This is a genomic window from Streptomyces panacea (genome assembly GCF_040560175.1).
Taxonomy (GTDB): Bacteria; Actinomycetota; Actinomycetes; order Streptomycetales; family Streptomycetaceae; genus Streptomyces; species Streptomyces panacea.
Genome location: NZ_JARJHW010000005.1, coordinates 1 through 94,989 on the forward strand (window position 1 = coordinate 1; position 94,989 = coordinate 94,989).

General features: G+C 70.1%; 76 protein-coding genes and 4 tRNA genes. 19 read left to right on the forward strand and 61 right to left on the reverse strand.

What is annotated here, in order from left to right:
• The 3 genes from P3L51_RS02470 to leuS form a co-directional block, all read right to left on the reverse strand.
• The coding region (locus P3L51_RS02470; protein ID WP_354603336.1) for a DegV family protein at positions 1-821 on the reverse strand (821 nt) is incomplete at its 3' end.
• A 222-nt stretch (positions 822-1,043) separates the two neighbouring features.
• Positions 1,044-1,889: a hypothetical protein gene (locus tag P3L51_RS02475; RefSeq protein ID WP_354603337.1), complete on the reverse strand. Its 846-nt coding sequence runs from the start codon at positions 1,887-1,889 to the stop codon at positions 1,044-1,046.
• Between the two features lie 138 nt (positions 1,890-2,027).
• Complete coding sequence (gene leuS / locus P3L51_RS02480) at positions 2,028-4,928, reverse strand: leucine--tRNA ligase (RefSeq protein WP_354603338.1); 2,901 nt, start codon at positions 4,926-4,928, stop codon at positions 2,028-2,030.
• Positions 4,929-5,448: 520 nt separating this feature from the next.
• On the opposite strand from leuS, the gene P3L51_RS02485 reads away from it, so the two are divergent.
• Together P3L51_RS02485 and P3L51_RS02490 are read left to right on the forward strand one after the other, a co-directional pair.
• On the forward strand, positions 5,449-7,140 hold the full coding sequence (locus P3L51_RS02485) for a ferric reductase-like transmembrane domain-containing protein (RefSeq protein WP_354603339.1): 1,692 nt from the start codon (positions 5,449-5,451) through the stop codon (positions 7,138-7,140).
• Complete coding sequence (locus tag P3L51_RS02490) at positions 7,137-8,732, forward strand: ferredoxin (RefSeq protein ID WP_354603340.1); 1,596 nt, start codon at positions 7,137-7,139, stop codon at positions 8,730-8,732. The genes P3L51_RS02485 and P3L51_RS02490 overlap by 4 nt, the downstream gene beginning before the upstream one ends.
• 61 nt (positions 8,733-8,793) lie before the next feature.
• Here P3L51_RS02490 and P3L51_RS02495 read toward each other — a convergent pair whose 3' ends face one another.
• Positions 8,794-9,693 carry a putative RNA methyltransferase gene (locus P3L51_RS02495; RefSeq protein WP_354603341.1) on the reverse strand — a complete coding sequence of 300 codons (900 nt, stop codon included), beginning with the start codon at positions 9,691-9,693 and terminating at the stop codon, positions 8,794-8,796.
• A gap of 75 nt (positions 9,694-9,768) precedes the next feature.
• Positions 9,769-9,841: transfer RNA gene (locus P3L51_RS02500), tRNA-Ala, on the reverse strand.
• 119 nt (positions 9,842-9,960) lie between these two features.
• Here P3L51_RS02500 and P3L51_RS02505 point away from each other — a divergent pair.
• Complete coding sequence (locus P3L51_RS02505) at positions 9,961-11,238, forward strand: glycosyltransferase 87 family protein (RefSeq protein ID WP_354603342.1); 1,278 nt, start codon at positions 9,961-9,963, stop codon at positions 11,236-11,238.
• Here P3L51_RS02505 and P3L51_RS02510 read toward each other — a convergent pair.
• The 8 genes from P3L51_RS02510 to P3L51_RS02545 all read right to left on the reverse strand — a co-directional run bounded on the left by P3L51_RS02510 (position 11,217) and on the right by P3L51_RS02545 (position 15,931).
• Positions 11,217-11,450, reverse strand: coding sequence for a hypothetical protein (locus P3L51_RS02510; RefSeq protein ID WP_354603343.1), 234 nt, complete (start codon positions 11,448-11,450; stop codon positions 11,217-11,219). The genes P3L51_RS02505 and P3L51_RS02510 overlap by 22 nt on opposite strands.
• 3 nt (positions 11,451-11,453) lie before the next feature.
• The gene (locus P3L51_RS02515; RefSeq protein WP_354603344.1) at positions 11,454-11,618 is read right to left on the reverse strand and encodes a hypothetical protein; all 165 of its coding nucleotides are present in this window, start codon (positions 11,616-11,618) and stop codon (positions 11,454-11,456) included.
• A gap of 378 nt (positions 11,619-11,996) precedes the next feature.
• Positions 11,997-12,069 (reverse strand) — tRNA-Ala (locus tag P3L51_RS02520).
• A 131-nt stretch (positions 12,070-12,200) separates the two neighbouring features.
• The gene (locus tag P3L51_RS02525; RefSeq protein WP_354603406.1) at positions 12,201-12,854 is read right to left on the reverse strand and encodes a histidine phosphatase family protein; all 654 of its coding nucleotides are present in this window, start codon (positions 12,852-12,854) and stop codon (positions 12,201-12,203) included.
• The gene (gene rsfS, locus P3L51_RS02530; RefSeq protein ID WP_354603345.1) at positions 12,851-13,282 is read right to left on the reverse strand and encodes a ribosome silencing factor; all 432 of its coding nucleotides are present in this window, start codon (positions 13,280-13,282) and stop codon (positions 12,851-12,853) included. Before rsfS ends, P3L51_RS02525 begins: the two co-directional genes overlap by 4 nt.
• Before the next feature lie 75 nt (positions 13,283-13,357).
• Positions 13,358-15,082, reverse strand: a complete 1,725-nt coding sequence (locus P3L51_RS02535; RefSeq protein ID WP_354603346.1) for an LCP family protein — start codon at positions 15,080-15,082, stop codon at positions 13,358-13,360.
• 19 nt (positions 15,083-15,101) lie between these two features.
• Positions 15,102-15,728, reverse strand: coding sequence for a nicotinate-nucleotide adenylyltransferase (nadD, locus tag P3L51_RS02540; RefSeq protein WP_354603347.1), 627 nt, complete (start codon positions 15,726-15,728; stop codon positions 15,102-15,104).
• Between the two features lie 38 nt (positions 15,729-15,766).
• Complete coding sequence (locus tag P3L51_RS02545) at positions 15,767-15,931, reverse strand: hypothetical protein (RefSeq protein WP_354603348.1); 165 nt, start codon at positions 15,929-15,931, stop codon at positions 15,767-15,769.
• Positions 15,932-16,126: 195 nt separating this feature from the next.
• Here P3L51_RS02545 and P3L51_RS02550 point away from each other — a divergent pair, with 195 nt between their 5' ends.
• Entirely contained in the window at positions 16,127-17,239 is a 1,113-nt protein-coding gene (locus P3L51_RS02550) for a M48 family metallopeptidase (protein WP_354603349.1), read from the forward strand.
• Between the two features lie 23 nt (positions 17,240-17,262).
• Here the strand turns inward: P3L51_RS02550 and P3L51_RS02555 are convergent, their stop codons facing one another.
• The 12 genes from P3L51_RS02555 to P3L51_RS02610 form a co-directional block, all read right to left on the reverse strand.
• Positions 17,263-18,357 (reverse strand): SCO2583 family membrane protein, encoded by a 1,095-nt coding sequence (locus P3L51_RS02555; protein WP_354603350.1) that lies wholly within the window; start codon positions 18,355-18,357, stop codon positions 17,263-17,265.
• 118 nt (positions 18,358-18,475) lie between these two features.
• Positions 18,476-19,072 carry an SCO2584 family spore wall biosynthesis protein gene (locus P3L51_RS02560; protein ID WP_354603351.1) on the reverse strand — a complete coding sequence of 199 codons (597 nt, stop codon included), beginning with the start codon at positions 19,070-19,072 and terminating at the stop codon, positions 18,476-18,478.
• 92 nt (positions 19,073-19,164) lie between these two features.
• Positions 19,165-20,457: a glutamate-5-semialdehyde dehydrogenase gene (locus P3L51_RS02565; RefSeq protein WP_354603352.1), complete on the reverse strand. Its 1,293-nt coding sequence runs from the start codon at positions 20,455-20,457 to the stop codon at positions 19,165-19,167.
• 106 nt (positions 20,458-20,563) lie between these two features.
• Positions 20,564-21,091: a DUF8830 family protein gene (locus P3L51_RS02570; protein ID WP_354603353.1), complete on the reverse strand. Its 528-nt coding sequence runs from the start codon at positions 21,089-21,091 to the stop codon at positions 20,564-20,566.
• Positions 21,092-21,236: 145 nt separating this feature from the next.
• Complete coding sequence (gene proB / locus P3L51_RS02575; RefSeq protein WP_354603354.1) at positions 21,237-22,364, reverse strand: glutamate 5-kinase; 1,128 nt, start codon at positions 22,362-22,364, stop codon at positions 21,237-21,239.
• Positions 22,365-22,563: 199 nt separating this feature from the next.
• Positions 22,564-24,735, reverse strand: coding sequence for a CDP-glycerol glycerophosphotransferase family protein (locus tag P3L51_RS02580; RefSeq protein ID WP_354603355.1), 2,172 nt, complete (start codon positions 24,733-24,735; stop codon positions 22,564-22,566).
• Between the two features lie 141 nt (positions 24,736-24,876).
• Positions 24,877-26,379 carry an SDR family NAD(P)-dependent oxidoreductase gene (locus P3L51_RS02585; protein WP_354603356.1) on the reverse strand — a complete coding sequence of 501 codons (1,503 nt, stop codon included), beginning with the start codon at positions 26,377-26,379 and terminating at the stop codon, positions 24,877-24,879.
• 294 nt (positions 26,380-26,673) lie between these two features.
• Positions 26,674-28,710: a glycosyltransferase family 4 protein gene (locus P3L51_RS02590; protein WP_354603357.1), complete on the reverse strand. Its 2,037-nt coding sequence runs from the start codon at positions 28,708-28,710 to the stop codon at positions 26,674-26,676.
• Positions 28,711-29,127: 417 nt separating this feature from the next.
• On the reverse strand, positions 29,128-30,564 hold the full coding sequence (gene obgE, locus P3L51_RS02595; protein ID WP_354603358.1) for a GTPase ObgE: 1,437 nt from the start codon (positions 30,562-30,564) through the stop codon (positions 29,128-29,130).
• 133 nt (positions 30,565-30,697) lie between these two features.
• Entirely contained in the window at positions 30,698-30,955 is a 258-nt protein-coding gene (gene rpmA / locus P3L51_RS02600) for a 50S ribosomal protein L27 (RefSeq protein WP_354603359.1), read from the reverse strand.
• Between the two features lie 14 nt (positions 30,956-30,969).
• Entirely contained in the window at positions 30,970-31,293 is a 324-nt protein-coding gene (gene rplU / locus P3L51_RS02605) for a 50S ribosomal protein L21 (RefSeq protein ID WP_354603360.1), read from the reverse strand.
• 274 nt (positions 31,294-31,567) lie between these two features.
• The gene (locus P3L51_RS02610; RefSeq protein ID WP_354603361.1) at positions 31,568-33,811 is read right to left on the reverse strand and encodes an FG-GAP repeat domain-containing protein; all 2,244 of its coding nucleotides are present in this window, start codon (positions 33,809-33,811) and stop codon (positions 31,568-31,570) included.
• 235 nt (positions 33,812-34,046) lie between these two features.
• Between P3L51_RS02610 and P3L51_RS02615 the strand changes: the two genes are divergently transcribed.
• Both P3L51_RS02615 and P3L51_RS02620 read left to right on the forward strand, forming a co-directional pair.
• Positions 34,047-35,243 (forward strand): acyltransferase family protein, encoded by a 1,197-nt coding sequence (locus tag P3L51_RS02615; protein ID WP_354603362.1) that lies wholly within the window; start codon positions 34,047-34,049, stop codon positions 35,241-35,243.
• Positions 35,188-35,787, forward strand: a complete 600-nt coding sequence (locus tag P3L51_RS02620; RefSeq protein ID WP_354603363.1) for an acyltransferase — start codon at positions 35,188-35,190, stop codon at positions 35,785-35,787. The genes P3L51_RS02615 and P3L51_RS02620 overlap by 56 nt, the downstream gene beginning before the upstream one ends.
• Positions 35,788-35,857: 70 nt before the next feature.
• On the opposite strand, the gene P3L51_RS02625 is transcribed toward P3L51_RS02620, so the two are convergent.
• From P3L51_RS02625 to P3L51_RS02720, 20 genes are all read right to left on the reverse strand, one after another.
• Positions 35,858-37,141 carry a nucleotide sugar dehydrogenase gene (locus tag P3L51_RS02625; RefSeq protein ID WP_354603364.1) on the reverse strand — a complete coding sequence of 428 codons (1,284 nt, stop codon included), beginning with the start codon at positions 37,139-37,141 and terminating at the stop codon, positions 35,858-35,860.
• On the reverse strand, positions 37,138-38,772 hold the full coding sequence (locus P3L51_RS02630; protein ID WP_354603365.1) for a glycosyltransferase family 2 protein: 1,635 nt from the start codon (positions 38,770-38,772) through the stop codon (positions 37,138-37,140). Before P3L51_RS02630 ends, P3L51_RS02625 begins: the two co-directional genes overlap by 4 nt.
• Positions 38,769-40,349 (reverse strand): glycosyltransferase family 4 protein, encoded by a 1,581-nt coding sequence (locus P3L51_RS02635; protein ID WP_354603366.1) that lies wholly within the window; start codon positions 40,347-40,349, stop codon positions 38,769-38,771. Before P3L51_RS02635 ends, P3L51_RS02630 begins: the two co-directional genes overlap by 4 nt.
• The gene (locus tag P3L51_RS02640) at positions 40,339-41,361 is read right to left on the reverse strand and encodes a Gfo/Idh/MocA family protein (RefSeq protein ID WP_354603367.1); all 1,023 of its coding nucleotides are present in this window, start codon (positions 41,359-41,361) and stop codon (positions 40,339-40,341) included. The genes P3L51_RS02635 and P3L51_RS02640 overlap by 11 nt, the downstream gene beginning before the upstream one ends.
• On the reverse strand, positions 41,358-42,476 hold the full coding sequence (locus P3L51_RS02645) for a DegT/DnrJ/EryC1/StrS family aminotransferase (protein WP_354603368.1): 1,119 nt from the start codon (positions 42,474-42,476) through the stop codon (positions 41,358-41,360). The genes P3L51_RS02640 and P3L51_RS02645 overlap by 4 nt, the downstream gene beginning before the upstream one ends.
• A 350-nt stretch (positions 42,477-42,826) precedes the next feature.
• Positions 42,827-46,942 carry a ribonuclease E/G gene (locus tag P3L51_RS02650; protein WP_354603369.1) on the reverse strand — a complete coding sequence of 1,372 codons (4,116 nt, stop codon included), beginning with the start codon at positions 46,940-46,942 and terminating at the stop codon, positions 42,827-42,829.
• A gap of 243 nt (positions 46,943-47,185) precedes the next feature.
• Positions 47,186-47,968, reverse strand: coding sequence for a TIGR03936 family radical SAM-associated protein (locus P3L51_RS02655; protein ID WP_354603370.1), 783 nt, complete (start codon positions 47,966-47,968; stop codon positions 47,186-47,188).
• 130 nt (positions 47,969-48,098) lie between these two features.
• Positions 48,099-49,190, reverse strand: coding sequence for a hypothetical protein (locus P3L51_RS02660; protein WP_354603371.1), 1,092 nt, complete (start codon positions 49,188-49,190; stop codon positions 48,099-48,101).
• Positions 49,191-49,339: 149 nt separating this feature from the next.
• Positions 49,340-50,053: an AAA family ATPase gene (locus P3L51_RS02665; RefSeq protein WP_354603372.1), complete on the reverse strand. Its 714-nt coding sequence runs from the start codon at positions 50,051-50,053 to the stop codon at positions 49,340-49,342.
• 276 nt (positions 50,054-50,329) lie between these two features.
• Positions 50,330-52,276, reverse strand: a complete 1,947-nt coding sequence (locus P3L51_RS02670) for a TIGR03960 family B12-binding radical SAM protein (protein ID WP_354603373.1) — start codon at positions 52,274-52,276, stop codon at positions 50,330-50,332.
• Positions 52,277-52,358: 82 nt separating this feature from the next.
• Positions 52,359-53,996 carry a CYTH and CHAD domain-containing protein gene (locus tag P3L51_RS02675; protein ID WP_354603374.1) on the reverse strand — a complete coding sequence of 546 codons (1,638 nt, stop codon included), beginning with the start codon at positions 53,994-53,996 and terminating at the stop codon, positions 52,359-52,361.
• A gap of 61 nt (positions 53,997-54,057) precedes the next feature.
• Positions 54,058-55,257: a rod shape-determining protein RodA gene (gene rodA / locus P3L51_RS02680; RefSeq protein ID WP_354603375.1), complete on the reverse strand. Its 1,200-nt coding sequence runs from the start codon at positions 55,255-55,257 to the stop codon at positions 54,058-54,060.
• Between the two features lie 3 nt (positions 55,258-55,260).
• Positions 55,261-57,540: a penicillin-binding protein 2 gene (gene mrdA / locus P3L51_RS02685; RefSeq protein WP_354603376.1), complete on the reverse strand. Its 2,280-nt coding sequence runs from the start codon at positions 57,538-57,540 to the stop codon at positions 55,261-55,263.
• Positions 57,537-58,202 carry a rod shape-determining protein MreD gene (mreD, locus tag P3L51_RS02690; RefSeq protein WP_354603377.1) on the reverse strand — a complete coding sequence of 222 codons (666 nt, stop codon included), beginning with the start codon at positions 58,200-58,202 and terminating at the stop codon, positions 57,537-57,539. Before mreD ends, mrdA begins: the two co-directional genes overlap by 4 nt.
• A gap of 11 nt (positions 58,203-58,213) precedes the next feature.
• Positions 58,214-59,173, reverse strand: coding sequence for a rod shape-determining protein MreC (gene mreC / locus P3L51_RS02695; protein WP_354603378.1), 960 nt, complete (start codon positions 59,171-59,173; stop codon positions 58,214-58,216).
• A 240-nt stretch (positions 59,174-59,413) separates the two neighbouring features.
• Complete coding sequence (locus tag P3L51_RS02700) at positions 59,414-60,433, reverse strand: rod shape-determining protein (RefSeq protein WP_354603407.1); 1,020 nt, start codon at positions 60,431-60,433, stop codon at positions 59,414-59,416.
• 285 nt (positions 60,434-60,718) lie between these two features.
• Positions 60,719-61,129, reverse strand: a complete 411-nt coding sequence (gene ndk / locus P3L51_RS02705; RefSeq protein ID WP_023541729.1) for a nucleoside-diphosphate kinase — start codon at positions 61,127-61,129, stop codon at positions 60,719-60,721.
• A 96-nt stretch (positions 61,130-61,225) separates the two neighbouring features.
• Positions 61,226-61,588, reverse strand: coding sequence for a DUF4233 domain-containing protein (locus tag P3L51_RS02710; protein WP_354603379.1), 363 nt, complete (start codon positions 61,586-61,588; stop codon positions 61,226-61,228).
• A 4-nt stretch (positions 61,589-61,592) separates the two neighbouring features.
• Positions 61,593-63,116: a bifunctional tetrahydrofolate synthase/dihydrofolate synthase gene (folC, locus tag P3L51_RS02715; RefSeq protein ID WP_354603380.1), complete on the reverse strand. Its 1,524-nt coding sequence runs from the start codon at positions 63,114-63,116 to the stop codon at positions 61,593-61,595.
• Positions 63,117-63,207: 91 nt separating this feature from the next.
• Positions 63,208-65,829: a valine--tRNA ligase gene (locus tag P3L51_RS02720; protein ID WP_354603381.1), complete on the reverse strand. Its 2,622-nt coding sequence runs from the start codon at positions 65,827-65,829 to the stop codon at positions 63,208-63,210.
• A gap of 137 nt (positions 65,830-65,966) precedes the next feature.
• Here P3L51_RS02720 and P3L51_RS02725 point away from each other — a divergent pair, with 137 nt between their 5' ends.
• On the forward strand, positions 65,967-66,929 hold the full coding sequence (locus P3L51_RS02725) for a flagellar basal body-associated FliL family protein (protein WP_354603382.1): 963 nt from the start codon (positions 65,967-65,969) through the stop codon (positions 66,927-66,929).
• An 81-nt stretch (positions 66,930-67,010) separates the two neighbouring features.
• Here P3L51_RS02725 and clpX read toward each other — a convergent pair whose 3' ends face one another.
• The 5 genes from clpX to P3L51_RS02750 form a co-directional block, all read right to left on the reverse strand.
• Positions 67,011-68,303, reverse strand: a complete 1,293-nt coding sequence (gene clpX, locus P3L51_RS02730; protein WP_078077342.1) for an ATP-dependent Clp protease ATP-binding subunit ClpX — start codon at positions 68,301-68,303, stop codon at positions 67,011-67,013.
• A 153-nt stretch (positions 68,304-68,456) separates the two neighbouring features.
• On the reverse strand, positions 68,457-69,140 hold the full coding sequence (locus tag P3L51_RS02735; protein WP_354603383.1) for an ATP-dependent Clp protease proteolytic subunit: 684 nt from the start codon (positions 69,138-69,140) through the stop codon (positions 68,457-68,459).
• A gap of 53 nt (positions 69,141-69,193) precedes the next feature.
• Entirely contained in the window at positions 69,194-69,799 is a 606-nt protein-coding gene (locus P3L51_RS02740) for an ATP-dependent Clp protease proteolytic subunit (RefSeq protein ID WP_354603408.1), read from the reverse strand.
• 254 nt (positions 69,800-70,053) lie between these two features.
• Entirely contained in the window at positions 70,054-71,523 is a 1,470-nt protein-coding gene (tig, locus tag P3L51_RS02745) for a trigger factor (RefSeq protein WP_354603384.1), read from the reverse strand.
• 176 nt (positions 71,524-71,699) lie between these two features.
• Positions 71,700-71,776, reverse strand: a tRNA-Pro gene (locus tag P3L51_RS02750).
• 146 nt (positions 71,777-71,922) lie between these two features.
• Here P3L51_RS02750 and P3L51_RS02755 point away from each other — a divergent pair.
• A tRNA-Gly gene (locus tag P3L51_RS02755) sits at positions 71,923-71,996 on the forward strand.
• Positions 71,997-72,090: 94 nt separating this feature from the next.
• Here P3L51_RS02755 and P3L51_RS02760 read toward each other — a convergent pair.
• The gene (locus P3L51_RS02760) at positions 72,091-72,285 is read right to left on the reverse strand and encodes a hypothetical protein (protein WP_354603385.1); all 195 of its coding nucleotides are present in this window, start codon (positions 72,283-72,285) and stop codon (positions 72,091-72,093) included.
• 447 nt (positions 72,286-72,732) lie between these two features.
• On the opposite strand from P3L51_RS02760, the gene P3L51_RS02765 reads away from it, so the two are divergent.
• The gene (locus P3L51_RS02765) at positions 72,733-73,944 is read left to right on the forward strand and encodes an acyltransferase family protein (protein ID WP_354603386.1); all 1,212 of its coding nucleotides are present in this window, start codon (positions 72,733-72,735) and stop codon (positions 73,942-73,944) included.
• Here the strand turns inward: P3L51_RS02765 and P3L51_RS02770 are convergent.
• Positions 73,921-74,370, reverse strand: a complete 450-nt coding sequence (locus tag P3L51_RS02770; RefSeq protein WP_354603387.1) for an HD domain-containing protein — start codon at positions 74,368-74,370, stop codon at positions 73,921-73,923. The two genes, P3L51_RS02765 and P3L51_RS02770, sit on opposite strands and share 24 nt — an antisense overlap.
• A 132-nt stretch (positions 74,371-74,502) precedes the next feature.
• Between P3L51_RS02770 and P3L51_RS02775 the strand changes: the two genes are divergently transcribed.
• Positions 74,503-75,744 (forward strand): cation:proton antiporter, encoded by a 1,242-nt coding sequence (locus tag P3L51_RS02775; RefSeq protein ID WP_354603388.1) that lies wholly within the window; start codon positions 74,503-74,505, stop codon positions 75,742-75,744.
• A 59-nt stretch (positions 75,745-75,803) separates the two neighbouring features.
• Here P3L51_RS02775 and P3L51_RS02780 read toward each other — a convergent pair whose 3' ends face one another.
• Complete coding sequence (locus P3L51_RS02780) at positions 75,804-77,024, reverse strand: MFS transporter (protein WP_354603409.1); 1,221 nt, start codon at positions 77,022-77,024, stop codon at positions 75,804-75,806.
• A gap of 119 nt (positions 77,025-77,143) precedes the next feature.
• On the reverse strand, positions 77,144-78,289 hold the full coding sequence (locus tag P3L51_RS02785) for a PP2C family protein-serine/threonine phosphatase (protein ID WP_354603389.1): 1,146 nt from the start codon (positions 78,287-78,289) through the stop codon (positions 77,144-77,146).
• Positions 78,290-78,397: 108 nt separating this feature from the next.
• On the opposite strand from P3L51_RS02785, the gene P3L51_RS02790 reads away from it, so the two are divergent.
• The gene (locus tag P3L51_RS02790) at positions 78,398-79,654 is read left to right on the forward strand and encodes a GNAT family N-acetyltransferase (RefSeq protein ID WP_354603390.1); all 1,257 of its coding nucleotides are present in this window, start codon (positions 78,398-78,400) and stop codon (positions 79,652-79,654) included.
• Between the two features lie 13 nt (positions 79,655-79,667).
• Here P3L51_RS02790 and P3L51_RS02795 read toward each other — a convergent pair whose 3' ends face one another.
• Both P3L51_RS02795 and P3L51_RS02800 read right to left on the reverse strand, forming a co-directional pair.
• Entirely contained in the window at positions 79,668-80,489 is an 822-nt protein-coding gene (locus P3L51_RS02795; protein ID WP_354603391.1) for an Fpg/Nei family DNA glycosylase, read from the reverse strand.
• 98 nt (positions 80,490-80,587) lie between these two features.
• Positions 80,588-81,076: a ribose-5-phosphate isomerase gene (locus tag P3L51_RS02800; RefSeq protein ID WP_354603392.1), complete on the reverse strand. Its 489-nt coding sequence runs from the start codon at positions 81,074-81,076 to the stop codon at positions 80,588-80,590.
• Between the two features lie 236 nt (positions 81,077-81,312).
• On the opposite strand from P3L51_RS02800, the gene P3L51_RS02805 reads away from it, so the two are divergent.
• Positions 81,313-82,668 (forward strand): FAD-binding oxidoreductase, encoded by a 1,356-nt coding sequence (locus tag P3L51_RS02805; RefSeq protein WP_354603393.1) that lies wholly within the window; start codon positions 81,313-81,315, stop codon positions 82,666-82,668.
• 8 nt (positions 82,669-82,676) lie between these two features.
• Here the strand turns inward: P3L51_RS02805 and P3L51_RS02810 are convergent, their stop codons facing one another.
• Complete coding sequence (locus P3L51_RS02810; RefSeq protein ID WP_354603394.1) at positions 82,677-83,270, reverse strand: biotin transporter BioY; 594 nt, start codon at positions 83,268-83,270, stop codon at positions 82,677-82,679.
• A gap of 398 nt (positions 83,271-83,668) precedes the next feature.
• Between P3L51_RS02810 and P3L51_RS02815 the strand changes: the two genes are divergently transcribed.
• Positions 83,669-85,114, forward strand: a complete 1,446-nt coding sequence (locus P3L51_RS02815) for an amino acid permease (protein WP_354603395.1) — start codon at positions 83,669-83,671, stop codon at positions 85,112-85,114.
• Positions 85,115-85,264: 150 nt separating this feature from the next.
• Here the strand turns inward: P3L51_RS02815 and P3L51_RS02820 are convergent, their stop codons facing one another.
• The 4 genes from P3L51_RS02820 to P3L51_RS02835 all read right to left on the reverse strand — a co-directional run bounded on the left by P3L51_RS02820 (position 85,265) and on the right by P3L51_RS02835 (position 88,487).
• The gene (locus P3L51_RS02820; protein ID WP_354603396.1) at positions 85,265-85,618 is read right to left on the reverse strand and encodes a VOC family protein; all 354 of its coding nucleotides are present in this window, start codon (positions 85,616-85,618) and stop codon (positions 85,265-85,267) included.
• Between the two features lie 282 nt (positions 85,619-85,900).
• A complete protein-coding gene (locus P3L51_RS02825; RefSeq protein ID WP_354603397.1) occupies positions 85,901-86,335 on the reverse strand; it encodes a hypothetical protein in 435 nt (144 codons plus the stop codon).
• 80 nt (positions 86,336-86,415) lie between these two features.
• A complete protein-coding gene (locus tag P3L51_RS02830) occupies positions 86,416-87,039 on the reverse strand; it encodes a histidine phosphatase family protein (RefSeq protein ID WP_354603398.1) in 624 nt (207 codons plus the stop codon).
• Positions 87,036-88,487 carry an FGGY-family carbohydrate kinase gene (locus P3L51_RS02835; protein ID WP_354603399.1) on the reverse strand — a complete coding sequence of 484 codons (1,452 nt, stop codon included), beginning with the start codon at positions 88,485-88,487 and terminating at the stop codon, positions 87,036-87,038. The genes P3L51_RS02830 and P3L51_RS02835 overlap by 4 nt, the downstream gene beginning before the upstream one ends.
• Positions 88,488-88,625: 138 nt before the next feature.
• Between P3L51_RS02835 and P3L51_RS02840 the strand changes: the two genes are divergently transcribed.
• The 6 genes from P3L51_RS02840 to P3L51_RS02865 all read left to right on the forward strand — a co-directional run.
• Positions 88,626-90,056, forward strand: a complete 1,431-nt coding sequence (locus P3L51_RS02840; RefSeq protein ID WP_354603400.1) for an ABC transporter substrate-binding protein — start codon at positions 88,626-88,628, stop codon at positions 90,054-90,056.
• 6 nt (positions 90,057-90,062) lie between these two features.
• On the forward strand, positions 90,063-91,121 hold the full coding sequence (locus P3L51_RS02845; protein ID WP_354603401.1) for a carbohydrate ABC transporter permease: 1,059 nt from the start codon (positions 90,063-90,065) through the stop codon (positions 91,119-91,121).
• Positions 91,118-91,987 carry a carbohydrate ABC transporter permease gene (locus P3L51_RS02850; RefSeq protein ID WP_354603402.1) on the forward strand — a complete coding sequence of 290 codons (870 nt, stop codon included), beginning with the start codon at positions 91,118-91,120 and terminating at the stop codon, positions 91,985-91,987. Before P3L51_RS02845 ends, P3L51_RS02850 begins: the two co-directional genes overlap by 4 nt.
• Positions 91,984-93,135, forward strand: coding sequence for an ABC transporter ATP-binding protein (locus tag P3L51_RS02855; RefSeq protein ID WP_354603403.1), 1,152 nt, complete (start codon positions 91,984-91,986; stop codon positions 93,133-93,135). Before P3L51_RS02850 ends, P3L51_RS02855 begins: the two co-directional genes overlap by 4 nt.
• The gene (locus P3L51_RS02860) at positions 93,132-93,923 is read left to right on the forward strand and encodes a DeoR/GlpR family DNA-binding transcription regulator (protein ID WP_354603404.1); all 792 of its coding nucleotides are present in this window, start codon (positions 93,132-93,134) and stop codon (positions 93,921-93,923) included. The genes P3L51_RS02855 and P3L51_RS02860 overlap by 4 nt, the downstream gene beginning before the upstream one ends.
• A partial coding sequence (locus P3L51_RS02865) for an ABC transporter ATP-binding protein (protein ID WP_354603405.1) occupies positions 93,916-94,989 on the forward strand: 1,074 nt, incomplete at its 3' end. The genes P3L51_RS02860 and P3L51_RS02865, both read left to right, overlap by 8 nt.

Below are 94,989 nucleotides of genomic sequence, written 5' to 3' on the forward strand. Positions count from 1 at the left end.
AGCAGCCCCGGCCCGGTGTGCGCCCCGATCACCGCGCCCACCTCGCTCACATGCATCTCGGCAAGGCCCGGCACCCGCTCCCGCAGCCGGTCGGCAAGCGCGGCGGCCCGTTCCGGCGCCGCGAGATGGTGCACGGCGATATCGACCTGACCGGTACCCGCCCGCTCGGCGACGATCTCCTCCAGGCGCGCGATGGCCTTCGAAGCCGTACGCACCTTCTCCAGCAACTCGATCCGCCCGCCGTCCAGTTGGAGCAACGGCTTCACGGCGAGCGCCGAGCCGAGAAGTGCCTGCGCGGTGCCGATACGGCCGCCGCGCCGCAGGTAGTCAAGCGTGTCGACGTAGAAGTACGCGTATGTCCCGGCGGCCCGCTTCTCGGCGGCGGCCACCGCCTCGTCCAGCGACCCGTCCGCCTCCGCGGTCTCGGCCGCCGCCAGCGCGCAGAAGCCGAGGGCCATCGCGACCATCCCGGTGTCCACCACCCGTACCGGCACGGGTGCGTCGCGCGCGGCGAGGACCGCGGCGTCGTACGTCCCGGAGAACTCCGCCGACAGATGCAGGGAGACGATGCCCGTCGCCCCGGCCCCGGCCGCTGCCCGGTAGGCGGCGGCGAAGACTTCGGGGCTCGGCCGCGAGGTGGTCACGGAGCGCCGCTTCTGCAGCGCGAGCGCGAGCGACCTGGCCGAGATCTCGGTGCCCTCTTCGAGGGCCCGGTCGCCGAGAACCACGGTCAGCGGGACCGCGGTGATGCCATGGCGTTCCATCGCCTGGGGCGGCAGGTAGGCCGTTGAATCGGTGACGATCGCGACATGGCGGGACATGAGCGGGAGGTTACCCGCCGCGACCGCCGGTCGGGAGCCCGGCCCCGCCACGCCCGTCGAATTCGAAGAGGTCCCCATCGGCTTCCGCCCTCTTCCTTGCTTCGCCGTACCCGCTCTCGACGGGTGCGCATCCCTGACGACCCGCCACCGCGCCATGCGTGTGCCCGGTCCGACCGCCCGTAACCCGATCAGTCGCGAGCCTGCGGCGGGCGGACCGGGACGTCAGTTCGTCGTCTCCGGCCGCGCCGACTTCTCCCGCCAGGGATAGGTCGTCCGCCGGGGGTCGGGCGGCTCGATCGCCTGCGGTCCTTCGCCCGCCGGCGGCGGATCGGGCCATGTCTGGTCGGCGAGCGTGGGCTCCACGCCCTCCGGACGCGCCGCGCGCCCGCCACGTCGCCCCGTCGCCTCCGGCTCGCTCGCGGGCTCCGGCTCCGGCCACTCCATGGGCTCGGACCTGGGCCGGTCCTGCGGCTGCGAGGCCCCCTGCCGGTGCGGGTCCGCGTGCGCATCCGCGTGCGGGTCCACCGCCGACCAGTGCCGCAGCGCCCCCGACTCGACGTCGATCTGCTCGCCCAGGAGCGTCAGCTCGTCCTCGGAGAACTTCCGCGCCCGGTCCCTGGCCGCCCACCGCAGCGAGTCGGCCGACTTCGTGATCCGTTCCGTACGCTCGCGCAGCTCGCCGAGCCGCTGCGCGATCGTCGCCCGGTCCGGGTCCCGCTCCAGCCGCCTCAACTCGTCGTCCAGCTCACGCCCGTGCACACTCAGCCGTTGGAAGAGGTTCAGCGCCTCCGCCAGCGAGGCGTCCTCCGCCTCGTTCGCCCGGAGCGCCTCCTGGGTGGCCCGCATCGACGTACGCAGTGTCAGCCGGAGCTGCGCCAGCTCGGCCGGCACCCCGGTCTGCCCGAGGCTCTTGGCCCTCAGGGTCGTGTCCTCGACCGTCCGGCGGGCCTGCGTGATCGTACGGTCCACGCCCCGCTTGGCAGCACGGACCGCCTTGACGCTCACGAATACGCCCAAGGCCACGAATGCGACAAAGAGCAGCGCCACGATCAAAAGCACGGCCTCCATGTGGATGCCTCTCCGGTTTCGACGTCGGTCCTTCCACGGTAAACGGAACGGGCAGCCTGAGGGTTCCGTCCGGCCCCCCAAACTGCCCGTAAGGGAAAGCCCTGTACTCGCGGGCCCCCCACGCATACCCCGCTGGGGCTACGCCGTCACGATATTGACCAGCTTCGGCGCCCGCACGATCACCTTGCGGATGTCCGCGCCGCCCAGCGCCGCGACCACCGCGGCGTCGCCCAGCGCCAGCGCTTCCAGCTCCTCGTCCGAGATCGACGGGGAGACGTCCAGCCGCGCCTTGACCTTGCCCTTGACCTGTACGACGCAGGTGACCGTCTCGTCGATCACATACGCCGGGTCGGCGGCCGGGAAGTCCTCGTGCGCCACCGAGCCGGTGTGCCCCAGCTTGCGCCACAGCTCCTCGGCGACGTGCGGCGCCAGCGGCGCCACCAGCAGCACCAGCCGCTCCGCGACCGAGCGGGCGACGGGCCCGCCCACCTTCGTCAGATGGTTGTTCAGCTCGGTGATCTTGGCGATGGCGGTGTTGAAGCGCAGCGAGGCCATGTCCTGGCCGACCCCGTCGATCGCCTTGTGCAGCGCGCGCAGCGTCGTCACGTCGATGTCGGCGTCCGGGAGGTCGACGACCGTGATCTCACCGGTCGCCTCGTCCACGACGTTGCGCCACAGCCGCTGCAGCAGCCGGTACTGGCCCACCACCGCGCGGGTGTCCCACGGCCGCGAGACGTCCAGCGGGCCCATCGCCATCTCGTACAGCCGCAGGGTGTCGGCGCCGTACTCCGCGAAGATCTCGTCCGGAGTGACCGCGTTCTTCAGGGACTTGCCCATCTTGCCCAGCAGCTTGCTGACCTTCTCGCCCCGGAACCAGTGGGCGCCGTCCCGCTCCTCGACCTCGCCCGCCTCGACCGCGATGCCGCGGCTGTCCCGGTAGACGAACGCCTGGATCATGCCCTGGTTGTACAGCTTGTGGAACGGCTCCACCGACGAGACATGACCCAGGTCGAACAGCACCTTGGACCAGAAGCGCGCGTACAGCAGGTGCAGTACGGCGTGCTCGGCGCCGCCCACGTACAGGTCGACACCGCCGTGCGGCATGCCCTCGCGCGGGCCCATCCAGTACTGCTCGACGGCCGGGTCGACCAGCTTCTCGGCGTTGCGCGGGTCCAGGTAGCGCAGCTCGTACCAGCACGAACCGGCCCAGTTCGGCATGGTGTTGGTCTCGCGGCGGTAGCTCCGTACGCCCTTGCCGTCGCCCAGGTCCAGCTCGACGGCGACCCAGTCCTCGTTCCGCGACAGCGGCGTCTCGGGCCGGGTGTCCGCGTCGTCCGGGTCGAAGGTGCGCGGCGAGTAGTCGTCCACCTCGGGCAGTTCCAGCGGCAGCATCGACTCGGGCAGCGCGTGCGCGATGCCGTCCTCGTCGTAGACGACGGGGAAGGGCTCGCCCCAGTAGCGCTGCCGGCTGAACAGCCAGTCACGCAGCCGGAAGTTGACGGTTCCCTCGCCGATGCCCTCGGCGGCCAGCCACTCGGTGATCTTCGCCTTGGCATCGACCACGCCCAGTCCGTCCAGTGTGACGGCGGGGGCCGAGGAGTTGACGATCTTCGAGTCGTACGCGACGAACGCGTCGTCCCACTCCGAGGGCTCGGTGCCCCGGCCGTCCTTCGGCTCCACGACACAGCGCATCGACAGTTCGAAAGCGCGTGCAAACGCAAAGTCACGGCTGTCGTGGGCCGGAACGGCCATGATCGCGCCGGTGCCGTACCCCATCAGGACGTAGTCCGCGATGAAGACCGGGATCCGCTCGCCGTTGGCCGGATTCGTCGCATACGCCCCGGTGAAGACGCCCGTCTTGTCCTTGGCCTCGGCCTGCCTCTCGACGTCGGACTTCGAGGCGGCCTGCTTGCGGTACGCGTCGACGGCCTCGGCGGGCGTCGCGTGGCCGCCCGTCCACACGTCGTGCGTGCCCTCGGGCCACGCGGCCGGGACGATCTTCTCGACCAGCTCGTGCTCCGGCGCCAGGACCATGTACGTGGCGCCGAACAGGGTGTCCTGACGGGTCGTGAAGACGGTGATGGCACCGGCGTCGCCGACAGGGAAGTCGACGCGCGCGCCCTCGCTGCGCCCGATCCAGTTGCGCTGCTGCTGCTTGATGGCGTCGGGCCAGTCCAGCGCGTCCAAGTCGTCCAGCAGCCGGTCGGCGTAGGCGGTGATGCGCATGTTCCACTGGCGCAGCTTGGACTTGAAGACCGGGAAGTTGCCGCGCTCGGAGCGTCCGTCGGCGGTGACTTCTTCGTTGGCCAGGACGGTGCCCAGGCCGGGACACCAGTTGACGGGGGCGTCGGAGGCGTACGCCAGCCGGTACCCGCCCAGAATGTCCGCCCGCTCGTTCTCGGTCAGTTCACCCCAGCTCCGGCCGTCCGGCGTCGCGCGCTCGCCGCTCTCGAACCGCGCCACCAGCTCGGTGATCGGGCGGGCCCGGTCGGCGTCCGGGTCGTACCAGGAGTTGAAGATCTGTACGAAGATCCACTGGGTCCAGCGGTAGAACTCGGGGTCGATCGTGGCGATCGAGCGCCGCTTGTCGTGCCCCAGGCCCAGTCGGCGCAGCTGCCGCGTCATGTTCTCCATGGCGGCCTCGGTCGACACCCGGGGGTGGGTGCCGCTGCTGATCGCGTACTGCTCGGCGGGCAGGCCGAAGGCGTCGAAGCCCAGCGTGTGCAGCACGTTGTACCCGCTCATGCGCTGATGGCGGGCGTAGACGTCCGTGGCGATGTAGCCGAGTGGGTGTCCGACGTGCAGTCCGGTACCGGAGGGGTACGGGAACATGTCCATGACGTACTTCTTGGGGCGCGCGACGACGGCCGGGTCCCCGGCCAGGTCGCCCGCCGGGTTCGGCGCCTCGTAGGTGCCCTCGGCGTCCCAGAAGTCCTGCCAGCGTGCCTCGATGTCGGCGGCCATGGCAGCCGTGTAGCGGTGCGGCGCGGTCGTCGCGGTCGTCTCCGCGCCGGCGGCGGCCGGATTCGTCTCGCTCATGTCCTCTGAAGCTCCATCGATCGTCTCTGCCGCGGGAATGAAAAAACCCCTCACACAGGAGGGGGCAGCCACGCTGATTCCGGCCGGATCTGTCATCCGTCGGTACTGATCAGCGCGGCTCGCTAAGCAGAAGGCGTACGGCACGCATGCGAGCAGGGTACCGCAGCGGGCGGAGGGCTCGCACGGCGGATTCGGGCGCGGGGACGGGCCCGTGGGGGACGCGGTCGGGCGCGGCACGAGCCGAAACGGGGACGGAGCCGGGACGGGGCCGAGCCGAAGCCGGGACGTTCGAGACCCATACAAGATCGTTCGAGTCGGGAACAGGCCATCGGCGATATGTGATTCATCGAACCTTCGGCGCCCGGATTACTCCGCGTATCGACCCTATCCGGGGCAACCCCAGGGTCAGTTGACGCCCAATCCCCTCGGTAAACCTGCAAACGGCGTACTGCCCGGTTTGGAGCGACTTAGCATGCGGCAGCAACGGGACCGCTTTGCCGAGCCATTCGGAGTTGCCCCTATGACGCTTCAAAGCAAGATCCGTTCAGCCCTTCCCTCGACCCGCGGCATGAGCCCCTCGGTCCGGGGCGGGCTGTCGGTCGCCGCGCTCGTTCTCGTCCCTCTCCTCGCCGTGGCGGGGAGTGACGGGTTCCGCGCCATGCTCGACTTCACCACCGGCGTTCTGTCGCTGGTGTCCCTGACGGCGGCCGTCGCCTGGGGCCTGATGGCCACGGACCGGCTGCTGCTCTCCCCGCGCCACCGGCTGCTCGCCCAGGGCATCCACCGGTTCACGGCGATGGCCTCCCTCGGCTTCCTGCTGCTGCACGCCACGGTGAAGGTCTCGCTCGGACATGTGGCGCTGATCGGCGCGGTGCTCCCCTTCGGCCTCGGGATCACCGGCACCAACGGCCTCATCGGCCTCGGCTCGCTCGCCGGCTTCCTGATGGTGATCGCCGCCGCGACGGGCGCGCTGCGCAGCGCCTTCGCCCTCCCCGGCAAGATCGCCGGCCGCTGGCGCGCGCTGCACATGCTGGCCTATCCGGCCTGGTGCTTCGCCCTGATGCACGGGCTGTACGCGGGGCGTGCCGCCGCGACCTGGGTGATGACCATGTACTGCCTGGCGCTCGTCGCCGTCATCGGCGCCGTCTCCGTACGAATGCTGCCGCAGCCGGTCCGGCGCCGTGTCGCCGACAAGATCCTCAAGCTGACCGGTGGCGTACGCGAGACTCCCGAGCCGGAGCAGTCCGGTCTCCGCGATTCGGGCCGCCGCGAGTCCGGCCGCCGCGATCTGACGCGCGATCCGCTGCCCGGCGCGGTGAATGTGCCGGAGGTGGAGTTCGAGCAGCGGTTCCCGCGCCAGCGGTCCGCGTCCGCGCCGGCTTCCGCCGGGGCGTCGGCGGCGCCGCTGGGCGCGAGCCGTGTCCCGCCGCGGATCGCCCCGCCGTCGCCGCCTCTTTACGAGGCGGGGCGCCCGACGGGTGCGGACCCGTTCGCGGACACCTTCGTCCCCGGCTCCTACGCGCCGCCGTCGGCCGCGCCGTACGCCGCCGCCCCGCCCACACCGCCCGCGGTTCCCTACCCGGACCCGCTCGCGGACACGTACGTCGATCCGGGTACGCGGACCGGCGCGGGAGCCGGAGGCGGTACGGGGCGTGGCGGCCCCGGCCCGAGTACGGGTACGGGCCTGTCGGCCGGCTACCGCGCCGTCTCTTTCGGTACCGATCCCTCCGCCCCGGCACCGGCGCCCTCGCCCTTCGGCGGCCCGTCCGACCCGCTGACGTCGGCCGAGATCCCCTACGCCGAACGCATCCCCATGACCGAGGAGATACCGGTCATCAGCGAGCCGTCGGCGGCCGGGGCCGGTATGTGGCCGACGCCGTCGCCCCCGCCCCCCGCGCAGGCCCGGCTCAACGAGCCCGCCGCCGCGCCGCCGGTGGCCGACCCGTACCAGCAGCCGTCTCCGTACCAGCAGACGTTCCAGACGTACGAGCAGCAGGAGACGTACCAGCAGGCTGAGACAAACCGGCCGTCCGACACGTACCTACAGTCGGCCCCCTACCCGCGGCCCGATGCCACCCCGGGGCCCGACCTCTACCAACAAGCCGACCTGTACCGGCAGTCGGACGACACGTTCCAGCAGCCTCCCGCCAACGGCGGCGGAACCCCGAGTGCCGGTGAACCCTGGTACCCACCCGCAGGAGACCGACAGTGAACGCCCCTCTCCCCGATGTCCCCGAAGTCCGTGTCGTCGGCCTTCCCCAGCTGACACAGGGATTCGACCTCGTCGAGCGACTCGACCTCTCCATGCACCTCAAGGTGCACGGGCCGCTGGAGCCGCTGACCGGGGAACTGCTCGCGCAGCTCGCCGAGAACATCACCCTGCGCGGACGCGGTGGCGCCGGATTCCCCTTCGGCAAGAAGCTGCGCGCCGTCGCCAAGGCATCGATCCGGCGCGGGGTGCGCCCCGTCGTCGTCATCAACGGCAGCGAGGGCGAGCCGGCCTGCCGCAAGGACACGGTGCTGCTCAACCGGGCGCCCCATCTCATCCTGGACGGCGCCCTGTTGGCGGCCGAGGCACTCGGCGCCCGCACCCTGGTCGTCGCCGTCACCCGCAACTCCACCGAGATATCCATGCGGGCCGCACTCGCCGAGCGCGGCCTGTCCGACCGGCGCGGGCAGCAACTGAGGGCGCGGGTCGTCCGTACACCCGAGCGCATGGTCTCCGGCGAGGCCTCGTCCGTCATCCGGGCGGCGAACGGCGGGCCCGCCCTGCCGCCCGGCCGCCGCGAGCGGGCCGCCGAGTCGGGCGTCGGGGGCGCCCCGACGCTGCTGTCCAACGCCGAGACGTACGCGCAACTGGCCATCGGCGCCCGGATCGGCGCACGCCGCTACGGGCACACCGGGCTCGACGCGGAGCCGGGAACCGTCATGCTCACCGTCTCCGGCGGTGTCGCGCGCCCGATGGTCGTGGAGGTGCCGACGGGAGTCCCGCTGCGGTACGTGCTCCAGCTCGCCGGGGCGCCGCCGCTCCCCCAGGGCGTGCTGACCGGCGGCTACCACGGCAACTGGATCGACTCCGTGGCCGCGCACGACGCCGTCGTCTCCCGTGAGTCCCTGGCGGCGGTGGGCGGGTCGCTGGGCGCGGGCGCGATCCTGCCGATCGGCCCGGAGACCTGCCCGCTGGGTGAGGCGCTTCGGGTGGCCAACTGGCTGGCCGCCGAGACGGCCGGTCAGTGCGGGCCCTGCAAGCTCGGCCTGCCGGCCGCCGCGGGTGGCCTGAGCGACGTGCTGAACGGGGGCGGCCCCGCGGCCCTGGAGGCGCTGCGCGAGGTCACCCAGGCGGTACGGGGGCGGGGCGCGTGCAAGCATCCCGACGGGTCCGCGCGGTTCTTCATGTCCACCCTCTCCGCCTTCACCGACGACCTCGCCGCGCATGTGCTGGACGGCGGCTGCGGGCGTGACACCACCGGCGTGCTGCCGCTGCCCGGGCCCGGCTACCAGACCGCGGAGGAGTCCATCCCGAGCGGCGAGAAGCTGGCCGTGGACTGGACGCTCTGCCAGGGGCACGGGCTCTGCGCGGACATCGTGCCCGAGCTGATCCGGCTCGGCCCCGACGGCTACCCCGCGCTCGCCGACGCCTCCGTACCGATGCATCTGCGGGGCCGTGCCCAGCGTGCCGTACGGCGCTGCCCGGCGCTCGCGCTCCGTATCGAGCTGCCCGCGCCGCAGCGGCCCGCGCGGCAGGGAGGTCCGGCGGCCCTGCCGCCGGGCGGTGGCAGGAAGGCTCTGGGCAGCGGGCGCTGACGCGTCCTACTGAGGAGGCCGGCCCGCTCCGAGAGACCGGCCTCCTTCACGAGGCCGACCGTCAGTGCGGCCGGTAGGCGGAGACGAGGAAGGAGACGGTCACCGGGAGCGGCGTGTCCAGCGACGCGACGCTCCGGTGCACCTCTTCGGGACTGAGGTGGTGGGCGCTCGGCCCCATCAGGATCAGATCGCGCACCTGCTGCCCGGTCATGGCGACCTCCCGCTCCACGACCTCCGTACGCTCCTGCCGGAAGTGACCGGACAGTGTGCGGTGCAGCCGGTCCTCCTTGGCCGCGTCGACCGACAACATGCCGAGGCTCGCGGGGAGTTCCGCGAGGTGGCGCGCCGTGGGGACGACCACGACGAGGGCCCCGTCCGGCCGCAGGACGCGGCGGAACTCCGGGCCGTTGCGGGGCGCGAAGACATTGATCACCACGTCGGCGGCGGCGCTCACGACGGGCAGCGGCTTCCAGACGTCCCAGGTCGCGGCGCCCGCCCGCGGATGGGCCCCGGCCGCCCGGCGCAGCGCGAACTTCGAGACGTCGAGGCCGAGTCCCACGGCGTCGGGCAGGGCGTCGAGCACGGCGGCGAGGTAGTACCCGGTGCCCGCCCCGGCGTCCACGACGGTGCCGCCCGGCGGGCACAGCTCCGCGACGGTCCCGGCCAGCGCGCGGGCGAGCGGCTCGTAGTGGCCGGCCGCCAGGAACAGCGTCCGGGCCGTCACCATGTCCGCGCTGTCGGCGTTCGCCGCGTTCGTACTGCCGGTCAGCAGGCTGAGGTAGCCCTGGCGGGCGACGTCGAACGAGTGACCCTCGGCGCAGCCCAGGGAGTTGACGCCCCGGAGGGTCGTGAAGGGTGCCGGAGGGCTGTGCGGGGGCGCGAGCGGTCCGCCGCACAGGGGGCACCTCAGCACGTCGAGCAGCCGGTGCCAAAGGCCGGGCGCGGTGGGCGAGTTGGACACGGCGTTCCTCCGCGACGGGCTGTCAACAAGAAGAACCCGCCCGGACAGGGTGTCCGGACGGGAACTTCTGAGATGTGGAGCTAAGGAGAATTGAACTCCTGACCTCCTGCATGCCATGCAGGCGCTCTACCAACTGAGCTATAGCCCCTTGTGATGTACCGCACTTCGGGTATCCCCTCTGCGGCGGTGCCAACATTACACGGTCCCTCGGGCCCTCCGCCAAATCGTTTCCGATTTGCACCGATAGGACTGCTACTGTCACCCTTCGTGACCGTACTCACTCCCGTACTCGCGCGGGTCACCGCCGGTCGGCGTTCCGTCCTCGTCGGCGCCGCTCTCTGCCTGTTGTCCTTCGCGGCGTTCTGGATCGCGCAGCGCGCCGCCGCGGTCTCGATGATCGACGTGATGGTCTACCGGGCCGAGGGCCGTACGGTACTCGACGGGCACGACCTCTACGCGATGCGCGCGACCCGGGCGGGTCTCCCGACGACCTACCCGCCGTTCGCGGCGCTGCTGTTCACCCCCCTGACCCTGCTGGGTGTCCCGGAGATGCGCACCCTCGCCACGGTCGGCAATCTCCTGCTCCTCCTCGCGTTCGTCCACCTCTCACTGAGGTTGACGTTCCGGAAGGCGGTGCCGCCCGGCGCCGCACTGTGGGTGGCGGCGGCGGCCGTCTGGTGCGAGCCGGTGTGGACGACCTTCCGCTACGGACAGATCAATCTGCTGATCGGCGTCGCTGTCCTGTGGGACCTCACGCGGCGTGAGGGCCACCGCTGGGCGGGCGTCGGGATCGGTCTCGCCGCGGCGGTCAAGCTGACCCCCGCGCTCTTCGCCGTCATGCTGCTGATCACCGGACTGCTGCGGTTCCGCGAGGCCGGCTGGAACCCGTGGCTGCGCAGGACCGCGACGGCGGCGGGCGCGTTCCTCGCCGTCACCGTCGCGTCCGCCGTCGTCCTGCCGTACGACTCCCACCGCTTCTGGACCGACATCGTCTTGCGGGCGGACCGGGTGGGGCGCGTCGAGGGCGCCGCGAACCAGTCGCTGCGCGGAGTGCTCGCGCGGGTGCTGCACACCACCGAACCGTCGCTCTGGTGGCTCCCGGTGGCCACCGTGGTCGCGGCGGCCGGGCTTGCCGTGGCGGTGACCGCGGCCCTGCGCGGGCGGACGGCCGAGGCAACCGTCGCCTGCGCGGCCACCGCACTGCTGATCAGTCCGATCTCCTGGTCCCACCACTGGGTGTGGGGCGTGCCGATGGTGCTGCTCCTGGTGGCGCACGGGAGGACGGAATGGGCGGCGGTGGTGGGGATGGGCTTCTTGTCGTACGCGCTGTGGCGGGTGCCGCACGGCGCTGCCGAACGACTTGAACTCGCCCAGAACCCACCGCAGATGGCGCTCACGGCGATCTATCCGACGATGGCGCTGGGGCTGCTGGCGTATCTGTCCGTCACCGGCCGGGAGGAGCGGACGCCCGCGGGGGCACCCGGTGGTGAAGGAGCAGGCGGTGACCGAGGAGCCGAGGGGGACTACGCGGTGGCGAAGGAGTAGAAGCGCTTGAGCGTGCAGTGCTCGTCGAGAAGCCGGCCGTAGATCGGCTCGCCCTCCAACTCCCGGTACGTCTCGATGGGGTCGCCTTTTATGATGAGCGCGCGGGCGCACTCCTCGCACCAGTACTGGAACGCGGCGTTGAGCGGGTCCATGTCCCGGACGATGGGCGTACCACTGCCGCACCAGTCGCATTTTCTCCTGTGCGCACCCATCACTCAGCTCCAGCTGTGGCCGCAGGCCGTGCACACGTAGGAAACTCCGCCGTTGTCGCCGAGTACTTGGGCCACATGGAACGAACCGCACGAGGGGCAGCTCGGGCCACTGGCCGAATCCGCCGTCGCGAGCAGGGCACCGACCTCGTCGATGCTGCTGGCGGGCATCGTGCTCTCTCCTCCCCATCCGTGCCGTCGTCCCCCTCCGGCCGTCCGATTCTGTCACGGCTTCGCAAGGAGGACAGCATGATCAGGCCGGGCCGTAGCCTCCAGCGAGACCCTCACCTCTGTCCCGGACGGGCCACCGCGCCGAGAACCGCGGCACCGGCCGGCGCGAGTCAGCACACCCACAGGGCCTCGCCCGAAGCGGCGCTGTCGATCGACGGGCTGCCGGGCTGCCGGGCTGCCGGGCTGCCGGATCGTGGTCTGCACGCCGGACGACGAGGAGAGCCGGCGAAGGACGGCGGTCCCGCGCGGGATGCGGTGACGCCCGAAACGCCCGAACGCAGAAATCCCGCCCTCGTGACGAGGACGGGATCCAAGGTGTGGAGCTAAGGAGAATTGAACTCCTGACCTCCTGCATGCCATGCAGGCGCTCTACCAACTGAGCTATAGCCCCTCATGTTCTTCGCGCTCCGCGCTGCGAACAAGAAGAACTTTAGCCTGCGATCAGCCGGAAAGTGAAATCACGTCCGGCGAGCTCCGACGGCCCTCATGACGGCTCCGGCCACCCCTGCGGCGGCCGGCCGTTCAGTCGTCGTCGCCGAGCACCGGCTCGGGGAGCGTCCCCGCGTTGTGCTCCTGAAGACGCCAGCCCCGCGCGCCCTCGCCCAGGACGGACCAGCAGCAGTTGGAGAGCCCGCCGAGACTTTCCCAGTGGTGCGCCTCAAGACCGAGCAGCCGGCCGATCGTGGTGCGGATCGTGCCGCCGTGGCTGACCACGACGAGCGTGCCGTTGTCGGGGAGCTTGTCCGCGTGGTGGAGCACGACGGGCGCGGCCCGGTCGGCGACCTCGGTCTCCAGCTCGCCGCCCCCGCGCCGTACGGGCTCGCCGCGCTTCCACGCCTGGTACTGCTCGCCGAACCGCTCCACGATCTCCTCGTGGGTCAGTCCCTGCCAGGCGCCCGCGTACGTCTCACGGAGCGCGGAGTCGTAGTGGACGGGGAGCCCGGTCAGCGAGGCCAGCTCGCCGGCCGTGGCCACGACGCGCTTGAGGTCGGAGGCGACGAGCGCGTCCGGCCGCAGCGACGCGAGCAGCCGGGCGGCGCGACGCGCCTGCGTCACGCCGTCCGGCGTCAGCTCGATGTCCGTCGTGCCCTGGAAGCGGCGCTCCAGATTCCAGGCCGTCTGCCCGTGCCTCCACAGAATGATCCGGCGGCCCCTGCCGCCTTTGCTGCCGTTCAGCGCAGCTCACCTTCCACGGAGCCGTTCACCTCGGCGTGCTCGGCGCCCTTGCCACGGGTCTTGACGGCGTCGTCCGGCAGCGGCAGCTCCGGGCAGTCCTTCCACAGGCGTTCGAGCGCGTAGAAGACCCGCTCCTCGCTGTGCTGGACGTGGACCACGATGTCGACGTAGTCGAGCAGGATCCAGCGGGCGTCGCGGTCGCCCTCACGGCGCACCGGCTTGGCGCCGAGCTCCTTGGAAAGACGCTCCTCGATCTCGTCCACGATCGACTTGACCTGACGGTCGTTGGGCGCGGAGGCGAGCAGGAAGGCGTCGGTGATCGACAGCACATCGCTGACGTCGTACGCGATGATGTCGTGCGCGAGCCGGTCTGCTGCCGCCTGAGCGGCGGCGTAGATGAGCTCGGTGGAGCGGTCCGTGGCGGTCACAGGCGATGCTTTCGTCGGCGGTCGGGAGACCCCCAGGGTCTCACGGACCGCCGACAAGCCGACGCAGCCTTTTGATCAGCCGCTTTCGTAGTCGCCGCCGAGGGTGACCAGGACATCGGCGTTGGGCGGGGCCTTGTCCTTCTTGACCGCGCTCACCGGCAGTCCGAGCGTCTTGGCGACCTCCTCCGCCTGCGCCTTGTTCTTCGCGTCGCCGTAGGTGACCTGCGACGACGCGGCCGGATCGGCCTTGCCGCCGTCGACGAAGGTGTAGCCGCCGTTGATGATCGATACCCGGGCGGCCTCCGTGTCCGCCTTGTCGCCCGTGGCGTTCTTCACACCGACCCGCAGGGCGGCGCCCTCCTCGGGAGCGCTGACGGTGCCGCCGAGGATGTCCTTGACGACGGTGTCGGTCGCCTCCTCACCGAGGCTGCCGTCCTCGGTGACGGGCAGGACGGTCGTCTTGTAGTCGCCGACCTTGGCGTGCGCCGCGAGCTTCGCCAGGGCGGCGCCCAGGTCCTGCTCGGTCATCGGCGGTTCGAGGATCTGCGCCAGGGTCTCGACGGTGATCGTCGCGCCCTTGGGGTCTTCCGAGATCTTCCGCAGCACGCCCTGCATGACCGCGCCGAAGCGCTCCAGCTGCTTCACCTCGGGCTCGTCGGGGCCCAGGTAGGTGGCGTACGCGACGGCCGCCTGCCCGTTCAGGTTCTGCTCCGCGCCCTTGGTGACCAGCGGGTCCTCGCCCTTCTTGGCGGCCGGGACCTCGGCGTCCGTGGTGATGTCGATGTTGCCGACCAGCTCGACGAGGTTCTCCAGATACGGGGTGTCGAGCCGCCAGGTGCCGGAGATCTTGGTGCCGAGCAGGGTGTCGACGGACTCGCGGGTGCCCTGGGAGCCGCTGTCGGCGACGGACTTGGCGAGGGTGCCGGTGGAGCCGGTCTCCCCGTCGGCGACGAGGAGGGCGTTGGGGAGGAGGACGGTGGCGCCCTGCTTGGTCGTGGAGTTGTTGACGAGCAGCGCCGTGGAGGTGCCCTTGTTCTTCGTGTTGTGCAGGCTCACCATGATCACGTCGCGCTTCTGCGGCCCGGTGGCGGTGTTCTGCTTCTCCTCGTCCGACGAGAAGCTGGGCAGCTTGCCCGCGTACCAGAGGTAGCCGACGCCGCCGACGAGGACCAGCGCCATCACGACGACCAGGGCGACGACGCGGCTGCGACCGCGGCGGCGGGCCTCCTCGCGGCGCTCGGAGCGGCTTTCGGTGAACTTGAGCCAGTCGATGACGTCTTCGGAGTCGGCGTCCGGCTCCTCGATGAAGGAGAACTGATCCGGCTTGTCGTCGCCGTCGGGCGCGGACCGCCGCTGCCCCGGTACGGCGGGCTCGGGGGCCGGGGCTGGCGGGGGCACGGGCGCGGCCTCTTCGACCGGTGCCGACTGCTGCTGCTGCGGAATGTTCCACTGCGAGGTGTCGACGGCCGCCTGCTGCTGGCCGGTGTCGTAGCCGTAGCCCTGCTGGTGTTGTTGCTGTTGCGGCTGCTGTTGCTGCTGGGCGTACGGGTCGTAGGGGGCCTGCTGCCCGTACGGGTCGTAGCCGTAACCCTGTTGCTGCTGCGCCTGCTGCTGTTGCTGCGCGTACGGGTCGTACTGCTGCGCCTGAGGCTCTTGTTGCTGCTGGTGGTGCTCCTGCTGGTGGTGCTCCTGCTGTTGCTGCTGCTGATACACCGGCTGCCCGTACTCGTCGTAGCCCACGATCTGCGGCTGCCGCGTGTAATACGGGTCGTACGGGTCGTACGGCTGCTGGTCGTTCACCGGTGCCCCTCTCCGTGGCTCATTCGCCGCGGTACAACTGGCGCTTGTCGATGTAGCGCACCACACCGTCCGGCACCAGATACCAGACCGGATCGCCCTGCGCGACCCTTCCCCGGCAGTCGGTCGACGAGATCGCCAGCGCGGGAACCTCCACCAACGAGACGCCGCCCTTGGGCAGTCCGTCGTCCGTCAGATCGTGTCCGGGCCGGGTGACACCGATGAAGTGGGCCAGCGCGAACAGCTCTTCGGCGTCCCGCCAGCTGAGAATCTGGGACAGCGCGTCCGCCCCGGTGATGAAGAAGAGGTCCGCGTCGCCGTTCAGGGAGTGCAGATCCCGCAGCGTATCGGTGGTGTAGGTCTTGCCGCCACGGTCGATGTCGATACGGCTGACCGAGAATTGCGGGTTGGAGGCCGTCGCGATGACCGTCATCAGATAACGGTCCTCCGCCGGCGAGACCGCCGACTGACTCTTCTGCCACGGCTGTCCCGTCGGTACGAACACGACCTCGTCGAGGTTGAACAGCGCGGCCACCTCGCTGGCCGCCACCAGGTGCCCGTGGTGGATCGGGTCGAACGTCCCGCCCATCACGCCGAGACGGCGTTTGCCGCCACCTCCCGCGCCGACCGGCGCTTCCTGCTTTCCCATGCCTGCGGAGCCTACTGGCACGGCGTTACGGCCCCGTCTCAGCGGTCGCGGTTGAAGCGGGTGGTGATCCACAGCGCCAGGAGCAGCGCGAACAGCGCGCCACCGCCGATGAGGTAGGCGTTGAGGCTTTCGTGGTTGCCGCCGTGCTCGCTGCCCTCGGCGGCGACGGTGACCATGTTGGCTGCGGTGCTGTAGAGGCTCATCTTCGGCAGGACCTATTCGATCGGGAGCGGAGACGTCGCGCACATCGTATGCGGGCACGCCGGGCACGCTCACGCCGACTCAGACGTTGTCCTCGACGACGGCGCACAGCGGCCCACTCACAACCGTAGTCGCAGCACATACGGTGGGGGCTGTCAGGGGGACGAGCCGATGACTCGTACGAACAGGGGATTTCCATGACCGAAGACAGCCACGAGGCAGCCAGTCACGAGAATGTGCCGAGCAGGCAGCGCAAGCGCTTCCCCGGTATCTCCTCACGGGCGTACGAACACCCCGCGGACCGCTCGGCCCTGGTGGCGCTGCGTAAGCTGAGCGGTTTCGACACGGTCTTCAAGGCGATGAGCGCCCTGCTGCCGGAGCGCAGCCTGCGGCTGCTGTTCCTCTCCGACTCGGTGCGGGTCAGCGACGTGCAGTTCGCGCATCTGCACACGATGCTGCTGGACGCCTGTTACATCCTGGACCTGGAGAAGGTCCCCACGATGTACGTCGCGCAGAACCCGATGCCCAACGCCATGTGCATCGGTCTGGACGAGCCGATCATCGTGGTCAACACGGGTCTCGTCGAGCTGCTGGACGAGGAGGAGATGCGCGCGGTCGTCGGCCACGAGGTGGGCCACGCGCTGTCCGGTCACTCCGTCTACCGCACGATCCTGCTCTTCCTCACGAATCTCGCGCTGAAGGTCGCCTGGATCCCGCTCGGCAATGTCGCGATCATGGCGATCGTGTCGGCGCTGCGCGAGTGGTTCCGCAAGTCGGAGCTGTCGGCGGACCGGGCGGGGCTGCTGGTCGGCCAGGACCCCCAGGCGTCGATGCGCGGGCTGATGAAGATCGCGGGCGGCAATCATCTGCACGAGATGAACGTCGACGCGTTCCTGGAGCAGGCGGCGGAGTACGAGGCCGGGGGCGATCTGCGCGACTCCGTGCTCAAGATCCTCAACGTCCTGCCGCGTACGCACCCGTTCACGACGGTGCGCGCCGCCGAGCTGAAGAAGTGGGGCGAGAGCCGCGAGTTCCAGCGGATCATGGACGGGCACTACCCGCGTCGTACGGAGGACAAGGACACCTCGGTGAGCGACTCGATCCGTGACTCCGCCTCGCACTACGCGGACACGGTCCGCACCAGCAAGGACCCGCTGATGAAGCTGGTCGGTGACATCGCGGGCGGCGCGGGCGACCTGGGCGGCAAGCTCCGGGACAGGTTCACGGGCGGTTCGTCCGGCAACGGCGGCAACGGAAACGCGAACGCCGAGGGCGACGGCGACAGGCCCGCGGGCGACGGCGGCAAGTAACGGCCGGCCGGACTGGACACGGCCTAGCCGCGGGGCTGTGCGCGTGTGTCGAGTACGCCGCACAGCCCGGCGGTCGGCGGCCCCGTCGCGTACGGGTCGGTGCCGGCCGGGCCGGTGGGCGTCGCCCTGCCGCCGGCCAGCAGCGGTCGCAGCGTGCCGGGCTCGTCGGCCGAGCAGCTCTGCGGCCCCGCCTGGACCTGGCTGGTCAGCAACTCGGCCCGGTGTCTGGGCAGATCCTCACGGTCGAAGCGGAAGTGCAGCGTCCGCCGGACGGTGAACAGCGACGCGTCCTGCCCCGCCGGCCGCCCGGCGGGGCGCAGCGCGTAGACGAAGGTGTGGTCCGAGAGCACGTCGATCGTGCCGGCCCCCGACTCGGCGAACCGGAGCGTGCCCCGGACGTGTACGGCCGATTCGGCGAGCGCCACCTTCGCCGGGTCGAAGCGCACCAGCCAGCCCGCCGGCGCGTGTCTGCCGTCGTCGGCGGGATCCGCGAAGCTCTGGTCGAACTGCGGGAGCTGTTCCGGGTCCACCATCACGCGCACCGAGCGGCGCTCGGCACCGGTGAGGACGTCCGGGTCGACGGACGAGGCGACGAGGTAGTCCTTGGCGGTAGTCAGCGCGGTCATCACCTCGTTCTCGGTGAAGTGCGGTGTGCGCCGGGCCAGCGGCAGCCCGATCCCTGAAGCGCCCGCGTCGAACCGCGCGGCGGGACTGCGCCGCAGCAGACTCTCGGGGGTGTCGCCCGGCACCGCGCCGGCCGGGGCCAGCGGAATGACCGTCATACGCAGTGGTTCGGCCGAACGGGTGAGCGCCGGCCGGTACGGGGGCCGGGCACCGACGTAGACGGCGGTCCCGAAGGCCACGGCGACGACCAGCACCAGCAGCAGTGCCTGGACCGATCCCCTGCGGGGGGTCAGTGAGCCGGCGCCGGGTCTCTCGGCCGGGTCACGTCTGCGTACGGCGTGGGAGTGGTCGCCCATCCGCTCCTTGGCGGAGAACTCCTGGAGCCGGGCAGCGCGGACGAACGATTCGTCGAAGACGACGGACCGGTACTCGTCCTCGCCACCGCCGGGGGTCCCCTCGGGCGTGCCCTCGGGTGGGTCTCCACGACCAGCCATACCTTCAGGTTAGGTCGACCGGGCCGAACATAAACTCGGACGCCGTCCTCAGGAACGACCCCAGCCACGGAGCGTCACAGGGGTCACAAGGGGCACGGAAGTCACCACTTCACGGGCTTCACGGCGTGCTGCGCGGCACGGCGGAGACCCTGGGCACCGCGTATTCCGTCGACCCCACGGGCCCGTCTCCGCCACGCGACGTGTCCACGCCGGTCGTGGCGGGCGGCGGCACCCGGTCCTGCCGGTTGCCCGACGCCCCGCGGTAGACGGCCGTGAACGCGAGGGCGACCATGCCGATGCCCATCACCACGGCGAGGAGCCAGGCGACGGGCCGGTGCCAGCGGGCGCTGCCCCGGTAGGGGCGCAGAGCGCCGCCATGGGGTCCGTAGGGCCCGAAGTCGCCGTGCGGGTCGTCCGGGTCGTAGGGGGCGCCGTACGGCCGCTCGTCGCCGTACTCGCCCGCCCGGCGGTAGCCGTCCTCGTAACGGTCGTCGTCGGACGAGCCTCCGTAGGACCGCGCGCGGGCCGCCTCGGCGTCGGCGCGCGCCTGCGCGGCGGCCAGCAGCCGCTCGACGGCGGTCGGTTCATGGACGGGCGCTGACCGGATGAAGTCCTCGTCGAACACCACGGAGGCGAAGTCCTCGTCCGCGCCTCCGCGGTCGTCGTCGGGCTCCCAGCCGTCCGGGAACGGCTTGCCCCCCACGTCGTCCGGCACCTTCTCAGAGTAGACCGGGGAGGGCGTTTTCGGCAGAGACAGGGGAGATTCCCCGGGATTCCCCCGGGGCCGGGCACCCTGCGTGACCATGTCTACCGTGTGTGACCGTCGCCCGTCACGATGTACTTGGTCGAGGTCAGCTCGGGCAGCCCCATCGGCCCCCGCGCGTGCAGCTTCTGCGTGGAGATGCCGATCTCGGCGCCGAAGCCGAACTGGCCGCCGTCCGTGAAGCGCGTCGACACGTTCACGGCGACCGTCGTGGAGTCGACCAACTGGGTGAACCGGCGGGCCGCCGCCTGCGAGGTGGTGACGATCGCCTCGGTGTGACCGGAGGACCAGAGCCGGATGTGGGCGACGGCCGCGTCCAGCGAATCGACCACGGCTGCGGCGATGTCGTACGACAGGTACTCGGTCTCCCAGTCCTCCGCGGTGGCCGCCACGAGGTCGGCCTTCGTGCCGCCCGCCGCCTCCGCGAACTCCAGCACCCGCTCGTCGGCGTGCACGGTGACCCCCGCCTCGGCGAGCGCGTCCAGCGCGCGCGGCAGGAACGCGGCGGCGATGTCCTGGTGGACCAGGAGCGTCTCGGCGGCGTTGCAGACGCTCGGGCGCTGCGCCTTGGAGTTGATGAGGATGTCGACGGCCATGTCGAGGTCGGTCTCGGCGTCCACGTACACATGGCAGTTGCCGGTGCCGGTCTCGATGACCGGGACGGTGGACTCCTCGACGACGGTGCGGATCAGCGAGGCGCCGCCGCGCGGGATCAGCACGTCGACCAGACCGCGGGCGCGCATCAGCTCGCGCACGGAGTCGCGGTTCTCGCCGGGCACGAGCTGGACCGCGTCGGCGGGCAGCCCGGCCCCGCCGACGGCGTCGCGCAGCACGCGCACGAGGGCGGTGTTGGAGGAGTACGCGGACGACGAGCCGCGCAGCAGTACGGCGTTGCCGGACTTCAGGCAGAGCGCCGCCGCGTCCACGGTGACATTGGGGCGGGCCTCGTAGATGATCCCGACCACGCCGAGCGGGACACGCACCTGGCGCAGGTCGATCCCGTTGGGCAGCGTCGATCCGCGCACGACCTCGCCGACCGGGTCGGGGAGCGCGGCCACGTCCCGTACATCGGCGGCGATGGCCCGCACCCGCTCGGGCGTCAGCGTCAGCCGGTCGATGATCGCCTCGCTGGTGCCCGCTTCCCTGGCGCGCTCGACGTCCTCACCGTTCGCCTTGATGATCTCCTGCGTACGGACCTCGAGAGCGTCGGCGATCGCCAGCAGAGCGTCGTCCTTGACCGAGCGCGGCAGTGGAGCGAGATCGGCGGCTGCGGAGCGGGCGCGGTAGGCGGTCCTGGTGACCGGGGTCAGGTTGTCGTACGGCGAGAGCGAGGTCATGCCCGCAGAGTAATGCGCGTGCCGTGGGCACTTCCTCCGTATCCCGTAGTACGAGACGGCCACGCCCTCCACCGTGTAGGGCGTGGCCCGGACCCCGGCCCGGCCGTCAGAACGGGTGGACGCCCACCGGCGCGGCCGGCGGCGGGCCGTAGCCCTCCGCGATGCGCAGGTGGTAGGTCTCCCTGTCGATGACTTCGAGGCCGACGATCTCCCACGGCGGGAGCTTGGCGCTCGACCGGTGCTCACCCCAGAGCCGCAGCGCGACAGCCGCCGCGTCGTGCAGGTCCCGGGCTTCTTCCCAGTAGCGGATCTCCGCGTGGTCGTTCGCGTATCTGCTGGTCAGCAGGAACGGATGGTCGTGGGCGAGCTGTTCGAGGCCCCGTCTGACCTCGATGAGCGGCGCCTCGGAGCCCGACACGCTGAGCGTGATGTGCCAGAGCTTCGACACCGCGCGGTCCTCCCCGCGCGACTGTGTCTTCCGGGACGTGCCCGGATCCTGTACGTCGTCGAAGCCGTCGAAGTCCGGCCCCGCTCCGACGCTGGTCAACGTCCGCTCTTCCCCCGCGGCCCTCCGGGCGTGCAAGGTGCCTCCTCCTGACCCGAGGGACCCCGACCCCGGGCGCGTTCGTCTCACCGGCGGCCTCCTGTTGGTGCGTCGTCGTACTGCTACCCCACCTCTTACCCCTGAGACAAAGTTGACCAGTCCGGGACGGGGCATGGGGTGGTTTCGGTAAAGGTCCCTTCCAAAAAACCGGACTTTCAGCCGTTTCAGGGGAAGGTCAAGGATGCAGGACGACCAGATCGTCCCTGTGTACGACCTCCCTCTCGTACGCGGGCCCGAGATCCCGCGCCAGATCCCGGGTGGAGCGGCCCAGGAGCTGGGGAATCTCCTTGGCGTCGAAGTTGACCAGGCCACGGGCGACGGCCCGGCCCGCCGTGTCACGCAGCTCGACGGGGTCTCCCGCGCTGAACTCGCCTTCCACCGCGGCGATTCCGGCCGGCAGCAGCGAGGTGCGGCGCTCCACGACGGCCCGTACGGCGCCGTCGTCGAGGGTCAGCGCGCCCTGCGGGGTGGACGCGTGGGCGAGCCAGAGCAGCCGGTCGGCCGACCGGCGCCCGGTTCGGGCGAAGTACGTGCCCGTGTCGCGCCCGGCGAGACCGTCGCCCGCGCGCCCGGCCGACGTCAGTACGACGGGGATGCCGGCGGCGGCGGCGATCCTGGCCGCCTCGACCTTGGTGACCATGCCGCCGGTGCCGAGACCGGCCTTGCCCGCGCTGCCCATGGAGACGCCGACCAGGTCGGCGGGGCCGTCGACGCGGGAGATGCGTGAGCTGCCCGGCTTGCCGGGGTCGCCGTCGTAGAGGCCGTCGACGTCCGAGAGCAGGACGAGCAGGTCGGCGCGGACGAGATGGGCGACGAGCGCGGCCAGCCGGTCGTTGTCGCCGAAGCGGATCTCCTCGGTGGCGACGGTGTCGTTCTCGTTGACGACCGGGACGGTGCCCATGGTGAGCAGCTGGTCGAGGGTGCGGTAGGCGTTGCGGTAGTGCGAGCGGCGGCTGGTGTCGTCGGTGGTGAGCAGGACCTGGCCGACGCGGAGCCCGTAGCGCGAGAAGGACGAGGCGTACCGGGCGACGAGCAGCCCCTGGCCGACGCTGGCCGCCGCCTGCTGCCGGGCGAGGTCGCGGGGGCGGCGGGCGAGGCCGAGTGGGGCGAGGCCGGCGGCGATGGCGCCGCTGGAGACGAGCACGATCTCCTTCTCGCCGCCGTCGCGGGCCTTGGCGAGTACGTCGACGAGCGCGTCGACCCGGTCGGCGTCGAGCCCGCCCGCGGCGGTGGTGAGCGAGGAGGAGCCGACCTTGACGACGATCCTGCGGGCTTCCGTTACGTGCTGCCTTGCCACTGTCACGGCCCGAATGTATGCCAGTGGGCCCCGGCGGCGCGCCCTCGTTTCACGCGCTGGACAGGGGGCGGCCGGTGTCCGGGAGGGCGATGGTGTCGCCCGTGGGCGGCGCCGGCACGGGGCCGGGCCCGGTACGTACGCCCGCACGGCCACGGCCCGGAGAGCCCCCTCATGAGGTCGTCCGGGCCGTGGGCGTGGTGTTCCGTCAGCGTGCGACAGGCGCTTGCGCCCCGTTCGGCTCGGTGGCGTCGGCGGATTCCGCCGCCTCGGCCGCCTCCGCCACCGCGCCCTCCGCCTCGGGGTCGGCCGCGGGCTCGCTCTCCGGCTCCGTGCCGGGCTGCTCCTGCGCGCTCAGCCGCTGCGCGACACCGGTGTTGCGCGCCACGGCCTTGGCACCGAGGGCGGCCACCGCCGCGTTGAACTGCTCGATCGACGTCGGCTCGTCGGGGCCGAGCAGATACGTCTTCAGCTCACGCCTGGCCGACGCCAGCCGGTCGGCCGCCGGGTCGGCGACCGCGTTCAGCAACTCGTCCAGTTCGGCGGCGCTGTTTGACAGGACGACGGCGGCCCGCACGGCGGTGTTCTGCCGCTTGAACTCCTCGACGCCCAACTGCGCCGAGTCCGTCACCGCGTACGGCTTGCCGCTCGCGATGAAGTCCGACACCACGCTGGAGATGTCCGAAACCATGCCGTCGGACTCGTTGAAGCAGTCGTACAGCTTGGGCTCGGCGCCCGTGACGACCTTGTGCTCCCACCAGCCGAAGGTGCGCCAGTACGCGTCGTTCCACTCGGCCCGCAGCGCCTTCGCGCGGTCCAGCCGCTCCGGGTCGGCGAGCGAGACGCGCGACTCCTCCGACTCGTCGCCGCCGGAGCGGCCGGGAGCGGAGAGCGCGGCCAGCCGCTCCTGGATACGGGTCAACTCGGCGCGTGCGGCGGCCTGTCCGGCCTGCGCGTCCGTCGTCTCCTTCGCCCAGCGGGGTTCCGCGGCGCGTGCCACGTTCGCCGCGTGCACCATCGCCGTGATCCGGTCGTGGACGGCCTTGGCCTTCTTGTCGCGGATCCCGGTGAAGGGGTGCGGCTTGTAGATGACGCGGACCGGCTTCTCGGCCTTCAGCAGCCGCTCGACGATGTTCTCGCCGGCCAGCAGGAGCGAGGTGTTGCCGGGGTTGTCGTCCCAGCCCTCCCAGGTGGGGGCGTACAGGATCGTCGGTACGGGGTGCCCCGGCGCGCCCGAGCCGGTCCTGATCGGCGCGAGCTGCGGGCGGCCCACCTCGACGATGTCGTCGTCGCGTACGCCGACGTCGGCCAGCGCGTAGCGGTCGCGGCCGGCCCGGCCGGCCGTCCACACCTCGTCGTACACCTTGCTGAACGGGTTGACGCTGGCAATCTTGTCGCTGTCGCCGTGGCCGATGAAGACGTGCTTCATGGTCGGGACGCGCAGCAGGTGGATGTTCTTGCCGACGTTCGCGGCGTAGAGCGCGACGTGGACCGACGACAGGTCGAGGTTCATCAGGTGCGTGCCGCCGGGGACGCAGAGCACCGGCAGCCACGTCGGGGCGAGTTGGGTCATGATGGCCCGCTCGCGCAGGATGACCAGCGGCCGGCCCTCGGACTGCTCCAGGGTCTCCAGCCACATGTTGACCTGGTACGCGGACTCCTTGGAGCCGGAGAAGTACAGGACCACCGAAGGCTGGTACTCCCGCAGCCAGTTGTCGACGGCGCCGAGGACGGCGGGCGCCGTCGGGACGCGGCGGCTGCGGCGCAGGTAGGGCACGAGCAGCAGGATGTAGATCACGCCGAGGACGAGTGTGATGCCGAGGCCCGCGTAGCCGTAGGCGTCGGTGCCGGTCTGGGCGGCGACGAGCAGACCGGCCATCGCGAACACGTCGAGGTGGAGCATCTTCTCGGCGGAGCGGCTGACCAGGTAGTTCGGCGGGGCGTCCGGGATGCGCAGGGCGTGCAGGTCCACGTTGCGGGCGACGACCGGCATGCCGCGGCGCAGCCGGATCAGGGTCGCCAGCGCGCCCTGCGGTGCCTGGATGCCGTAGAAGAGCAGGAAACCGGCGACCGCCGCGTAGAACAGGGGCTGTTCGGCCAGGTCCATTCGGGCCAGGAGCAGCACGAGCAGCAACTGGCGTACCAGGAAGCGGATCGAGAGACCGGCCCGGACCTTGTTGAGCCGATTGATCAGATAGCTGTTCCGCTGATGCAGGAATCGGTCGGCGCCGTAGGTCACGGCGCAGGCCGCCGCGAAGAACCAGAGGTTCGGGATCAGCGCTGCGAGCATGACGCAGGGGTATCCCAGCCCCAGCAGGGCTGCCGCGGCCAGCTCGGCTCGGCTGCCCACGCGGGCCAGGCGAATGGCGGTCGAAATCACGAAGAACCTGCTCCAGGGGAGGGTGCCGGTTATTTCACAGTTGGCGGGAATTGTGAAGCCGTGGCTTCACGCACACGGGCCTCTGCAATTCGCCGAATAGGCGACCGCAAAGGCCCGTAAATGCAAACTTGTCGAGAATTATTACACATCTTCCTGACGGTCAAGGACCGAGGCCAGTGCCTGCTCGAATCCGGAGCCCGCGGATGAGGCTTCCCGCGTCGGGTCCTGCTGCCTTACGTCGATCACATGACCGGTCAGTTCGGACAGGAGAACGTCGAGCGAGGTGCGGGCCACGGCCTCGGAGGAGAGCAGCGAGCCTGCGGGCTCGGTACCGAAGGCCTTGGTGCGCATCGGGGTCGCGGTACGTTCCGGATTGACGCAATTCACCCGGATGCCTTCCCCGGCCCATTCGTCGGAGAGGGCCTGGGTGAGATTCACCATGGCCGCCTTGGTCGACGAATAGAGGCTGTATTCGGCGCGCCCGCGGGTGTAGCTGCTCGATGTGTAGAGGAGCAGTTGGCCCTTGGTCTCGGCCAGATACTTGTACGAGGCGCGGGCGATCTGGACGGGCGCCAGGTAATTGACGCTCAAAGCTTCCTGAATCGTCGTGTTGTCCGTCTCGGCCAGCTTGCCGATACGCAGCACGCCCGCCGTGTTGATCACGTAGTCGATCCGGCCGGTCGCCGAGTACGCCTTCGACAGCGCGTCGTCGACGTGCTCCGGGTTCTCGACGTGGGTGCCGGTGGTGGAGCGGCCCAGCGCGTACACCTTCGCGCCGTACTGCTCGGCGAGGGCGGCGATGTCGGCGCCGATGCCGTAGGAACCGCCGAAGACCACCAGCGTCTTGCCGGAGAGCAGTTCGCGGTAGGCCGCCTCGTCCGCCTGCGCGGGGGCGGCGGTGGAGGCGAGCTGGAACAGCTTGTCGGCGATGAAGACGTCGACCGGCTGCGTCACCTTCATGTTGTACTCGTCGCCCGCCACCACGTAGATCGGCACGTCGGGCAGATAGCGCAGGACCACCGAACAATCGTCGGTGGCCTGGAAGTTGGGGTCGCCGGCCGCGATCTCGTACGCCTTGCGGATCGTGGACAGCTTGAACGCCTGGGGCGTCTGGCCGCGTCGCAGCCGCGAGCGGTCGGGAACCTCGGTGATGAACTCGCCGTCACCGCCGTGGGTGCGGGTCACGATGATCGTGTCGGCGGAGGGGATCGCGACGTCGACGGCCTGGTAGCGGTCGAGCGCGTCCACGCAGTCCTTGATGACACGCTGTGACAGAAGCGGACGGACCGCGTCATGGAACAGGACGTTGCGGTCCTCACCGTCGGCGAGGCCCTCGCCGAGGGCCGAGATGGCGCGCTCGGTGGTCTCGTTGCGGGTCTGGCCGCCCTCGATGACCTTTGTCACCTTGGTGAGGCCGGCCTTGGCGACGATCTTCTCGACGTCGGGCACGAAACCCGGCGCCATCAGCACGATCACGTCGTCGATCGAGTCGGACTGCTCGAAGATCGACAGCGTGTGCTCGATGACAGCCTTCCCCGCGATCTTCAGCAGCTGCTTGGGGATCGACAGGCCCACGCGCTGGCCGGTACCACCGGCGAGCACGACTGCCGTGGTGCGGGGATGGGCTGCATGCGGCACAGACACAGAACGACCTACCTTGAGACGAGTGGGGGCGCTGTGATGGTCGCACTCTCCGTGACCGTCTCGCAAGGCGGGCGCCGGATGCCCCTCACCTACAGGAAACCATCCGTTCACCCTCTGGCCAGCCAGATTGGGTCAGCATTCGGCCAAGTACGGCGTGACCGACTCCACATCGGCACGCCGACCTGGCATGTACCTCCACCGGACCTCTACTTCGCGTCCGCTATTTTCCGATCGCGATATAAGCACTGCGTAAGGGAAATCCCCTGCTCGTCAGGCGATTAAGCGGTTTCCGCGCTATTTCAGCGGTGCGTCCGCCACGTTGACGATCAGGTCGTTGGTCCCCATGTACATGATCCGTACCCGCACCCACTGGGCCGGCCGGCTCCTGAGTTTACGGGCCACTCTGCGCAACGGCCCCCAGGGCCTGCTCTTGCGCACCTCGGTGACCGGGTATTCGTAGATCGGCCGCTTCTCGACGACGTCGTCGAGCACCCGCGCGACCTTCACCGGCGCGGCGTCCGGGGCGTACTTGAGCAGCAGGTCCCACGACTCCGACCTGGCGACCTGGCGCCCGGCCGGCCCCGACGCGGGGAAGGTGAAGCGGAATCCGCGCTCCCCCAGCCTGCTCCCGGCGTACGTCAACTCCTCGGCGGGCTTGCCCCGTCGGCGTACCACCAGCGAGAGCTCCTGGGCGATCGAGCCGACGCCGAACAGCTCGCCGGCGACCGTGATGCGCTTGCCGTCGACGCGGATGTCACCGGCCTCCGCGTGGATCGGCCGGAGCCAGGAGCGGAGCGAGAGGTGTTTGTGGGGCCGGGTCGCGTACGGCACCAGATTGTGGACGGGCTCGCCGTGCCGCGCCCGTTCGCAAGCGCTCATCGCGCCGCGCTGGTCGATGGAGCGGGCGGTGATCCGCACCCGCCGTCCGGATTCCGGGAGTTCGGCGTAGCACTCCCAGATGCCCTCGGCGAACGCCTCGTGCGCCGGAATCGTGACCGTGCCGTTGCCGGAGAGCGGGAAGACGTGCTCCTCGGTACGGACGTCGGCGCGTACGCAGACCAGTTTCAGCCCCTCGTGGACGACCGCCGCGGCCTGCGGGGCGACGAGGGAGAAGACCAGCGCGCCGCCCGAGTCCACCACGCAGTCGCCGACCGGCGCGAAGCCGCCCACGGCGGCGCGCTGGGCGGCCACCGTCCGCAGCTCGCCGAAGAGTTCCTCGTACTTCTTCGCGACCTGGCCGGGGTCGAACCGGGAGGCGTTCCGTACGGCCGCCGCGCTCATCCGGCGGCGCAGCGGCTCGTCGTCGATGAGCCCGAGCAGCGCGTCGGCGACCGCGTCGGGGTCCGAGACCGGCACCAACAGGCCGTCCACGCCCTCCTGGAGGATTTCCCGGGGGCCGTAGTCGCAGTCGCTGCTGACGACGGGGAGGCCGCAGCGCATGGCCTCCACGAGGGTCATGCCGAAGGACTCGTGGCGCGAGGTGGACGCGGCGATGGCGCCCTTCGCCCACTCCGGCTCGATCGGCGAGACCGAGCCCATGAGACGCACGCTGTTGTAGAGGCCCAGCCTGTCGATCTGCCGACGGAGGTTCTCCTTCTCCGGGCCCCCGCCGTAGATCCGCAGGTCCCACTCCGGGCGGGCGGCGACGACCTTGGCGAAGGCGTCGACGAGCACGCTGTACTGCTTCTCGGAGGAGAGCCGCCCGGCGGCGACGATCGTCGTGCCCGAGCCGGTGGACGGCTCGATCGGCGGCTCGGGAACGCTGTTGGAGATGGCGAGCACACGGGTCGCGGGCAGCGGCATGTGCGCGCGGTAGACGGCGGCGTCGCCCTCGGAGACGGTGACGTAGGCGTCGAGCGCGTCGATGTGCTGGTACATCTCGTTGCGCAGCGCGGGCTTGTGGTGGTTGTACGTCATGTGCTCCTGGCCGATGAGCACGGCGCTCGCCGGGGCGAACTGGGCGACGTACGCGGCGAGTCCGGGTCTGGTCCCGATGACGACATCGGCGTCCGAGCCGGCGTAGTGGTCCCTGACCCGCTCGTCGGTGAGCTTGCTGTACTCGCGGTAGCGGGCCTCGTACCGCGGGAAGTACTCGGCGGGCCGGAGATGGAGCGGGTGCTCCTTCTCGTACGCCGGGGACTCCTTCCAGGTGTGCATGAGCGGTACGAGCGTGATGCGCGGGTCGATGTCGAAGGCCGGGACGGGCCGGTGTTTGAAGACCGAGACGATCTCCACCTCATGCTGGTCGGCGAACTCCTCCGCGAGGTTCAACGTGGTGCGGATGGTGCCGCCGATGCCATAGATGGTGTGGATGAGGAAGGAGATCTTCATCAACGCTCCGTTCGGTGTGCGGGATCCCGGGCGGTCATTCCCAAGTTCCCCTCGACTTCCGGACGGGTTCACGCGGCCGTCACCGGCCGCCCCCCGCATAGCAAGACAGGCGAGGGTGGCCGACGGTTGTGCGAGCACTTGAAGAGAAACCGCATGACCCATTATTCCGCCCATATCGATCAATGCCCGTAGTTGTCTTTCGGCCATGCCGCGCGTCGCGCGGTACGTGCACGACGAAGGCCGCGGCCCGCTCCGGAGGGAGCGGACCGCGGCCTTGGCGAGCGGCGGCACTACGTCATGTATTCGAGTCGTCACCGCTCGAAATCGACGGTTACGGAACCGAACCGGAACCGAACGGGAGTCGGACCCGGGCCGGCCTCGGCCCGGCGGAACTCCGACGACACCGCGACGGAACCGCTAGAACGGCTTGAACTCGTCGTACTCCTTGTCCGCGTCGTCCCGCTCCGAGTCCTTGTCCTTGCGGCGGATCGCGGCCGGGCGCGGCGTCTCCAGACGGTGGTCCTCGCCGCGCCGGCCGAGCATCTCGGCGCCGGCCAGCATCGTCGGCTCCCAGTCGAAGACGACCGCGTCGTCCTCGGGACCGATCGCGACGCCGTCGCCGGCGCGGGCGCCGGCCTTCGTGAGCTGGGCCTCGACACCGAGCCGGCTGAGCCGGTCCGCGAGATAGCCGACCGCCTCGTCGATGTTGAAGTCGGTCTGCCTGACCCAGCGTTCGGGCTTCTCGCCGCGTACGCGGTACAGACCGTCCTCCTCCAGCGTGACGGTGAAGCCGGAGTCGTCGACCGCCTTGGGGCGGATGACGACCCTGGTTGCCTCCTCCACGGGCTTGGCCGCGCGCTGGGCGGCGATGATCTCGGCGAGCGCGAAGGAGAGCTCCTTGAGGCCGGTACGGGCCACGGCGGACACCTCGTACACGCGCAGGCCGCGCGCTTCGAGCTCGGGACGGATCATCTCGGCGAGGTCCAGGCCGTCCGGGATGTCGATCTTGTTGAGGACCGCGATACGCGGGCGGTCGTCGAGGCCGCCGTACTGCTTCAGCTCCTCCTCGATCATGTCGAGGTCGGAGATGGGGTCGCGGTCGGACTCCAGCGTGGCGGTGTCCAGGATGTGCACGAGGACCGAGCAGCGCTCCACATGGCGCAGGAACTCCAGGCCGAGACCGCGGCCCTGGCTGGCGCCCGGGATCAGGCCGGGGACGTCCGCGATGGTGTAGACGGTCGAGCCCGCGGTGACGACACCCAGGTTGGGGACGAGCGTCGTGAACGGGTAGTCGGCGATCTTGGGCTTGGCCGCGGAGAGCACGGAGATCAGCGAGGACTTGCCGGCGCTCGGGTAGCCGACGAGCGCGATGTCGGCGACGGTCTTGAGCTCCAGGACGACGTCGCCGGAGCGGCCGGGCTCGCCGAGGAGCGCGAAGCCGGGGGCCTTGCGGCGGGCGGAGGCGAGAGCGGCGTTGCCGAGCCCGCCGCGGCCGCCGTCGGCGGCGACGTAGGTGGTGCCCTGGCCGACGAGGTCGGCGAGGACGTTGCCCTGCTTGTCGAGGACGACCGTGCCGTCGGGGACCGGCAGGACGAGGTCCTGGCCGTCCTTGCCGGAACGGTTGGCGCCCTCGCCGGGCTTGCCGTTGGTGGCCTTGCGGTGCGGTGAGTGGTGGTATTCGAGGAGCGTGGTCACCGACTGGTCGACGACCAGGATGACGTCTCCGCCACGGCCGCCGGTGCCACCGTCGGGGCCGCCCAGCGGCTTGAACTTCTCACGGTGAACGGAGGCGCAGCCGTGGCCTCCGCTACCCGCGGCGACATGCAGCTCGACGCGGTCCACGAAGGTGGTCATGGTGGTGCCTCCAGTACATACGGAAAGTCTTGCGTTCAGACAGTTGAACAAGCGAAGGGCGGACCCGCTTCCCCAACGGGAAGTGAGGTCCGCCCTCGCGAGAAACCGATCGAATCGCTCTACGGGTACCGAATTACTCGGCGACCGGAACGATGTTCACGACCTTGCGGCCACGGCTCTTGCCGAACTCGACCGCCCCGGGGGCGAGCGCGAACAGCGTGTCGTCGCCACCACGGCCCACACCCGAGCCGGGGTGGAAGTGGGTGCCACGCTGGCGGACGAGGATCTCACCGGCGGACACGACCTGACCGCCGAAGCGCTTCACGCCGAGCCGCTGAGCGTTCGAGTCGCGCCCGTTACGGGTGGACGATGCGCCCTTCTTGTGTGCCATGTCTCCTCAGTCCCTTACTTCTTCGCGGCCGCGGGAATAGCGGTGACCTTGATCGCCGTGTACTGCTGGCGGTGACCCTGACGACGGCGGTAGCCGGTCTTGTTCTTGTAGCGAAGGATGTCGATCTTCGCGCCCTTGTGGTGGTCCACAACCTCGGCGATGACCTTGATGCCGTCCAGAACCCACGGGTCGCTGGTCACGGCGTCGCCGTCGACCACGAGCAGGGTCGAGAGCTCGACCGTGTCGCCAACCTTGGCAGTGGGAATCTTGTCAACCTCAACGATGTCGTCAACAGCAACCTTGTGCTGACGACCACCGCTGCGCACGATGGCGTACACGCGGATCTCACTCTCGCTCGGAACGGGACTCCTGAAGCCAGCCGCTCACGGGGCCCGGGGGCCCCGCTGTATCCGGATCGGACGAGCGGCCTCCGCCGACGGCGTCGAGGACAGCCACCGGAAGGTGAGGTGCTCAGGAGGTGGCGCGCACATAAACACGCCGAGGGTCAAGACTACGGGGCGGCCGGGTGGGGGGTCAAACCAGGTGGGGGCGCCCCCGCTTCGGGAGGCGCCCCCTTTCGACCGGCGGCCGGTCAGGCGACCGGTGCGGCGGTCAGTTCAGCGTGGCGAATCCGTTCCAGCCCGTGCCGATCTTGACCGGCTTGGCGAAGCCGCCGGAGCCGTTTCCGGTGTACCTCCACAGCAGGCCCTCCGCGTCGCGGGCCACCAGATCGTCCTTGCCGTCCTTCGTCAGGTCACCGGCGCCGACGATCGCCGTGAAGGGGCCCCAGCCGGGGCCGACCTTGACGGCCGGGCCCAGGGTGGATTTGCCGGTGCCGAAGTACCGCCACAGGATGCCCGCCTCGTCCCGGGCCAGCAGGTCGGCGTGGCCGTCGCCGTTCAGGTCCCCCGCGCCGATGGGAGTCTTGGTCTTCCAGTCGGTGGCCAGGAGTCCGACCCGGGTCAGCGCCGCCTTGCCGTTGTGACGGTAGAGGTAGAGGTCACCGGTGGAGGTCTGACGGGCAATGAGGTCCGGGCGCTTGTCGCCGGTGAAATCACCCGAGACGGCGAAGGCGTCGAAGCCGGTCCAGCCCGTGCCCACGGGCGTGGAGCGGCTGTCCGGAGTGACCGGCTCGCCGTACGCGGGGTGGTAGGCGCGCAGACCGCCCGCGGCGTCACGTACGAGAACGTCGTTGACGTTGTTCCCGTCCACGTCGCCGAAGGGAATCAGCGTCGAGGTGGTCGGCCAGGTCCCGCCCGGGACCTTCGCCGAGTACACGCCCGACGCCTTGCCCTGGTAGATGGTGAGCGCGCCCGCGGACGTCTGCGCGAAGAGGTCCACGAAGCCGTCGGCGCCGACGTAGTCGCGGCGTTGGGACGGGGTGGCCGGCGGCTCGGGTTCGGGTTCCGGCTCGGGGTCCGGGTCCGGGTCCGAACCGGTCAGGCCCGTGCCGGCGGTCCACAGCTGGCCGGTGAAGTCCCCGACCGACTCGTGCCATACGGCGGTGGCCCGGCCCTCGGGACCGCCCGCGACCTGCCCGATGGCCACGCCCGACGGCTTCCTGCTGAGCTGCGTCGGCGCGCTCCAGACGCCGTCGACGCGGGCGGCGTGCATGAAGACCCGCCCGTCCTCGTCGCCCGTCGCGGCGCTCTGCACCCAGCCCGCCTGCACCGTGCCGTCGGGGCCGATCTCGGCGTCGAACTGCTCGGGGACGTACTCCGTCGACAGGGTCCGTACGGCGGACCAGTCGCCGGTCGTCGAGCGGGTGACGGTACGGACGCCGAAGGTGTCGCGCCAGTCGACCCACACCAGGGTGATCTCCCCGTTCGGGGCGATCAGCGGCCGGGGGTCGAGGGCGCTGTCGACCGGGCCCACGGTCTCGATCGGGCCCCACTCGGCGCTTCCCGCCGGGCGGACGACCGCCACCAGCTTCGGGTTCCCCTCCGTCTCGTCGGAGGCGGTCCACACGAGCGCGGCCGCGCCGTCCGGGCCGGTGCCGGCCCGGACGCCGCCGGCCCAGGACGCGGGGGCGGAGAGAGCCCGGGGAGCGCTCCACCCGGCGGCGCCCGCAGGCTTGTCGGCGGCCTTGACCGTACGGTGCTCGGCGCCGTTCTCCGTCCACACCGCGGTCAGTGATCCGTCGGCGGCGACGAGCACCTGCGGGCCGCCTTCGAGCGTCTCGGCGGGAGTGTCGTCGAGGCGGACGGCCGGCGACCAGGCGCCGTTCGCGCCGTCGCGCTCGGAAGCGTAGATCTGGGTGGCACGTCCGCTGGACTGGCTCCAGACCGCGACGGCCTTTCCGGACGCGCCGATGGCCGTGGTCACGTCGAAGAACCGGGTGCCCTGGGCGATGTCGACCGGGGTGGACCAGGCGGTGGCGCCCGCGGTGAGCGTCGAGGTGCGGATGGTGTTCTCGCTGCCGGCGCGCACCCATGTCAGCGTGACGGAACCGTCGGGCGCGGGCAGCAGCTGTACGGTCTCGCGGCCTGTGTTCAGGGTGTCGATCACCGTCGGCTCGCCCCAGACCGCACTGGCGGCGGGGCGCACGGCGACGCGGAGTTCGAGGCGGGAGGTCGCGGGGACCTCCCGGTACATCGCGGCGACCACGGTTCCGTCGGCCGCGGTCCGCACATCGATGGCTTCCACGCTGTCCGCGGTGCCCGTCAGTGCGGTCGGGGCGCTCCACGGGCCGTCCGCGTCGGCGCGCGTGCCGGTGGTGCCGGACTCCGGCGCGGCGGCGGTCGCGGTCGTCGCGACCGCTCCCGAGGCGACGATGCCCAGTGCGAGAACCGGTACGAGTGAGGCGCCGAGGATTCTTCGTACGGTCGCACGGCGTGGCTGAACGTTACTTCTCACATTTTCCTCCGACTGCCTGTCTGCGGGCATGGAGGGACGGCGGCGCTACCGCCGCTCTCGTCACGCGAAGCAAGCCCCCCGGCCCGATCCCCCCAAGTGGACCGAGAGTAACAGCGCCTTCACACGACGCGCAGCTGCGTTTACCGGAGGCCGTACGGGGCGCCGAGGGCGCGCGGGGTCCCCATGAGGGACTCGTCCACGGCCTGGTCCGACGGACACGCCCTAGGGTGTCGTGATGGTCTCTCCCCTCTCGCCGGCCCAGGCCGGAACCCCGGCGTCCGGCGCCGCTCCCGTCGGTGCCGGCGCCGTGGAACGGGATCCGTTCTTCGACAACGCGAAGTACCTGGCCATCGTCCTGGTCGCCGTCGGGCACTCGTGGGAGCCGTTGCCGGGCAGTGGGCGGATGGTCGAGGCCGTCTACTCCTTCGTCTACGCGTTCCACATGCCCGTCTTCATCGTGATCGCGGGCTATTTCTCGCGCGGCTTCGACATGAGCCCGAAGCGGGTGTGGCGGCTGTTCACCGGGATCCTGGTGCCGTACGTGATCTTCGAGGTGGCGTACACGCTCTTCCACCGCGCGGTGGAGACCCCCGGATTCCCGCTGACGCCGGCGGACCCGTACTGGATCCTCTGGTTCCTGCCCGCCCTGTTCCTGTGGCGGCTCACGACACCGTTCTGGCAGCTGGTCCGGTGGCCCGTACCCCTGTCCCTCGCCGTCGCCGCGCTCGCGTCGATGTCGACCGGGATCGGGGACGATCTCCAGTTGATGCGCGTCCTTCAGTTCCTGCCGTTCTTCGTCCTGGGCCTGCGGCTGCGCCCCGAGCACTTCGCGTATCCGCGCCGCACCTGGGTGCGGGTCGCGGCGCTGCCCGTCTGCCTGGTCGCCCTGCTGGTGGCGTACTGGGCGGTCCCGCGCCTGTCCACCTCGTGGCTGTTCAGGAGCTACAGCGCGCGCGAGCTGAACGAGCCGCTCTGGACCGGCGCGGCGATGACCCTGCTCATGTTCGCCGCCGCGCTGGTGCTGGGCGCGTGCTTCCTGGCGTGGGTGCCACGCCGCCGCCTGTGGATGACCGCACTGGGCGCCGGCACGCTCTACGGCTATCTGCTGCACGGCTTCTTCATCCGCGGCGCGCGGTATCTCGGCGGCTACGACCACCCGTTCTTCGAAACCCCGTCGGGCCGGATCGCGGTGACCCTGGCCGCCGCGCTGCTGGTGACGGCGCTGTGCACACCGCCGGTACGGCGAATGTTCCGGTGCGTGGTGGAGCCGGGGATGGCGTGGGCGCTGCGGCGGGACGGGTCCGGGACGCGGACACAGCCCGGCCCGGACCGGACGTATGCTCAACCGTCGGAAACGTACTCGGAGAGGCAACAGCGTGAACTACAGGGTCCAGCCAACCGCCCAGGTCGACGAGACCGCGGTGGTCGGTGACGGCAGCAGCGTCTGGGAGCTCGCGCAGATCCGGGAGAACGCGCGCCTGGGCGAGAACTGCGTCGTCGGGCGTGGTGCCTATGTCGGGACCGGGGTCCTGATCGGTGACAACGTCAAGATCCAGAACTACGCGCTGGTGTACGAGCCCGCCGAGCTGGCCGACGGTGTCTTCATCGGGCCCGCCGTCGTCCTCACCAATGATCTCAATCCCCGCTCCGTGGACCCCGACGGCAAGCTGAAGCGCGGCTCCGACTGGGAGGCCGTCGGCGTGAAGATCGCGGAGGGTGCCTCGCTGGGCGCCCGGTCCGTCTGCGTCGCGCCCGTACGGATCGGCCGCTGGGCGATGGTCGCCGCCGGCGCCGTCGTCACGCGGGACGTACCGGACTTCGGTCTGGTCGTGGGAGTTCCGGCCCGCCGGATCGGCTGGGCCGGGCGGTCCGGCGTGAAGCTCGTGGAGCGGGACGGTGAGCCCGGCGTGTGGGAGTGCCCCAGGACCGGCGCGCTCCACGACGAGAAGGACGGCGTCCTGACGGAGCGCGCGTAGGCATCAGCGCTGATACGGCGCGAGGCCCGAACCGGCGTGGTTCGGGCCTCTTCCGGTTCCGTGTGGAGCGTCAGCCGCCGATGACGACGCGGCGTACACCGCGCCAGACATCCGGGTCGGTGGTACGGCGGCCGTCGACCAGCACCGTGACGTCCGGCAGGTCGGCCGGCTTCAGGTCGCGGTACTCCGCGTGGTCCGCCTGGAGCACCGCGGCCGTGACCTTCTCGCCCTCGTGCGGCGGCAGGCCGTGCGCGGTCAGTTCCTCGGACGTGTACATCGGGTCGGAGACGTACGGCACGGCGCCGCGCGCCCGCAGCGCCTCGACGGTCGGGAAGACGCCGGAGAACGCCGTCTCCTTGACCCCGCCGCGGTAGGCCGCGCCCAGCACGAGCACCGACACGCCGGTCAGGTCGCCGTACGCCGCCGCCAGCAGGTCCACCGCGTACTCGGGCATCGCCGCGTTCGCCTCACGCGCCGAGCGCACGACGGTCGCCGTCGGGTCGTTCCACAGGTACATCCGCGGGTAGATCGGGATGCAGTGGCCGCCGACGGCGATGCCGGGCTGGTGGATGTGGCTGTACGGCTGGCTGTTGCAGGCCTCGATGACCTTCTTGATGTCGATGTCGTTCTGGTCGGCGAAGCGCGCGAACTGGTTGGCCAGGCCGATGTTGACGTCGCGGTACGTGGTCTCGGCGAGCTTCGCCAGCTCGGAGGCCTCGGCGGTGCCGAGGTCCCAGACGCCGTTCTCGCGCGGCAGGTCCTCGCGTACGTCGAAGTCGAGCACGGCCTCGTAGAAGTCGACGCCGTGCTTGGCCGACGCCTCGTCGATGCCGCCGACGAGCTTGGGGTAGCGGCGCAGATCCGCGAAGACCCGCCCGGTCAGGACGCGTTCGGGCGAGAAGACGAGGTGGAAGTCCTCGCCGGGGGTGAGCCCCGAGCCCTCCTGGAGCATCGGCGCCCAGCGGGTGCGGGTGGTGCCGACGGGCAGGGTGGTCTCGTAGCTGACGAGGGTGCCGGGCTTCAGGCCCTTGGCGATCGCCTTCGTCGCGGAGTCCATCCAGCCGAAGTCGGGAACGCCCTCGGCGTCCACGAAGAGCGGGACGACGACCACGACGGCGTCGGACTGCGCGACGGCGGCGGCGGTGTCGGTCGTGGCCGTCAGCAGCCCGGCGTCGACGCTCCGCTTGAGCTTGACGTCGAGGTCGTGCTCGCCGGGGAAGGGCTCCGTACCGGCGTTGACCAGCTCGACGACCTTCTCGTTGACGTCGGCGCCGAAGACGCGGTGGCCCTTGACGGCGAACTGCACGGCGAGCGGCAGACCGATCTTGCCGAGCGCGACTACACAGATATTCATCGGATTACTTTCCTCTTGAACCGGGGCAGCAGGCGTCGTACCCGCGCGCGGAAGGACGGTGTCGGCTCCCACAGCGGAGCCGTGGTGATCACCAGTCGCCCCTTGGGATTCACATTGGCCGACGCCCGGTACGGGACGGCGTCGCCCCACCGTCGGGCGAGCGGCATCGGCAGGCCCCGGGTACGGATCGGGATCTCGTACGTCGAGCCGGCGACGTCCACGTAGAGACGAACGCCCGCCTTGATCCGGACCGCCGGGAGCGGGATCCGGGCGGTGAGGATGGTTCCTCCGGCGCCGTCGGGCTCCGGCACACGGGTGAACTCCCCTACCGGATCCGGCAGTTGGTCCCCCGCCGGCAGGCGGCGGGCCGCCGCCTTGTCCGCGCTCTTGGGCATCGCGGTCCGGGCCAGCCGGATCACGGCGGAGTCGGTCTGTCCGCCGACGCCGATCCGTACGACGACCGCCAGGAAGAACGAGTCGCCACTCCGCTCCCAGTTGGCGGAAATCAGCCGGGTGCCGTCGGCGAGCCGGCCGGGGACCGCCTCCCCCACCAACTCGTAGCTCCGGTCGGGCAGTTGGACGGCCGGGTCGCGCAGGCCGGGGTAGGCGGCGAACGCCCGCCCGGCTTCGAGCAGGAACGGCGGCGCGCCGTGCTCGGCCTCGTCGGCGATGGCCTTGGTGAGTTCGGCCACGGCGCCACGCCGGGCCAGCAGTATCCGTACCCGCCGTTTGACGTCGAGCGAGTCACGCAGCTCGTCCGTCAGGTAGTCGTCGGCGAGTTCGGCGATCCCCGCGCACAGCTCGCGCTGGGTCACGGGGTCGAGCGGCAGGAAATCGTCCTGGACGAGCTTGGCCAGCTCCCAGGTGAAGTGACGCTTGAACACGGCGTCGCGCCGGGGGCCCGCCTCGATCAGACCGGCCGCGTGCCGCATGATGCGGGTGGTGCAGTGCAGCCTGGCCAGGTGGTCGGCCCGATAGGTGATGTTGCTCGCGTCGCCGCGCTTCACCGCGTAGTAGTACGTGTAGTCGCCGAGGACGGAGATCCGCTCGGCCCGCACGCACGCCTCGATGGTGAACGGCTGGTCGCTGCCGACCGGCAGGTCTTCGGGGAAGCGGAGCTTGTGCCGCTCCACCAGTTCACGCCGGAAGAGCTTGGTGTTGGAGAGGGTGAACGGCAGCGCCGAGTCGTACAGGCTGAGGTTCGGGTCGTTCTTCTTGTACAGCGCCTGGTGCACGTAGCGGCCGTTGGTGCCGACCATCTTGCCGATCACCACGTCCGACTCGTGCTCGTCGGCGCAGGCGACCATCCGCTCCAGCGCCTCTTCGCCGAGGTAGTCGTCGGAGCCGATGAAGTAGACGAAACGGCCGGTGGCGATCTCCAGGGCGCGGTTGCTCGGCGCCGCCGGACCCCCGCTGTTCTCCTGGTGGATGACCTTGACCGTGTCCGGGTACTCCTTCGCGAACCGGTCGAGTTCGGCACCGCTGTCGTCGGTCGAGCCGTCGTTGACGGCCACGACCTGAAGCCGCTTCAGGCCGATGGTCTGGCCGACGAGCGAGTTCAGACACTCGGTCAGATAGGGCATCGTGTTGTACACGGCCACCACGACCGTCACATCGGGCGTGGCGTTCATGCCGCCACCCGCGTCGCCGGGACTCCGGTCTCGCTGCGCGGACGGCTCAGCAGCCGGGAGTAGACGCCGTCGAGGATCTCGGCCTGCGCCTCCCAGGTCCACTGGGCGAGCAGACCCCGGTCCTCGTACACGTCCCGGTACTTCTTGGGGTCGGCGAGGACCGACTTGACCGCGCGGACGTAGTCCGAGACGTCCTCGGCCGTGAAGACCTCGCCCTGCCCGGTCTTCGCGACCATCTCTCCCATCGTCTTCACATCGCTGACCACGAACGGCAGCCGGGCGTGCGAGTACTCGAAGAACTTGGTGATCAGGGCGATCTCGTGGTTGGGCCAGTGGTGGATCGGGATGACACCCACGTCCGCCGCCGAGAGGAACGGCACGACCTGGTAGTGCGGCACGTACGGGAGTATGTGGACCCGCTCGGTCACACCCAGCTCCCCCGCCCGTACCAGCAGCGACGTCATGTACTCCGAGTTCGGTCGCAGCACCACGAACGCGACGTGGACGTCCGGGAGTTGGGGAAGCGATTCGACCATGATGTCGAGGCCGCGCTGCGGGGCCGCCGCGCCGCTGTAGACCGTGAGCGGGACATCGGGTCCGATCCCGCAGAGCGCGCGCAGATCGGGCACCGGCTCCGCGGCCTGCTCCGGGGAGATCTCCGCGTCCGGGGTGTTGAGCACGATCTCCGGGGTGGCGGTGAGTCCATGGCGCTCGACGAGCATGTCGCCGAGCGTCCCCGAGACGGTGGTGACCGCGTCGGCGTGCTTCGCGAACTCGCTCTCGTGCGCGCACTGGGCGATGTGCCACCGGGGGTGCGGGTTCCACGGCTTGATGCCCGGGAGGAACTCGTGCGCGTCCCAGACCAGTTTGACCTCGCGCCCCTTGCCCTTGGCACGTAGCTTCGCCCGCGCGCCCACACCGATCATGCGGAAGTCGTTCGCGTGGATCAGATCGGGTTCGAGGGCGTCGATGACCTTGCCGTACGCCAGCTCCATGTCCCACAGGAACGGGTCGAGCCGTCGCCATGCGCGGACACCCATCGTGCGCTGCCAGAACGCGGTGGACAGGCGGTCCAGCGACGACGTCATGTCCTTCCGGCGACGTTCCAGGGAACGCGCCTGACGCGCCCGCAGGCCCACCCATTTGCTCAGCACCTTGGAGGCGATTCGCGACGGGACGAGGGCCAGCTTCCGGACGGTCGAGCCCGCCAGCTTCGCCTCGATGAGACGGAGGTTCAGCTCGGCGCGCCAGGCCTTCATCCGCTGCTTGCGGTAGGCGGCGAGCGGACCCGGACGGTAGGCGAGGGGGGCACGCAGGATCGCGCGCCGGTACTCGTACCGCCGCCTGTGCATGGGACCCGGTACGTGCAGCAGTCTGACCTCGGCGTCCCCGAGACGCCATGTCTGCTCGTTCTTGTTCGGGGACTTGCCCAGCAGGATGACGTCCCAGCCGGCCGCCGCCGCCGAACGTGCTTCCTTCTGTACGCGCGAATCACCGTTCACGCCGTTGTCGACGAGCATCACGATCCGCCCGCGCGGACTTCCGTGCCGTTGTCCCACCAGGTTGTCAGCCGACATGACTCGCGCCGTCTCCCGTCTCGAAAACCACGGTGCGGCCGTTCGCGGCCGACTCCAGAACGGACGCGGCCACCTCGACCGTACGAAGGCCCTGCCGCAGTGTGCAGATGTCGTGCGACTCGCCGAGTACGGCGTCGCGGAACAGCTCGTGCTCCACCAGCAGCGGCTCGCGCTTGGGGATGGCGTAGCGGATCATGTCGCCCTCGGCCACGCCGCGGAACGCGCGCAGCGCCTCCCACTCGGTCGTCACCGCCGCGTTGGAGTAGAAGGTCAGGTCGGCGGTGAGCGTGTCGGCGATGAAGCAGCCGCGCTCGCCGGTGACCGAGGTGAACCGCTCCTTGAGCGGGCTCAGCCAGTTGACCAGGTGGTTGACCATCGTGCCGTCGGAGAGCCGGCCCACGGCGGAGACCATGTCCTCGTGCGGACGGCCGCTCTTGGACACCGTGTGGGCGGAGATCGAGGTGTACGTCTGGCCGGTCACCCAGCCGGTCAGGTCGATGTCGTGGGTGGCGAGATCCTTGACGACGCCGACATCGGCGATGCGGTGCGGGAACGGTCCCTGACGGCGCGTCACCACCTGGTACACGTCGCCGAGTTCACCGGCCTCCAGCCGGGTGCGGAGGCTGCGCAGCGCCGGGTTGCAGCGCTCGATGTGGCCGACGCCGGCGACGAGGTCGCGTGATTCGAAGGCATCGACCAGACGGCGCGCGCCCTCGACGGTGTCGGCCAGCGGCTTCTCGATGAGCGCGCTCACCCCGGCCTCGGCGAGCTGGAGGCCGACCTCCTCGTGCAGGGCGGTCGGGCAGGCGATGACGGCGTAGTCGACGCCGAGGGCGAGCAGTTCCTCGACGGTGGCGAGGACGGGCGCGCCCTGCGCCAGTCCGTTCTTGTCGCCGAGCGGGTCGACGACCCCGACGAGCGAGACGCCGTCGAGACCGGCCAGTACGCGTGCGTGGTGGCGCCCCATCGAACCCAGGCCGATCAGGCCGGCGCGCAGTCCCGCGGTGGTCACAGCTTCTCTCCCAGCTCGTTCACGGCGGAAACGATTCGCTCCAGGTCGGACGGGGTCAGCGAGGGGTGCACCGGAAGCGAGACGACCTCGGCGGCCGCCCGCTCGGTCTCGGGCAGGTCCCAGTTGCGTCCGGCCTTCTGGTCCGGCTCCCAGAACGGCCGCAGCCGGTGGATGGGGGTCGGGTAGTACACGGCGTTGCCGACGCCGGCCTCGGTGAGCATCACCATCGCGGCGTCGCGGTCGCCGGTGATCCGGACGGTGTACTGGTGGTAGACGTGGTACGCGCCCTCGGCGACCGGGGGTGTCACCACACCGGGCGCGGTGATGTTCTCGGTGAGGTACGCGGCGTTGGCGCGGCGCTGCTCGGTCCAGCCGGGGAGCTTGGCGAGCTGTACGCGGCCGATGGCGGCGGCCACGTCGGTCAGGCGCATGTTGGCGCCGACGATCTCGTTGGCGTACCGCTGCTCCATGCCCTGGTTGCGCAGCAGGCGCAGGGTGCGGGCGACCTCGGCGTCCCCGGTGGAGATCATGCCGCCTTCGAGAGAGTGCATGTTCTTCGTCGGGTAGAAGCTGAAGGTGCCGCCGGAGCCGAAGGCGCCGACCGGCGTGCCGTGCAGGGACGCGGCGTGCGCCTGGCAGGCGTCCTCCACGACGGCGAGCTTGTGCTTGTCGGCGATGGGCATCAGCTTGTCCATCGAGGCCGGGTTGCCGTACAGGTGGACCGGCATGATCGCGGCGGTGCGCGGGGTGATCGCGGCCTCGACGGCGGCCGGGTCGAGTCCGAAGTTGCCGGGCTCGATGTCGGCGAAGACGACGTCGGCGCCGACGAGCCGTACCGCGTTGGCGGAGGCGGCGAACGAGAACGAGGGCACGATGACCTCGTCACCCGGGCCGATGCCGAGACCGAGCAGCAGCAGGTGGAGCGCCGACGTGCCCGAGTTCACGGCCACGCAGTGGCGGCCGGCGACGAGCTCGGCGAAGCCTTCTTCGAACGCGGCCACCTCGGGGCCCTGGACAACCCGACCGGTGCGCAGTACGCGGACCGCGGCCTCGATCTCTTCTTCCCCGATGACCGGGCGGGCAGCGGGAATCGGCTGCACTTCACTGCTCGACATGGACGTCGTCCTCCTTGAAACACCGCGAAAGCTCTCTGTGGCAGAGGCCAGGGGTGCAGCGGGCGTCTCACGAGGCCGCGTGTACCCCTACGGCGCGATGGCCGACGCCCTGCCGAGGAATGTGGGACCGCTGTCCCTGTACGGGCCGGTCCCCGACCGCAGGTTCCGGGCGGGGACTGTCGACGGCGGGGACCGCCAGTCACATTATCAGCAATTTCCGGTGGAATTTCGGCGCTGTTAACCGCCAATCGCATCAACTCCGAAACAAAAAGGCCCGTGCCCGCCACTGGATTCCCAGAGGCGGGCACGGACCGTTCAACCAACGATCACCAAACGTTCAGCTTGACAGCTCACCCATCAGTGGGCACCGACACCGCGGGAGCCGACTGCTGCTCGGCCGCCGATGTCTTCTTGGCCACGGACTTCGTGGTCGTCTTCTTCGCCGCCGTCTTCTTGGTCGCGGTCTTCTTGGCTGCCGTCTTCTTCGTGGCCGCCTTCTTCGCCGTGGCCTTCTTCGCGGTCTTTCGAGCCGTCTTCTTGGCCGGAGCTGAAGATTCCGCATTGCTGTCGTCGCCGGACTCGCCGGACTCTTCGGCGTGACCCGAGGATTCGGCCGATTGAGCGGACTCCGGTGCGGAATCCACCACCAGGACGGCCGCTTCCTCGGCGCCCGCCGGCGAACCGGCCGGGGCCGACGCCTTACGGGTCGCCCTGCGGCGCGCCCGCGGCGGCGCCGCCTCGGGCGTGTCGCCGACCGGCGCGTCGGTGACGGGCGCCTCGGTGACGGGCTCGGGCCGTACGGCCTCCGGCTCCGCCTCGACGGGCGCCGCCGACTGCTCGACGACGGCCTCGGCCGCCTGCTCGGCGGCGCGGTCGGACCCGCCCGACTTCGGCGAACCGGCCGGAGCCGACGCCTTACGGGTCGCCCGGCGGCGGGTACGGCCCTGCGGAGCCGCCTCCTCCACGTCGGCCTCGGGCTCGGCCACCGGCACGGACGGGGCCACCGGAGCCGATGCCTGGGCCGGCTCGTCGGCCCGCACCTTCGGCTCGGGCTCCGTCGACCTCGGCGAACCGGCCGGAGCCGACGCCTTGCGCGACGCCCGGCGGCGCGAACGCCCGCCACGCGCGGCCGTCTCGGCCTCCGCGACGCTGCTGTACAGCTCCTCGTCGGGCACGAACTCCGGCGCGGAGAGCGCGACCGGCGCGGCGACCTCCGCCGCCACCTCGGCCTCGGACTCCGACTCGGAGTCCGCGTCCGTCAGGACCTCGGCCGCCGTCTCGTGCTCGTGGTCATGGCTGTGGTCGTGGTCCGCACCGGACCCGCCGCGGCGCTTCTTCGCGCGCTTGCCGTTGCCGCCGACGTTGCCGCCGCCCCCACCGGAGCTGGTGGGCTGCTCCATGTGGACGATGACGCCGCGCCCGTTGCAGTGGACGCAGGTCTCGGAGAACGACTCCAGCAGACCCTGGCCCACCCGCTTACGGGTCATCTGGACCAGGCCCAGCGACGTCACTTCGGCGACCTGATGCTTCGTACGGTCCCGGCCCAGGCACTCCAGCAGTCGCCGCAGCACCAGATCCCGGTTCGATTCGAGGACCATGTCGATGAAGTCGATGACGACAATGCCGCCGAGGTCGCGCAGCCGCAGCTGACGCACGATCTCCTCGGCCGCCTCCAGGTTGTTCCTGGTGACGGTCTCTTCGAGGTTGCCGCCCTGACCGGTGAACTTCCCGGTGTTGACGTCGACCACGATCATGGCCTCGGTCTTGTCGATGACCAGCGAGCCACCGCTCGGCAGCCAGACCTTGCGGTCCAGCGCCTTCATGAGCTGCTCGTCGATCCGGTACGAGGCGAAGACGTCGACCTCACTCGTCCAGCGGTTCAGCCGGTCGGAGAGGTCGGGCGCCACGTGCGCCACGTAACCGTGGATGGTCTGCCACGCCTCGTCACCGCTGACGATGACCTTGGTGAAGTCCTCGTTGAAGATGTCGCGCACGACCCGGACGGTCATGTCCGGCTCACCGTAGAGAAGGGTCGGGGCGTTGCCGCTCTTCGCCTTCTTCTGGATGTCCTCCCACTGCGACTGGAGGCGCTCGACGTCGCGGCGCAGCTCGTCCTCGCTCGCGCCCTCGGCGGCCGTACGGACGATGACGCCCGCGTCCTCGGGGACGATCTTCTTCAGGATGGTCTTCAGCCGCGCCCGCTCGGTGTCGGGGAGCTTGCGGCTGATGCCGGTCATCGAGCCCTCGGGGACGTACACGAGGTAGCGGCCGGGGAGCGAGACCTGACTGGTGAGGCGCGCGCCCTTGTGGCCGATCGGGTCCTTCGTCACCTGGACGAGGACCGACTGGCCGGACTTGAGCGCGGTCTCGATACGGCGCGGGCCGTTGGCCATGCCAAGCGCCTCGAAGTTGACCTCACCGGCGTACAGGACGGCGTTGCGCCCCTTGCCGATGTCGACGAAGGCGGCCTCCATGGACGGCAGTACGTTCTGCACCTTGCCCAGGTAGACGTTGCCGACGTAGCTGGTGGCCTGCTCCTTGTTGACGTAGTGCTCGACGAGCACGTCGTCCTCGAGAACGCCGATCTGGGTGCGCTCGCCGTTCTGGCGGACGACCATCACCCGCTCGACGGCCTCGCGGCGCGCCAGGAACTCCGCCTCGGTGATGATCGGCACGCGGCGGCGGCCCTGCTCGCGGCCCTCGCGGCGGCGCTGCTTCTTCGCCTCCAGACGGGTCGAGCCCTTGATGGACTGGACCTCGTCCACACCGGTGCCGGGCTCGGTGTCCTTCGTACGGCGCTCGCGCGGCTCGCGGACCTTGACGACCGTACGCTCCGGGTCGTCCACGCCGTTGTTCTCGTTGTCCGAACCGCCGTCACCGCTGCGACGACGCCTGCGGCGACGCCGACGGCTGCTGCTGCTCCCGCCGCCCGACTGGTTGGCGGAGTCGTCGTCGTCCTGCTCGTCGGAGTCGGCGGCGTCCGTGTCGGAGCCGTCCTCGTCCTCGGACTCGTGCTTCCTGCCGCGGTCCTGGCCCCGCTCCTCCGGCGCGTCGTCGGAGTGCTCGTCCGACTGCTCGTCGGCGTCCGCGGACTCACCGCGGCGACGGCGACGGCCGCCCCGGCGGCGGCGGCGCGACGGACGGTCGAACTCGTCGGAGTCCTCGGACTCGGAGTCGGAGTCGGACTCGTCGCCCTCGGCGGACTGCTCGGTGTCGGGCTCGTCATCGGCGTCCCGCGCGGCGGCGGGGGCCGGCGCGGGCTCGGCCGCTTCGGCGGACTCGCCGCGGCGGCGGCGCCGGCGGCGGCCCGAAGGCTCGGGGGCGGGCGCGGCGACGGGCTCGGCCGTCGTCTCGTCCTCGATGTCGAGGTCGTCGTCGTCCTCGACGTCACCGGCGGCGGCCATGGCGGCGGCCGACTCGGGGGTCTGGAACATCGGCTCGGCGAAGACGGGCGCCTGGAAGACGGCCACGGCGGGCCGGGTGGCACGCCGACGCGACCGGTCGGGCGCGTCGGTCTCCTTGGCCTTGGCGGCGGACGGCCCGGAGCCGTTGCGCTGCTCGGCCTTCCTGGCCTTGGGCTCGGACTTCGACTCGGCCTTCGGCTCCGCCTTGGGCTCGGCGGTGAACTCCGGCGAGGCGCCGCCCCTGCGACGCGTGCGGCCACGGGTGGCGGCCTTCTCGGCCGCCTCGACCCGCTCCTCGTCGGCGGTGATCTGCGTGACGGCGTTCGCGGGGAGCGTCTCGCCCTGCGCGACCTCGTCGGTGTCCCCGTCGTCCGCCTCGGCGGGCCGGGGAGTGGTCGCCGGAGCGGTCACCTTGCGGGTCGCACGGCGCCGCGCACGGGGCGGCGCGGCCTCATCGGCCACCGGCTCGGCGACGGGCTCGGGAGCGGTCTCGGCCACGGGCTCGACGACCGGCTCCGCGACACTCTCGGCGGGAGCGGCGACCTTACGGGTAGCCCGGCGGCGGGCACGCGGCGGCGCGGCCTCGTCGGCGACGGGCTCGACAGCGGGTTCGGCGGCGGGCTCCGCGACGGCCTCAGGGGCGGCGGGCTCGATCACCGGCTCGATCACCGGCTCGGCAACCGTCTCGGCGGGAGCGGCGACCTTGCGGGTCGCACGGCGCCGCGCACGGGGCGGCGCGGCCTCCTCGGCCTCGGGCTCGGCGAGTGCCTCCGGGGCGGCGACCTCGGGTGCGGGATCGGCCACGATCTCCACGGGAGCGGTGGCCTTACGGGTGGCCCGGCGGCGGGCACGCGGCGGCGCGGCCTCGTCGGCGACGGGCTCGGAGGTCTCCTCCGGCACGCTCGCCGTGACCTTCGCCCCCTCGGCGGCCTCGGCCGCCGCGGACGGCGGCCCCGCCGGACGCGACGCGGCGCGGCGCCTGCGGCGCGGCGGCAGCGTGTCGCTGGGGCTGTTCAGTTCTTCTTCGGTTTCCCGGGTCGTACCGGGTTCGTTCTGGGACATGCGGGCGGTTCTCCCGTCACGCTCCCGGGCGCCACGCCTTGATCCGGTCCGGCCGCGGCCCGCGCTGAGGCGCGAATGCCGCCGTCCGGGGCGCGGGCGCCGCACAGGAGCTGTTATGTCTGGGTCGCCGGTTCCGTGTGTACGCGTCGTACACACGGCCTGGCGAAAGTCTTCGTGGTCAGCGCGCCGCCCGACCCAGGTGGCTCCCGAGGCTCTTTCAAGGGCTGCGCTACAACAACCGTCCTACGCGGAAACCGCACCTTCCGGCGCCTTCGCGGCGGCGGGTCCGGCGGCCATGGATGAGCCTGCCGTGACTGCCTCGCGGTCGGGCGCGAGCGGGTCGGTCACCGTTCCGGACTCCTCGTCGAAGAGCCCCTGCGCCAGCCTGGTCACCGCTGCGGGGACCGGCGGCGCCAGGTCGGCCACAGCTCGGAGACCGGAAAGGACGTCGTCGGGTCGTACGGCGGGTGTCACGTGCCGAACAACCAGCCGCAGTATCGCACAGCGCTCGGCCCCCGGCCTATCGGCCTGTGGACGAAGCGTCCGCAGGTCGACCACGGCCCCTCGTGCGTCGAAGGTCCGCATGCCGTTCTTCGCGCGCCGTTCGACCTCCACCACCTCGGCGGCGAGGAAGGCGGTCACGGCCCGCACGGCCTGTTCGTACGCCACCCCGTCGAGCCGCAGCTCCCACACGGAGGCGGTCAGCCGGTCGGCGAGTCCCGACGTACGGACCTCGACGGCGTCGATGATGTCGAGCCCGGTGGGCAGCGACTCGTCGAGCAGTTCGCGCAGGGTGTCTGGGTCACGCGGCGCCGCGAGGGCGATCTCCAGATATTCGGCCTCGCTGCCCGTGCCGGTGGGTGCGGCATTGGCGTAGCTGACCTTCGGGTGCGGGGTGAAGCCCGCCGAGTACGCCATGGGGACGTCGGCGCGGCGCAGGGCCCGCTCGAAGGCGCGCTGGAAATCGCGGTGGCTGGTGAACCGGAGGCGGCCACGCTTGGTGTAGCGCAGTCTGATGCGCTGCACCGCCGGCGCGGGCGGTGGGCCTTCGGGCTGTCGCTTGCCCAGTGGTTCTTCTCCTCGGTGCGGGGTGCGCGCGGTGGCGCACACCCTCGGACGCGCGGCCGACCGGGCGGTCGGCCCCGGAAAACCCGGCTCACACCTGCTTGCGCAGGGAGATCACGGGTGCGGGTACCGCGCCGGGGACGGTTGTTGTACTACCCAGCGTACGCGCCCCGTCGACCGGCGCCTTCACAGGCTCGGCCGGGCGGGGAGGCCCGACCAGGGCGCGCCAGGCGTCGCGGCGGGTCTGCCGGGCCGTTTCCCCGGCGGAGCGCAGCGCGCTCCTGACCGCCCGGCCGGCTTCTGCGGCCGCTTTCCTGGCCGGGGCCCACACGTGGTCGCGTACGGCGTGGCCGACCGGGGTGCAGACGCCTCGGTAGAACCAGCTCACGGGCTGCCCGATCAGGATCCGGGCCAGCCATTTCAGCGCCCGGCCGACCGCGCGCGAGATCTGTCCGGCGATCCGCCAGGCGACGCCGATCGCGTCGGCGATCTCGCGGCCCAGGGGGGCCAGGACCCTGCGGTGGAGCCGGCCGAGCGGAGTGATCAGCAGGGTGCCGAGGAGCCACCCGAGCCCCGTCCAGACACCGCCGACGGCCGACACGACGCCCTTGACGAGCCCGGTGAGCAGCCAGAGGATGCCGCGCCCGATCGGAGTGAGGACGCTTCCGTACAGCCACACCACCGGCACCACGAACCCGTAGCGCACCACCCACACCAGCACCTGCCCCGTCGGCGTGAGCAACGTCTCGTACAGCCAGGAGCAGACGACGCCGACGCCGTGTCCGACCGGGGTGAGGACGCTCTCGTACAGCCACACCACCGGCACCACGAACCCGTACCGCGCCACGGGCACCACCACGTACCGCCACAGGGCCACCCACGGCCATACGAACAGCGCCTTGCCCAGCCACACCAGCGTCACGCCCAGCGCGCGCCCGACCGGGGCGAGCAGCGACTCGTACAGCCAGGAGCAGGCCAGCCCGATGCCCCGCCCGACCGGCCGCAGCACGGAGCGGTGCAGTGCCCGCGCCCCGGCGGCGAGCAGATCCCACACCATGCGCACCGGGACGACGAGTACGAGTACGACGATCCGGACCGGAATCCGGACGGCCGTGGTCAGACAGCCCTCACCCGGCTCGAACCGCTCCGGTGCCGTCCGGGCCGGCGTCTTGTCCAGATCCATGCCCGACAGGACGCGTCCGGCGCCCGCCCGGATCCCGGATCGGAGCCGCGCACCGTGTTCGTGCCCGATTCGAGACCGGGCACCACCGTGCCGTGGGGGGCGACGGCCCCGGCTTCCGTCCGTCCGTCCGTCCGGGGAGCGGGACCCGCCTACTGTTCGACGATGTGCCGCAGATAGCTGTGCGGGTCGGCGAGATAGCGGCGCCAGTGATCCACGACGCCGAGCTCCCGCCAGGCGACCCTTCGCATACCGTGCTCACCGGCCTCGATGATGTCCGCGCCCGGCAGTGCGGTCAGCAACGGGGAGTGCGTGGCACAGATGACCTGACCGCCCTCCTTCGCCAACCGGTCGATGTGCCCGATCAGTTCAAGGCACGAAGAGAAGGAGAGTGCTGCCTCCGGCTCGTCGAGAACGTAGAGCCCGGCGTGAAGGAACTTCCCACGGAACGCCGCGAGAAAGCCCTCCCCATGACTGACGTGGTCCGGAGAGAACCCCTCCCTGCCCAGGGCGTCCCGCGCGGTCTCGGCACGCAGGAAGAAGCCCTTGCGGGCCGACCAGCTGGTGGCCATACGGCGCCCGCGCCCCGAGGCGGCGTCGAATCTCATGCGCTCACCGAGGGTCGACTTGCCGCGCGGAGAGGCGTAGCGCCAGTCGTGGGAGCCACCGTAGGAGTCCAGGCCGAACCCCTCCGCCAACGCCTCGACCAGGGTCGACTTCCCCGAGCCGTTCTCACCGACCAGAAAGGTCACCGGTGCGGTGAACCGCAGCCCTTCGTCGAGCAGTTGACGGACGCAAGGCACCGACCAGGGCCAGGTTTCCTCGTCGTACGAGGAGAGATGGACGTACGCGCGTTCGACGATCACGCGACCAGTATCGTCCGGACGCCACAGCGCCCACACACCGCGTGGCCCGAGTCGGCGCCCGTGGGCGCACGGTGGTGTGAATTCGGCGAGCGCATCGATCGAACGAGTGCTCCCCATTACCGAGGAACCACCGGGAAGAGCCCCACACCTTCGGCAGGTGTGGGGCTCTACGCTCATCAGAACTGGTCGGCGAAGTCGTCCTGGTCGTCCTGGCGGACAACGAGACGCCGGCGCACATCATCCGTCAGGCGCTCGACCACTCCCCCGGCAACAGGGCTACCCACCCTGGCCGGCTGGCTGAGCCACCGTCAGCGGCAGCAGCTTCCTGCCCGTCGGGCCGATCTGGATGTCGAGGTCCAGCTGCGGGCACACGCCGCAGTCGAAGCACGGTGTCCAGCGGCAGTCCTCGACCTCGGTCTCGTCGAGGGCGTCCTGCCAGTCCTCCCAGAGCCACTCCTTGTCGAGACCGGAGTCCAGGTGGTCCCAGGGCAGGACCTCCTCGTAGGTGCGCTCGCGGGTGGTGTACCAGTCGACGTCCACGCCGGCCGCCGGGAGCGTCTTCCGGGCGGCGGCCATCCAGCGGTCGTAGCTGAAGTGCTCGCGCCAGCCGTCGAACCGGCCGCCGTCCTCGTAGACCGCGCGGATCACCGCGCCCACCCGGCGGTCGCCGCGTGAGAGCAGGCCCTCGACGATGCCGGGCTTGCCGTCGTGGTAGCGGAAGCCGATCGAGCGGCCGTACTTCTTGTCCGCGCGGATCTTGTCGCGGAGCTTCAGCAGCCGCGCGTCGGTCTCCTCGACGCCGAGCTGCGGCGCCCACTGGAACGGCGTGTGCGGCTTGGGCACGAAGCCGCCGATGGAGACGGTGCAGCGGATGTCGTTCTGGCCGGAGACCTGGCGGCCCTCGGCGATGACCTTGACCGCCATGTCGCCGATCTGCAGGACGTCCTCGTCGGTCTCCGTCGGCAGCCCGCACATGAAGTAGAGCTTCACCTGGCGCCAGCCGTTGCCGTACGCGGTGGAGACCGTACGGATCAGGTCCTCCTCCGAGACCATTTTGTTGATGACCTTGCGCAGCCGCTCGGAGCCGCCCTCGGGGGCGAAGGTGAGGCCGGAGCGGCGGCCGTTGCGCGTCAGCTCGTTGGCGAGGTCGACGTTGAAGGCGTCGACGCGGGTGGACGGGAGGGAGAGGCCGATCTTGTCCTCCGCGTACCGGTCGGCGAGGCCCTTGGCGATGTCGGCGATCTCGCTGTGGTCGGCGGAGGACAGCGACAGCAGGCCGACCTCCTCGAAGCCGGTCGCCTTGAGGCCCTTCTCGACCATCTCGCCGATGCCGGTGATGCTGCGCTCCCGGACGGGCCGCGTGATCATGCCGGCCTGGCAGAAGCGGCAGCCGCGCGTGCAGCCGCGGAAGATCTCGACGGACATGCGCTCGTGCACGGTCTCGGCGAGCGGCACCAGCGGCTGCTTCGGGTAGGGCCACTCGTCCAGGTCCATGACGGTGTGCTTGGAGACCCGCCACGGGACGCCGGAGCGGTTGGGGACGGTACGGGCGATACGGCCGTCCGGCAGGTACTCCACGTCGTAGAAGCCGGGGACGTACACCCCGCCGGTCTTCGCGAGCCGCAGCAGCAGCTCCTCGCGGCCGCCGGTCCGCCCCTCGGCCTTCCAGGCCCGGACGATCTCGGTGATCGTCAGGACGGCCTGCTCGCCGTCGCCGATGACGGCGCAGTCGATGAACTCGGCGATCGGCTCGGGGTTGAACGCCGCGTGGCCGCCCGCCAGCACGATCGGGTGGTCGACGGTGCGGTCCGCCGCGTTGAGCGGGATCCCGGCCAGGTCGAGCGCCGTGAGCATGTTGGTGTAGCCGAGCTCGGTGGAGAAGGAGAGCCCGAAGACGTCGAAGGCGGAGACGGGACGGTGCGCGTCCACCGTGAACTGCGGGACCTTGTGCTCGCGCATCAGCTCTTCGAGGTCGGGCCAGACGCTGTACGTGCGCTCGGCGAGCACGCCCTCACGCTCGTTGAGTACCTCGTAAAGGATCATGACGCCCTGGTTGGGCAGCCCGACCTCGTAGGCGTCCGGGTACATCAGCGCCCAGTGGACGTCGCACTCGTCCCAGTCCTTGACGGTGGAGTTGAGTTCACCACCGACGTATTGGATCGGCTTCTGCACATGCGGGAGCAGGGCTTCGAGCTGTGGGAAGACCGATTCGACAGCAGACATCACGGCGACTTTCGTGGGCTGACAGGGTGACCATCCAGGCTACCCCGACCGCCGCCCGCCCCTCACCGCGCGAAAGCGGGCCTCAGCCGCCCAGCGCCGTCCGCAGCTTCGGCTCGGCCGACTTCCGCCAGACGCGGGGCAGTTCACGCTCGCGGTCCGCCGCCCGCGCCTCCTCCTCGCCGTACAGCAGTCCCCAGGTGAAGGCGGACTCACCGGCGGCATGGGCCTGGATCGCGAGGTCGCGCAGGGCGTCGCGGGCCACCACGCTGTCCTGGTGGTCGCCGAGCACGCTCTGCACGGCCTTCATCCGCTTCGAGAAGCGCTTCGCGGGCTTCCCGAGGGCGGGCCCGGCCGCGTCGGCGGCGTAGCGGGCCCGCTTGGCGGCCTTACGGGCGTCGTGCAGCGCCAGATCGCGCTCCTCCCCCGGCACGAGCCCCAGCGCGTGCTCGACGCGGCCCGCGAGGCGCTCGTAGTCCTTGACGATCGCCCGGGGCAGCACCTTGCCGGGCTTCCCGTCCGCGCCGCCGGCGAGCAGCGGCGGATCGGTGAGCAGCGCGTCCACCGAGTCCAGCAGGCGCAGGTAGCGCGCGCTGTCGAGTACGGCGAGGGTCCGGGCCCGCGCGTCGGTGCGGCCTGCGGCGTCCCAGATCCGGAGCCGGGCGTGCACCGGGCCGAGCAGCAGGGTGGTGTCGTGGGCGTCGACGGCTTCGGTGAGCCGCCCGGCGAGAACCTCCTGGTCCCGGTCGACGCCCAGTTCCCCGGCGAGCCACTGGAGTTCCGCGCCGATGGGCCGGCTGGCGTCGCGGTCGAGCACCTTCTTGTACGTACGGAACGCCGACCGCATCCGGCGGGTGGCGACCCGCAACTGGTGCACCGAGTCGGGCAGGTCACGGCGGACGGCGGAGTCGTACGACACGATCGCGTCGGCCTGCTCGCGCAGATAGGCCAGCACATGGTCCCCGGCGGTGACCGGCCCGCGCCGCGCGGCCCCGGCCGCCTTGCGGGCCTTCGCCCCCTTCGCGGCGGGCGTCGTCTCGGCGAGCGCCCTGGCGAGTTTGGAGGTGGCGGACGCCGGACGTACTCCCGCCTTGCGGAGCGCCTTCTCCACGGCGTCGAGCAGCGCGGGGTCGCCGTCGTCGGCCAGCTCGACCTCGATCTCGGTCCAGTCGGCGGTGCCGGTCCCGGCGGGCAGGCGTTCGGCGCGGACGGTGTCCACGGCCACCTCGGCGAGTGTCCGGCCGGCCTCGTCTACCAGCAGGCTGGTGTCACGGGAGGTCCGCAGCCGTACGACGGGGGTCAGCTCCGCGCCGCGGACCCGCGAGCGCACCAGCGCCGCGAGCTCGTCGGGGAGGGTGTCGGAGAGCGGGGCCCGGATCTCGTCGCGCACGCCCTGGCCGACGGGGAACTTGAGATGCCAGCCCTCGTCGGCGCCGCCGGTCCGGCGGCGGAGCGTGAGGGAGTCGGCGGTCAGCCGCAGGTCCGGCGTGTCGTGGTAGAGGGCGTCCAGCTCGGTGACGCCCTCATGGGTGACGGCCGAGACGACGCGGACCTTGGTGAGGTCCGGCAGGAGGGAACGCCCGCCTGGTTTCGAGCCGCCGCCGACGCCGCCGTCGACGCCGACACCGCCACGGCCGCCCGCGCTGCCGCCGCCGCTGTCGCCTTCCGCCGGCCGCTTCGGGAGTTCGTACTTACGTTCGATCTCTCGCTTTGTGTCCGCCATCCTCACAAACGTAGTCGCAGGGACCACCGAGTGGCAGCCCCCACGACGCCGAACGAGCGGATCAAGCCGACATCGGCCGCTGCACCCTGATCGACTGGAGCAGCCCGACCGCGATCCAGACCGCGAACATCGACGTGCCTCCGTACGACACGAACGGCAGCGGCAGACCGGCCACCGGCATGATCCCGAGCGTCATCCCGACGTTCTCGAAGGACTGGAAGGCGAACCAGGCGATGATCCCGGCCGCCACGATCGTCCCGTACAGCTCGGTCGTCTCACGGGCGATCCGGCAGGCGCGCCACAGCACCACACCGAGCAGCAGCAGGATCAGCCCGGCGCCGAGGAAGCCCAGCTCCTCGCCCGCGACGGTGAAGACGAAGTCGGTCTGCTGCTCGGGGACGAACTGGCCGGTGGTCTGGGACCCCTTGAACAGCCCGGTGCCGGTGAGCCCGCCCGAACCGATCGCGATCCGCGCCTGGTTGGTGTTGTAGCCGACGCCCGCCGGGTCCAGCTCCGGGTTGGCGAAGGCGGCGAAGCGGTTGATCTGGTACTCGTCGAGCACCCCGAGCGCCGCGACCGCGACGGCGCCCACGACACCGGCGCCGACGAGCCCGAAGATCCACCGGTTGGACGCCCCGGAGGAGAGCAGGACGCCGAGCACTATCACCGCCATGACCATCACCGAGCCGAGGTCCGGCATCATCATGACGATCACGATCGGGATGACCGCCAGGCCCAGGGACTTGGCGACCGTCCGATGGTCCGGATGGACCTGATCACCCGCGTCGACCCTGGCCGCGAGCATCATCGCCATGCCGAGGATGATCGTGATCTTCACGAACTCCGAGGGCTGGAGGGTGAAGCCGCCGCCGAGCACGATCCAGGCGTGCGCGCCGTTGATGGTGGCGCCGAGCGGGGTGAGGACCAGCAGCACGAGCACGACGGAGATGCCGTAGAGCACCGGCACCGCGCCGCGCAGGGTGCGGTGGCCGAGCCAGATCGTGCCGATCATCAGGGCAAGCCCGATGCTGGTGTTCAGTACGTGGCGGAAGAGGAAGTGGTACGGGTCGCCCTGGTTGAGATCCGTACGGTTGCGGGTCGCCGACCAGACGAGCAGCGACCCGACCGCCGACAGCGCGAGCGAGGAGAACAGCAGCGGCCAGTCCAGTCTGCGCGCCAGGGAGTCACGGGCCGCGAGCGTGGCCCACAGCCCGCGCTCGGGACCGTATCCGGAGACGGAGAAGCCGCTCGTGCCGGCCATGCGTCAGTCCCTCCGCGCGGGTGGGCCCGCGAGCTGTTCGTTGTCGTTCGGTGCCTGCCCCGGATCGTCGGGGGCCGGGCTCGCGGCGCCGGGTGCCTGGCTCGCGCCGTCGTCCGGCACGGGTCCGGTGTTGTCACCGGCGGGCGCGATCTCGTTTCCGTCGAGGGGCTTCTTGTCCGGTACGTACGGCTTGACCTCCGGCGCGTCGATCGAGCCGTCGGGCTGGATCTTCGGCAGTGCCGAACGCGGCTTGGGCATCAGGGCCTTCTTGAGGTTCTGCCCGCCCTTCGCGTCGAGGCCGTACATCGCCTCGTAGATCTTGCGCACCGCGGGACCCGAGGCCCCGGAGCCCGTACCACCCTGGGAGATCGTCATGACGATCGTGTAGTCCTCGGTGTACGAGGCGAACCAGGAGGTCGTCTGCTTGCCGTAGACCTCGGCCGTACCCGTCTTGGCGTGCATCGGGATCTTGTTCTGCGGCCAGCCGCCGAACCGCCAGGCGGCCGAACCGGTGGTCGCCACTCCCGCGAGGGCCTTGTCCAGCTGGTCGCGCAGCTTGCGGTCGATCGGCAGCTTGCCGTGCGACTTGGGCTTGATCTCCTCGACGGTCTTGCCGTCGGGGCTCACGATCGCCTTGCCGACGCTCGGGTCGTACATCGTGCCGCCGTTGGCGATGGCCGCGTAGATCGTGGCCATCTGGATCGGGGTGACGAGGGTGTCGCCCTGGCCGATCGAGTAGTTGACCGCGTCACCGGCGCGCATCCGGTTGCCTTCGAGGCAGCCCTCGTACGCCAGTTGCTCGACGTACGTGCCGCCCTTCTTGCCCTGCTCGCACCAGCCGGCCTTGTTGGCCTCCCAGAAGTTCTGCTTCCACTGGCGGTCCGGGATCCGGCCGGCGGTCTCGTTGGGGAGGTCGATGCCGGTCTCCTTGGCGAGGCCGAACTGCTTGGCGGTCTTGTAGAACCAGTCGTTGGCGCCCTTCCGGGGCTTGTTGCCGCCGTCCTTCTGCCACTCCTTGTGCGCGAGCCCGTAGAAGACGGTGTCGCAGGAGACCTCAAGGGCGCGGCCGAGGTCGATGCTGCCGTAGCCCTGGGACTCGAAGTTCTTGAAGACCTGGTTGCCGATGGAGTACGAACTGGGGCACGGGTAGCTGCCGTTGAAGTCGTATCCGGCCTTGACCGCCGCCGTCGAGGAGATGACCTTGAAGATCGAGCCGGGGGCGGCCTGCGACTGGATCCCCCGGTTCAGCAGCGGGAAGTTGGACTTCTTGCTGGTGAGCTTCGAGTAGTCCTTCGCGGAGATCCCGCCGACCCAGGCGTTGGGGTCGTACGTCGGCTGGGAGGCCATCGAGACGACGCGGCCGGTCTTGGACTCCAGGACCACCACGGCGCCCGCGTCGGCCTTGTAGTTCTGGTTGGTGTTGCGGTCGTTCTCCTTGCGGGCCGCCTTCATCGCCTCGCTGAGCTCGTACTCGGCGACGGCCTGCACACGCGCGTCGATCGAGGTGATGATGTTGGAGCCCGGCTCGGCCTGGTCGCTCTTGGCCTGGCCGATGACACGGCCGAGGTTGTCGACCTCGTAGCGGGTGACGCCCGCGTCGCCGCGCAGGTACTTGTCGTACGTGCGCTCCAGACCGGAGCGGCCGACCTGGTCGGAACGGAGGAACGGCGAGTCGGTGTCCTGCGCCTTGGTGATCTCCTCGTCGGTGACCGGCGAGAGATAGCCGAGCACCTGGGCGGTGTTGGCCTTGGCGGGCCCGGCGTAGCGGCGTACGGCGGTGGGCTCCGCGGTGATGCCGGGGAAGTCCTCGGCGCGCTCGCGGATCTGGAGCGCCTGCTGGGTGGTGGCCTCGTCGGTGACGGGGATCGGCTGGTAGGGCGAGCCGTTCCAGCAGGGCTGCGGCGTCTTGTTGTCGCAGAGCCTGACCTTGTCGTGGACGTCCTTGGCCTTCATGTCGAGAACGGCGGCGAGGCGCGTGAGGACCGCTTCCCCGCCGTCCTTCATCTTCATCAGTTCGGTGCGGCTGGCGGAGACGACGAGACGGGTCTCGTTGTCCGCGAGGGGCACGCCCTGCGAGTCGAGGATCGAGCCGCGGACGGCGGGCTGGACGACCTGCTGCACATGGTTGTTCTTGGCCTCGTCCGTGTACTCGGCGCCGTTGCGGACCTGGAGGTACCAGAGCCGTCCGCCGAGCGTCAGCAGGAGGGAGAAGACCAGGATCTGGATGACGACGAGCCGGATCTGGACCCTCGGTGTCCGTCCGGTCTCCGGAATGTTGCTCACAGTCGTTTGACCCCCTTGATCCGTCCGGCCCGTGCCGCGCGGGAGCGGGCCGTCTTCAGCCGCAGTCCGCCGCGCTGGTTCCCGATCTTCAGTCCGGTCCCCGCCGCCAGCCAGCCGGAGGCGACGTCACTGGCACCGCTCGACTTGTCGGCGAGCGGATCGTTCTCCGCGCGTCTGGCCAGGGCCATGATCAGCGGGACGGTGAACGGGGCGAGCAGCAGGTCGTAGATGGCCGACGTGATCACCAGGTTGGTGAGGCCGACATGGCGGGCGGCGGTGTCGCCGACGAGGGCGCCGACGCCCGCGTACAGCAGGGTCGTGGTGACGGCCGCGCCGACCACGACGACCATCGGGCCCAGCGCGGTGCGCAGTTGGCCGTTGTCGGGCTTGGCGAGTCCGGCGAGATAGCCGATCAGACAGAGGACCAGCGCGTAGCGTCCGGCGGCGTGGTCGGCGGGCGGGGCGAGGTCGGCGAGGAGTCCGGCGCCGAAGCCGATGAGCGCGCCGCTGACATGTCCGTAGACCAGGGCGAGCGCGACGACGACGAGGAGCAGCAGATCGGGTACGGCTCCGGGGAGTTGGAGCCGGGCGAGTACGGACACCTGGACGACCAGCGCGACGACGACCAGGGTGACGGAGAGCAGCGTCCGGTTGAAGCGCATGGGGATCAGCTCTACTCCTGCTCGTTGACCTGGCCGTCGCCCAGGGCGTTCTGGCCGTTGGGCGACGGGGTGGCCGTGACGGTGACGGTCGGTGTGGGCTTGGGCTTGGCGGGCTTCTTCGGCAGGACCATGTCGCGCGGGTCCTCGCGGGGTGCCTGGACGACGACGCCGATGATGTCGAGTTTGGTGAAGCCGACGTACGGGCGGACGTAGATGTCGCGCGTGAGGTCGCCGCCGGCGGGGTCGACGCGGACGACCTGACCGACCGGCACTCCGGGTACGAACGGCCGGTCCTTGCTGGATCCGAAGGTGACCAGGCGGTCGCCGTTCTTCACCTTGGCCTTGCCGTTGAGGAGTTGGACGTTCAGCGGCTGGTCGCCCTGACCGGTGGCGAAGCCCAGTTCGGAGGAGTTCTCCATCCGGGTGCCGACCGTGAAGTCCGGGTCGTTGGCGAGCAGTACGGTCGCGGTTCTCGGTCCCACGGTGGTGACGCGGCCGACGAGCCCGTCGCCGTTCAGTACGGTCATGTCGCGCCTGAGGCCGTCGTCGGCGCCCGCGTCGATGGTCACGGTCCAGGAGAAGCCCTGGGCCGCTCCTATGGCGATGACCTCGGCGGCCTTGATGCCGTACTGGCCGGCGCCGGCGGTCTTGAGGAGCTTGTCCAGCTCCTTCACGCGACTGCGGTTGCGGTCGTCGCTGCCGAGCCGCTGCTTGAGTGCCGCGTTCTCCCGCTCCAGGACGGTGACGCGGTCGTGCCGCTCACCGGAGTCCCGTACGGCCCCGATGGCGTTGCCGACCGGGTCGACGGCTTTCGAGACCCCGTTCTGCACGGGTCCGAAGACCGTGGCCGCGGCCTGTCGGGCGCCGTCGACGGGTGACGCCTCTCCGCCGCGGATATCCACCGTGATCAGTGCGAACGCGATGGCGATCAGCAGCACCAGGAGCAGCCGGCTCTCTCGTGTGTCCCTCACGTGCGGCGGCCGTGCCTTCCTCGTTGGAATGCCTCGTCGGAAACTTTTCTGCGAATCACGGGAATCACCCGGATCGGATTCGTCTCAATTGGCACATGGGATTGGTCTTGTCTGTATATCAACGATCCACCGGCGGAGACGTCGGCGTTCCATATGGGGTGTCCCCCGGGCCTGTTGAGGCCCGGGGGATATTCGCCCTTTTCGTGATCTGCGCGGATCGGTGATCGGCCCGCTGATCCGTCATCTGCGCGGCGAGGCGTCCAGCACCTGCTGAAGGGCTTCGAACTCCTCGACGCACTTGCCGGAGCCGAGAGCCACCGAATCCAGCGGGTTCTCGGCGATGTGGATGGGCATGCCGGTCTCACGGCGCAGCCGCTCGTCGAGGCCGCGCAACAGGGCGCCGCCGCCGGTGAGGACGATGCCGCGGTCCATCACGTCGCCGGACAGCTCCGGCGGACACTTGTCGAGCGTGGTCTTCACCGCGTCCACGATGGCGTTGACCGGCTCCTCGATGGCCTTGCGGACCTCGGCGGCCGAGATGACGACGGTCTTGGGCAGCCCCGACACCAGGTCGCGGCCGCGGATCTCGGTGTGTTCGTCCTTGTCGAGGTCGTAGGCCGAACCGATGGTGATCTTGATCTGTTCGGCGGTGCGCTCACCGAGGAGGAGCGAGTACTCCTTCTTGATGTGCTGGATGATCGCGTTGTCCAGCTCGTCACCGGCCACCCGGATCGACTGGGCGGTGACGATTCCGCCGAGCGAGATCACCGCGACCTCGGTGGTGCCGCCGCCGATGTCCACGACCATGTTGCCGGTCGCCTCGTGGACGGGAAGCCCCGAGCCGATGGCGGCGGCCATGGGCTCTTCGATGATGTGCACCTGACGGGCGCCCGCCTGGGTGGACGCCTCGATGACGGCGCGTCGCTCGACTCCCGTGATGCCCGAGGGCACACAGACGACGACCCGCGGACGGGCCAGATAGCGGCGCTTGTGGATCTTGAGAATGAAGTAGCGCAACATGCGTTCGGTGATCTCGAAGTCGGCGATCACGCCGTCCTTCAGTGGCCGGACGGCAACGATGTTGCCCGGTGTCCGGCCGATCATCTTCTTCGCTTCGGAGCCGACCGCGAGAATGCCGCCCGTGTTGGTGTTGATGGCGACGACGGACGGCTCGTTGAGCACGATCCCTCGACCCCTGACGTACACCAGCGTGTTGGCGGTCCCGAGGTCGACAGCCATGTCACGGCCGATGAACGACATCTTGTTCCCCATGAGGATGCGTCTGGCCTTCCCAAATCGAGCATTGACGGCTTTTCAGGATGGCGAGGTGGATGCTGTGGCGTGGAGGCTTCCATCGTAGTGCCGCCCCCGCTGACGCGGCGCGGTAGATCCACCTCTAATAAAGGTGACGATGTGTCGCAGCCATGCGTTCCCGATCTGGCTCCGCATATGCCGGGGGTGGCCGAATTCCGTCGGTCGCCGCAGGCGCGCTCAGCGCTGTATGGCTGACGTGTGGTCAGGAAAGACCAGCGTAAGGGGTGTCTTTCAGTGTTCGGGAAAGAAAAGTTTCAGTTCCCGAATGGCGGACTCCTCGGAGTCCGAAGCGTGGATGAGGTTCTCCCGGACGATCGTCCCGAAGTCCCCCCGAATGGACCCCGGCGCCGCGGCGATCGGGTCAGTGGGACCCGCCAGGGCGCGTACGCCCTCGATGACGCGCTCGCCCTCGACGACCAGCGCGACGACGGGGCCCGACGCCATGAACTCGATCAGCGGCTCGTAGAACGGGCGGCCCTTGTGCTCGCCGTAGTGCTGCTCCAACGTGCTCCCGTCGAGCGTGCGCAGCTCCAGTGCGGTGATGCTCCAGCCGGCCTTGCGCTCGATACGGCCGATGATCTCTCCCACCAAAGCGCGACGGACGGCGTCCGGCTTGAGGAGGACGAGAGTGCGCTGGGTCATGGTGTGCGGCTCCTTGCGGGCATTCGCTGCGGGCAAACGGGTGAGGGTGGTGTGAGGCTACAGGGGTCCGCGAACCGCGCCGTACCCGGTCCGCCGCTAGCTCCGCGGCTCCGCCGGCGTCCGCGCGGCGGACTGTACGGCCCATCGCGCCTTCGCCTCGTCGATCTTGCGTCCGTAGTGGATCGAGGCCCACCACAGCGCGCCGAAGAGCACACCGAGGAAGAACATCACCGGCACCACGAACCCGCCCGCGACCAGGGCGATCTGGAACGCCCAGCCGAGCTGGATCCCACCCGGCCTGGTGATCATTGCGCACAGCAGCAGCGACAGCAGCATCGCGATGCCGCAGACCGTCCACACCGTCGCCATCGACAGGTCGTCGGACTTCATGGCGACGAGCCCGGCGAAGCCGATCACGAAGAACTCGCCGATCAGCGTGGACACGCAGAGCGTACGCATGCGTTCAGCCCTTTCCCAGAAGCAGCCGGGCCTCGCCGACCGTGATCACCGAACCGGTCACCAGCACTCCGGCGCCCGCGTACTCGTCGTCCTCCTCGGCGAGCGTGATCGCCGCCTCCAGCGCGTCGTCGAGCCGCGGCTCGACCTGTACACGGTCGTTGCCGAACAGCTCGACGGCCACGGCCGCCAGTTCGTCCGCGCCCATCGACCGGTCGCTGGAGTTCTCCGTGACGACGATCTCCGCGAGGACCGGCTCCAAGGCTTCGAGGAACCCCCGGACGTCCTTGCCGGCGCTCGCGCCGACCACTCCGATCAGTCTGCTGAAGCCGAACGACTCACCGACCGCCGCCGCGGCGGCCCGCGCGCCCGCCGGATTGTGCGCCGCGTCCAGGACGACCGTGGGCGAGCGCCGTACGACCTCCAGACGGCCCGGCGAGACCACGGAGGCGAACGCCGTGCGCACGGTGTCCAGGTCCATGGGGCGGGCGTGCTCGGCGCCGACCCCGAAGAACGCCTCGACGGCCGCCAGCGCGACCACCGCGTTGTGCGCCTGGTGGGCGCCGTGCAGCGGGAGGAAGATCTGCTCGTACTCGCCACCGAGGCCGCGCAGCGTCAGCATCTGGCCGCCGACCGCGACCTCGCGGGCGACGATGCCGAACTCCATGCCCTCGCGGACCACCGTCGCGTCCACCTCGACGGCCTTCTTGAGCACCACCTGCGACGCGTCCACCGGCTGCTGCGCCAGGACGACCGTCGCGCCCTGCTTGATGATCCCGGCCTTCTCCACGGCGATCTCGCCCGGGGTGTTGCCGAGCCGGTCGGTGTGGTCCAGGTCGATCGGGGTGATGACGGCGACGTTCGCGTCGATGACGTTCGTCGCGTCCCAGCTGCCGCCCATGCCGACCTCGACCACCGCGACGTCCACCGGGGCGTCCGCGAAGGCCGCGTACGCCATGCCGGTGAGCACCTCGAAGAACGAGAGCCGGTACTCCTGGGCGCCGTCCACCATGTCGACGTACGGCTTGATGTCCTCGTACGTCTCGATGAACCGCTCCGGGGAGATCGGTTCGCCGTCGAGGCTGATCCGCTCGGTGACCGACGAGACGTGCGGGCTGGTGTAGCGGCCGGTGCGCAGGTCGAAGGCGCCGAGCAGGGCCTCGATCATGCGGGCCGTGGACGTCTTGCCGTTGGTGCCGGTGATGTGGATCGACGGATACGCCCGCTGGGGGTCGCCGAGCACGTCCATCAGGGCCTCGATGCGCGTGACCGAGGGCTCCAGTTTGGTCTCGCCCCAGCGGCCGGCCAGCTCCTGCTCGACGGCGCGCAGCGCCTTGTCGACCTCCGGGTCGGTGGGCCGGGCCGGGACGCCGTCGCCCTGCGGGGGGCCCGCCTGGGCGCGCAGCGTGCGGCTGCCGGCCTCGATCACGGCGAGGTCGGGGTCGCGGGTGGTCTCGGCGTGGACGATGTCGTCGAATTCGTCGTCGTGCTCGCCGGGCTGGTCTGGCTGGTCGGGCTGGTGCTCGCTCACGGGACCAGTCTACGGAGCGGGTACGGCGCGTTCGCCGCCCCGCCCCGTAGGAGGGTGCCGGTGCTCCCCCGGCCGCCCGCCGGCTCCCCCGTCAGCTCTCCGGGAGCGCCGCGAGCTGCGCCGTGAGCCGCTCGATGTCCGCCTCCGCCTTGGTCAGCCGGCCGCGGATCTTGTCGACCACGTTGTCCGGGGCCTTCGCGAGGAACGCCTCGTTGCCGAGCTTCGCCGTGGCCTGCTGCTTCTCCTTCTGAGCCGCGTCCCGGTCCTTCGTCAGTCGCTTGCGCTCCGCCGGGACGTCGATCGTGCCGGACAGGTCGAGCGCGACCGTGGCGCCCGCGACGGGCAGGGTCGCGGTCGCCTGGAAGGAGTCGCCCTCCTCCTGGAGCCGCAGCAGTTGCCTGATCGCCGCCTCGTGCGCGGCGAGCGGCGTCGCGGACAGGTCGAGCCGGCCGGGGACCTTCTGGCCGGGCTGGAGACCCTGGTCGGCCCGGAAGCGGCGGACCTCCGTGACGACCTGCTGAAGGTGCTCGATCTCCCGCTCGGCGGCCTGGTCGCGGAAGCCGGAGTCGGTCGGCCAGTCGGCGACGACCACCGACTCCTTGCCGGTCAGCGTGGTCCACAGCGTCTCGGTGACGAAGGGCACGATCGGGTGCAGCAGCCGCAGGGTGACGTCCAGGACCTCGCCGAGGACGCGCCCGGAGACCTTGGCCTGCTCGCCGCCCGCGAAGAACGTCGTCTTGGACAGCTCGACGTACCAGTCGAAGACCTCGTCCCACGCGAAGTGGAAGAGGGCGTCGCTGAGCTTCGCGAACTGGTAGTCCTCGTACAGCGCGTCGACCTGCGCGACGGTCTCGTTCAGCCGGGAGAGGATCCAGCGGTCCGTGGCGGACATCTGGGCGGCATCGGGCAGCGGTCCTTCGACCGTCGCGCCGTTCATCATGGCGAAACGGGTCGCGTTCCAGATCTTGTTGGCGAAGTTGCGCGAGCCCTGGACCCAGTCCTCGCCGATGGGCACGTCGACACCGGGGTTGGCGCCTCGCGCGAGGGTGAAGCGGACCGCGTCGGAGCCGTACTTGTCCATCCAGTCCAGCGGATTGACCGCGTTGCCGAAGGACTTCGACATCTTCTTGCCGAACTGGTCGCGGACCATGCCGTGCAGCGCGATGGTGTGGAAGGGCGGGGTGCCGTCCATCGCGTACAGGCCGAACATCATCATCCGGGCGACCCAGAAGAAGAGGATGTCGTATCCCGTGACCAGGACCGAGTTCGGATAGAACTTCTCCAGGCTCGGGGTCTGTTCGGGCCAGCCGAGGGTGGAGAACGGCCACAGGCCGGACGAGAACCAGGTGTCCAGGACGTCCGTGTCCTGGTGCCAGCCCTCACCGGTCGGCGGCTCCTCGTTCGGGCCGACGCAGACGGTCTCGCCGTCCGGGCCGTGCCAGACCGGGATCCGGTGGCCCCACCACAACTGCCGTGAGATGTTCCAGTCGTTGAGGTTGTCCATCCACGCGAAGTAGCGGGACTCCATCTCCTTGGGGTGGATCGTGACGCGGCCGTCGCGGACGGCGTCGCCGGCCGCCTTGGCGAGCGTTTCGACCTTGACCCACCACTGGAGCGAGAGGCGGGGCTCGACGGTCGTCTTGCAGCGCGAGCAGTGGCCCACGGAGTGGACGTACGGCCGTTTCTCGGCGACGATCCGGCCCTCGGCGCGGAGCGCGGCGACGATGGTGGAGCGGGCCTCGAACCGGTCGAGTCCCTGGAAGGGACCGGGGACCGTGATGACGGCCCGCTCGTCCATGACCGTGATGTTCGGCAGGTCGTGGCGACGGCCGATCTCGAAGTCGTTCGGGTCGTGGGCGGGGGTCACCTTGACCGCGCCCGTGCCGAACTCGGGGTCGACGTGCGTGTCCGCGACGACCGGGATCGTCCGGTCGGTGAGCGGCAGTTTGATCCGCCTGCCGACCAGATGCGCGTAGCGCGCGTCGTCCGGGTGGACGGCGACGGCGGTGTCACCCAGCATCGTCTCGGCGCGGGTGGTGGCGACGACGAGTGTCTCGTCGCCGTCCCCGTACTTGATGGAGACCAACTCGCCGTCGTCGTCCTGGTACTCGACCTCGATGTCGGAGATCGCGGTGAGACAGCGCGGGCACCAGTTGATGATGCGCTCGGCGCGGTAGATCAGCCCGTCGTCGAAGAGCCGCTTGAAGATGGTCTGGACGGCGTCGGACAGCCCCTCGTCCATCGTGAACCGCTCACGGGACCAGGCGACGCCGTCGCCGAGACGGCGCATCTGCCCGGAGATCTGACCGCCGGACTCCTCCTTCCACTGCCAGACACGCTCGACGAAGGCCTCACGCCCCAGGTCGTGCCGGGACTTGCCCTCCTTCGCCAGCTCCCGCTCGACGACGTTCTGCGTCGCGATACCGGCGTGGTCCATGCCGGGCTGCCACAGCGTCTCGTAACCCTGCATGCGCTTACGGCGGGTCAGGGCGTCGATGATCGTGTGCTCGAAGGCGTGCCCGAGGTGCAGGCTGCCGGTGACGTTCGGCGGCGGGATGACGATGGTGTACGGGGGCTTCCCGCTCTTCTCGTCAGCCTCGAAGTAGCCGCGTTCTACCCAGCGCTCGTACAGCTTCCCCTCCACCTCGGCCGGCGCGTACTGGGTCGGCAGTTCAGGGTTGGCTGCGGGCTGCGCTTGAGAGTTCTCGGTCACGCTGGACAGTTTAGAGCCGTCACAGCTCCGCACTGAAACGGGATAGTTCGGTAACGGTGCGCCCCCGGATGGTCCATGTGGTCGCTCCTTCAGTCAGGATGTCGGGAACGCATAAGCATCTGGAGGGGACAGAGCACATGAGCTACAACCAGCCGGGCCCGTACGGTGGGCAGCAGCCGCAGGGCCAGCCCGGACCGTACGGACAACAGCCGCCGCAGGGCCAGCCCGGCTACGGGTACCCGCAGCAGCCGCCGCAGGGGCAGCCCGGTTACGGCTACCCGCAGCAGCCGCCGCAGGGAGTCCCGCAGCAGGGTTACGGCCAGCCGCAGCAGCCGGGCCCGTACGGCCAGCCGCCGCAGCAGCCCCCGTACGGCGGAGCCCCCGGGTTCCCGCCGCCGCAGGGTGGCGCTCCGAAGAAGAAGACGGGTCTGATCATCGCCTCGGTCGTCGTGGCACTCGCGGTGATCGGTGGTGGGGCGTACTTCCTGGTGGGCGGAGGCAGCAGCGATGTCGCCGACGACGGCCCGCACAAGCTGATCACGCCCGCGACGGTGCTCGACGGGGAGTACAAGAAGAGCGAGAGCTCCGACGGCTCCGACAGCGGCGGCATGAGCAAGGACGACCTCAAGGACGCCGAGAACTGGGGCGTCAAGAACCCGAAGGACGTCAGCGCCCAGTACGAGGTGGGTGACGTCGAGGAGAACCCGTTCGCAGCGAAGATGCTGCCCTTCGCCGGTGTCTGGGGCGAGATCGAGGACCCCGAGAAGGCCGTCGACGGCATGTTCGCGTACCTGAAGTCGGAGTCCGAGAAGGACAAGAGCAGCGACGTGCCCGTGCTGGTCGGGAGCCCGAAGGCGTTCGAGCCCGAGGGCCTGGACGGCGCGGTCGTGAAGTGCCAGGAGATGTCGCTCAAGAACGAGGACGCGACCGCGGGTCCCAAGGAGATGAAGTTCCCCGTCTGCATCTGGGGTGACTACAGCACGCTGGGCTTCTCCATGCCGGTGGACCTGGCGACCGCGATGGCCGGCAAGGGCGGCTCGCTCGACGACGCCGCCGCCACAACCGCCAAGCTGCGCAACGACGTTCGCGTCAAGCTCTGACCAACCCGCTCGACATGACAGGGGCGCCCGGCCGGTTCGACAACCGGCCGGGCGCCCCTGACTCGTATGCGTGCGGCTCGGCTACGCCGACTTCTCGTGGCGGCCGTCGTTCTTCACGATCCGCGGCTCGCGCGGGACCAGCGTCGGGTTCACGTTGTTGCGGACGACGTCCGCCGTGATGACCACGCGGGCCACGTCCTTGCGGGACGGGACCTCGTACATCACCGACTGGAGGACCTCCTCCAGGATCGCGCGCAGACCGCGCGCGCCCGTGCCGCGCAGGATCGCCTGGTCGGCGATGGCCTCAAGCGCCGGGAGGTCGAAGTCCAGCTCCACACCGTCGAGTTCGAAGAGGCGCTGGTACTGCTTCACCAGCGCGTTGCGCGGCTCGACCAGGATCTTGAGGAGCGCCTCACGGTCCAGGTTGTGCACCGAGGTCAGGACCGGGAGGCGGCCGATGAACTCGGGGATCATCCCGAACTTCACCAGGTCCTCCGGCATGACCTCCTGGAACTGGTCGCTCTCCTCGATCTCGCGCTTGGAGCGGATCGTCGCGCCGAAGCCGATGCCCTTGGCGCCGGCCCGTGACTCGATGATCTTCTCCAGGCCCGCGAAGGCGCCGCCCACGATGAACAGCACGTTCGTCGTGTCGATCTGGATGAACTCCTGGTGCGGGTGCTTACGGCCGCCCTGCGGCGGGACCGAGGCCGTCGTGCCCTCCAGGATCTTCAGCAGGGCCTGCTGGACGCCCTCGCCGGAGACATCGCGGGTGATCGACGGGTTCTCGCTCTTGCGGGCGACCTTGTCGATCTCGTCGATGTAGATGATCCCGGTCTCGGCCTTCTTGACGTCGTAGTCGGCCGCCTGGATCAGCTTCAGCAGAATGTTCTCGACGTCCTCGCCGACATAGCCGGCCTCCGTCAGCGCCGTGGCGTCCGCGATCGCGAACGGTACGTTCAGCATCCGGGCCAGCGTCTGGGCGAGGAGTGTCTTGCCGGAGCCCGTGGGGCCCAGCAGCAGGATGTTGGACTTCGCGAGCTCGATCGCGTCGTCACGGCTTCCGGCGCCGCCGTTCTCACCGGCCTGCACGCGCTTGTAGTGGTTGTACACCGCTACCGAGAGGGCCTTCTTCGCGGGCGCCTGCCCGACGACGTACCCCTCGAGGAACTCGTAGATCTCCCGCGGCTTGGGCAATTCCTCCCACCGCACCTCGGAGGTCTCGGCGAGCTCCTCCTCGATGATCTCATTGCAGAGGTCGATGCACTCGTCGCAGATATAGACCCCGGGGCCTGCGATGAGCTTCTTCACCTGCTTCTGGCTCTTCCCGCAGAACGAGCACTTGAGCAGGTCGCCGCCATCACCGATGCGTGCCACGAGGTGCTTCCCCTTCGCCTGGGAGCAGCCTGGTTCAGCGGCTCCTGTGCCTCATACCCGACGGTACCTTGCCTGGCCCCCCGTACGGGCCCCCCTTGGCACGGTTCACGTGGACGTGAGACCACGCACACCGCGCCAAGGGCACCGGACGGGTCAGGCCGCTGCCGCCGCCGTGGTCTTACGGGTCGAGACGATCTGGTCGACCAGACCGTACGCCAGAGCGTCCTCGGCGGTCAGGATCTTGTCGCGCTCGATGTCGTCGCGGACCTTCTCGATCGGCGTCGTGGAGTGCTTGGCCAGCATGTTCTCGAGCTGCGCGCGCATGCGCAGGATCTCGTTGGCCGCGATCTCCAGGTCGGAGAGCTGCTCGCGGCCGGTCTGGCTGGACGGCTGGTGGATCAGGACGCGCGCGTTCGGCAGGGCCAGGCGCTTGCCCGCCGTGCCGGCCGCGAGCAGGACCGCCGCCGCGGAGGCGGCCTGTCCCATGCAGACCGTCTGGATGTCCGGCTTCACGAACTGCATCGTGTCGTAGATGGCCGTGAGGGCCGTCATCGAGCCGCCGGGGCTGTTGATGTAGATCGAGATGTCGCGGTCGGGGTCCATGGACTCCAGGCACAGCAGCTGCGCCATGACGTCGTTGGCCGACGCGTCGTCGATCTGGACACCGAGGAAGATCACGCGCTCCTCGAAGAGCTTCGCGTACGGGTCGTACTCACGCACGCCCTGCGAGGTGCGCTCCACGAAGCGCGGGATGACATAGCGGTTGTCCACCTGAGGGCCGGTGTAGAGGCCGCTCGCAGAGGCGCCGGAATAGTTGTTCATGTGGGTGTTCACCATCCTGGTGGCGTTCGATGGGCTGACGTGGCCGGTCCGGGGCGTGGTACCCGCCCTCAGGCGCCGGTGCCGCCGCCGCCCGGAACACCCGAAGCAGCGGAGATGATCTCGTCGATGATGCCGTAGGAGACGGCCTCCTCGGCGGTGAACCAGCGGTCGCGGTCACCGTCGCGGATGATGGTCTCTTCGGTCTGACCCGTGTGGCGGGCGGTGATCTCGGCCATGCGCCTCTTCGTACGGAGAAGCTGCTCGGCCTGGATCTTGATGTCGGAGGCGGTACCGCCGAGGCCCGCGGAGCCCTGGTGCATGAGGATGTCGGTGTTGGGCAGCGCGAAGCGCTTGCCGGCGGTGCCGCCGGTCAGCAGGAACTGGCCCATGGAGGCCGCCATGCCCATACCGATGGTCACCACGTCGTTGGGGATGTACTGCATGGTGTCGTAGACAGCCATGCCCGCCGTGACGGAACCACCGGGGCTGTTGATGTAGAGGTAGATGTCCTTCTCGGGCTCGGCCGCGAGAAGAAGGAGCTGCGCGGTGATCTTGTTGGCGATGTCGTCGTCGACCTGCTGGCCGAGGAAGATGATCCGCTCACCGAGCAGTCGGCTGTAGACCTGGTCGCCGAGGCCACCACCGAGGGACGGCTCACCGGCGGCGTAAGGCATCAGATTCGTCACGTATCCACCTGCTCGTCTCTGACGGCTTCGGCCGTCTCAGCGTCTTTCGTTCCGGGGGACGGGGGAGACCCCAACCCTCGTATTCATGGACCCTAACGCGCTGGTCGGCGGGCGCCATCCCGCTTCCTGGACTGTTCGCTGGCAGCGCAAGGTAGTTGGGTCGTCGCAGGGGGCGGGCGAACGGAGCGGGCCCCGGGCGCGAGTCGCGTCCGGGGCCCGGAGATCCGGTCGAGCGAGGACGCTCAGCCCTCGGTCTTCGCGTCCGCGGGCTTGTCGTCCGCGGGGGCGTCGGTCTTGGTCTCGGCCTTGGTCTCGGTCTTGGTCTCGGCCTCGTCGGTGGAGGCCTCGACGGTGTCGACCGTCTCGGCGGTCTCGTCCGACTCGTCCGACTCGTCCGTCTCGTCGTCCTCGAGGTCGACGACCTCACCGTTCGTGTCCGTCACCTTGGCGGACTCGACCACCACGGCGAGCGCCTTGCCGCGGGCGACCTCGCCGACGAGCATCGGCACCTGGCCGCCTTCGACGACGGCCTGCGCGAACTGGTCGGGCGACATGCCGGAGGACTGCGCGCGACGCATGAGGTGCTCGGTGAGCTCCTCCTGGTTCACGTTCAGCTTCTCCTTGTTGACCAGCTCGTCGAGGATGAACTGGGTCTTGATGCCCTTGACCGCCTGCTCCTTGGTCTCCTCGTCGAACTCCTCCTCCGTCTTGCCCTGGATCTCCAGGTACTTCGGAAGGTCGAGGCCCATCTGACCGAGCTGGTGGTGCTCCAGGTTGTGCTTACGTGTCTTGATCTCGTCCTCGAGAAGCTTCTCGGGGATCGGGACCTCGGTCAGCTTCAGCAGCTCGTCGAGGACGCGCTCCTGGGCCTGGGTGGCCTGGTCGTACTGCTTCATGCTGCTGAGGCGCTTGCGGCTGTCCGCCTTCAGCTCGTCGAGGGTGTCGAACTCGCTGGCCATCTGCGCGAACTCGTCGTCCAGGTCCGGCAGCTCGCGGGCGGCGACCTGGGTGACCTTGACGACGACCTCGGCGTCCTTGCCCTCGGCGGTGCCGCCCTTGAGCTGGGAGGTGAAGGTGGCCTCGCCACCGGCCTCCAGGCCGGTCACGGCCTCGTCGATGCCTTCGAGCAGCTCACCGGAGCCGATGGTGTACTGCACATCACTCGCGACGCCGTCCTCCAGGACCTCGCCGTCGACCTTGGCCTCAAGGTCGATCGTGACGACGTCACCCTCGGCGGCGGCGCGCTCCACGGTGTTGGTGGAGGCGAAGCGCTCACGCAGTTCGTCGACGGACTTGTCGACGTCCTCGTCGGACACGTCGACCGCGTCGACGGTGACCTCGATGCCGGAGTAGTCCGGGATCTCGATGACCGGGCGGATGTCGACCTCGGCGGTGAAGGAGAGCAGTTCGCCGTCCTTCAGCTCCTTGATGTCGACCTCGGGCTGCCCGAGGACATTGAGCTCGCCCTCGTTGACGGCCTCCGTGTAGAACTTCGGAAGGGCGTCGTTGACGGCCTCCTCCAGCACAGCTCCACGGCCGAACCGCTGGTCGATGACGCGGGCCGGGATCTTGCCCTTACGGAAGCCCTTCACCGTGACCTGCTCGTTGATCTTCTTGTACGCCGCGTCGAGGCTGTCCTTGAGCTCCTCGAAGGGCACCTCGACAGTGAGCCGAACCCGGGTCGGGTTCAGGGTCTCCACGGCGCTCTTCACGGTTCGGTCTCCTTGGTGGCTGATTCTGGGGTTCTGCCGCCCGCCGTGACTCCGGCGGACCAGCGGATTCGGCCCGGTTCTTCACAGTCTCTTCAGACACACGGGCACGCAGCTTGCATAGTAGCCGCAAGCAGGATGAGGCCCACAACGCGATCATGAACAGGCACGTGTACTGATGGTCGGGGTGGCCGGATTCGAACCGACGACCTTCCGCTCCCAAAGCGGACGCGCTACCAAGCTGCGCCACACCCCGTCGGTGCGACACGTAGGGTACATGCCCGCGAGCGATGCGCCGGACCTATTAACCGGCGAGGATGCGGCGAGGCTGTGATGTGCGTGGGACGCCGCCGACCCGCTACGATGTTTCTCGTGCCGGAGTCCACGTGACCTGCGGCGCGTGCGGGCGTAGCTCAATGGTAGAGCCCTAGTCTTCCAAACTAGCTACGCGGGTTCGATTCCCGTCGCCCGCTCCATATGACTCAGGGCCAGGTCGGAGAGCGATTCTCCGGACTGGCCCTGTGTCGTTGCCGGGCGGCCTCGGCCGTGGGGTCAAGTCGGGTCGGGGCGCTAGAAGTTGATCTGGTTGATCGTCTCCGCTATCGAGTCCAGGAACCTGTTCACCGACGGCGCCATGTCCGTGGAGGCCAGGAAGAAGCCGAACAGGACCGCGACGACGGCCGGGCCGCCCTTCAGGGAGCCGCCGCGGATCAGTACCACGAGGACGATCGCCAACAGCAGCACCACAGACAGTGAAATGGCCACAACTGATCACACCCTCGGTCGGTCCGCCTTGCCGGCCGCAGGAGCTCACGGCCTCGCACATACCCGCTCCCTCCATCGTGCCACCAACCGCCCCTCAGGTGTGGGTCCGTGACGAATCAGCGAGGGAGGGATCGCGCCAATCGGCCGGTCGGTGCGGCGGGTGGGCGACCGGTTGGACCCGGGGCGGGCGGATAAGTACGGACGCGAATTCCGCGTGATCATTTCGCAGTGCCCACAACTCCTTCACAGCTGATTATGAGATAGCCCTCAAGCGTCTACCCAGAGAATTCACTCGTAGTCACATCGAGGGCAACACCCAGTCAATATGCCCTATTTAAGGGGGATTAACAGGGGCATATCTACTGGTGGGCGACTCTTTCGGTCTCCAACACCCCACCGGCCCGGAAGGTTTTACTCAGCGCATTGTGCGGCGCTAGGCTCAATCAGATGTCCCACGCTCCGCACGGATATGAGAGGGCCCCGCTCCCCCGCACGCGGGAGTTGGATCCCGTCCCCCCAACGGCACCGACCTCATCGGCCGCTGTGGCCGAAAACCCTGTACGGACCCCTCGGGATTCCGCGAAGTCGACGCCCCCCACGGCCAAGACGTCCACGAAGCGAGACGCGTTCTTCGACAACGCGAAGTACCTGGCCATCGTGCTGGTGGCCATGGGCCACGCCTGGGAGCCCGTGATGGAGGGCAGCCGGGCGACGAAGGCGATCTACATGGTCGTCTACTCGTTCCACATGCCGGCCTTCATCATCATCTCCGGCTACTTCTCACGGAGTTACACCGGCCGCCCGGACCAGATCAGACGGCTGCTGACCGGTATCGCGGTCCCGTACATCGTCTTCGAGGTGGCGTACTCGCTGTTCAAGCGGGTCACGAACGATCCCGGCCACCCGATCAGTCTGCTCGACCCCTGGTATCTCACCTGGTTCCTGGCCGCGTTGTTCATCTGGCGGCTGACCACCCCGATCTGGCTGTCGCTGCGCCATCCCCTGCCGGTCGCCCTCGGTATCGCCGCGCTCGCCTCCTTCACACCGAACATCGGCGAGGACCTCAACCTCCAGCGCGTACTGCAATTCCTGCCGCTCTTCGTCCTGGGGCTCGTACTCAAGCCCGAGCACTTCCAGCTGGTCCGCCGTCGTGAGGTCAGGCTGCTGGCCGTGCCGGTCTTCGCGGGCGCGCTCGTCTTCGCGCACTGGGCGGCCGTCCGGATGGAGAACGCGTGGTTCTACCACAACAGCGCGGCGCAGGATCAGGGGGCGCCGTGGTGGATCGGCATCGTCATGACCTTCGCGCTGTTCGGCTCCTCGGTGGTGCTGACGGCCGCCTTCCTGGCGTGGGTGCCGCGCCGCAGGATGTGGTTCACGGCGCTCGGCGCCGGCACGATCTGCGGCTATCTGCTGCACGGTTTCCTGGTCAAGGGCGCGGTGTACAGCGGGATATTCGACACCAACGCCTGGCTGACCGAGCCGGTCGGCCGGGTCTTCCTGACGCTGCTCGCGGGCGTCGCGATGACGCTGCTGTGCACACCGCCGGTACGCCGGTTCTTCCGCTTCACGACGGAGCCGGAGATGGCGTGGGCCTTCCGGCGGGACCCTGCGCGGGGCCCGGTCCGGGACCCGGCGTCACGCGTGCGGCAGGCCGAGTAGCCGCCGTACCTCCGCGTACTTCACGGTGAGCCTGATCCGGGTCGCCTCGTCCAGCACGGCGAGGCGGCCCGGATCCGCGTTGTGCGCCAGATCCGACTCCTTGACCAGGAGCGCGCCCGGTGTGGCCAGAATGCGGCGGGTGTACGTGACGGTGTCCTCGCCCCTCACCTTCGTCACCGCCAGGACCATGTCCTTGACCGGACCCGGCAGCGCCGCGGCGTCGAGCCATGCGCGGGAGAGCGCGCCGTCCTCGACGGAGTCGTGCAGCCAGGCCGCCGCGATCTGCTCGTCCGAGCCGCCCCGCGCCCTGACCCCGTCGGCGACCGCCCGAAGATGCTCCGCGTACGGTCGGCCGGCCTTGTCGGTCTGGTCGGCGTGGGCCTCGCGGGCGATGAACTCGACCTCGTTCAGGCTGAGATACGTCATGTGTCCCACTCCATGGGTATGTCAAAAGTTGCAGGATAAATCGTTTGGTAAACTAATTACTGACGCTTCCTTGACGCGCCTTTGACTTGATGGAGGAACGGTCCCATCGGACACGCAGACACGCTCATAGCCATGGGCGGCGCCTTCCTCGCCGCCGCTTTCCTCGCCCGCCTCGGCAGCCGGATCGAGCTGCCGACGATCCCGCTGTTCATCCTGGCCGGAATCCTGCTCGGCCCGCACACGCCCGGCATCGTGCTCGTCTCCGACCCGCACGAGCTGGAGATGCTGTCGGCCCTCGGCCTCGTACTGCTGCTCTTCTATCTCGGTCTCGAATTCCATCTGGACGATCTGAAGGCCGGCGGCCGCAAGATGGCCCTCGCCGGCGGCGCCTATCTCTTGCTGAACGTGGGCGCCGGGCTCGGCTTCGGCTTCGCGCTGGGCTGGGGCACGTCCGAGGCGCTGGTCCTCGCCGGTGTGCTCGGTATCTCCTCGTCCGCGATCGTGACGAAGATCCTGGTCGACCTGGGGCGTATCGGGAATCCCGAGACCAAACCGATCCTCGGGATCATCGTCGTCGAGGACATCTTCCTGGCGCTCTACCTGGCCGCGCTCCAGCCGATCCTGTCCGGCGCCGACAGTCTCTCCGCCGCGCTGGCCGACGGTGGGAAGGCGTTCGGATTCCTGCTGCTGCTCGCCCTCGCCGCCCGCTTCGGCAAGAAGCTGATCAGCCGCCTCATCAACACGAAGGACGACGAACTGCTCGTCATCTCCTTCCTGGGGGCCGCGGTCTTCATGGCCGGGGTCTCCGAGTGGTTCGGTGTCGCGGACGCGATCGGCGCGTTCATGGTCGGTCTGATGCTGGGCAGTACGACCTCCGGTGACCGGATCCGCACACTCGTACACCCCCTGCGGGACGCGTTCGGCGCCATCTTCTTCTTCGCCTTCGGACTGTCCATCAACCCGGGCGACCTGCCGACGGTGCTGTGGCCGGTGCTGGCCGCCGTCGCCGTGACGCTGACGATGAACATCCTGGCCGGGCTGGTCGCGGCCCGCGTCTACCGCTTCGGGTCCGCTCCCGCGGCGAACATCGCGACGACGCTGGTCGCGCGCGGCGAATTCGCCCTGATCCTCGCGACGATGGCGGCGGGCGCGGCACTGGACGCGCGCCTGGCCCCGTTCATCGCGGGCTACGTCCTGATCCTCGCGGTCCTCGGCCCCCTGGCGGCGGCCAAGTCGCACTGGCTGGCAAGGGTGTTGCCGGGGGGCGGCCGTGGCAGTCGTGGCGGTGGTGACAGTGATGGTGATGGTGATGGTCCGTCGGGCGGTGATTCGTCCGGGGGTGAACTGTCGCTGGCCAAGACATCGGGCGCCTGAGCCGCGACGGGGGTCGGTGCCGAAGGGCGTCGCCCCCCGAGCGGTCCGCTCGACCGGCCCTACGACACCTGGCGTTCGGGTGCGCGCTCCGGTGTGTAGTCGTGGCCGAGCAGCAGGAGTGGTGTGGTCAGGAGCAGGAGGCCGGCGAGTGCGATCGCCGTGCGTGGGTCCGTGGCGGCGGCCAGCAGGCCCCACAGCGCGGTCAGGGCGGCGGTGGTGGTCTTCGTCGTGACCGACCACGCCGACAGGGTGCGGACGATCCGGTCCGTCGGGGTCTGTTCCAGGCGGTAGGTGGCGTACACCGGGTTGAACACGCCGATGCAGGTGATCAGTCCCAGCTCGACCGTGATGACCAGCGCCAGCCCGCCGGGGCCGGGGCCGACGAACGCCAGGGCGAGCGGCCAGCACGCGCGCAGGGTGCCGGCCGTGAGCATGACCCGGTGGCGGCCGAACCGGGTGACGAGGGGCTGGGAGAGGCGTGAGCCGATGATGCCGCCGACGCAGGGCACCGCGAACGCGACGGCGTACTGCCAGGGGGCGAATCCGAGGGGGCCGAGCATGAGGAAGGCGATCAGCGGCACAGGCGCCATGATCAGGCCGTTGACGAGGGCAGTGTTGAAGAACAGCGGGCGCAGGGCCGGGTGGGTCAGGATGTACCGCCATCCCTCGAACACGTCGGCGGCGCGGAACCGGCGGTCGCCGGAGCGCACCGGGCGCGGCTCCTGCCCCCCGATCGCGCGGATGCCCGCGGCCGACAGCAGATAGCTGACCGCGTTGACCACCACGGTCGTCAGCGGGCCGAGCAGGCTGATCGCGGCACCGCCGACCGGTGGGCCGAGGATGGTGGCGGTCCATGTCGTGGACTCGAAGCGGCCGTTCGCGACGAGCAGGTCCTCCGGGCGTACGAGCCACTTCAGATAGGCGCCGCTCGCGGCGGTGAAAGTGATGTCGGCCGCGGCGACGACGACCGACACCAGGAGGAGTTGGGCGAAGCCGAGCGCGCCGACGGCGTACGCGGCGGGGACGCTCATCAGCGCGGCGAAGCGGATCAGGTCCATCGCCACCATCACGGGCCGCTTGCGGCGGAACTCCACCCACGGGCCGAGCGGTACGGCCACCGCCGCGCCCACCGCGAGTCCCGCGGCGGCCAGCAGCGACACCTGGGCCGGGCCGACGTGCAGGACGAGGATCGCGATCAGGGTGAACGCGTCGAAGGCGAACCGGGTGCCGAACGCGCTGGCCGCGTACGCCGCCCAGAGCCATGCGAAGGGCCGCCCCAGCGAACGTCCGGACGCTTTCGCCGGGTCAGCCGGGTTGGTCGGGTCGGTCGGGTCGTTCCGGTCGGTCGGGGCAGCCTGGTCGGCCGGACCGGCCGGCTCGGCCGGATCCGCCACGGAATCTAGCCCTCTCGGCAGATCAGCAGGAGCGCCCTGTCGTCGTTCACGTGCTTCGCCACCGCCTCGATCAGATGCCACGCCGCGCCCTCGAAGCCCGCCGCGACGTAGCGGTCGGCCTCGCCCGAGAGGCGGTCGATGCCCTCGCTCAGGTCGCGGCCCGACGCCTCGACCAGGCCGTCCGTGAACAGCATCAGCACGTCGCCCGGCAGCAGGGACCCCTTCACCGGGTGGAACTCCGCGGGGTCGTAGACGCCCAGGAGCGGGCCCTCGGCCGCCATCTCCTCCCAGCGGCCGCTGCCCGCGTGGAGTTGGAGCGCGGGCAGATGGCCGGCGGACAGCAGCTCGTACTCGCCCGATTCGAGGTCCAGGACGAGATGGATGGAGGTCGCGAAGCCCTCGTCCCAGTTCTGGCGGAGCAGATAGCCGTTGGCGGCCGGCAGGAAGCCGTGCGGCGGGAGCGAGCCGAGCAGGCCGCCGAACGCGCCGGACAGCAGCAGCGCGCGGGAGCCCGCGTCCATGCCCTTGCCGGATACGTCCGTGAGGACGACTTCGAGCGTGCGGCCCCCGTTGGTGCGGGCCGCGACGACGAAGTCACCGGAGAAGGACTGGCCGCCGGCCGGCCGCAGCGACATCTCCCGGTGCCAGCCCTTCGGCAGGAGCGGCAGGGCGCTCTGGACCCGGATGCGTTCGCGCAGGTCGAAGAGCATCGTGCCGCCACGCCGCCACGGAACGCCGACGCGGGCCCTGAACTGGGCGATGAGCAGCCCGAAGATCCCGCAGGCCGCCACCACCAGGACGGTGCCCGGCGTGACCGTGGCCGGCCCCTGGTCGTACGGTCCGAGGACGAGCGATTCGACGATCAGCGCGATGGCGGCGGCCGCGTACAGACTGAGCAGGCTGGAGGGCCGCAGCAGCAGTCCTCCGGCCACGATCGGCAGAACCAGCGCGGACGGCGCGAACCAGACCGGGACCGCCATGGTGGCGAAGGCGATTCCCGGGACGGTCAGGAGCAGTCCGACGAGCGCGATCCAGTCCGAGCCGTCTCCCCGGAAGTAGTCGACACCGGACTTGCGCACGGCGTTGCGGGCCCGGTGCAGCGACTTGCGCATCCGGGCCGTGTACGAATCCACTTTCGCGCCACTGGCCATTGTCGTTGGACCTTATCCATCAGCGGGCCCGGCGTGCAGGGGGACCCCTGTGACATTGCGTTCGATACCGGGTCGCCTCGACCGCCCGCGTCCTGGTACTGATGGCATATGACCACAGACTTGCGAGTACTCGAAGCCTCCGACTGGGACCGCTGGTTCGGGACATTGGAGAGGGCGTTCGGCGGGGCGCTCACCAGCTCCGCCGAGGAGCGCGAGGTGTGGCGCTCCGTGACGGAGTACGAACGGTCCGTCGGTGTCTGGGACGGCGACGAGTGCGTGGGGACCGCGGGGGCCTACACCTTCGGGCTCACGGTGCCCGGCGGCGGTGTGGTGTCCGCGGCGGGTGTCACGATGGTGAGCGTCGCGGCGACGCACCGGCGGCGCGGGATCCTCACCTCCATGATGCGGCGGCAGTTGGACGACGTCCGCTCGTGGGGGCAGTCGGTCGCGCTGTTGACCGCGTCGGAGCCCGAGATCTACGGCCGGTTCGGATACGGCGTCGGCGCACGGCAGTTGAGCGCGGAGATCGATACGTCGCGTGTCTCGGTCAGGGTGCCCGCCGACGACGGCGCCGGCGACGGGACACGGCTGCGATACGTCGCGGTGGACGACGCGCGCGAGTCGATCGAGGCCGTGTACGCGCGCCTGGTCGCGAGCCGCCCCGGAATGCTGGCGCGCAGGCCCGGCTGGGACCGGAAGCTGCTGATCGACCCGCCGGAGGGGCGCGAGGGCGCCTCCGCGCTCCAGTGCGTACTCGCGCGGCGCGGCGAGGGCGACGGTGCCGAGACGGTGGGGTACGTGCTCTATCGCATCAAGCCCACGTGGGGTTCGGGGGCGGTGCCGAAGGGCACGGTCGTGGTCGATCAGGTGGCGGCCCTGGACCCGGTGACGTACGCCACTCTGTGGCGCTTCCTCGCCGAGATCGATCTGACGTCGACGGTGAGCGCGTCGAACCTGCCCGTGGACGACCCGATCCAGTTCCTGGTGTCCGACGTCCGGCGCTCCGACATCCGGGTGCGGGACTCGCTGCACGTACGGCTGGTGGAGGTGGGCGCGGCGCTCGCGGCGCGGGGCTATCAGGCGCCGGTGGACCTGGTGTTCGAGGTGGACGACGCCTTCTGCCCCTGGAACGAGGGGCGTTGGCGGCTGACCGGTGACGAGAAGGGCGCGTCCTGCGAGCGGACGGCGGACGCGGCCGATCTGTCGCTCTCCGTACGGGAGTTGGCCACGATGTATCTGGGCGACACCTCGCCGGCCGCGCTGGCGCGGGCGGGACTCGTACGCGAACTGCGCCCCGGCGCGCTGACGGAGGCGTCGGTCGCCTTCACCTCGCCGGTGGCGCCGTGGCTGCCGCACGGCTTCTGAGGCCGGACCGGGCCTAGGCCTTCTGGCACCCCGGGCACCAGAAGAGGTTGCGGGCGACGAGTGACGCCGTACGGATCTCGCTGCCGCACAGATGGCACGGCATGGTCGCGCGCCGGTAGACGTACACCTCACCGCCGTGGTCGTCCACGCGCGGCGCGCGGCCCATCGCCTCGGGCAGATGCTCGGGCCGTACGGTGTCGATGCGGCCGAGCCGTACGCCCTCCCGCATCAGCGCCACGAGGTCGGCCCAGATCGCGTCCCACTCGGCACGGGTGAGGTCACGGCCGGTGCGGTACGGGTCGATGCCGTGCCGGAAGAGGACTTCGGCCCGGTAGACGTTGCCGACGCCCGCGATGATCTTCTGGTCCATGAGCAGCGCGGCGACGGTGGTACGGGAGCGGGAGACCCGCGCCCAGGCGCGCTCCGGGTCGTTGCCGGGCGCGTCGGGCGGGCGCAGCGGGTCGGGGCCGAGCCGGTCGTGTATCGCCTGCTTCTCCGGTTCGGTGATCAGCGCGCAGGTCGTGGGGCCGCGCAGCTCCATGTACGACGTGTCGTTGAGCAGGCGCAGCCGGATGGTGTCGGTGGGCGGCGGAGCCGGGGTGTCACCGAGCGCGACCTTGCCGAACAGGCCGAGGTGGACATGGATCCAGCCGCTGTCGCCGAAGCCGACGAAGAGATGCTTCCCGTGGGCGCTCGCGCCGTCGATCACCCGGCCGTCGAGGAGCGCGGCGCTCTCGGTGAATCTGCCCTGGGGGCTGCTGACGCGTGCCGGGTCCGCGGTGAAGCGGCCGGTCAGATCCTGGGCGAGGCGGTGGATCGTATGCCCCTCGGGCACGAGGACTCCTTGGCGCGTGCTGCGTTGGTGCGTGGAGGGTGACATGGCGGTGCCGCCGGGCTCGGGCCCGGCGGCACCGTTCGCTGGTCCGGGTCGGCTCAGTCCTGATTCGGGTGGTGCGCCGGGATCGGGGGCAGTTCGCCGGTCGTCTCGTACGTCGCGAGCATCTCGATGCGGCGCGCGTGGCGCTCCTCGCCCGTGTACGGGGTGGCGAGGAAGATCTCGACGAACTTGGTCGACTCGTCCTGGGTGTGCATCCGGCCGCCGACGGAGATCACGTTCGCGTCGTTGTGCTCACGGCTGAGCGCGGCGGTCTGCTCGTTCCAGACGAGCGCGGCGCGCACGCCCTTCACCTTGTTCGCGGCCATCTGCTCGCCGTTTCCGGAGCCGCCGATCACGATGCCGAGGGCCTCGGGGTCGGCGGCCGTCCTCTCCGCGGCGCGGAGGCAGAACGGCGGATAGTCGTCCTGGGCGTCGTAGATGTGCGGGCCGCAGTCGACGGGCTCGTGGCCGTGGGCCTTGAGCCACTCGACGAGGTGGTTCTTGAGTTCGAAGCCGGCATGGTCGGAGCCGAGATACACGCGCATGGGCGAAGTGTGGCACGTCGGGCGCGGTGCGGGGCGCTCCGGGGTCGGGAGTGCCGTACCCATACATGACGGCGGATGTCAGGTATCGGCGTGAGGCTGCCCGTGTCCTGGACGCACTTCGCGGCGCGTACGCACGTGTGGATCGCACGTGCGGATGCGCACGTGCGGATGCGCACGTGCGGATGCGCACGTGCGGATGCGCACGTGCGGATGTATCAGTGGATGGAGAACTTCCCATGGCCGACAACTCGCTCACGGCGCTCCCGTTCGTCTTCCGGCCCGGCGACCTGGGCTACGACGACGAACTGGCCGGTTTCCAGCTGGGTTTCCAGCCGCGCCCCGACGTGGTCGTCGGGGCCACCGGCGTCGATGACGTACGGACGGCCGTCGCCCACGCCGCCGCGCGCGGTCTGCCCGTGGGTGTCCGAGCGACCGGCCACGGTGTGCCGGCGGCGGCCGAGGGCGGGCTGCTGATCACGACGAAGCGGATGGACGGGGTACGGATCGATCCCGTGGCGCGCACGGTCCGGATCGGGGCGGGCGTGCGCTGGCGGCAGGTGGTCGAGGCGGCCGGACCGTACGGGCTCGCCCCGCTGAACGGTTCGTCGCCGGGTGTCGGCGCCGTCTCGTACACCCTGGGCGGTGGACTGGGTCTGCTGGCACGGGAGTTCGGCTACGCCGCCGACCATGTGCGCGCCCTGGAGGTGGTCACGGCCGACGCCCGGCTGCGGCATGTGACGCCGTCGAGCGACCCCGATCTGTTCTGGGCGCTGCTGGGCGGCGGGCACAACTTCGGTGTGGTGACGGCACTTGAGATGGGTCTGGCGCCGGTGGCGCGGCTGTACGGCGGGGCGCTGCTCTTCGACGGCGAGCGGCGCGACGACGTCGTACGGGCTTATCTGGACTGGGTGGAGACCGTGCCCGACACGCTGACCTCTTCGCTCGCCGTCATGGTGTTCCCGGACCTGGAGCAGGTGCCGCCGTTCCTGCGGGGCCGGTACACCCTCTCGGTCCGTGTGGCGTTCAGCGGCGACATGGCGGAGGGTGAGCGGCTGGTGGCGCCGCTGCGGGCGATCGGGCCGACGATCACGGACTCGCTGCGGGAGATGCCGTACACGGAGTCGGCCACGATCCACAGCGATCCGGATTTCCCGCACGCGTACTGGGGGGACAGCGCGATGCTGTCGGGGCTGGACGCGGAGACGCTGACGGACCTGCTGGAGCTGACGGGTCCCGACGCCCCGACGATGTGCATCGTCCAGCTCAATCCGCTGGGCGGGGCGCTGGCGAGGGAGCCGACGGTGCCGAGCGCCGTCCCGTTCCGGGACGCGGCGTTCCTGATGCGGGGCCTGTCACCACTCGCCGGTCCGGATCTGGCGGCGGTCCGGGAGCTGTACGGCAGGTTCTTCGACCGGCTGGCTCCGGTGACCGTGGGCCGTTCGCTCAACTTCGTCTTCGCCGACGGCGCCAGGACGGAGGGGCTGTACGACGTCCGGACGGCGCGCCGGCTCGCCGGGCTCAAGGCCCACTACGACCCGGCGAACCTGTTCCGTCGCAACTACAACATCCGCCCGGCGCCCGCCGGCTCGTAGACCGGCGGTCAGTCCTGGCGGCCGACGAGCTTCCAGGAGGCGGGCAGCAGGCCCATCGCCAGCGCGGCCTTGAGTGCGTCACCGAGCAGGAACGGGGTGAGTCCGGCGGCCAGGGCCGCGCTCAGCGACAGGTCGGCGGCGACCGCGAGATACGGCACGCCGACCGCGTAGATGATGACGGAGCCGAGCACCATCGTCCCCGCGGTGCGCGGGACGGAACGGTCGCCGCCGCGCCGGGCCAGCGACCCCACGACCGTGGCGGCGAGCAGCATCCCGAGCACGTAACCGAAGGAGGCGCCGCCGGGGCCCGACGAGCCCTCGGAGAACCACGGCATGCCGACCATGCCGACCAGGGTGTAGACGGCGAGCGCGAGGAAGCCCCGGCGGGCGCCGAGCGCGGTGCCGACGAGCAGCGCGGCGAAGGTCTGGCCGGTGACCGGGACCGGGGAGCCGGGGACCGGGACGGCGATCTGCGCGGCGATACCGGTGAGGGCCGCGCCGCCGAGTACGAGGGCGGTGTCGACCGCGTACCGGTTCCGGGCGACGGGGAGCAGATCGGCGAGGACCGCTCCGGTACGGGTGGTGGCGGCAGCAGTGCTCATCGGGACTCCGCGAGGTGAGGACAGGTGTGTGGGCAGGGGAACAGGCTGACGGTAGCCCACCGCCGGGCGCCGGGACACGGGTGTCCGAGCACAACACGGCGGCCGGGGTAATGGTGGACTTCCGACAACTGGAGTGCTCCATGCGGCCGATGGGCGTGACGCTTGTCACGGAATTCACTCAGGTGAGGGTCGTGACACCTCGGTGGAGATCATTTTGCGTGGCGGGGCGACTGCCGAGCAGACTGTGACTTCCCACCAAAGGGCGGCGGAGTCGGGCGGTGGGTGCCTCTTCACCCCGGGTGAGCCCGGTGTCCGCATTGCGGAACCGGACTCCGTGTGAGCGGTACGCACGGCCAGACTGTGGCTTCCCCGCATCCGCCAATGAACAGGGCATCCCCATGTCACCCCCCACGCCTCGGACCCCCGTCCCCGAAGCCGCGGCCGAAGCCTCCGCCGCTCCCCGCGCCGACTCGGCGCTCACGCACGGACTCAAGCAGCGCCATCTGTCGATGATCGCGCTCGGCGGTGTGATCGGCGCCGGGCTGTTCGTCGGCTCGGGCGCGGGCATCGCCGCCGCCGGTCCGTCGATCGTCGTCGCGTACGGCGCCTCCGGACTGCTCGTCATGCTCGTGATGCGCATGCTCGGCGAGATGTCGGCGGCCAACCCGGCGTCCGGTTCCTTCTCCGTCCACGCCGAACGGGCGATCGGCCCGTGGGCCGGCTTCACCGCGGGCTGGGCCTTCTGGGTCCTGCTCTGTGTGGCGGTGGGACTGGAGGGGATCGGCGCGGCGCAGATCGTCTCCGGCTGGCTGCCCGGGACCCCGGAGTGGGCCTGGGTGGCGGGCTTCATGCTGGTCTTCCTCGGCACGAACCTGGCGGCCGTGAAGAACTTCGGCGAGTTCGAGTTCTGGTTCGCCTCGCTCAAGGTCGTCGCCATCGCGCTGTTCCTGGTGCTCGGCGTGCTCGCGATCCTCGGCGTCCTGCCCGACACCGACGCGCCCGGCACCGCCAACCTGACCGGCGACGGCGGTTTCCTGCCGAACGGCTCGGAGGGCCTGGTGATCGGCCTGCTGGCCTCCGTCTTCGCGTACGGCGGTCTGGAGACGGTCACCATCGCGGCGGCCGAGTCGGAGAACCCGGTCCGGGGTGTCGCGAAGGCCGTACGGACGGCGATGTGGCGCATCGCGCTCTTCTACGTCGGTTCGATGGTGGTCATCGTCACTCTGGTGCCGTGGGACGACCCGAAGATCGTCGAGAAGGGCTCAGGACCGTACGTCGCCATGCTCGACCGCCTCGCCATCCCCGGCGCGGGCCAGATCATGAACGTCGTCGTGCTGGTGGCGCTGCTGTCGGCGATGAACGCGAACATCTACGGCGCGTCGCGCATGGCCCGCTCCCTGGTGGTGCGGGGCCAGGGGCCGAGGGTGCTGGGCAAGGTGGCATCCGGCGTCCCGCGCAACGCGGTGCTGGCCTCGTCGGTCTTCGGTTTCCTCTGCGTCCTGCTCAGTTACTGGCGCCCGGACGACATTTTCGCCTGGCTGCTGAACATGACGGGCGCGGTGATCCTCGTCGTCTGGGCGTTCATCGCGGTCTCCCAACTGGTGCTGCGCCGCCGCACGGAGCGCGAGGCGCCTGAGAAACTGGTCGTACGGATGTGGCTGTTCCCGGCGCTGACCTGGATCTCGCTGGCGGGGATGGCGACGATATTCGCCCTGATGCTCCGTCAACCGGGCACGCGTGACCAGCTGTTGGCGACGGGGCTGCTGACGCTGGGGCTCGCGACGATCGGCGTCGTACGGCAGCGGCGGGCGGCTTCGGCGTCGGCTTCGGCTTCGGGCAGGTGACGGTCCGGTCGAGCGCGGTGTACGCACCGCCCTCGCCGCCGTCCCGCCGGTCACCCACGGCGCGCGGGACACGACCGGATTCGTCCCGCAGCTGAGGGCATCCCGGTCCGCCGCATCGCCGGGACCACCGGCCCCACCCGGGTGTGAGCCCTACTGACCCCGCCGGCCGAGGACGCAGAACTCGTTGCCTTCGGGATCCGCCAGGACAACCCACGGCTGATCACCCTGGCCGATATCGACACGCTGCGCGCCATGAGCCACCAGACGAGCCACCTCGGCGTCCTGGTCATCGGGCCTGAAGTCGAGATGCAGTCGGCTCTTGACCTTCTTGATCTCGTCGATCAGGACGAACTCCAGCCCCGGCATGCGATCCGGCTCCGGGCGGATCTCGAACTCCTCGTCGGAGGAGTGGACCACCACCCAGCCGAGAGCCGTGGCCCACCACTGCCCCAGGGCCGTCGGATCCACCGAGTGAACGATTACCTGCTCCCATTCCAAGGTCATCCGGCGATCCTAAGGGCTGTCCGGGCTTGGGAGAACAGGCGTGAGGACCGGCCCGGCAGGCTGGGGATCCTGCCGTACGAGTCGTCCGGCGAACAGGCGCACCGCCACGGCGCCACGGCGCCACGGGCGTTTGAACTCGCTGTGCCGCACACCGCTTTCGAAGGCCGCTCCTCGCCGAGAGTGAGGACGAGCGCCGGGGCACGTGTCCGTCGCCGAGGAACGCGACCTCGCCGTGGTCGGCTTTCCCATGACCGCGGCTGCTCCCGCGCCGGACCGCACCGGTCAGGTCGGCGGCCTCAGGCAGCCGGCAAGGCCCAAGGCGCGCAGGGTGCCGGGCTTCACTTCAAGACTTTCGAGTTCGTGGGCGAGGCGCAGCACCTGGGCTGCGACAGCGAGTTCGCGGGGTGTCTCGGGGACGGTGTCGCCGATACTCCGCAGAAACTCCGCGATCTTGCGCCAGGAGTAACCGTCGCTCCCGGCGGACCGGGCAGCGGCTCCGGAAATCCTGGTAGCGCCAAGGAACGACGGCGCCTCGATGTCGCAGGACAGCTCGCTCAGTTCGGCGGGGTCCGTGTGAACCGCGAACCGACTCGGGTGCTCAGGGCCGAGGACGTACGACACAGATCCGTCTGCGAAGGCGTCGCAGTGGTCGAAGGTGTTGGCCTGCTCAGCGGTCAGAGGCTGGTTGAGACGAAGGATGAAACTCCACTCGGACACAGAAAGCACTCCTCTCAGTGCTGATGGTCACGGACGAACCGATCGATTCGCTTCGCCTCATACGCAGATAACACCCAGAGCTACGAGCAGGGTACGTTCAGCGACAGAATGGCGGCCTGGTCACCCGCCATCCGCAGCTCCGTCACCGCCGCGTTCCGCAGGGCCGGGAACACCCGGCGGTAGTCGCTCAGCGGGATCGACAGGAGGTCGCAGAGCACCAGCCGCAACAGGGTGTTGTGGGCGACGACCAGTACCCGGGCGCCCTCGTGCGAGGAGGCGATCCGGTGGAGTGCGGCCGTGCCCCGGGTGGCGGCGGCGCGGGGGTCCTCCGCTGCCGGGAAGGGGTTCACCACCGGGTCGGCGCGGAAGGCCGCCGCCGCCGTGGGGTCCACCGCCTCGAACTCGGCGAGCGTGCGGCCCTCCATCACCCCGAAGTCGCATTCACGCAGGTCGTGTTCGCGTTCCGGTACGAGGTCGAGTGCCCGGCAGGCGGGCTCGGCCGTGGCGATCGCGCGGGGCACCGTCGACGTCCACACGGCGTCGATGCCGGCGCCCAACGCCGCCTGCCGCCCCGCCCACCACCCCAGCCGCACCGCCTGGGCCCGGCCCTCGTCGGTGAGGTCGACGTCGCTCACGCCCGCGTAGCGGTTCTCGGCGTGCCAGAGCGTCCGGCCGTGGCGGGCCAGCAGCAGGGTCGTACTCACGGAGCCTCCATAGCGTCGGCGCGGGTGCGGGCGTGAGTGGCGACGGGTGCCGGGAGCCAGCCGCGCCGTTCCAGTTCGGCCACCATCCTCAGGTACGGCGGGAGGAAGCGCGCGGTACGCGCCGGGTCGGGGCGCAGGACGTGGCTGAGGCCGACCATGCGCTTGGCCGCGTCCGCGAGGGTGGGGGCGGCGCCCGCGCCGTACGCGGCGAGGACGGCCATCCCGAGCGCCGGTTCGCTGTGCCGGGGGATGTGCACGCTCCGGCCGAGGATGTCGGTGCGCAGCTGGTTCCAGTACGCGCTCCGTGAGCCGCCGCCGGTGAAGGTCAGCGGGCCGTGCTGCGGGGCGCCGAGGTGGTCCAGGTAGTCGAGGCAGAGCCGTTCGGTGTGTCCGACGCCCTGGAGGAGCGCCGCCCAGTGGTCGGCGTCGGACCGGGGTTCGCCGAGCAGGAAGGGCGTGGCGTCGGGGGCGAGGAAGGGGAACCTCTCGCCGCGCGAGACCAGTGGGTAGGCGAGCGCGTTCGACGGTTCGTGCGCGGGGGCGAGAGTGTCGAAGCGCGCCGGGTCCGCGTGGGGGAAGGCGCGGGACAGTGCGCCCGCGCCGACGCCGGAGGCGCCACCGGGGAGCCAACTGCCCTCCGGGGCGCGGTGGTTGTAGACCACGCCGGTGTCGTCGTGGACCGGGGACGCGGTGACGCCTTTGAGGACGAGCGTGGTGCCGAGGACCGAGTTCCAGGAGCCGATGCCCAGGGATCCCGAGGCGATCTGGGCCGCGCAGCCGTCGGTCATCCCCGCGATCACGGGGGTGCCGGCGGGGATGCCCGTGGCCGCCTCGCCGTCCGCGCCGACCTCGCCGAGCCGTGTGCCCGGGCGGACAACCTCCGGGAAGAGGCCGGGGCCGAGTCCGAGCGCGGCCAGTTCGTCACGCGGCCAGGCGTCGGCCGTCAGGTCGTAGCCCGTCTTCAGGGCGTGGCTGGAGTCCGTGGGGGTACGGCGGCCGACCAGGCGGGAGACGACGAGATCGGGCTGGTGGGTGAGGCGTACGTCCGAAGTCCGGGCGTGCTCCCTCAGCAGCCACATCACCTTCGGCAGCGCCCACGTCGGCTGGACGCCCAGCCCTCGTTCGCGCGCCAGCGCGGCCTCGGCTGTCGCGCGCCCGTCGTCGTACATCAGACCGGGGGTGAGCGGGCGGCCGGCGCCGTCGGTGAGCAGGACCGTGCCGGAGGTGCCGCACACCGCGAGCGCGCCGACCGGACCGGGCGGGCGGTCCCGCAGGGCTGCGCCGACGGCCGTGCGCACCGCCTCCCACCAGTCGTCCGGCGACTGCTCGTGCCGTACCCCGTCGCGGCTGCCGCCGAGTGGGGCCGCACCGCTGCCGAGCACGGCCCCGTCGTCGTCGACGAGTACCGCACGGACGCTCTGTGTACCGAGATCGATACCCATCCACATAACGGCTCCCTCTGTGAAGTTCTCACTCTGCACCGAGATTTAGCGATGCGCGAGGGATTGACGCGCAACTACCGGTGTTCCAAGCTCTGTTAACCACTCGAAGGAACGCGTTATCTGGCCGGACCGTGGAGGTCACGGATGGACATGCACGGGCACCTCGGGCACGACCGGCGGCGTTTCCTCGCCCTCACCGCGGCGGCGTCGTCCGTCCCGCTGCTGAGCGCCTGCGGGGCCGGCTTCGGTGGCGACGACAGCAAGAGCGACGGGTCGGCGGCCGACGATGTCACCGGATCCTTCGACTGGCAGCGGCACAAGGGCACGACCGTCAAGGCGCTGCTCAACAAGCATCCGTACACGGACGCGCTGATCGCCGATCTCAAGACCTTCACCGCGAAGACCGGTATCAAGGTCGAGTACGACGTGTTCCCCGAGGACAACTACTTCGACAAGCTGACCGTGGACCTCTCCAGCGGCCGGGCGTCGTACGACATCTTCATGCTCGGCGCCTACATGGTGTGGCAGTACGGCCCGCCGGGCTGGCTGGAGGATCTCGGTCCGTGGATGCGCAACGAGGCGGCCACCGGCGCCGAATGGGACCAGGACGACTTCCTGCCGAGCCTCCTCGAAGGCACCCGGTGGTCCCTGAAGGCCGGGACGCCGCTCGGGCAGGGCGGGCAGTACGCACTGCCGTGGGGCTGGGAGGCCAATGTCGTCGCGTACAACAGGGAGGTCTTCGACAAGCTGGGGCTGCGGCCGGCGGAGTCCTTCGACGAGCTGCGTGAACTCGCGGGGACCATCAAGCGCAAGGCGCCGGGCGCCGGTTTCGACGGGATGTACGGGGTCGCGGTGCGCGGCTCGCGGAGCTGGGCGACGATCCATCCCGGCTTCATGACGATGTTCTCCCGCTACAAGCTGAAGGACTTCACGGTCGACGGGGAGAGCCTGAAGCCCGCCATGAACTCGCCCGAGGCCATCACCTTCACCCGTGACTGGGCGGACATGGTCAAGAAGGGCGGGCCGCCCTCGTGGACCTCGTACACCTGGTACCAGTGCTCCAGCGACCTGGGCGCGAAGAAGGCGGGCATGCTCTTCGACGCGGACACCGCCGCGTACTTCCAGGCGGTGAAGGGCGCCTCGCCCGCCGCCGGGAACATCGCCTTCCATCCGGGGCCGAAGGGGCCGGACGGATCGCTGGCGACCAACATGTGGATCTGGTCGCTCGGGATGAACGCCAAGAGCAAGAAGAAGAGCGCCGCCTGGCTGTTCCTCCAGTGGGCCACCGGCAAGGAGCACCTGCGCAAGGGCGCGATCGAGTACAACCACATCGATCCGGTGCGCAAGTCGGTGAGCGACGACCCGGAGTACCGGAACAAGATGAAGGAACTCCCCGGCTTCATCGAGACGTTCGAGGCCGTCCAGGACCAGACGCGGATCCAGTTCACCCCGCAGGAGCAGTTCTTCGACGCGACCACGAGCTGGGCGTCGGCGCTCCAGGAGATCTACGGGGGCAAGAGCGCGGGGCCGGTGCTGAACGGCCTGGCGGACGATCTGGCCTCGAAGGTCGGGTGACACCCCATGTCCTCGTCGACGGAGGCCGATCACGGGGCGGCCTCGTCCGACGACGCGGCCGTGGCCGGCGCCCCTGACAAGGCGTCGGCCGCGGAACCGGGCTCGGGCGCTCCCCCGCCCGAGCTTGGCGCGGAACGGAGCGCGGAACCGAACACGGAACGAGGCACAGAACGGAGCGTCCCCCGATGGCGGCGCACCCTGCGGCCGTATCTGCTCATCGTGCCCGCCCTCCTGCTGACCGGCGGGATCCTCTACCCCTTCGGACTCGGCCTGTACTACACGGTGTTCGACTTCGCGGCGAGCAAGCCGCAGCCGGACTTCGTGGGCCTGGAGAACTACCGGCGGATCTTCACCGACTCCTCCTTCTGGGACTCGGCGTGGGTGACGGTGCTGTACGCGGTCGGCGCCGCCGGCGTCGAGACGGTGCTCGGCGTCGCCGTGGCCCTGCTGCTGTACCGCTCGACCCTGGTCGGGCGGGTGCTGGAGAAGGTCCTCATCCTGCCGCTGATGATCGCGCCGGTGATCGCCGCGATCATCTGGAAGCTAATGCTCCAGCCGTCGGTCGGGGTGGTGAACCACCTTCTGCGGCCGTTCGGTCTCGGCGGCGTGCAGTGGACGGACACCCCGGCGGGCGCGCTGCTCTCCTCGATCGCCGTGGACGTGTGGGTCTACACACCGTTCGTCGCGATCCTGGCGCTCGCCGGGCTGCGCTCCCTGCCCACCTCCCCCTTCGAGGCGGCGGCGGTCGACGGTGCGGGCTGGTGGTTCACCTTCCGCAAGCTGACGATGCCGATGCTGTGGCCGTACGTCCTGGTCGCCGTGATCTTCCGGTTCATGGACTCGCTGAAGGTCTTCGACATCATCTACGCCCTGACGGAGGGCGGCCCCGCCGATTCCACGGTGGTGCTCCAGATCCGCGCGTATCTGGAGGCGATCCGCTTCCAGCGCTACTCGTTCGGGCTGAGCTACATGATCGTGCTGTGGGCGGTGGTCTATCTGGCGGCGATGGTGCTGGTGCGCTATCTGGGCCGGATCCAGAACCGGGCAGCGGAGGTGCCGAAGTGACGAGACGTCAGAGGAGCGCGAGGCCGAACGGCGCCGGGAAACGGCGGGTGTTGGGGATCGCCGCCGACGGCGCGCTGATCCTCTACTTCCTCTTCGCGCTCTTCCCCGTCGCGTGGATGGTCGTCCTCTCCCTGAAGCCGGCGAACGAGCTGTTCAGCACCTACTTCTCCTTCACCCCGACCCTGGACTCCTACCGGACGGTGCTCGGTGCGGGCCAGGACGAGGGCGTGCCGTTCGTACGGTTCTTCGTCAACAGCCTGGTGGTGTCGCTCGGGGCGGTCGGGCTCTCCCTGGTGATCGGGCTGCCCGCCGCGTACGCCGCCGCGCGCTGGCGGTTCCGCGGCTCGGAGAATCTGATGTTCACGCTGCTGTCGTTCCGCTTCGCGCCCGAACTGACCGTGATCATCCCGCTGTTCGTGCTCTACCAGCAGCTCGGTCTCTTCGACACGTACGTCGGCATGATCTGGGTCCTGCAACTGGTCACGCTGCCGCTGATCGTGTGGATCATGCGGTCGTACTTCGCCGATCTGTCACCGGAGCTGGAGCAGGCGGCGCTGCTCGACGGCTACACCCGTAAACAGGCGTTCTTCCGGGTCGCGCTGCCGCTGGTGAAGCCGGGTATCGCCGCCGTGTCCCTGCTGGCCTTCATCTTCGCGTGGAACAACTTCGTCTTCCCGCTGATCCTCACGTCCTCGGAGGCGCAGACCGTGACCGTGGGCGCGCTGTCGTTCCTCGGCGGCGACCGGCCCAAGTACAACCTGACGGCCGCCGCCGCGCTCGTGTCGGTGATCCCGCCGCTGCTCCTCGCGCTCACGATCCAGCGGTATCTGGTGCGGGGGCTGTCGTTCGGGGCGGTGAAGTCATGACACCGGCCGCGTCCGGCTCCACCTCGATCGGGCTGCGCGGCGTCCACAAGTCGTACGGGCGCACCACCGCGCTCGACGGCCTCGAACTGGACGTCGCCGAGGGCGAGTTCTTCTGTCTGCTCGGCCCCTCCGGCGCGGGCAAGACGACCACGCTCAAGACCGTCGCCGGTCTGGAGGAGCCCGACTCCGGCGCTGTCGAGCTGGGCGGCCGGGACATGACCGGCGTCGAGCCGTACGACCGGGGCGTGGCCATGTGCTTCGAGTCGTACGCGCTCTATCCACACCGCTCGGCCTACGACAACCTCGCCTCGCCGCTGCGCTCCCCCAAGTACCGGCTGCCGACGGCCGAGGCCCGGACCCGGATCCATGAGATCGCCGAACTCCTCGGTATCGAGCAGCTGTTGGAGCGTCCTGTCGGCGCGCTGTCGAACGGGCAGCGGCAGCGGGTGGCCCTCGGCCGGGTGCTCGTACGGCCCGCGCGCGCGTTCCTCCTCGACGAACCGCTCTCCCACCTCGACGCCAAACTCCGCCAGGCGATGCGCGCGGAGCTGAAGGCGATCGGCGATGTCCGGCACACCACCACGCTGTACGTCACGCACGACTCGGTGGAGGCGCTGGCGCTCGGTGACCGGATCGGGGTGATTCGGGACGGGCGGATCGTCCAGACCGGGACGCGGGAGGAGATCTGGCACCGGCCGTACGACACGTTCGTCGCCGGCGCCTTCGGGCGTCCGCTGATCAATCTGCTGCCGGGGACGGTCACCGCGGACGGGCACTTCGGGTCGGCGGAGGGCGGCTTCGAGCTGCCGGTGGACGTACCGGCGGCGCCGGGCACCGCCGTACAGCTGGGCATACGGCCGAGGGACGTCACCCTGGACGGCGGAAGAGGCGGGGACGGTGGGAACGGCGGGGAAGGCGAGAACGGCGCGCTGGAGCTGACCGGCACCGTCTACGTCACCGAGGTCCTCGGCCGCGCCACCGAGGTCACCGTCCGGCTCGGCTCCCGGCAGTTGTCGCTCGTCGCCCCGCGCGCCGCCGCGGCCGGTCTGCGCGTGGACGATCCTGTGCGGCTCTCCGTAGGACTTGAGAACCTGCTCCTGTTCGAGGCCGACCGGCCGGAGCGTCCAGGACGAAGGATCACGAGATGAGCACCCAGCAGCAGCGCGGCCCCGCCCCGCGCCAGGCGGCGATAGCCGAGTACGTCCTCGGCCGGGGCGAGGGCACCGCCGCCGAGCTGGCCGAGCGGTTCGACGTCAGTCTGATGACCATCCACCGGGATCTGGACGAGCTGGAACGGCAGGGAATCGTCAGGAAGTTCAGGGGCGGGGTGACCGCCCAGCCGTCCGGCGTGTTCGAGTCGAACGTCGCCTTCCGGCTCAAGGCCATGCACGAGGAGAAGGCGGCGGTCGCGCGGCACGCGCTGACCCTCATCGAGCCCGGCATGGCGGTGATGCTGGACGACTCGACCTCCACCCTGGAGATCGCGCGCCGCCTCAACTCCATCACCCCGCTGACCGTCGTCACCAACTTCCTGGAGGCGATCAATCTGCTGTCCGGGGAGCGCGGCATCCATCTGATGGCACTCGGCGGTGACTACGACCCCCTGCACTCCTCCTTCCTCGGTGTCAGTTGCGTCGAGGCCGTGCAGTCCCTCCAGGTCGACGTCTGTTTCACCTCCACCTCCGCCGTCTCCGGGGGCTTCGCGTACCACCAGGAGCAGCACATCGTCTCCGTGAAGCGGGCGATGCTCGCCTCGGCGGCCAGGAACGTCCTGCTGCTCGACCACTCCAAGCTCGGCCGGGTCGCCCTGCACCGGCTGGCTCCGCTCTCCGCCTTCGACCTGGTGCTCGTCGACGCCGGCGCCTCCGCCGAGGCACTGCGCGACCTCGACGAGCACAAGGTCCCCTACCAAGTCTGTGAGGTGGGCGGTGACTGACCCAGCCCCTTTCCGGCGGATCTTCGCGGGCCCGAGGCGCCTGGCACGGCACCTCACCGCGTTGTCGGAGTCGTCCAAGTACGTCCGGTACGAGAACGATCCGCCGCCTCGCGACGCACCGCACCGGACGCCCCGGGCTGATCAGCGAACATCCGCCGGAAAGGGGCTGGCCCTGCGTGACCTGCGCAAGACCTATGTGGCGCGCGGCCGTCCCCCCGTCGACGCGGTGCGCGGCATCGACATCGAGCTGCGCTCGGGCGAGCTGCTCGGTCTGCTCGGCCCGTCCGGCTGCGGCAAGTCCACGACGCTGCGGATGATCGCCGGACTGGAGGAGGTCACCGGCGGCGACATACTGGTCGGCGGCGACTCCGTCGTGGCCCTGCCGGCGCGGCGGCGCAACATGGGTGTGGCCTTCGAGAACTACGCGCTCTACCCGCCGCTGACCGTCGCGGAGAATCTCGGCTTCGGGCTCGCGGCGCGGGGCCTGCACGGGGCCGGGGAACGGGCCCGGCGGGTCGCCGACATGGCGGAGCGGATCGGCCTGACCGACCTCCTGGCCGCCCGGCCCGCCGGTCTGTCCAGCGGCCAGAAACAGCGTGTGGCGCTGGCGAGGGCGCTGATCCGGGAGCCCGACGTACTGCTCCTGGACGAGCCGCTGTCCCATCTGGACGCCGCGCAGCGCGACACGACCCGCCGTGAACTCAAGCGCATACAGCGGGACCTGGGCCATACGACGATCCTCGTCACGCACGACCAGGAGGAGGCGCTGTCGCTCGCCGACCGGATCGCGGTGATGAAGGACGGCGTGATCCAGCAGCTCGGCACGCCGTACGAGATCTACGACGCCCCGGCGAATGTGTTCGTCGCCGACTTCGTGGGGGAGCCGGCGATCAATCAGCTGCCGGGCGTCGTGGAGGCCGGCGGGTGGGTACGGCTCGGGCCTTCGGTGCGTCTCCCGTGCCCGGCCGGTCCGCCCGTCGGCCGCGCGGTGGTGCTGGGCATCCGTCCGGAGGACCTGCGGCTGACCCGGGAGGGTGAGGCGGGGCCCGGGACGGGGGACACCGGG

Bases quoted from the DNA above. Each gene is read 5' to 3' on its own strand.
- P3L51_RS02675 (WP_354603374.1), bottom strand. From the start codon at position 53,996: ATGGCGGACACAAAGCGAGAGATCGAACGTAAGTACGAACTCCCGAAG.
- P3L51_RS02860 (WP_354603404.1), top strand. From the start codon at position 93,132: ATGAGCACCCAGCAGCAGCGCGGCCCCGCCCCGCGCCAGGCGGCGATA.
- ndk (WP_023541729.1), bottom strand. From the start codon at position 61,129: ATGACCCAGCGCACTCTCGTCCTCCTCAAGCCGGACGCCGTCCGTCGC.
- P3L51_RS02670 (WP_354603373.1), bottom strand. From the start codon at position 52,276: ATGTCTGCTGTCGAATCGGTCTTCCCACAGCTCGAAGCCCTGCTCCCG.
- P3L51_RS02615 (WP_354603362.1), top strand. From the start codon at position 34,047: ATGGTCTCTCCCCTCTCGCCGGCCCAGGCCGGAACCCCGGCGTCCGGC.
- P3L51_RS02565 (WP_354603352.1), bottom strand. From the start codon at position 20,457: ATGACCTCGCTCTCGCCGTACGACAACCTGACCCCGGTCACCAGGACC.
- nadD (WP_354603347.1), bottom strand. From the start codon at position 15,728: ATGGGAAAGCAGGAAGCGCCGGTCGGCGCGGGAGGTGGCGGCAAACGC.
- rodA (WP_354603375.1), bottom strand. From the start codon at position 55,257: ATGGCCGGCACGAGCGGCTTCTCCGTCTCCGGATACGGTCCCGAGCGC.
- P3L51_RS02555 (WP_354603350.1), bottom strand. From the start codon at position 18,357: ATGGCTGGTCGTGGAGACCCACCCGAGGGCACGCCCGAGGGGACCCCC.
- rpmA (WP_354603359.1), bottom strand. From the start codon at position 30,955: ATGGCACACAAGAAGGGCGCATCGTCCACCCGTAACGGGCGCGACTCG.
- P3L51_RS02845 (WP_354603401.1), top strand. From the start codon at position 90,063: ATGTCCTCGTCGACGGAGGCCGATCACGGGGCGGCCTCGTCCGACGAC.
- P3L51_RS02650 (WP_354603369.1), bottom strand. From the start codon at position 46,942: ATGTCCCAGAACGAACCCGGTACGACCCGGGAAACCGAAGAAGAACTG.
- P3L51_RS02735 (WP_354603383.1), bottom strand. From the start codon at position 69,140: ATGGTGAACACCCACATGAACAACTATTCCGGCGCCTCTGCGAGCGGC.
- P3L51_RS02550 (WP_354603349.1), top strand. From the start codon at position 16,127: ATGACCGAAGACAGCCACGAGGCAGCCAGTCACGAGAATGTGCCGAGC.
- P3L51_RS02790 (WP_354603390.1), top strand. From the start codon at position 78,398: ATGACCACAGACTTGCGAGTACTCGAAGCCTCCGACTGGGACCGCTGG.
- P3L51_RS02630 (WP_354603365.1), bottom strand. From the start codon at position 38,772: ATGAACGCCACGCCCGATGTGACGGTCGTGGTGGCCGTGTACAACACG.
- P3L51_RS02700 (WP_354603407.1), bottom strand. From the start codon at position 60,433: ATGTCGTTCATCGGCCGTGACATGGCTGTCGACCTCGGGACCGCCAAC.
- P3L51_RS02840 (WP_354603400.1), top strand. From the start codon at position 88,626: ATGGACATGCACGGGCACCTCGGGCACGACCGGCGGCGTTTCCTCGCC.
- P3L51_RS02785 (WP_354603389.1), bottom strand. From the start codon at position 78,289: ATGGCCAGTGGCGCGAAAGTGGATTCGTACACGGCCCGGATGCGCAAG.
- mreD (WP_354603377.1), bottom strand. From the start codon at position 58,202: ATGCGCTTCAACCGGACGCTGCTCTCCGTCACCCTGGTCGTCGTCGCG.
- P3L51_RS02475 (WP_354603337.1), bottom strand. From the start codon at position 1,889: ATGGAGGCCGTGCTTTTGATCGTGGCGCTGCTCTTTGTCGCATTCGTG.
- P3L51_RS02800 (WP_354603392.1), bottom strand. From the start codon at position 81,076: ATGCGCGTGTATCTCGGCTCCGACCATGCCGGCTTCGAACTCAAGAAC.
- P3L51_RS02855 (WP_354603403.1), top strand. From the start codon at position 91,984: ATGACACCGGCCGCGTCCGGCTCCACCTCGATCGGGCTGCGCGGCGTC.
- P3L51_RS02815 (WP_354603395.1), top strand. From the start codon at position 83,669: ATGTCACCCCCCACGCCTCGGACCCCCGTCCCCGAAGCCGCGGCCGAA.
- P3L51_RS02625 (WP_354603364.1), bottom strand. From the start codon at position 37,141: ATGAATATCTGTGTAGTCGCGCTCGGCAAGATCGGTCTGCCGCTCGCC.
- P3L51_RS02770 (WP_354603387.1), bottom strand. From the start codon at position 74,370: ATGACGTATCTCAGCCTGAACGAGGTCGAGTTCATCGCCCGCGAGGCC.
- P3L51_RS02765 (WP_354603386.1), top strand. From the start codon at position 72,733: ATGTCCCACGCTCCGCACGGATATGAGAGGGCCCCGCTCCCCCGCACG.
- leuS (WP_354603338.1), bottom strand. From the start codon at position 4,928: ATGAGCGAGACGAATCCGGCCGCCGCCGGCGCGGAGACGACCGCGACG.
- P3L51_RS02635 (WP_354603366.1), bottom strand. From the start codon at position 40,349: ATGTCGGCTGACAACCTGGTGGGACAACGGCACGGAAGTCCGCGCGGG.
- P3L51_RS02835 (WP_354603399.1), bottom strand. From the start codon at position 88,487: ATGTGGATGGGTATCGATCTCGGTACACAGAGCGTCCGTGCGGTACTC.
- P3L51_RS02810 (WP_354603394.1), bottom strand. From the start codon at position 83,270: ATGAGCACTGCTGCCGCCACCACCCGTACCGGAGCGGTCCTCGCCGAT.
- P3L51_RS02515 (WP_354603344.1), bottom strand. From the start codon at position 11,618: ATGCCCGCCAGCAGCATCGACGAGGTCGGTGCCCTGCTCGCGACGGCG.
- P3L51_RS02485 (WP_354603339.1), top strand. From the start codon at position 5,449: ATGACGCTTCAAAGCAAGATCCGTTCAGCCCTTCCCTCGACCCGCGGC.
- P3L51_RS02775 (WP_354603388.1), top strand. From the start codon at position 74,503: ATGGGCGGCGCCTTCCTCGCCGCCGCTTTCCTCGCCCGCCTCGGCAGC.
- P3L51_RS02725 (WP_354603382.1), top strand. From the start codon at position 65,967: ATGAGCTACAACCAGCCGGGCCCGTACGGTGGGCAGCAGCCGCAGGGC.
- P3L51_RS02740 (WP_354603408.1), bottom strand. From the start codon at position 69,799: ATGCCTTACGCCGCCGGTGAGCCGTCCCTCGGTGGTGGCCTCGGCGAC.
- P3L51_RS02710 (WP_354603379.1), bottom strand. From the start codon at position 61,588: ATGCGTACGCTCTGCGTGTCCACGCTGATCGGCGAGTTCTTCGTGATC.
- obgE (WP_354603358.1), bottom strand. From the start codon at position 30,564: ATGACCACCTTCGTGGACCGCGTCGAGCTGCATGTCGCCGCGGGTAGC.
- P3L51_RS02645 (WP_354603368.1), bottom strand. From the start codon at position 42,476: ATGTCGAGCAGTGAAGTGCAGCCGATTCCCGCTGCCCGCCCGGTCATC.
- P3L51_RS02820 (WP_354603396.1), bottom strand. From the start codon at position 85,618: ATGACCTTGGAATGGGAGCAGGTAATCGTTCACTCGGTGGATCCGACG.
- P3L51_RS02510 (WP_354603343.1), bottom strand. From the start codon at position 11,450: ATGGGTGCGCACAGGAGAAAATGCGACTGGTGCGGCAGTGGTACGCCC.
- P3L51_RS02660 (WP_354603371.1), bottom strand. From the start codon at position 49,190: ATGGATCTGGACAAGACGCCGGCCCGGACGGCACCGGAGCGGTTCGAG.
- P3L51_RS02545 (WP_354603348.1), bottom strand. From the start codon at position 15,931: ATGAGCCTCTACAGCACCGCAGCCAACATGGTCACCGTCGCCGCCGAG.
- P3L51_RS02590 (WP_354603357.1), bottom strand. From the start codon at position 28,710: ATGAAGATCTCCTTCCTCATCCACACCATCTATGGCATCGGCGGCACC.
- P3L51_RS02805 (WP_354603393.1), top strand. From the start codon at position 81,313: ATGGCCGACAACTCGCTCACGGCGCTCCCGTTCGTCTTCCGGCCCGGC.